The following is a 115,343-nucleotide window of genomic DNA, read 5'->3' on the forward strand; positions in this document are numbered from 1 at the left end:
CGCCACTCTCATTAGGAGCAAGCTCCCAAATCCCGTCCGACTTGCATGTATTAGGCCTGCCGCTAGCGTTCATCCTGAGCCAGGATCAAACTCTCCATTGTAAAATGTGTTTGTTTGTATCCAAGCCCTATTAAACTCATTCAATAGAAACTTGTAAAAAAAATATTCTCTTACAGTATCCTACCAAGTTCGTTTCTTATAACATACCTTTCGGTTGTTACGCTACATGATTTTCTATTTCTTAAAAGAACTTATTTGCTTCATCTCTCGAATCTGCTTTATGTTTTCAGTCATTGCGACTTAAACTTTCAATCTTAATATCAGACTGAGAATTGCTCTCTGTCTTAACGATTTTCAATCTCTGTTTCCAGATTTTGTTTCCCTCGTTTTGGGACTGCAAAGGTAGAAACCTTTTCTTTATTTCCAAACTTTATTTTTTATTTTTTTAAAGTTTGTTTTCTTTGTTTTTTCGCTTCCGAGTTACCTCATTTGCGGGTTGCAAAGGTGCAAATTTTAAAGCTTCGTGTCAAGTAAAATTTTCATTTTATTTTAACGTCTTCTTAACTCGCTATCTCTTCAAAAAACAACCGCTCTATCGTTCCTGAGCGGGCTGCAAAGGTAGCCATAATTTACTTGTATACAAATAAAATTTCAACTATTTTGTAATATACTGTAATACAGTAACATAATTATCTGAACGCCTTTTGTGCGGCATTTTAAGTAGGGAATTTGCAATAAACACATCATTAAGTTAAGCATTACTATGTATAAATACATAAGTATCGCAACTAATCAAAAGGGGCAAGTTTCAATACATACGTATGATGAATTTGCTTTTCCCACCACAATTTTAGCTTCTGCCCCTACTTGTTAGCAGGCGTAGCGAACCGCATCCGGTAACTAATTTGCGACAATCATCATATCTGGGCCTTTAATCGCCAAACTTTATATTTTTGCCGGTCAACTATTACCAATCTCTTAAATGAAAAAACTTTTACATCCCTCCTGGTCACTTCTCGTAATACTAATGCTTCTATCCGGTTCTATAATGGCTCAGCCATATATAAATACAGGGAGCGGAAAAGGCTACCGGGAAACCCCCGTAAGTATAAATGATTTGGTTGATACCAAACTTGATGTACGATTTGATTATCAAAGATCATATTTATATGGAAAAGCATGGATAACGCTAAAACCCCACTTTTATAATACCGACTCGCTCACCCTTGATGCAAAGGGAATGGATGTTCATAAAATAGCGATAGCAAAGGCTGGAAAACTATTGCCATTAAGGTATACATATGAAGATAGCGCCTACCTGCATATAAAGCTTGACAAAAAATATGCTGGCGGAGAGCAATACACTGTATTTATAGATTACACCTCGAAACCAAACTTGTTACATGATAAACCCGGCCATAAGCTGGACGGCAAGGGGCTTTACTTTATAAACCCTAAAGGCACAGAAGCCGACAAACCCACCCAGGTATGGACGCAAGGCGAAGCGGAAGCATCATCCTGCTGGTTCCCCACTATTGACAGGCCCGGGCAAAAAACAACCCAGCAACTAAGCATGACAGTGCCTGCAAAATACACTACCTTGTCAAACGGGTTGCTCATTGGTCAAAAAAATAATGCTGATGGCACGCGTACCGACACCTGGAAACAGAAACTCCCCCACTCTCCTTATCTATTCATGATGGCTATTGGCGATTTTAAGATTTATAAAGACAAGTGGCGCAATAAAGAGGTTAACTACTACCTGGAGCCAAAGTATTTCCCTTATGCAAAAGCCATTTTTGGTCAAACGCCTGAGATGATGGAATTTTATTCGAAAGCGCTTGGTGTTGATTTTCCCTGGGAAAAATATTCGCAAGTGGTTGTTAGGGACTACCCGTTAGGCGCTATGGAAAACTCGTCGGCCACGCTGCATGGCGATTATGTACAAAAAAGCCCATGGGACTTAGTTGATGACCCTAACGGGAGCGGCGGCAGCACAATTGCGCACGAACTTTTTCACCAATGGTTTGGCGATTTGGTTACTTGCGAAAGCTGGAGCAACGAAACGCTAAATGAGTCGTTCGCCGTGTTCGGCGAGAAATATTGGCAGGAAAAAAAGTATGGTAAGGACGATGGCGATGCCAAACGCTACGACGAACTGCAAGCATACTTAAACAACAAGACTGCTCTAAGCCAAAACCTTGTTCCCTTTTACTATTCGGACGAGGAAGGCATTAATGGTTCTAATATATATGATAAAGGCGGCATCGTGCTAAACATGATGCGCACCTATCTTGGTGATGCCGCGTTTTTTAAAGGCCTTGGCTTGTATTTAAAAACACATTCCTTTAAAAGTGCTGAGGTGCATGATCTTCGCCTGGCCATGGAAGAGGTATCTGGCAGGGATATGAATTGGTTTTTTAATCAATGGTATTACGGCGCCGGCCATCCTGTTCTGGACATTACCTACAAATGGGACGAATCCAGCAAAACCGAAAAAGTGTTTATCAGCCAAAATCAGCAAGGGCAGGTATTTATCCTTCCGATTGCAGTTGATATTTACACAGGCTCGAAAGTAGAACGACATAATGTTTGGCTAAGGAACGCCAAAGACACCCTTACTTTTAAATTGGCAGCCAAACCAAACCTTGTGAATGTTGATGCTGAAAAAATATTACTGGCCAAAAAAACAGATCATAAAACAATGGCCGAGTATGCTTTCCAGTATCAGCATGCAACACTATATATGGACAGGTTCGAGGCGTTCCAGGCAGCAACAGAGCAAGTCACAACTGCTGAAGGTAAACAAATCATGATTGCTGCATTGAGGGACAAATATTATGGGCTACGCATCAAAGCTATCCGGGCAATTAAAACAGATGATAAAGATTTGATGGCGGCGGCTTTACCTGTTATTGCTAGCCTTGCTAAGGCAGATGAGCCTTACCCTGTACGGGCAGCGGCAATATCATTTCTTGCGAAAACCGAAAAAGCTGCCGGTTTTAAAGACATTTACATCAGCTCGTTAAAAAGCCCGTCGTACAGTGTGCGCGCTGCTGCTTTAAATGCACTCAATGGCGTAGCACCTGCCGAAGCCTTTAAGACAGCCAAAGATTTGCAGCCACAAGCTGATGGACCTGTTGCATTAGCTATAGTTGGCATTTATGCTGCAAATGGATCGGATACGGAATGGCCATACGTTATTACGGCCTTTAAAAAGGCCCCTGTACAGGCAAAGGTGGACAATGCAATTAAAACGATGCCGAAAATTATTGGCAAAATGAATAACCGTACATATGTAGCCGAAGGTATTGATGCGATACGCGACTTAGCCGTCAATTACAAAAGGTATGGCATTGCCCCGCGACTGATTACCAGCCTTGAAGAGATAAGCAAGCAACGCAAGCAACTGAATGATGATACATCAGCTAAACTTGCTGATGATGCGATCAGGCAGGTTAAAGATGCTAAATAGCAAGCTATTGTTTTGGACATATTATAATACTCAAAGCCTGGCATTTGCCGGGCTTTATGATATAATAAGCTTACATGATCAATACCCCAATCGCTACTATAAAACACAAAACAAATAATTTTATCCATAGTTAATATTTTACATCAATAGATAACTATGGAAACTTTAACATCAGAAAAAATTGCCGCCAAAGGATACGGAGCCTCGGGCAACTTAATAGGAGGCGAAACCCTAAAACTTATGGAGTTTGAGCGCGATGCGCCTAAAGATAATGAGGTGCTTATAGAAGTGCTTTATTGTGGTGTGTGCCACTCGGATTTGCACCAGGTAGCAAACGACTGGAAAAACACACTTTACCCTTGCGTACCGGGTCATGAAGTGATAGGCCACATAACTTATGCAGGCAGCGCGGTTACCAAATTTAAAGTTGGCGATACCGTAGGGGTAGGTTGCATGATTAACAGCTGTAAAAGCTGCTCGGCTTGCCATGAAGGCGAAGAACAATTTTGTGAGCGGCCGCAGGGGCCAACCATGACCTACAATGGTTATTTTGTGGCTGATGGATCTGGCTACAACACATTTGGTGGTTACTCAAATAACTTAGTGGTACGTGAAGACTTTGTATTGAACATCCCTCAAACGCTGGATGCAAGTAAAGCTGCACCTATCCTCTGCGCGGGCATTACCACATATTCGCCCCTTAAACATTGGAACGTAAAGGTCGGCGACAAAGTAGCCGTGGTAGGTATAGGTGGTTTGGGCCATATGGGCGTGATGATTGCTAAGGCTATGGGCGCCGAAGTAACAGCAATTACTACCAAGGAAGAAAAACGCGATGTTGCGCTGCAATTGGGTGCCGACAACGTGATCATTTCCGAAAACGAGGAGGAGATGAAACAGTATGAAAAGTACTTTAATTTTATACTTGTAACCATTCCTGACCCGTTTGACGTTACACCTTATATTTCATTGATGCGCCGTCGCGGCTCATTGGTGACTGTTGGTTTACTGGCACCTTACAAAGAGCCATTAAATAATATGGAAATTGCAAGCCAGGCTCGCAGCGTGGGTGGCTCCCTTATTGGCGGCATTGCCGAAACACAAGAGGTTCTTGATTTTTGCGCTGAACACAATATACTTCCGCATGTGGAAATGATAAACATCGAAGAAATTAATGATGCTTATGAAAAAATGCAAGACGAGGATGTAAGATTTCGTTACGTAATTGATATGCAATCCCTCAAATAATAAATATAAGGGCCCTTCATTTTTGCAGGGCCTTTATATTTATATAGTATTCTATTTTAAGAAACTTATCCGTTTACAACTTCGCCGCCGTTTATGTGAATTACCTGGCCGGTGATAAAAGATGCATCGTCGGAAGCGAGGAAAACATAGGCCGGGCCTAGCTCCGACGGCTGACCTGCACGTTCCATAGCGGTTTCGCTGCCAAACTCTTTGATCTTTTCTTCGTCAAAAGTAGATACGATGAGCGGTGTCCAAACCGGGCCCGGCGCTACGGCGTTTACCCTGATATTCTTCTTAACAAGGTTAGTTGCCAGTGAACGGGTAAATGTAGTAATAGCACCTTTGGTAGACGAATAATCTATTAAGTTTGGAGACGAACGATATGCTGTTACCGATGTGGTATTGATAATGGTATCGCCATCGCCTAAATGATCCATCGCGGCAGCAGCAAAATGGAAGTAGGCAAAAATATTGGTTTTAAAAGTTGTTTCGAGTTGTGCCTCGGTAATGTCAGTAAATTCTTTTTGCGGAACCTGCACGCCGGCATTGTTGACAAGGATATTGAGCTTTCCTAATTGGCTAACCGTTTGCTTAACCGCGTCAAAGCAAAAACTTCTGTCTTTAACGTCGCCACGTATCAACAGGCACCTTTTTCCTTCGGCTTCAACCAAAGCTTTGGTTTCGTTGGCATCCTCACTCTCTTCCAGGTAAATAATAGATACGTCTGCACCTTCGCGGGCATAATGTACCGCAACTGCACGGCCAATACCGCTGTCGCCACCGGTTATAAGGGCCACTTTGCCATCAAGTTTGCCAGCGGCCTTATAATCAGGTTTTATATACTCGGGCTTCGGGCTCATTTCACTTTCTACCCCTGGCTGATGATCCTGCTTGTCGGCTACTTCTATTCCGTCGTTATTTTTCATAATATGGTGGATTGATGTATTAAGTCAACAACCATATTGAAATTATAGTTTTAGGAAATATTTTTATACCAAGTTAAAAGCAAGTGCGGCTATAAACTTTTTATGCTGTTGCGATAATTAGCAAAATACTCACGCGGGGTGTAGCCCATTATGGATTTAAATACGCGGTTGAAATTGTTAATACTTTTAAATCCGCAGCGGTATGCTATATCCGAAATATTTTCGGCCTTATGCTCGGTGAGCTTTTTACAGGCTTCATTAACCCTTATTTCATTTAAAAACGACACGAACGTGTGCCCGGTGTGTTTCTTAAAATAGCGGCAAAAAGACTCGGGCGTCATAAACGCTGTTCTGGCCACATCTTCGAGCTTAACAGTGCCGCTGTAGTTTTGCATAAGGTAATTATATATGTTACCTATCCTTATCCCTTCGTCTTCGGTAATTGCAGGCATGTTACTGTAACCAGACAATGCATCGAGCCGGTTACTTATTTGCTGCAGTTGCTTAAGCAACTCCAAAAAACAAATTAGTTGATCCGTACCCTTAGCCTGTTCTGTGGCCTCCATCGCAGCAGAAATTAAAGACGAATATCTTGAGGGAATCTTAAAGCCTTGCGCATGCTGCCCGATAAAAGTCTTTATGGCTTTCATCTCCGGCAGGTTGAAGGTTGCCGATAGCAAGCCATCCGGGTTAAAAAATATACTGATAGCTTTTACGCGTAAAGTACTTTCGGGAAGGTAATACTCATCGTTACTTTTAAAAAGATGAGGCATGTTGGCACCTAATAAAAAGATATCGCCTGGGCCATAGCTGTGCATATGATTACCAGCAATGAGGGTGCCCTCTCCTTCCTGTATCCAGGTAATTTGGGTTTCCTTGTGCCTGTGCAAATACGGGTAATGATGTGGTAGGTCAACCTGCTCGGCAATCACACTCTTATCATCGGCTACCGGAATAGTAAATTGCAGAACCTTCATCAGGTTTAAATTTACATTATTTAACCAATAAATCAGAAAGATGGATATTTAAGAGATAATATATGGATGACTAAGTGATAACCATCATCCATATATTATCTTATCATATTAAAAACGGTTTGCCGAGAAAGCGTCTATCGGCATAGATAACGCTGCTTCGTCAACAATCTCGCTTACCAGCTTACCGGTAGCAGGGCCAAGCCCTAGACCCATCATTCCGTGGCCGGTAGCCAAAACCAGGTTACCGTATTTTTTATTTCGGCCGATATATGGAAGCCCATCCGGCGATGATGGACGAAAACCAAACCAGATATCTTTTTCGGCAGGTATTTCAGGCTTTAAATCGGGCAGATATTGCGGTATGGCCTCAACAATCCCCTTTACCCTGTTCATGTTTATCCGGGTGTTGATACGGTCAAGCTCCATTGTACCGCCATAGCGAATGCTGCCATTCATGGGTGTGATAGCTACCCTGGCCTCGCATAATAAAGCCGGAATTTGCAGCCGCTGTTGTGGCTCCTTAACCATAAATGAGTATCCTTTACCAGGCATCAATGGTGCCTTAATACCGGCAAGTGCCGCCACAGCCGGCGACCATGAGCCCGTTGCAATTACATACTCATCGGCTTGCCATTGTTTATTACCTGCCTGCAAAGCGGTGATCTTGCTACCTGATGTTTGCACAGCCGTAACCTCGTGGTTCCGCATGATCTTTACACCGGCTTTTTCCAGGTAAGCAATCAGGTCAGCTATCAGTTTATTAGGATAAAGGTGACCGTCGCAACGGTAATGCACGGCACCCATAACGTTCAGCTTCAAATGTGGCTGCAACTGCCTGCACTCGTCGGCATTTAACACGGCCATATCAAGGCCAAGCTCAAGGCCTTTATGGGCAAGATGAGCTTCTTCTTCGGCAGCTTTATCCGTTTTGTAATACATTAGGATGCCTTTGTCGGATAGTCCAAAATCAAATCCCGGTTGCTGACTTAGTTCATTGTATAAAGATTTACTCAACAACGCCAGATCACGAAGCGGTTTGGCAGATCGCTCCACATGCCCCTCGTTGGCGTTCTTCATAAACTTCACTCCCCACGATATCAAGTCGGGGTTTAGCGACGGCCTTACATAAAACGGGCTTTTACTGTTAAACATCCACCTGATGCCCTGTTGTAACATGCCCGGTGCTGCCAAGGGCACAAAATGGCTCGGCACAATCATCCCGGCGTTACCGAACGAGCAATTATCGCCCAGGTCGCCTTTTTCAAGTATGGTTACCTGGTGCCCTGCTTTGCTCAGGTAATACGCCGAGCTTAGCCCTACAATACCAGCCCCTATTATCAGTACGTTAGCCATTGTTATATTATATTACCTGGAAACCGTAAGCATACGGATCATCATCAGGGTCAATTTTAATTGTGTTGTAACCATAAATCTTTGCCCAGCCTTCCACACTTGGTACTATTGCATCAAATTGTTCAAGCTTTACAACGTCTTCAACTTTGCCGGTAAACTTACTGCCTATAATGCTTTCATGTATAAAAGGTTCGCCTTGTTTAAGCTTACCTTTTGCATGCCATTGCGCCATACGTGCCGATGTTCCTGTTCCGCATGGTGAGCGGTCAATCGCCTTATCGCCATAAAAAACAGCATTACGCGCGGTTGATTGTGCATCAAGCGTGGCACCTGTCCATAGCACATGGGTGCAGGTGTTAATGGTGGGGTTTTGCGGATGTACAAAGGTGTATTTATCATTGATGCGCGACCGTATGACCTGGCTCCAGCTTATAAGCTGTGAAGCTGTATATTTCTCAAGACCGGGAAAGTTCGGCTGCGGATCAACTATAGCATAGTAGTTACCCCCGTAAGCAACATCAAAAGTTAGCGTTCCAAGATCGGGGCACTCCACTTCCAGCCCCTCGGCCGCAAGGTACGATGGCACATTTACCAGCTTTACCGATGTTACTTTTTTGCCTTCTTGTTTGTACTCAATCAACACCAAACCAGCGGGTGCTTCCATACGTACCACGCCGGGTACTTTTGGTTGAATAAGCCCTTCCTCTATAGCAATAGTAATGGTGCCGATGGTACCATGCCCGCACATAGGCAGGCAGCCGCTCGTCTCGATAAATAAAACGGCCACATCGTTCTCTGGGTCATGAGCCGGGTACAAAATACTGCCCGACATCATATCATGCCCACGCGGCTCAAACATCAAGCCCTTGCGAATCCAGTCGTATTCTTTTAAAAAATGCTGGCGCTTTTCGCTCATGTTGGCCCCTTTTAAATTAGGGCCGCCGCCTGCTACAAGCCTTACCGGGTTACCGCAAGTATGGGCATCTATGCAAAAAAATGTTTTGCTATTCATTTAATCTTTTGTGTATGTATTATCAACCTTGCGCCAAATGTTTAGCGGATTGCCGTCTTTCAGCTCATCGGGCAAAAGGGCGTTCACCCAGTCCTGCCAGGCAAACGGCCTTACAAAACGGTATACAGCTGTGCTGCCCACAGATGTAAAGCGGCTGTCGTTAGTTGCCGGGAAAGGGCCGCCATGCTGCATTGCTGCACAAACCTCTACGCCGGTTGGTACGCCGTTCAATATTATCCTGCCTGTAATATTTTGCAGTGCAGATAAAAGCTCAGTGTAACTTTCAAGCTCATTACCACCGGCCATAAGCGTAACGGTAAGTTGGCCTTCGAGCGATTTTACTACTTCAAGGCGTTGCTGCTCATCATCGGCAATCACTAACAACGAATACGGACCGAATATTTCTTCCTGCAATTTGGGGTTCGACAGGAATTTTGCAGCGCTTACCTCAACCACCTTTGCAGTAGATTGATTGGCAAGTTCGTTAGTCAGCTTTGATTCGGCCAAAACAGATACGCCGTCTTCGTTAAGGACTTGGGTTGATAAATTATGATAGTTTTCGCAAATACCCTTGGTAAGCATAGTAGCAGGCGCTACCTGTTCAATCGCTGCAGCCAGCGCAGTTTTGAAAACATCAAGAGATGCTGATTTGACACCAATAAGCAAACCCGGATTTGTACAAAACTGACCCGCACCTAATGTGATTGAGACTGCATATTTATTGGCAATTGCTTCGGCACTTTCATCAAGTGCTGCAGGCAACAGCAAAACAGGGTTAATGCTACCCATTTCTGCAAATACTGGGATGGGCTCGTGGCGCTCTTGCGCCAGCTTTACCAAAGCCATACCACCTTTGTATGAACCTGTAAAGGTTACCGCTTTTGTAAGCGCGTGCTTAACCAACGCCGAACCAACAGCGTAGCTATCATCATACAAAAGTGAAAATATACCACCTGGCATACCTGTTGATTTTGCTGCATTTACTATGGCCTCACCCACCAGCGCACTTGTGCCGGGGTGTGCAGGGTGTGCCTTAACAACTACCGGGCAACCAGCTGCTAATGCTGATGCAGTATCGCCGCCGGCTACAGAAAAAGCCAGCGGAAAATTACTCGCGCCAAATACCACTACCGGGCCTATCGGTATAAGCATACGGCGAATATCTGATTTTGGCAAAGGCTTACGATCCAGCTGGGCTGTGTCAATCACTGCGTCCACCCATGAGCCTTCGGCAAGCAAATCGGCAAACATATTTAACTGGCCTGTTGTGCGGCCCAACTCACCCTGTATACGGCCAAGGGGCAAACCGCTCTCCTGCACAGCACGGTTAACAAGCTGTTCGCCTATGATATTTATTTGTTTGGCTATCTCTCTTAAAAACGTTGCCTTTTTGTGCCCGCTTATATTTTTATATGTACTAAAGGCGGTTGTAGCAGACGTTAAAGCGTTATCAACTTCGGCCTCGGTAGCTACAGTAAATACACCGTCAAGTTTATTGCCTGTTGCAGCCTCAACACCTTCAAAGCTCTTTGCATTACTGCTCACGTAGCTGCACGCTACAATATTTTCAACCCTCATATTTTATGCTGTTAGTTCGCTAACGCGTCCCCAGCTGCCTTCAGGCAACGCAGGGCGTACTGCCAACGCATCATTTATAACTTTTAACACCTGCTCACGCTCGGCACCTATCAACGGCAGGCGTGGCGCGCGCACATTTTCGGTACCAATACCTGTAGCAACTTCGGCTAATTTAATGTATTGTACCAACTTTGGATGAATGTCAAGCTCCAGCACAGGCAAAAACCAACGGTAGATGGTCAACGCCTCCGCAATGCGGTTTTCCTTAACCAAACGATAAACGGCAACCGTTTCTTTAGGGAAGGCATCAACCAAACCGGCAATCCAGCCGTCGGCACCCATAACAAGGCTTTCCATAGCCAATGGGTCAACACCGGTCATAATTTTAAACCTGTCGCCAAAGCGGTTTATCATGCGCGTAACGTTTGATACGTTACGTGTAGATTCTTTCACCGCCTGGATATTCTCATGGGCAGCAAGCTCCGCAAACATATCAAGCGTCACTTCAATTTTATAATCAACAGGGTTGTTGTAAATCATTATTGGCAGCGGCGTGCTCTCGGCTATCGCACTGAAGTAGGCAAGCGTTTCGCGGGCATCAGCGTTGTAACGCATTGGGGGCAACAGCATCAAGCCATCAGCACCAAGCTCAAGCGCTTTTTGTGCATTGGCTACAGCTGCTTTAGTAGTCGACTCGGCAATGTTCAATAAAACAGGGATGCGGCCTTCAACTAATTTAACGGTATGCAATAACAGTGCAAACTTCTCGTCATCAGTCAACACACTTGCTTCACCAAGCGAGCCACCTAAAACTATACCATCAACACCTGCCTCTAACTGGGCATTAATATTTTTATCGAACGCGTTGAAATCAAGCTCGTCGTTATCAGTAAACTTGGTTGTTACAGCGGGGAATACACCCTTCCAGTCAAATTTAATCATGCTAATATTGTTTTATCCAAAATTAGCATCGCGTATCACACTATTTAAGCCGTAAATTAGCCAATTGTAGCCATATTTTAACATCTGCAAACTTTAAGCTCAGCCAAATGGTTAAAATATGAAGGTTTTATATTTTAATGTGTCAAAAATCAGTACGTAAAGTAACGCCATAAACCCGCGGATTACCTAAGTGCGATGCGCCGAAGTCGTACGCGTAATCCAAATAACGCTTGTTGCCCAAATTGCTTCCCCATACAAATACGCTAACACGGTCCCAACTTGCGCCAACGCGGGCATTGTAGGTGCTGTGAGCCTTTTGCTCTATCTGGTTTGCCAGGTCGAAATAATGGTCACCAAGGTAGCGCCATTCGCCGCGGGCAATTAAACGCGTTTTGCTGCCGATGGCACAAGCATATTGCAAGGCCAGCATAGATGTTACATCGGGCGTATAAACCTGGTGGTTGCCCGTTAAATTAACTGCCTCGCCATTTGCAGCTACAACCAAACTTTTATAACGTGCATGTGTATAACCGAAGTTATACTGAATATCAAGACCGTTCAGTACGGTTGCAGCCAGCTCCAGCTCGGCACCTTTACTGGTTAGTTTACCCGCGTTTCGGGTTAGCGTGATGGCGCTCGGCAAAATTAAGGTAGGCACCTGCGCATTGTTTACATTGGTGTAAAATAGCGATGCATTAACCCTTAACCGGTTATCAAATAGTTGGTTTTTTGACCCAATTTCAAAGTTATCGCTATACTCGGGTTTGAAGGCATATAATGGCGGTTGCGACGGATCAGAGCCCAATTGACTTATACCCCCTGCCCTGAAACCCCTGCTATAACTTACATAAACGTTATTGCTGACCGACGGATGATAAGCCAGGCTTAGTTTTGGCGTGAATGCTTTAAAACCGGCTTTGGCTGCTGTGTCGTTTTGCGTAACTATTGCCGGCTCGCCATCGGGCTGGTATTCGCCTTTTATGATGTTCTTTTTGTGCTCGTAATCGTACCGTAAACCTGCAGTAACATCAAGCATTGGCGTAATGCTGTAAACCACTTGCCCAAATACTGCGGTGCCATAGTTGCGCTCGATGTTTGTATTGATACTGGTAATGTTGGTTACATCCAAGCCTAATAAGCCTGCATCTGCCCCGTAATACGTGCCCGTTTTTGTCGGTGCATATCTGTAAAAACCATAAAGGCCTGCGGTCCACCTCCAGTTGGTTGCCGAGGCTGGCGACGAAAACCTGAACTCCTGTGTGGTCACTTTTACCTTATTGAAATTCGGCCCGTAATTGTTGATTACGGATACCGCATCCGCAGGGGAAAAATCTCCGTCGATTGGTACGGTGTAGTAGCGGTAATTTTGTTGATAAGCAGTATTTGACGTAAAATTAAAATCACTCCCTGTGTAATTGGCCGACAATGAAGCGTTGAAGATGTTATCGATCATTTTGGTGGTGGCATTTTGGCTCACCTTAAAGGGATTTTCCAAAGCATCACTTGGCGATCCTGCCAGGGCGAACGGCCCGTTGTTGCGGTTGGCATAATGTTTTACATTCAATGTTAGTCCGAAAGTGTTAGATGCCAGGTATTTTAAGTAATAATTTCCTGTAAACGAGTGCTGCTTATCCAGCTTTGTGTTGTTAAATAAGTTGGTGTAAAAGCCATCCATACCTGTATATAAACCTGCAGCACCTAAATACAACTTGTCTTTTATAAGCGGTGTGCGGTAACCCAGCGTATAACGCTGCTGGCCATAACTACCGTAGCTGGCCTCGGCAAAGCCGCCGGGTGTGTTGGTAGGTTGTTTGGTTATCACGTTGATAACCCCGCCCATGGCATTGCGACCGTACAGTGTTCCCTGCGGGCCGCGCAGTACCTCCACCCTTTCCACATCAAAAAGCTGTGTTATATAAGTATCAAGGCTAAATTGGTTTACGCCATCAATATAGGTAGCCACCGCCGGATCATAAGATGTTGTTGCAATACCGCGAATGCCCGTAACATTGCGATTATCGCCGGGGTTGGCCGAATACAGGTTGGGCACAATTGCGGTAATATCTTTCAGGTTCCAAACACGGTAATCCTGTATTTGCCTGGCCGAAAGTGTTGAGATACTTGCCGGTACACTTTGCAGTTCCTCCTCGCGCTTTTGAGCGGTTACAACTACTTCATCAAGTTGCCGCGATGCATCGGTTAGTTGGATTTTCAGGGGCGGTGTATTAGCCTGAACTAATACGTTAATATTTACAGCCGCCATGCCGGGGCTGCTCACATGCACTACATAATTTCCTGCCTGCACGGCGGGTAAAGTAAACACGCCTTGTTGATTTGTTGTTGTTGCGTAATTGGTGTTTAGTAAGGTTATTAAAGCACCATTTATTGGTTCGCCCTTACTGCCGGTAACCCGGCCAGTTATAGCAGATTGAGCGAAAGCAGTGCAGCACGCAGCCAGCATTAAAACTAATGCGCAGATTTTTTTCATAGATCGAGATAGATGTGTAAAACTTAAAAAGCGTTAATATTTACCGCTTAGGCACCTTCCTTCAACACAACATGTTTGATGTTCTTCCTGTCGAAGGTGTAAGTAATATGTATGAGCCCATCCTTAGTTTGAATGATGGCCGGGTAACTGTATTCTTCTTTATCGCCGTTCTCCAGCACGGCAACGTCGCGCCAGGTTTTGCCATCGGCAGAGCAGGCAACGCGAAGCTTGCCACGCCCGTTAAACCAATCTTTGCCGGGCACATCCGGGTTGTAAACAATCACCTGCTTGCCGCTTTTAAGCGTTACGGCATCGGTGCCCGAATTTGGATTAAGCAAAGTTGCTTTTGAAAGCTTGCCCCAGGTTAGGCCATTATCTGCCGACCATGCCTGCACCACCGCACCTTGCTTGCTTCGGCAAAGCACCTGTAATTTTTTGCCGCCGTATTTAAGGATGCTCGGCTGTATCACATCAAACTTACCGGCAGTATCAATAGGGATGTATGCCCAGGTTTTGCCCTCATCAGCAGATCGTTCGATGTGTGCTATCCAGCGGTTCTCGTTAACTTCAACACTTGAGGGCGACAGGATAACGCCGTTAGCCAATTGTACAGGTTTGTTTTTTATCGGCCCTAAAATACCTCTGGGCAACTTTACCCCGGCGCTCCAGGTACGGCCATTATCGGCAGAGGTTTTTACCTTTCCCCACCACTCGCGCGGGTTGGGGCCAACTTTATAAAACAGGAAAAGCTTTCCCTTTTTGGTTTGAAACAGTACCGGGTTCCATGCAGGGTAGCGCAGGGTATCGTTCACAATGCCGTCGGCTACAATAATAGGGTTTGGCTTGCCGGCGTCCAGCTGGCTTAGCCAGATAGAAACATCGTTTTTACCTTCCTGCGAGCCGCCAAAGCAAGCCATTAAAAGCTCGCCGGTTTGTGTTTGCACCATTGTTGATGCATGGCACTGTTTAAACGGCGGCGCATCAAACACCAGTTCCTGTTTAACTTTTGTCCACTGGCTTTGGGCGAATGTAGCGGTACTTATTAAGATCAGCGAAGTAAAAAAAAGCAAATTCCTATATAAAAACATCGGCAGGTAAATGTCGGTGATTGATGGTTCAAAATTATAGATTAATTGGCTCGATGCCACGAATGACATTTCACATATTTAAGCCAAAAACATTACGCAGATGCCTCATTTTGCACAAATTTTCTCACAACCTGCTCAATAATATCACAACACTCTTCCATCTGCGGGCGCGTAATTACCAGCGGTGGCGAAAACCTGATGGTATGCCCATGCGTAGGCTTTGCCAGCAAACCGGCATCCTTAAGCGCAATACACACGTCCCAGGCGGTAAATGGCACATCGGTAGCAATGTCAATAGCGTTGAGCAGCCCCTTGCCGCGAACGGCTTTCACAACCTCAAGGTATTTGTTTTGAATAGCCTCCATCCTATCCCGGAAAAACTGGCCCGCTTTAAAGGCATTTTCGGGCAGTTCCTGGTCGGTTATTACGTTCATGGCGGCAAGGCTCACCGCTGATGCCAGCGGGTTACCGCCGTAGGTTGACCCATGTTCGCCGGGGCGGATGCACAGCATGATCTCGTCGCTGGCGAAAATGGCCGATACCGGGATAACCCCGCCAGACATGGCCTTACCAATAATCAAAACATCGCCACGCACACGCTCGTACTCACTGGCCAGCATGCGGCCCGTGCGACCAATACCTGTCTGGATCTCGTCGGTAAGTAGTAATACGTTATGCCTTTTGCACAGGGCATGCGCTGCCCATAAATATCCTTCGTCCGGTACAATTACGCCTGCTTCGCCCTGTATGGGTTCAACCAAGAACGCGCAGGTATCGGGGTTGGCTATCAAGGCGTTTTCGAGCGCCTGCAAATCGTTATAAGGGATAGTAGTAAAGCCCGGTAAAAAGGGACCAAAACCCTCGGTAGACTCGGGGCTGTCCGAGAAAGAGATAATCCCCGTTGTGCGACCGTGGAAGTTTCCCGCAGCCACAATTATAGACGCACGGTTTTCGGCAATGCCCTTGTGCTGGTAGCCCCATTTACGTGCAACCTTTATGGCCGTTTCAACTGCCTCGGCACCCGAATTCATGAGCAGGGCCTTATCGTACCCAAACAAGCGGCAAAGATATTCTTCGATATTGCCCAGCTGATCATTATAAAATGCCCTGGATGTAAGGGTAAGTTTTTTAGCCTGCTCGGTAAGCGCCTCGATAATGCGCGGATGGCAATGCCCCTGGTTAACAGCGCTATAGGCCGACAAAAAATCGTAATAACGCACATTCTCCACATCCCAAAGGTACACACCCTCACCCCGGCTCAACACCACCGGCAGCGGATGGTAATTGTGAGCCCCATACTTATCCTCGGTATCAATAATTTGCTGTGTTTTTGATTTGGCAGCCATAACGTATACTGTTATTGATGAACAGTACATAGATATTAAAGAATTTTTGAATATGAGGAGGAAATGTTGAGAAAGGGGGGAGAAAAAAGACGTTATCTAATTAATTACTTAAATACATTTTTTTGTATAAATTGAAGGCCTTAAACTTTATATAAATGATGGAAGCGATAACAAACAGAACGATTAGAAAAATCGAGGTCGAACAACTGTTTGGATATTACAGGTATATTGTGGATCATTCTACGGAAGCTTCTGCCTCCAATCCTCTTTTGATTATCTATGGCGATAACGGCTCAGGAAAAACCACAATTCTCAAAATGATATTTTATTTACTATCCCCAGTTGATAAAAGTGGCCACAAGACCAAATTATCAGAGATTAAGTTTAGTAAATTTGCAATAACCTTAAACGATGGTACAATAATATCTGCGGAAAGGAACAACAATCATGTTTCAGGTTCTTACACTCTTAACATTTCATATAAAGATTGGAAATTTTCAGTATTCCTAGAAGTGAATTTGGAAGGATCTATAAAAGTTAACAAAAATCCTTTTATCGAAGAACAGTATCATACTTTTTTGAACCATATCAAAAACCTAAATATCACAATTAACTTTTTGTCAGACGACAGAAAAACGCTATCGTTCTCCAAAAAGAATTCCGAAATCATTAAGCAAAGAAGAGAGGTTTCAAGGGCGCTCTTGTCTAATATCGAATTTAATGTCAATAAAATTATAGACGAAGAACAAGAGGACAGCATAGACTATTCTATAAGAAAATTGGAGAATTGGATAAGAAACAATGTGTTAAAAGGGGCAAAAGCTGGAGAAGAAAATGCTAATACTATTTATGAAGCATTAATTAAACAGATTTCTACGCCCCAAATAAATACGGTTAATAATAAACAAATCAAACAGCTATTAGAGAAAATTAGAAATATTAAATTAGAAAGCCTAAAGTATAATCAAAGCGGTTTAGTGTCCGAATTTGAACTAGACGGATTTGAAATAGCTTTAGCTAGTGCAAACGAATCTAATAATGTACTTATCTATAATATATTAGAGCCATATATTGAAGGCTTACAAGGTAGGTTAAAATCGTTAAGTAATGTACAGGACATACTTTCAAAATTCCTAGAAAATATCAATACTTACTTTTCTAACAAAACTATTTCTTATGACGTTGAAAGTGGGTTTAAACTATTTCATAACTATATAAATGAACAAATAGACTTTCATTCTTTATCTTCTGGAGAAAGACAATTGCTTCATCTGTTTAGTAACGTAATTACCTCAAGTGAGGAATCAACCATTTTTATTATCGACGAACCCGAAATTTCATTAAATATAAAGTGGCAACGAAAACTTATTAACACCCTGTTAAGCTTTGCAGCAAACAGAAATGTTCAATTTATTTTCGCATCGCATTCAATTGAACTTTTGGGTGGGCATCGTAATTCAGTTCATAAATTAGTTAGTATCTAAACTATGAATGAATTGCAAAGAACTCTTGACGAAATAATTTTACTTTATCAGCTTGAGCCTAATACCAAAGATATATTCGTAGAAGGCATAAGCGATAAACTTATTTTAGAAAGGTTTATTGAAAAAAATGGACTAGATGATATCAAAGTATTACAGGTTCATGAAATAAATTTTAGTTCGCTCTATACTCAAAACCCCAAAATAAAATCCAACAACAGAGCAAAACTGATCGAGTTAAATACTTTGCTAGAAAGTAATTTCTCAGAGAAACTAATTGGAATAAGCATTATTATAGATAGGGATTTCGATGAAGTTTTAAATAGATTGCCGCTTGGACGTTACTTATATGTAACCGATTATAATAGTTTAGAACTTTATTTGTTTAATCCGCATACGCTCGACATTTTTTACAAAAATATTATTAGGTCATTTCCTATTAATGGAGCAGAAACCATTAGACTTCTCACCCCAATACTGATTGATAATTTTTTCGTTCGTCTGGCTCTTAAAAAAGATGGGCATATACCTGACGACAAGTTTACACCCTTTAATAAGACTTTCCTTATCGATAAATCTAAATTGAAAGTGACCTTTGACCCTCATAAACACATACAAAAAGTCTTAAATAATGTAAGAAAAACATCTGAATTGCAAGACTTTATATATCACTTTAATGAAGCAAAGGAAAAAGCTTCATTTGGACACAAGAATATAATAAGAGGCCACGATTTTATAGCTCTATTGTACGAACTAATCAACAAAGTAAATAATTCAATTGGGTTAACCATCGACACATTGGAAAGATCAATGTTTCAGTGTATCGATTACAGTAAACTTAAAACTGAACCTCTTTTTTCAAACCTTTTAAAAAAATATCAAGTTTAAAAAATGGGATAATATCAAGTTGCTCATATACATCACCTGAACTCTCATTCAAGACATTACAATATATCTGCATCTCGAAGTCACAAATCGTTATAATCCAACAAACTTTCTTAAACAGTATTTTTTTAATCTTTAAACAAAAACAGAGTAGTGGTGGTTATAACTATCTTACCTGTCTGTACCGGCGACACTTAAGGCGATCACGCTGATCATTTCTTACACCCGGTAACAAATCTTGTAATTATGAATTTGGAGCTAACACCAAAGCTGCTGAACTTCTTAAAAGCACAGGGGTTTCGTTACTGCTTATCTAAAACTACATTTAGTGGCAGCGATGAAGAACAAGTTAAGATTGAGTTAAAGCCCACTAAGTACAAGCCCAACACCAGGTGCCTTCCCGGCAATTTCGACACGCATTTTGCCATAGGCCGCGAGCCCACCCAAATGGCCAAAGGCGTAAACGATTTACTTATTATGGTAGGTTTGGATATCGAGACCAGTGCACTGTACATCCTGTCGGTACTGCATGAGTTAAAGAAGTCCAAAAAACCGAACGCCGAGGAAGTAAAAAATCTTTTGAAAATTATTTAAATATGGAACGCTATTTGCCTGACTTTCAACCTTAGCCGTTCCCTCGAATCAAGCCGATCAAAGGCCCGTTACAGTTTTGTAACGGGCCTATATTTTTTGCATAGCCGTTGTTAATCTTCAGGTTAAAATGCGCAGCTGTCGCCTACCTTAATGCCTTCTTTTGTTTTAACCAAAGCAGCTTTGCCGTTGTGGATTGTTATAATCCATATACTGTCGTAGTCGTTGCCGGGCCATTTAGGTTTGCCGCTCACGCCAAGCTTGGTTGCAATCTTTTCGATGGCATCATGTTCCCAAACCAACAACGCCGTGCCTGTTTTTTTGGTCAGGTTATTTACCAGGCCGGTTGTATCGTCGACATCGTATTTCGTATTAACGGGCAGATTAAATTTAATAGCCATTGGAGATATGGTTTGCAGCATCCTTACGCTTTTAGTAGCCTTGCCTGTTGACGGCGAGGGCACATAAACATAATCGGGCACCCCAAAGCGTTTGGTAATCACGGCAGGCAGGGCCATTGCACGGTTCAATCCCCGGCAAGACAGGTTATCACCCTCGGCCGGCTTTTCAGCATGGCGAATGATGATAACGCGCAGATCTCCCGGAGCGGCTTTGCTTTGGGCTATGGCAATATTTGCAGTAGCAAAAAGCAGGAGGATTACAAAAAGGTTCTTCATGATTAGTAGGGTTAAACTTTTAGGCCGCCAAAAATGCTGGTCATGATAACGCACAATACAATAAGTGTTATAAACACATAAAGTTTGTCTTTCTCTACCGCAAAAGCCACTAACGACATGGCAATGCGCAGTATAGGTGTGGCAATAAGTACCAACACGCCTAATTGAATTACTTCCGTAGCGTTAAATGCAAGTGCCCCCTTAAATATCCCGCTGAAGGTGGTATAGCCGGCACCCTCGCCCTTAAAATCATGGTAGTTTGGTATTGGAGCTTGCCCAAAATGCAGCAAATAAATTACACCGCCAACAAAGGCCACTATACTGGCAGTGATGACCCCGTACCTAAGCATCTGGCCAACCAGTTGCTCTACATCCTTATCATTAAATATTCCTGATATTGTCTTTTTCATACTACGGGCAATTAAAATTTGTGCTGAACACCGTTATAGATCATTTGGAGCGCCACGAACGTTATAGCTGCGCAGAAGATATAGCGCAGTACCTGCGGGTTCATACGGGTAAGCAGTTTGGAGCCTGTAAATGCCCCACCCAACACACCTAAAATTACCGGGAATGCCAGGCCGGGGTCCATATAACCGCGTTGCAGGTAAACCACTGCGCTGGCAGCAGCCGTAACACCTATCATAAAATTACTGGTGGTGGTACTTACCTTAAACGGAATGCGCATGGCAGTATCCATAGCCAAAACCTTCAGCGCGCCCGAGCCTATACCCAGCAACCCGGATATGATACCGGCAACAGTCATCATAGAAAAGCCTGCGCCTACATTTTTGAGCTTGTAGGCTACCTCGCCATCTTTTGTGGGGTAGCTGCTGTTAAGTTTAAGCAGGTATGATAGCTTGCTGCCCTCGGTAAGCGCCTCCTGATTTTTTTTTCGCAAGGTCATGGCGGCAGAGAAAATAAGCACGGCACCAAACAATATGGCAATAGTGTTGGTGGGCGTGTAAACGGCTATTAATGCACCTATAACGGCCCCAATGGTTGTTGCAATTTCCAGGAACATGCCCAGGCGTATGTTAGTAATCCCCTCTTTTACATAAGCACTTGCCGAGCCTGATGATGTAGCGATAGATGCAAGCAGTGCGGCCCCTATGGCATAACGGATATCCACCCCAAAAACAAGTGTAAGCAATGGTATAACAACCACGCCGCCACCAAGGCCGGTTAATGAGCCCAATAGGCCCGCCAGGTACGAGCCGAGCAATAATATGATGCTGAATGTTAAAATTGTCATGATATGTTGTATTAATAATTATTGTCTAAAATTTGCTGGAGTACCTGCTGCGCCTGTTTTTCCTTTTTGCTTTTAATGGCATCGAACAATTGCTGGTGCAGGTGATGACTCATGGCAAAGTGACTGATGCCCTGCGGTTCGCGGCTGGCAAAAAAATCGCGGATAATAAGCGTGAAGCTTTGGTACAGATCTACCAATACTGAATTGCCCCCTGCCCTGGCAATGGCCATGTGGAAAGCAATATCGGCATCCATACAGGCCTGCCTGTTTTCGTGTTGTATAGCTTCCTTACGCTCGTTAAGGTACTGCTGCATGGCCTGCAGATTTGTGGCATTGTGGTTTGTGACGGCCAACTTTACCAGTTCTTTTTCGAGCAGTTGGCGTACGGCGTTTATCTCATCAAAATCAGCACGTTTTAAGCGTGTGTCTATCGGTTCTACATCAAAATGAGCGTTAACAGTTGTGCCTCTGCCCTGCTGCACACTAAGCACACCGGCCATGGCAAGCGCTTTAATGGCTTCGCGTATGCTGGACCGGCCAACATTGTAAATCTTCATCAACTCGGGCTCGGCCGGGATGATTTGCCCCGGCTTGAATTTGCCGCTGCTGATATCAGCACGAATCTGGCTGCTAATTTTATCGCTTAACTTATCCTTCATGTACTCAATTCAACAAGACAAACATACGATGTTTTATTTAAACATCAGATGTTTTAGACAGAATTAATACTATCCTGACATTTACATTGGAATTACGGCTCTTTAAGAATGTTTTAGGTACGATATATTAACGGGAAGCAGCTCGGGGAAAATCGTTAGTTATCATTCTGTGGGAATACCCTAACAGTTTTAACATAGCGCCCTATGTAGTAGCTGTTCAGCGGCGTTTCGGTAACACCATTCTGCCTTCCGGATGTTGCATGTAAAAACTTAACTTCCTCGCCCGGCTTTGATGTGACGATACCCATATGCCCTACTTCTCTGATGGTGCTGTCTGTTCCTGTGAATAATATCAGGTCGCCGGGCTTAGCATCTTTTATGGACACCTCCTTATTTACATTTGTAAAATCTACCGAGCGGCGGGGAACCGCGATTTGAAAATGATTAAAGACGTAGGTTATAAAGCCCGAGCAGTCGAACCCGCTGTTTGGGTCGGCCGAGGCGTATTTATATTTGATGCCGTACAGCGTGGTAGCAAATGATACCAGTTGATCGGGCGTGGTAGCGCCTGTGTATATAGACGGTATTTGCCCGTCGGCCCCCGGCTTTGGCGGCGGCAGCGCATTTTGCTCGGTTTTGGTTACCGTATCGCCCTTATTGGTTATTACATAAGTAGGCTTACGCGCCTCACCACATGCAAGCAGCAGTGCCACCATTACACCGTACAAATATTTATGCATGCCTTCGTAACAAACATTGGCACAAATAGTTGGCTGTATTAAACCTTAAAGGTAACTTACTTAAGTATCAATTTACGAATGGTGTAATGAGCGTAATCGGTGAAGTAAATGGTGTTTTCATCTTTGGATAAAGCCATGTGATGTACCCTTACATCGGCTTTGGTACCAACGCCATCGCTGCCATCGTAAGGCGCGTGCGGGCCAACCAAATATTGTACTTTATTATTAGAGATCGACAATATCCGCCCGCCGTCTGCAACATACAGGGTGCGGCTATCTTTATTTGCTATAACACTATATATCAACTCAAAATTGTAGTTTTTAAACAGTTGCACAAACTCGCCGCTTTTTGTTAATTTATAGATGTGCTTTTGATTAACAACCAAATATTTAACGCCATTATATCCGCAAAATATTCCTGTTATAGCCGGGTATTCCTGGTCATAAAACTGGGCCAGTTTGTTTTTATCAGGAACGTAAGGACTGGTTCCAAGACTGTCTTTTGCATCAAGCAAAAATTTTGCTATCAGGCCCTGCGGCCCACCGTTTGTACCCGAGTGGTCAATTATACCTCCACTTAGCCAGTAATAATCATTGTAAGGATCTTTGGCCAGATCATAAAAAAACTCATTGCTCCTGATTTCAGGGTTAAACAGCGTACCATCCGGCCGCACTATCCAAACCTTGTACTTAAAAGTATGAGTGTACTCTAAAGCCAGTATATTTTTAGTGCCATCCTTAGCTATCTTGATGATTATTGGATTACGTAGTGAGGTACGGTCGGGCTGTAGCGGAATCTTAACGGTCGTTACTACACCCTCCTGCGTTATCTTGCGAATTTTGTTTGTGAAAACCTCGGCCACATACATGTCGCCATTGTCTGTAAGTTCAATACCCCAGGCACCGTTAAATCTGGCCTGGTTACCAGTTCCGTCCTGATAGCCTTTTACATTCGGTGTACCCGCTATTGTTTTTACCATAAAAGGCTGATATTCGGTGCTTACGGAAGCAACCATCAACTGATCATCAGCGCCTGTTACCGGCTGATTTGCAACGCCCTCCTTTGACAGGGTGTTATCTTTTTTACACGCGGTTATTGCCACCAAAAATCCGCACAAGAGCATTTTGTAGACATTTGTTTTCATAGCAAAAATGGTTTACATATTCAAAGTGAGGTATAATTATTGACTATAGCCAGCCGCCGAAAACGAATGTATAACAGGTGGCCCGATTATGAGAAGTAAAATCGATGGGTCACATTTTGCGCAATGCCAATTATTTGCACATATTTACCATATGCAAAATATTAAAAACATCATATTCGACTACGGAAACGTAATTTTTACTATTAATTTCCGCAAGGCGCAAGCGGCTTTCAAGGAGCTAGGAATTGCTGACCCTGATGCATTTTTTGGTCATCGCCAGCAGGACCAGATCTTTGACAAATTTGACCGGGGCGAAGTTACCGAGAATGAGTTTACGGCCTATGTTCGCGAAAAGATAGGTAATGAAGCTATAACCGACCAGCAAATAACCGATGCATGGAACAGCCTTTTAATTGGCATTGCGCCCGGTAGCCACGAAATATTGTTAAAACTAAAAAGCAAGTACCGCACGTTTCTGCTAAGCAACATCAACGCGATACATTATACATACATCATGAATTACCTTAAAACCGATTTTGGCTTTGATGATAATGAGCATTTGTTCGAGAAAACATATTACTCGCACCTTATAGGCAAGCGCAAACCGCAGCCCGATATTTTTGAACAGGTTTTACAGGAAAATAATCTGAAGCCCGAAGAAACGCTATTTATTGATGACAGTCCGCAGCACCTTGAAGCTGCCGCCAAATTAGGCATACAAACCTATTTGATGACCGCCCCGGATACACTTGCAAAGTTTGTTGAGCGTGAACATTTAGCTTAATTGCATTGCGGGTAACAAACCAATTCATAAACATATTGTTGCCTCAAATAAACGCCTATGTACACAGCACTGCTACACCAATATCAATTTGTAAAAGGATCAAGAGAGGCCCTGCTTAATTATTGCGTAACGCTTAGCCCCGAGCATTTAAACCAGCCCGTGGCCGAGTTTAATAACCGCAGCATAGGTTTTTTGCTTACCCACGTTGCAAATGTGTATCTGCATTGGATAGATGCCATTGCCCAAAACAAGCAGCCGCATTATTTTGATGATAATGCAGTACATAGCGTAGCAAGCTTGAAGCAATCACTTGACCTTGCCGATGTAAGCGTTAATGATTTTTTGCAATATCATAAAGACAACCTGGAAACGCCTGCACAATACACCATACCCGCCCGTAACCAAACGCATGAGCTGTCTCCGCTGCAAATATTTACGCATGTTACTACGCACGAATTTCACCACAAAGGGCAAATCCTAAGCATGAGCAGGATACTCGGCTATACCCCGGTTGATACAGATATTATCCGCACTTAACGTTTTGCTGCGCGGCGTTTCCTTTCTTTAACAATCAGGCTTAGTTCGCGGCTCATTTGGCCGGCAATAGCGGTATTTTCCTGCGCCCGGCGAAACAGGTAAGGTAGTACAGCTTTTATTGGTCCATAAGGCACGTATTTGGCTACGTTATACTTGGCATCGGCCAGGTTAAAGCTCAGGTTATCGCTCATACCCAGCAATTGCGAAAAATAAATGTGCGGATGGTTGTGCGGTATATTCTTCTCGTTCAGCAAATCGGCCAGCAGGCGGCAGCTGTCTTCGTTGTGCGTACCGGCAACCAACGCCAGGGTCTCATAATTGTCTGCGCAATAAATTAAAGCATCGTTATAGTCGCGGTCGCTTGAGGCTTTATCAGGTTGTATTGGTGATGGGTAACCCTTTTCCTGGGCACGTTTACGTTCTTTTTCCATATATGCACCGCGTACAATCTTGGCACCTAAAATAAAGCCTTCCTGCTCGGCAATGGCGTGGTCGGCCACTAATGATGCAAGTTTATCGTGGCGGTATAGCTGGTAGGTATTATATACAATGGCTTTTTCCTTATTAAAAAAGCGCATCATATTAAGCGCAAGGTTATCTATCGTTTTTTGGATCCAGCTTTCTTCAGCATCAATCATAACCGGCACGCCTTCAGAATGGGCCATTTCACAGATTGCCAACACGCGATCCTGAACCGTTTGCCATTCTACCTGCTCGTCAACACTCAGCTTAATGCCCGCATCCAGTTTTTCGAGCAAACCGAAACGTCCTACACCGGTAATTTTAAATACGGTGATGGGCACCGCATTATCCTTGGTAGCTCTTATGATGGTTTGGATGATCTCGTCGCGCGTGGCGTCGAAAACAGATTCGTCCTCCTCTCCTTCTACCGAATAATCCAATATGGTGCCTACCCCACCATTGCTTAGGTTTCGAATAGTGTCGTTACATTCGGCAATGGTTTCCCCGCCGCAAAAATGCTTAAAAATGGTAGCCTTTATCAAACCCTTAATTGGCAGGCCGATGTTGATAGCAAAGTTTGTAATAGGCGGGCCTATTTTAACCAGGAAGTTTACGTTTATTGCCTTAAACAGCCAATAAGCACGATTAAGATCTTTATCTGATGAGTGGCGAAAAGCGATTTCGGTATTTTCGAATGATAGTTTGCTGTTAGGGCTCATTTATGTGTTAGTTCATGGATCATAGTTTGCAGCCAATCATGGGCAGCCATGACCTGTAAACCTTTAACTACAATCCCCTACAATGTATTGTGCAAAATTATAAAATGATAACTCATTATTCCATGAATAGTTTAATTTTGCCAGCCATGACCGAATTTAAACTCGAAGGCGACTATATCCCAATGATACAACTACTTAAGGCCCTTAACCTGGTACAAACCGGTGGCGAGGCGCAAATTGTGGTTGAAGACGGCGAAGTAAAATACAATGGCCAGGTAGATTACCGCAAAAGGCTGAAGGTGAAACAAGGCGATATTGTTGAGTTTAGAGGTACCACCATCAAGGCTATTTAACATGGACACTATTCAGAGCGACGGCTATTCAATTTTCTTTGATGATAGCATAACCGAACTATTTAAATTTGTTGAACAAGGCAATTACTCAAAGGTGTTTGTACTTACCGACGACAATACCGGCATACATTGTTTGCCCTTACTGCAGCCGCATCTTGTTAAGCTTAACAGTTACGACCTGATAGAAATTACCGCCGGCGAAGAAAATAAAACCATTGATTTTTGCATTGGCGTTTGGAAAATGCTGATTGATTTTGGTGCCGACCGCAAGGCGCTGATGATAAACCTGGGTGGTGGCGTAGTAACCGACTTAGGTGGATTTGTAGCTTCGACCTATAAACGCGGGATCGACTTTGTGCAGGTACCCACTACCCTGCTTTCGCAGGTTGATGCATCTGTAGGTGGCAAAACAGGTGTTGATGTTGATGGTATAAAAAACATCATAGGTACATTTACCCAGCCAAAAGCCGTTTTTATGAACGATGGCTTTTTAAGCACGCTGCCTCAAAGGCAACTACTATCGGGCCTGGCCGAAATGCTGAAACATGGCCTGATATGCGATGCCGATTATTGGGATGAGTTGAAAGAAAGCGACCTGAGCTTACCTTCTGCCGAATTGATCTATCGTTCGGTTGAGATTAAGAATGCGGTGGTGTTGGAAGACCCGCATGAAAAAAATATCCGCAAGGCCTTAAACTTTGGACATACCGTTGGCCACGCGGTTGAAACCTATTCGCTTTTAAATGATGATGACCCGCTTACACACGGCGAAGCTATTGCTATTGGCATGATATGCGAAGCGTGGCTATCAAATAAAAAAGCTGGTTTAAGCACCAATCAGTTAGACGAAGTAGCATCTGTAATTACCAGGTTGTATCCTAAATACGAAGTAAAGGCCGACAGCCAGGCAGAGTTGTTTAAGTTGATGCTGAACGACAAAAAGAATTTTGACGGGCAGATCAACTGCACTTTGTTAAAACGTATAGGCGATTTTAGTATCGATAACCTGTGCACGGAAGTGGAGCTTTATGACAGCCTTAACTACTACGCCGGTTTGTAATACAACTGTTTGTTTTAAGCTTTAAACAAACAGCCCGCTTAATGCTATGTTAAAGTGCTTAGATCATTTATTGATCGCAAAGCTATTTTAACATGCCCAAATTAGATCTGCGCAGCGAAGCCGTTATTGTACTAATCAGTTTGCTGGTAGTGCTTACACTTGTGGAGATGTGGTTTAGCTATCGCGAAAACCGCCATTACTACGAAAAGCGGGATACGCTTACCAATGTCTATTTAACATCGCTTGCATTTATATTCAACCTGGCTGTAAACGCCTCATCGTTATTACTTTTAAACTGGGCTTACCAGTTCAAGCTATTTCAAATTCATAACATGTTTTTGTATTGGATGGTGCTCATAGTAGTGCAGGATTTTTTGTACTGGGTGCTGCATTACACCGGCCACTATTGCCGAATGTTTTGGGCCATGCACGTAACCCACCACTCGTCCGAGCATTTCAATATTACAACCGGGTTTAGGTCTACCGTTTTCGAGCCGCTTTACCGTACGTTCTTTTACATGCCCTTAGCATTAATGGGCTTCAACGCTATAGATATTTTATACTCATACTTGATAACCCAGATGTATGGTAACATTGTGCACACGCAGTACAAGGTAAACCTGCCCAATTGGTATGCTTTTATATTTGTAACGCCTGCTCATCACAGGGTGCATCATGCATCAAACATCCCCTATCTGGACAAAAATATGGGGATGCTTTTTATTATGTGGGACAGGCTTTTTGGTACCTTTAAAGATGAGGATGAAACTGAGCCTGTAAAGTACGGTCTGACGCATCAACCCGAAGACACAGGCCCGGTAAACATTATTTTTCATGAATGGAAAGCATTAATTGCTGATGTACGCAGGGCGCCCGGCTTTAAAAATAAAGCGGCATACCTGTTTAATCCACCTGGTTGGAGCCATGATGGCAGCACACAGACCGCAAAGGTATTACAGCGTGAATACAAAAAAATCGCTTAAATACTGCTATTTACCTTTAAATAGTGCGGATACATAGCCAGGCAAACTCTTTACCTTCACATACAGGTAAAGCACGAGTGAGCTTTTGATAGTGTAAGGAATACTTTTAACAATATCACTGGAGTTGTCTTTATGCATTAAACGGTGCAAATAATACAGCGCTTCTAACGAGGAGTAAAAGTTTTTATCTATCAGTTTTATATCGTAGATGGCCTTGCTATCGTTACGAAGCACAGGCATCTCATCACCTTTTTGCCTGCCAAGCCAATCCTCGTAGTAGTATCGGTTATCTGTTAAAACAGGTTCTTCGCAATTTGAAAGATATTTGCCGGTAGCGTACCAGAAGTTGTACCAAATGTATCCGCCGTGCCCGCCAAATTTTCCGAATGGATTTTCATCGCCAATAGCAGGGAATAAGCCTACCTTTTCAACCCCATCCTTTCCTAAAAACTGCATGTTTTTTCGCCAGTGCGAAAACGTCCGCTCTAATAGCGTTGTATCTGTTAACGACCTTGTGAATAAGCCGTGCGACATTCCCTTTGAATGGAAGTAAATATAATTCCTCTCAGGATCGGCGGTTGCTAATTCGTAAACAAGCTTAATCCCGGGATATTCAAATTCATTCACCGTTGACGAACTGATTATAGCATCCGGCACAATTGTTTTAATAATGGCCTTAGCACTCTCGGTAAGTCCATTGTTATCAGTGATATGAACATACAAATCGGCTTCTGTAAAAATGCCATAACTTTTCATTTGCAAAAGCTGGCCGGCAATTATGCCTTGCCAATTTGCCAATGGCGATATAAAAACGTTATAAACAATGGCAATGCTGCGCTTTGTGGCCGCTAAATCTATACTTACATCATTTTCATATTTGTCTTCCAAAACATTAAATACTCTTCCATCAGTTATGATTTGTAAATATCTCCTATGCCCTGCAATGGAATATTTGCGTTTTAACTCGTAGTTTTTAGGAATAGTGAGTACGCCCCCGCTAATCATTTTAATAAGATCCGCGGAAATATCAACCGTATCAAGGGGCGACATATCTGCATTGAACGTTCCGTATAAAGCTATGATTTGATGTAGAGGTTGCAAACTGGTAGAAATAGGTGTTTTAGTAAATGCTTAACCCGGGCAAATTTAATTATTACAAGCAGTGCATAAAACGTAAAGCGAATTATTGCTTGTTAATAGAGGGGTGTAGACAAAGACAAATTGAATACAGATACTATTAACCAATCAATTTTACACAGTCTTATACTTTTATAATAGAATTCGAAATAGTATTTTCGGAAGCATAAATATGACCCACTTTGTCTCCAAAATACAATTTAAACATTACGAAAAAGGAGAATTTACTGATGAGCAGAAAAGAACGCTACAGGAAACGTTAAATTTAGTAGCCGATTTTCCGTGGGCTGATCAAAATCATTTTACATCTATTGAAGAAACCGGCCCATCTGTAACCATTGAGAATAATCAGTCAGAATATATAAAAATAGGCTTGTATTACAGCGGAACGTATGGCGTTTACTACCGCGATAAATTTGCGCTTGTTTCAAAGTCGTACGCAGCCGATCTAACGGAACTTACAAAAATCATAACGGCCTTTTTTGAGAATCGGTTAAACGCCAATGACTTTAAAAAAGATTTTTTTTTGTGGATAAGCAGATATCATTTTGTATCAAAAAGTTTCGTTTATAATGTTAAGCCCTTTAAAACATTGCTTCTGAGCATCTTTTATATTATATATTTTATAGTACTGCTATGCTTTGTGCGCTCGATAAATTCGGCTGCTAAATTTGAAAAGTCATCAACAATCTTTTTGGTGCTATTTATTTTATTATGTTATTGCCTATGCAAAATTGCAGCTGTTCACTGTCGATATAAAAAACACTTCATAAAAGTATCAAAAGCTTCCGCAACATTTACATATGGCAATGGCGTTAACATTAAAGAGTATAATAAAGCTGATATAGAAAGCATTACAACTTTCAGCCCAAAAAATAACCGCAGTCCAAATATGTTTTTTGTTTTTATAATCAATTTCGTTAACGGCGATAAAATCAAGTTTAACAATATGATGATCTCTGAAAGTATTGTAACAACAAAATTCCCTAACACAAAATTTACTATCAGCAAAGGTAGTTCATTTTGGAAGCTCTAATCTGTTTTAAGAAGCTATATGAAGTTTTAACCAAATAAAATTCTGTTCGACTAAATTATTTTAAGAAAAATAAAATTATCTATTGACAAAATGTTTTTTACTTGTACATTTACGGCATAACAAAAACAATGATCACATTACGCGCATACTTTTATGGTTTCTTCTTTTACTTTAGCAGTAAGAGCCGGGCCTGATATGTGCAAACAGAACATAAAAAATCAGAAAGTCCCGGCCTAAAAGCCGGGACTTTCTTGCTTTACATACATTATGAAAACCGAAAGACCGAGAGTTGCAATACAGGGTATCCGCGCTTCCTTCCACGAGGAAGCCGCATTAAGATACTTTGGCGAAAACATTGAAACCGTTGAGTGCAATTCATTCAAGCAAACGTTTGAGGCCCTGCAAAACAAGGAGGCTGATTATGTTGTAATGGCTATCGAGAACAGCATAGCCGGCAGCATATTGCCAAACTACTCGCTTATGATGAGCTATAGCTTCCCGGTGGTTGGCGAGGTGTATGTACCTATACAATTGCACTTAATGGCTTTGCCGGGTGTACGGTTTGATGATGTTAAGTATGTAACATCCCACCCTATTGCTATACGCCAGTGCATTGATTTTTTTGACGAGTATCCGCGCTTACAAATTGTTGAAAGCAATGATACAGCCGCATGTGCCAAACGCATTCGCGATGAGCAGCTTACAGATACCGTTGCCATTGCCAACGCCCTGGCGGCACAATTATACGGCCTGGATGTATTAGAGCGCCGCATCGAATCTAACAAACTAAACTTTACCCGTTTCCTGATCCTTACCACGCATGAAAATGCACGTAAAAAAACAGGTGCAAATAAAGCATCATTGTGTTTCCAGGTTAATAACGAGGTGGGCGCACTGGCTAAAGTGTTAAATATTTTCGCGCATGAAAACGTGAACATGAGCAAAATCCAAAGCATGCCGGTTTTAGGTAAGCGTAATGAGTATAATTTTTACGTGGACATTGAGTGGGGAGAAACGCGCCAGTTTGATAACGCCATAAAACAGATCCTTAAATACACCCATAACTTTAACATACTGGGCGAGTATTTAAAATACGAGGAAGACACCCAGGCGCCAAAACCCGCCCCGAGCCCCGAGAGCACAAAACGCTACATTACGGTAAGGAAGATAGAATAGTATTTGGAGTCGAAAAGTTCCGATGTCGGTAAGTCCGAAAGATTAAAGGAAATAAAATCAGATAATTAACAAAAAATAAACATAACATACTACCGGACTTAACGACTTATCGTACTTCCGGACTAATAAAATCGATATGAAACACAATTTAAACATACAGCCGCTTAACACCTGGATCAATCAGGCAGGCAAACAACCTTTGGTGATATCTGGCCCGTGCAGCGCCGAAACTGAAGAACAATTGGTAGCAACAGCACACCTACTTGCCCAAACAGGTAAAATAAGCGCCCTACGCGCAGGTATCTGGAAACCACGTACCCGCCCGGGCGAGTTTGAAGGTATTGGCAGCATTGGTTTGGAATGGTTAAAACGCGCTAAAGCAGAAACAGGCTTGCCTACAGCTGTTGAAGTAGCTACCGCAAAACACGTTGAAGAAGCTTTGGCTGCAGGTGTAGATATCCTTTGGGTAGGTGCACGCTCAACAGCCAACCCATTCACCGTGCAGGAAATTGCCGATGCTTTACGTGGTGTTGATGTACCTGTAATGGTTAAAAACCCTGTAAACCCCGATCTATCATTATGGGTGGGTGCATTGGAGCGTATCAACAACGCTGGTATTACCAAATTAGCGGCCATACACCGCGGCTTTTCATCATACGAGAAATCAGCTTTCCGTAACGAACCGATGTGGGATGTAGCCATCGCGTTAAAAACCCTTGTACCTGACCTGCCTATCATTAACGACCCAAGCCACATTACCGGCGCACGTGATTTAATTGCTTACGTATCACAAAAAGCATTGGATTTGGACATGCAAGGTTTAATGATCGAGTCGCACATCGACCCTTCAGTAGCATGGACGGATGCCAAACAACAAGTTACCCCTGCTGCCCTTTCAGATATTATTGATCACCTTGCATTACGTAAGCCCGAAGTGCGCAACACCGAGGTTAACGATAAACTGCATGAATTACGCAACCAGATAGATAAGATTGATGATTTGCTGATCCAGAAAATTGCTGAGCGTATGCAAATTGTTGAGAAGATTGGTAACTACAAAAAAGATAACAACATTACTATTTTACAGGTTAACCGTTGGGATGAGATTCTGCAAAAACGTGTTGGCTATGGTAAAGCTTTAAAACTTAGCGGCGAATTCACCGAAAAACTATTAGAGTTATTGCATAGTGAGTCTATCCGTAAGCAAACCGAGATCATGAACGACGAAGCCGGGCAAGCAAAAGAAAAGCTTACCCACGCATAAGCGAGCCCGTTGTTAGCAAAATATTGGTTTCATATTATACCCCGGCTGTGTAGCTTTGCCATGCAGCCGGGATATTAGTACCCTGTTACAAAATCTATTAATGAAACATAACATTACACTTACCAAGCAAGGCAAATCGGCAAACGGCACCATACAACTTACCGGTTCAAAAAGCGAGTGTAACCGTGCCCTTCTTATTGAGGCCCTTAGCGACGGTAAAGTAAAGGTTGAGAATATATCTGACGCTGCCGACACTGTTACGTTGGCGGGAATACTAAAGCCAGAGATTAATGACCAAAGATCAGAGATTAGTTCTGATAGGAGCCTCACCTCTAATCTCCAATCTCAAACCTCTGAAGTAAACATTGGCCCGGCTGGTACGGCAATGCGCTTTTTAACAGCTTACTATGCCATAGGCAACCAAGGAGTTGTGCTTACCGGGAGCGAGCGCATGAAACAAAGGCCCATTGGTATTTTAGTTGATGCCTTACGCACCCTCGGTGCGGAAATATCTTATGAGGAAAAAGACGGCTACCCCCCTATCAGGCTGAGCGGAAATTTCACTCAAAAAACGGATAAGATTAGCATCAAAGGGAACATAAGCAGCCAGTATATCACTGCATTACTGCTTATAGCACCTAAATTGCCGCAAGGACTTGAAGTACATATAGAAGGCGACCTTACATCGCGCCCGTATGTAGAAATGACATTGGCCATGCTTAAGCAAGCGGGCATACAGTACAATTGGAATGATAATGTCATAGCCATTGCACATCAGCCTTATCAGGAAACTACGTTACTTGTAGAACCCGATTGGAGCGCTGCAAGTTATTGGTATTCCATAGCGGCATTAAGCGACGAGGCGGAATTATTTTTACCCGGCCTAACATCATACAGTCTTCAGGGCGATAGCGTGATAACCGAAATTATGGCCAGCTTTGGCATTACATCGGTATTTAAGGATGGTGGCGTACATCTTAAAAAAGAAACGAAGCCGCTGCTACGTACTGAGTTTGATATGATTAAATGTCCGGATTTGGCGCAAACTGTAATTGTTATTTGTGCAGCGCTTGGCCACGAGGCTACCTTTACCGGTCTGGAAACATTGAAGATCAAGGAAACCGACCGCGTGCTGGCATTACAAACCGAGCTGGCGAAAATGGGCGTGAAGTTGATAGAAGAAAACGAAGTTTATAGGCTTGATTGCAGCGGCCGTTTTATACCGCAGCAAATGTTTGTAGGCACGTACGATGATCACCGCATGGCCATGGCTTTTGCACCGTTGGCTATCATCATCCCCGAGTTGGAGATTGAAGATGCCGATGTTGTAGAAAAATCATACCCTGCATTTTGGACAGACCTTGAAAAAGTGGGATTCTTTTCAAAGGCGAAAGTGTAATTAAGGTTAAGGTTAAAAGTAGAAAGCTCTAAAACCAACGCGTCATTGCGAGGTACGAGGCAATCTTAAACTTTGCAATCGCAAGCGACTGGTAGAAATTTAGTAAAAAACAGTGTAATCAGCACCTAATCAGTGTAATCAAATCTATATGGCAGGCAACTCATTCGGGCAACTATTCAGGATAACAACATTTGGCGAATCGCATGGCGAAGCTATCGGTGTAATTATAGACGGTTGCCCTGCAGGCTTACCTGTCGACCTTGATTACATTCAGGGCGAGTTGGATAAGCGTAAACCCGGACAGTCGAAGATAACAACACAGCGTAAAGAGGCCGACACCGTAAAAATACTTTCGGGCACGTTCGAAGGAAAAACAACGGGCACTCCCATCGCCATGGTGATACCTAATGAAGATCAGCGCTCAAAAGACTATGGTCATAACGTAGATGTGTTTCGCCCATCGCACGCCGATTATACCTATCAAACTAAATATGGCATCCGCGACCACCGCGGTGGCGGCCGCTCTTCGGCCCGTGAAACTGCCGCGCGCGTAGCTGCAGGTGCTTTGGCTAAATTGCTGCTAAAAACACAAGGCATTGAGATTATTGCCCATGTAAGCAGCGTTGGTAAGATTGAGGCACCCAATGTATCCATCAACAATGCAGACGAGTTTATTGCCGAACGCGAAAAAAACATCGTGCGTTGTGCCGACCCGGCTACAGCTACCGAGATGATTGATTTTATTGACAGCGTACGCAAAAACGGCGATACTGTTGGCGGTAAAGTTAGCTGCTACGTAAAAAACTGCCCCGTTGGCCTTGGCGAACCAGTTTTTGACAAGCTACACGCCGATTTGGGCAAGGCAATGCTCAGCATAAATGCTGTACATGGTTTTGAATTTGGCTCGGGCTTTAGCGGCAGTGGAATGCTCGGCTCGGAACATAATGATGTATTCATAAAAAATGCCGACGGTTCGGTAACTACACGTACCAATTACTCTGGCGGTATACAGGGCGGCATCAGCAATGGTATGCCTATCGAATTTAAGGTGGCATTTAAACCCGTAGCCACCATTATGCATAATCAACAGACGATAGACAGCCAGGGTAACGAAGCGGAAATTTCTGGCAAGGGCCGCCACGACCCTTGTGTTGTACCACGTGCAGTACCTATTGTTGAAGCAATGGCGGCCCTGGTATTGGCCGACCATTGGTTGCGCAACCGCAATGCTAAATTGTAGCATATTATCGTTCGCCTTAAAGGTCAAACACTTTTTAATTAGTAATTAAGCCACAAATTGGTTTACTTAGCCAAATGAAACGTGTTTTGATACTCGACCTTGATAATACTATCTATCCGGTTAAATCTGTTGCCAATGATATGTTCGATTTCCTTTTCGAACTGATTGATGAGGAGCTGGGTGCAACGGACCCTCAAAAAGCCGAGGAAGCCAAGCACGAACTTACACGACGTCCCTTCCAGCAAATTGCCGACGATTTTGGTTTTAGCGACGAATTAAAAAGTAAAGGTATTGAGGTGTTGCGCAGTTGCGAGTATAATAAACCCATGCAACCTTATGACGTTTACAGCCAGTTGCAAAAACTCGACATCGATAAATATTTAGTAACAACCGGCTTTACCAAGCTTCAATTAAGTAAAGTGAAGATGTTGGGCGTTGCTGAAGACTTTAAAAAGGTTTACGTGGTTGACCCCGAGGAGTCATCAAAAACAAAAGGTGATGTTTTCCAAAAAATAATGGTGGAGGGCGGATACAAAGCCGAAGAAGTATTGGTAATCGGCGACGACCCTAAATCTGAAATAAAGTTTGCTAAACAACTGGGAATAGACACCTATCTCTTCGATCCGGAGAATAAATATAGCGACAATGAGGCAACCTATCGTCAACCTGATTATCGTGAGGTCTCCGGCATCATTAATCAAAATTAATTAGTACGTTTTTCGTCTAATTGTTGTATCAACACCTTCACGGTAACTAGTAGTTGTCCCAAATGCCTCATGGTGTGTTCGGCGCTGTGCACATATAAGCCGAGTGCTGAGGATGGTAACTTACCGCGACCTACCGCACGATAATCCGTTATTTGTGATTCATCTTCTGCAGCCAATTGGGCTAAAGCGTTATCTACCTCAGCATTAAAAGCAGCTACCAAAGCGGCCGTGCTGTATATTTTTGTGGTCGGTTTTCCTTCTTCGGCAAGGTAAGCAAGCTGTTGGGTACTTAAAACTTCCTTTCGCGCATAGGTAAATAGCCTGTTAAGCACCCCTGTAAGGTGCTGCAAATGAAACGCAGGCGACGCCATTCCTGCAACTTGTTGCCATAATAAGCTATCCGGAAAATCTTGCATTAATACGTTCAGCTCTTCACGGGCCTGCAATAAGGCATGTGCAACCGGCTGTATAACAGGCGGTACATTATCAAGCGGGCCCCGAAGCCATACCTCGGGTAAAGTAGCCTTTTCCATATGCCAAAGTTAAAATAAATGTTTAAGCATCAATTGTGGTATAACGATTGTATACCGTAAGCAAAACAACACTAGCATATTAAGAAAATGATATTAGCCCTTACTAAAAAAACAAGCAAAATAGCACCAGCTATTATAGGCTTATGTTTATTGGCATTCGGCCTGCAAAGCTGTAAAAAGAAAAGCCGCTCGGACATGGGCCAACAGCTTTACAAAAAAACCAATAATAAAATATTTAAAGACGCTACGCCAGAAGGTTTGGAAGTAGTATTTAAAGAAGAACTGGCGAAGAAAAAAGGCAGTCTTACCAACCCAAAAGTTATTGCTGCTTATTACGAAAGCACCGATTATGATCCACACTTTGTGATGGATAACATTTTTAACGGCGACGTAGATTTAACCGCCAATTATTTCCAGAAAGCAAGCGAGCACGGTCTTGACCCAAGGATGTTTAAAGCTGAAGAGATTAAACAGCTTGTGGCTAAGTTTAAAGATAAAAAAGCTTTTAAAAACATTAATGAGGCTTATGCAGCAATTGCCGACCTGGAAATCATGATGGCTAATTCATTGATCAACTACTCAAACGCTCTTGAGTATGGTATGATAAGCCCTCGTAAAATATATGCCCGCTATTATACCGACACTAAACGCCCGGACAGCACTTCAATGACGAAGATATTTGCTATCCAAAACATGAAAGGCTTTCTCGATAGCATCCAGCCTAAAAGCCGGCAATACTTAGCCCTGCAAAAAGCTTTGATAGCCGGTGGTACGGCTCAAGGTATGAGCAAAGAGGAAACCATGCGTTACCTGGTGGTAAACATGGAGCGCCTTCGTTGGAAAAATAAACCGACTCAGGAAAAATATGTAATTGTAAACATTCCCGACTACCGCTTGGACGTAATGGAAAACGGCAAATCAAAAATGAATATGAAAGTTTGCGTTGGTGAAGGCCGTAACGTGGATAATACCGTCAGCCTGGTTGAATATGATGAGAGCGCCAAGATCGATCGTCCGTTTAGCCGTGAGACGCCGCAGTTAAATAGCATGATCCATAGTGTACAGGTTAATCCGGTATGGAATATTCCACAGAGTATTGCAAGTAAAGAAATCATGGTTGAGGCCGCCCAAGATCCATACTACCTGGAAAACAAAGGTATTGACGTATATAAAAACGGTAAAAAGGTTGATGACCCGGAAACAATAGATTGGAACAGCGCCGGAAAAGGTGAGTATGAATTTAAACAACGCCCTGGTGAAGATAACTCATTGGGCCAAATAAAGTTCCTGTTCAAAAACAATAGCAGCGTTTATCTTCACGATACACCTGCACAACTTGCCTTCAATAAAGACGTAAGAGCTGTGAGTCATGGGTGCGTACGTGTGCAAGATCCCAAAGGTTTGGCCCGCGAGCTCTTCGGCGACGGCGCTACCTACGACAAAATTGCAGACTTAATGTCGACTCCAAAAGATCACCCTACAGATATTGGCTTATCTAAAAAAGTGCCTGTATATCTAACATATGTTACCTGTTGGGTTGACGATGCAAACACCCTACAGTACCGCCCGGACGTTTACGGCCTTGATGTTGTACTATATCTGCATCTGCAAAAATTCCTGGCAAGTCATGATCAATTAGCAACACTATAATTGTAATAGCCGTCTAAATAAAAACGCCTGTTTACGGAATGTAAACAGGCGTTTATTGTATGTGCTGGACTTAATTACAATTTTGCGACATGCGCCACAATTGCGCTATCGGCTATAACAGGGCTGGTTACCGGAGTAACTAAATTAGCCGGCGCTGTTTCATCAAGCAGGTTAGATACATAATGTGTATCGTTACCGTTTATAAAAAATACCGAGCGACCTTTAATGGTATTAATAACTATATCGCGTACCTCATTTGACACGGCCGGGCAACCAAAACTCCTGCCAAGGCGGCCAAGCTGATTAATGGTGTTTTGGCACACATAGTCGGCAGCGTGTACAACAATACCGCGCGCACGTGCTGCATTGTTAACGCCGGGCTCTAAACCATCTAAACGTAATGAGCGGCCGTGTTTACCCATATAAACATCGTCTGTAAGGTAAAAACCCAAACTACTTTGGTGCGACTCGTTATTGTTAGAAAATTTATCGGCCATATCGTTACCACTACCCTGCCCGTGAGCTACCCATGTGTTGAGCAACATTTTGTTATTAACCATATCAATTATCCACATGCGTTTTTCACGGCTGGATTTATTGAAATCTACCACAGTTAACACGTTGCTGTTTTGCGGGAGCTTATTTGCAATTTTCAGGTTCAAATAACCTGTTACTGCTTTTTGGAACACAGCTGCGTCCATACCGGCCTGTTGCAAATTAGCAGTTTGATAAATGTTGTTTACGTATTGAGCGAAAAGCTCCTTAGCAGTAAGAATCTTAGCAGCATTAGCCGCTTTAGACTTTGTGGCTACAGGTTTCCAACTGATAACAGTGATCGAAACCACAAACAGCGCACCAATAATCCATAACAAGTATTTTCTCATAGTTTCCGGTTTAATCTAAATAGTTTAATTCAAAAAGGGAACGCACAAGATCTTAGGCTATCTTATATATCGTTTGTTAATACAAATATACGCTAAAAACAAAAAGTTATTGTCATAATAGTCTAAGATAACTATTAAAACAATAACTTTCTGTAAAGTTAATTAAAATTATGCTACTACCTTAGCATATATATCACCTATTTATTCCAAACGATTTTTTCTTCTAAAGGTATCTTACGTGCACCACCTTCCGGATAGCTGTCGGTATAACCTAAAAACAGCACGCCCAACACAGCATCCTCCTCACCAAGACCGAAATGTTCCGCGAAAGCCGGCTTTAAAACCATACCACCGGTGCTCCAAAATGCACCAATATTGAGTGCTGTTGCACCCAAAAGCAGGTTTTGAACAGCACATGATGCCGCTATAGTTTCCTCAAAAACAGGTATTTTTGGCAAGTCGCCACGTTTGCGATAAGCTATCACTATGTGCGATGCCGCATTTGCCTGGTTGCTTAGGTTGGTGTAAACAGTTGGATTAAAGCTTTCGCCCGGGTTAGCTGCTTTATAAAGCTCTGCATGCTGCGCTGTATACTGGGTAGGATCTTCAAATACTATAAAGCGCCAGGGCTCGGTGTTACCGTGATTAGGTGCCCAATCGGCCAGTTCTAAAATTGACGCAACATGGCCGTTAGGTATTTTGTTGCCGTTCATTTGTGAAGGCTTAACCGTACGGCGTTTTTTTATATTTTCGGCAATGGCCGTGAAAGTATTTTCCATAATTACAGTGTTTTTTGCGACGGCGAAATTAGGGAAATAAGCTTAATTGCATCGTGCAAATTTAACAAAGGCATTAAATTTATCTTTATCGATGTAAAGTAGATGGCTATGTAGACAAATAGATGGTCTACCGATATTCCTAATCCTTTTTAGCTATTCCAATAACATCCACATTAATTAGCTCCAACGATTTTACCATCTTCTCAACTGTGGCCTTGTATTTTTTAAAGTGAGGCGTTTGTATGTGCGATTGGTACGCCGCTTCATTAGCATAAATTTCAAGGATGGTAATATTAGCGGGGTTATCTTTATCTGCAACCGCATAATAGGTTAGTACACCCGGCTCCAGTTTTACGGCAATTGTCATTTGCTCCGTTAAAGCAGCATTGTAAGCCTCGAGTTGAACTGGGTCAACAGTAATTTTAGCAATACGTACCATCTGGCCTTTATCTTGTGCCGTAGCTTTCCCAACTGAAAATGACATCAATATAAGTGCGAGAGCTGAAAAGAGCTTTGCTTTCATCTGATTGGTTTTAGAACAGCTTAGGATATTTGCCGGGATTAGCTTCGTGCATAATATTATAAACCGCCTCTATCACATCATCAATAGATGGCTTGCTAAAATAATCGCCGTCTGATCCGTATGGTGGCCTGTGCTCGGCACCGCTTAACGTTTTTGGCTGCGCATCAAGGTAATAGTAACCATTTTGTGCTTCAATCACTTTTTGGAGGATATAAGCTGATCCGCCACCCGGCAGGTCTTCATCAACAACCAGCAGTTTATTGGTTTTTTGCAGGGACGTTCCGCATAAATTATCTGTATCAAACGGATACAACGTTTGCGGATCTATAACCTCTATATTGATGCCCATGTTTGCTAATTCATTCGCTGCATCGGTAACAATACGCAGGGTAGAACCGTAGCTTACCACCGTAACATCAGTACCTTCCCTAATGATTTCAGCTTTACCCAACGGTACAGTAAACTCACCTACGTTTGCAGGTAACTTTTCTTTTAACCGATATCCGTTAAGGCTCTCGATAACCAAGGCAGGCTCATCGCCACGCAGCAAAGTGTTGTACATACCTGCGGCCTGTGTCATGTTACGTGGTACGCAAATGTGCAGGCCACGCATAGAGTTAAGAATCATACCCAGCGGAGAACCCGAATGCCATATCCCTTCCAGCCTGTGGCCACGTGTGCGCACAATTACCGGGGCTTTTTGTCCGCCAAAGGTGCGGTAACTTAAACTGGCCAAATCGTCACTCAATACGGTAATGGCCCATATCAGGTAATCCAGATATTGAATTTCGGCAATGGGGCGTAAGCCACGCATGGCAAGGCCCATGCCCTGCCCTACAATTGTCGCTTCGCGAATACCTGTATCGGTAATGCGTAAGTCGCCGTATTTGGCTTGCAAACCGGCAAATCCCTGGTTAACATCGCCAATGGCACCTAAATCTTCCCCAAAGGCAACAATACTTTTATCGCGCTCGAAATTGGCATCGAAGCAAGCGTTTAACACTTCTCTGCCGTCAATCATTCGGGCATCGTCGGTGTAATCCGGTTTAATTATCGGTACCAACAATGGCGATTGCGGTGTGTTCGAGAACAAGCGGGTATTATAACGCTCAACATTTTTAGCTTTTTCGCTTTCCAGCCAGCTAACAAGCGCCTGCCTTGCAGCGTTATCTTCCTTAACCGTTATGCGTAATGTTTTACGCACCCTGCTAATGGCATCGTGCCTGCCCGGATCTACCGCAGATTGCAGTGCCGACACAAGCCCGGTAATTTCATCCTTATAAGCCGATTGATCGGCCACTTTAGTCAGTAAATGTACAGCTTCGCCAATCTCCGTTTTAATGTCGGCCTCAAGTTCGGCCCATGCCTCGCGCTGGCAGTTGCGCACATGCTTTTTCGAATCACTTTCAAGCTTTTCAATATCTTCGGCCGTTATAATTGCCGATTCAATCATCCATTTACGCATCTGCGCAAGGCAATCGTATTCCTCTTCCCAGGCCAAACGCTCTTTTGATTTGTAGCGCTCGTGCGAGCCAGATGTTGAGTGCCCCTGCGGTTGGGTCATCTCGATCACGTGGATCATTACCGGTACGTGCTGCTCACGGCAAATCCGTATAGCACGTTCATAAGTTTCGCAAAGGGCAACGTAATCCCATCCGCGAACCTTAAATATCTCGTATCCGTTGCGCCCGTTATCGCGCTGAAAACCTTTAAGTACTTCTGATATATCTTCCTTGGTAGTTTGCAGCCTGGCCGGTACAGATATGGCGTAGGCATCATCCCAAATAGATATAGCCATTGGCACCTGCAGCACCCCGGCAGCATTAAAAGTTTCAAAAAACACCCCCTCGGATGTTGCACCGTTACCAATGGTACCAAACGCAACCTCGTTTCCGTTTACCGAAAACTGCTTTAAATATGCTAACTCTTTATTTTGACGATATAATTTTGATGCGTAAGCCAATCCCAGCAAACGTGGCATGTGGCCGCCGGTAGTTGATATGTCCGATCCGCTGTTCATTCCCTCAACCTGGTTAACAAATGAACCATCCGGGTTTACAAAACGCGTTGCATAATGGCAATTCATTTGCCGGCCGGCCGATGCAGGTTCTTTATCAACATCGGGCGTAGCATATAATTGAGCAAAGAAATCTTTAAGATTACTCATACCAGTGGCAAACATAAAAGTTTGGTCACGGTAGTAGCCGGAACGCCAATCGCCGGCTTTAAAAGCCTTGGCCATAGCCAACTGGGCAACCTCTTTTCCGTCGCCGAAAATTCCAAACTTGGCTTTACCGGTTAGCACCTCGCGGCGGCCTATAATACTGGCCTGACGGCTCTCAAATCCAACACGATAATCACTGATCACAATTTCCCTGAAATCGTCAAAACTGAGTTCGGCAGGGATGTTTCCGTAGCCTTTATGTATTGCAGTTTCGGGCATATAATATTCCGTTTAAGCGGTAAAAGTAAAAAATTCTGTTTGGGTTTATACTATATACAGGTATAAAACAGTTAGTTTTTACATAAGTTTTGATTGTACATTAAACCTTTTATATTTGTAATAATCAAACAAGCAACCATGAAAAAATTGATACTCATATGTGCAGTTATATTAGGCTTCGCCTTTACTGCATCAGCTCAGGATAGCCAAAAAGCCGACTTCAAATTCAATGAAGAAAAGCACGATTTTGGTAAAATTCCGCAAGGCACACCGGTAACTACCATATTTGAATTTACCAACATTGGCCAGGAGCCGTTGATACTTACCGATGTAAGGCCAACTTGCGGCTGTACCATTGCCGACTACACCAAAACTCCTGTACAAAAAGGCGCGAAAGGCACTATCAAAATTACTTACAATGCTGCTGTAGCGCAACCGTTTAACAAGCCAATTGTTGTAACATCAAACGCTAAAACACCTACAAAGTATTTAAGCATAGTTGGCGAAGTAGTTGCTAAATCGGCACCTGCAAGCAGATAAGCGCAAAAAAATATTTATTTAAAGGGCCGCTGTATACAGTGGCCTTTTTTTGTGCCCTATGATTTTTAAACTCGTTTGTGGCAGCTATTGTACTTTAAAAGCTTTTGCTAATTTTGCACATGCCAAAAATTTCGCAAAAAGGGCAGCGCATGCCCGCCTCACCAATTCGTAAACTTACTCCTTTTGCAGACAAAGCCAAACTGGAAGGCAAAAAGGTATATCACTTAAATATAGGCCAGCCGGATATAGAGACGCCGGAAGGTATGCTTAATGCTATTAAGGATATTGATTTTAAGGTTTGGGCCTACACCCCATCTGAAGGCACATTAAGTTATAGAAAAAAGCTTACTGAATATTACAACAAACTTGGCTATGGCATTACGCCCGAAAATATAATTGTAACTACCGGCGGATCTGAAGCGATTACCATTGCAATGATGGCCTGCCTTGACGAAGGTGATGAGGTTATCATTCCCGAGCCTTTTTATGCCAATTACAATGGTTTTGCCAACCAAACAGATGTAGTTGTAAAACCTATCCTGTCATACATCGACAATGGTTTTGCACTGCCGCCGATAAGCGAGTTTGAAAAGCTAATTACGGACAAAACAAAGGCAATCATAATTTGCAACCCAAGCAACCCGACAGGATATTTATACTCAAAAGAAGAACTGGAGGCATTAAAAGAACTTGCGCTTAAGTACGACTTATACTTATTTAGTGATGAAGCCTACCGCGAGTTTTGCTATGATGGACGTACCTTCATCTCCCCTATGCACCTGGACGGACTGGACGAGAACGTGCTTGTGATGGATACCGTAAGCAAACGCTACAGCGCATGCGGTGCACGACTGGGATGCTTGATAACAAAAAACAAAGCTGTATTAGCTGCCGGTTTAAAATTTGCACAAGCCCGCCTGTCTGCCGGGATGGTGGAGCAGATTGCCGGAGAGGCAGCTGTAGATACGCCAGATGCTTACTTTGAAGCGGTAAATATTGAGTACACCAAACGCCGCGATACGTTGGTGAGCGCTTTAAATAAAATTGAGGGCGTTTACTGCCCAAATCCTGGCGGCGCATTTTACGTGGTTGCCCGCTTCCCGATTGACAATGCCGACAAATTTTGCCAATGGATGCTTGAAAGCTTTAGCTACGACAACCAAACCGTTATGATGGCACCTGCAACCGGCTTTTACAGCACGCCCGGCGCAGGAGTTAACGAGGTGCGAATGGCTTACGTTTTGAACAACGATGACCTAACTAAAGCTATGACCTGCCTTGCCGAAGGTTTAAAACAGTATCCTGGACGGGTGTTGTAGTCAGCAGTTTAGAGTTTACAGTTGGCAGAATAGCCATGTTTTGACATTTTACCAACTGTAAACGACTTACAGCAAACTAAAAAGCAGTATATTTGTAGTTCATTTAACTGCAAACTGCCCACCGGGCGTTGCGAACTCAAAAAATGGGGTCGACCGGAATTGACAGGATGGAGATAAATAGGTAAGCATGCAGCGCGTTGTATGATTAGCGCTTAAATCTGAACATTCAAACTTACAAATGGCGAAAATAACTACGCCTTAGCTGCCTAATTTAGAATTAGAATAGCTTTTGTCCCGCCGGTTTTCCGTTCTGTTGAATCGGCAATCGGGGCATCGAAAAACGGAACTGGCCAGCTTAAGGTGTGCTAAGCAGGCGAGATAAAGCACCTACGGAAGACGGTACAGGCAAGCAACTGGCCTTCCCCTTCCCGACAATTAAACAGAAGCTAAGCATGTAGAAAGCTTATCTTATACCATGTTTGGACGAGGGTTCGAATCCCTCCGGCTCCACTAAACAATTATTTAATCGCCTGTAAATTAATAACTTACAGGCGATTTTTTGTTTTTAGGTGTCATTGTTTCTGGAAATCAAAATAGCAGAAAGCCATCAGATAATATGTGCATGATGGCTTTGTTGTTGCAATTGTAACCTTTTGCAACGTCAGCGCTTAGCTAACATTACACATAGGGTAGTCGATGCGACCTCACAGGGTATCGAATTTAAACATCTTTGATAGTATCCGAGAAAAGTATAAACACTTCAGTAATATGTACAATTCAGGCCATCGTTTTTTTTGAAATTTTGTTTCAAAAAATAAGACATGGCAAATATGAATGAACCATCAAAAATTGTAATAGTAACCGGCGGTAGCCGCGGAATTGGTAAAAGCATTGCTATTAATGCAGGTAAACGGGGCCTTGGTGTTATATTAACTTATAATAGCCAGGCCGAAAGCGGAAACGCTGTTGCCGAAGAGATAAATAAATCAGGAGGCAAAGCTGTTGCCCTGCGGTTAGATACAGGAATCTCGGCCTCGTTCGACGACTTTGTAAAGCAAGTTACAGCAATATTGAACGAAAAGTGGAACCGCAATACCTTTGATTATTTGGTGAACAACGCGGGAATTGCACAACGGTCGCTAATTAAAGACACCACCGAAGAGATATTTGACCAATTAGTAAACGTTAATTTAAAAGGTGTTTTCTTTCTTTCACAAAAGTTACTTCCGCTAATTGTCGACGGCGGGCAAATCATCAATATATCATCCGGACTTGCCAGGTTCGCCTTCCCGGGCTCTGCAGTTTATGGCGCACTAAAGGCAGGCCTTGAGGGGTTAACAAGATATTTTGCCAAAGAATATGGGCAACGTAAAATCCGGGTTAACAGCGTGGCCCCGGGCGCTATCGACACAGAGTTTGGCGGCGGCAAGGGCGACGAGGAACATCGCCGGCAAATTGCCACGGCGGCGGCACTTGGCCGGCTTGGTGAAGCTGATGATGTTGGCTTGTTTGTAGCCTCAATGCTGTCTGACGATAGCAGATTTGTAAATGCCCAACGCATTGAAGTTGGTGGCGGTATTATGATATAAGAAGCCTTTCGAGCACCGGGTTAGTTGATACCGGTGCTCATTTTGCTTATCTTTAAACGTTCCGACGCTGCATTGCAATGAAACATCATCATATCAAATCTATATCTAACCTTCATGAATTTTTTCGATACGCTAAGCCCCTCCATCCGCTAATCAGCATCGTCGACATGGGAAAGGTTGACCGCTCGCGCCGCGAACGTGATGTGGCTTACCGCCTGGATCTATACGCTATAACCTTAAAAAAGGTAGACGGTACCTTTAAATATGGCCGGACCGATATCGATTTTACTGAAGGTACATTGCTTTTTACGGCACCTGACCAAGTGATAACTTCTGATCCGTCTAACAAGGTAGAAGGCTGGGGATTATTCATACATCCCGATTTTTTTAATGTAACAACCAAAGGTTACGAACTTACAACATATTCGTTCTTTGGTTACAACTTCAATGAAGGACTTCACGTTTCTGATGCAGAAAAAGTAATTATAGAAAACTTACTGCAAAACATTGAAAAAGAAATTGCAAGTAATCTGGATAATCATTCGCACCATTTAATCCTCACAAATCTGGAATTAATGTTATCCTATGCTGCGCGGTTTTATGACCGTCAGTTTATTACGCGGGCCAAACCAGCAAATGATTTGGTTATCGAATTTGAATTACTGCTTAATGAGTATTTTAAACAGGAATCGCTGATAAATAGTGGCTTGCCCCATGTTAAATATTTTGCTGAACGCTTGAATAAATCGCCTAACTATTTGTCAGATCTGTTGGTAAAATACACAGGCATGTCAACACAAATGCACATCCATGGCAAATTGATTGATAAGGCAAAGCATTTGTTGTGGGGAACCAATCAAGCAATAAATGAAATTGCCTTTAACCTTGGGTTTGAGCATCCTTCTCACTTTACCAAATTATTTAAAAATAAAACCGGGCAATCCCCCAAGGAGTATAGAATGTTGAATTAACCGGACTTACCAAATTAAATAAATTCTAATCCTTTGCTTATTACTAAGCATTTAATGTAAGCTGCGATAATTACAACTGCATTGCGAAGTGCATTCCTACTACTCCGTTTTGATACGAAGGCATCAGAATAGTACTGCTGCCGGCTTTTTGCTTTTTGGTTTCGTCTGGTATATTTCTATTCTCCTCTTTTTCGCGGCCGGCTTTGAATAGACGGTTGCGTATATATGGATATATCAGGTAGGCTGCTTTGGTTGATATAATGCCAATGCCCGCGCCGGCAATTACATCGCTAAACCAGTGATCGCGGTTAAACATTCGGAGTATACCGGTAGCAGTGGCAAACGAATAGCCTGCTGCACTGTATCCTATGGATTTATCGCCTAACTCCTGTGCCATAAATTCGGCACCAACAAAAGCATTGCCTGTATGACCGGAAGGAAAAGATAAACGATCTGACCCGTCGGGGCGCAACCGACTTGTGGTTTTCTTTAACGTAAACGTGGTGGCCGAAAAAATACCTTCTGCCATTATGAATATCAGCGTCCTGTCTATAAAAGTATTTTTACCGTGTATACCTACCAGGTTTAAGCCATAAGTAAGTGCCACAGGTGCGTACTGGAAAAAATCCTCGGGGTGGTGCCTAAAATTAGGATAACCTTTATTAATACCATTGTAAATGCTTACATCTAAGTTACGCACAGGTTTAAAGAAGAAATTACTCGTGCCGTAAACAATAAGCGCAGCCGGCGGTACAAGCGTCCAGGCCTTGCTGCGCAGGTGCTTAACGGTATCGGGCGCTGTAAACAAATCCTTTTTCAGGGTGTCTACAATACTTACTTTTTTTGCGGTGTCCGTTTGTTGCGCCTGGGCATTTAAAAAAATAAAGCAAAATGCAATCAGTAATAGATTTTTCAAATGCAAAAGGTTGTTAAAATTAAATTGACTTAATGTTAATTAAAGGAAAGTAACATAATTTGAACTCCAAAAGTTTTGGCCGGTTACGTTCATTTTTTACAACTAAAAAGCACGTGCATTCACATTTTGATAAACGGTTGACCCATAACTTTAGTGGGGACAATAATATTCGCTTCACCTGCGAGACGTATTTTGCACCGTACGAATGTCAATCCAAAAATCAACAGGCTATAAAGCTATTCTGATTTGGGGTAAGGTTTGCAGTTAGTCTTTCCCTATTAAATCTCAGAATGAAAATTTTAATATAGTAAAATGATTTAAATAATTTCATTAACTTTGAATAACAAAGTACTTTTAATAAATGAAAATTTTAGTAAAATTGGATGAGTTACACGCTCATGTGAGAGCCAATAAATGGATGCGTTATTTCACAACGTTTATAAGGCTGGCACTTGTTGCCGGTTTTTTGCCGGCCGGATATGTAAAAATCATCGGCGAGCGATTTACCGATCTGCACAATAATCAACCTATGGGTCATTACCTCGAAGCTTTGCATCACACAGGCTACTACTATACGTTTATTGGCTACGCGCAAATCTTAGCGGCATTGTTGCTACTTATTCCGCGCACTGTGGTATTAGGTGTGCTACTTTATTTACCTATCATCCTTAATATTTGCATCCTATCGTTTGCCGTGAGGTTCGAGGGATCGTTGCTTACAGCGCCGTTGATGGTTATTGCATGCATTTATTTGCTTTGCTGGCACTACGACCGCATTAAATACATTTTCCCTTTTACCCAACCACTGGTCAGTCCATTACCACAAAACAATAAGTTCCCGATACGCTTTTTTGCCTTAGTATTTGCAATCTTTTTGGCTGTTGGATTCACCGTTATGAATATGTATAAGATAGTGCCGAGAAATACCCTTAGCGACTGCGAGACGCAATGCGATGACAGCGATAACCCCGAAGCTTGCAAAGTATTTTGCGAATCGATACACAACAACGGTCAGGATCTAGATAAATCATTAAAGATTTATGAACAGGCGTTAAAAAATAAACGAAGATGACGCTATGCTGAGCAAAAGCGGATTCAGGTTAATTTGATCTGATCAAGCTTATTACTCTACTTGATGAAAGATTGTTAATCTATAATCAACTTACTCTTTCAGGCTCTATAAAATACTAACATTTTTAGCAAAATTAAAAGTCGTTTCATAACTTTGCTTTCAATTAATACAAGCGATACAGGTATGTTAAGGTTGAAAAAGCATCGTGCAAAAAGGGACGTACTTGGGTTTAGGTTACCCATGCTTACACATGAGGAACCCGAACTGGATGTGTCAGAAATAATTGTGATGGATCCGGATAATACCTTTTACATGCGCATGGGCAGCGATGCCATGAGCAGCTACCATATACTGGCTAACCATGTGCTGGTTATCGATCGCTCCCTTAAGCCGGTGCCCGGCAGCATAGTTGTATTTTTTCATGAGGGTAGTTTTTATACCCGCGAATATTTGCCCCGGCCCGACAACCTGATGCTTAAGGCTGATTTGCCCCAAGACGACGTGATAATTAGCAACACCGACCAATGGCACTGTTGGGGAGTGGTAATGCTTACCCTTAACCCGGTATTACAACCACAACACCGTATGGGGAGGTATGCCCGTGTTTGCGCATGTTGATATAAATAATTGTTATGTAAGCTGCGAAAGGCTTTTCAGGCCCGAGTTGGAAGGCCGCGTAATTGTAGTACTGAGCAACAACGATGGCTGCGTAATTGCCCGTAGTAACGAAGCTAAGGCGCTGGGCATAAAAATGGCCGATGCCGAATTTATGGTGCGCGAAAATTTGAAAGCTCATGATGCGGTTATCTTCAGCAGCAATTACCCTTTATATGCAGACATGAGTGCACGGCTGATGAATAATTTGAGCCGCTATACTTATACGTTAATGGTTTACAGTATTGATGAAGCTTTTATGGCGCTGGGCAACATAGCAGGCCTTGATCTTGACCAACATACCGCCGCCATTAGCAATAATGTGATGCATGATACAGGACTACCCATTACCGTTGGCGTAGGCCCTACCCTATCCTTAGCTAAGCTGGCCAACAAGGCCGCAAAAAAACTAAGGAAACAGTATTTGGTACTTGATACTGATGCGAAAATAGCAGACACTATCAAGAACTTCCCGATAGAAGATGTTTGGGGTGTTGGCCATCAATACTATCATAAATTAACAGAACACGGCATTAAAACAGCCGATGATTTCCGCAATCTTAAGGCAGATTTTGTGCGCCAGGAAATGACCGTACAAGGCTGGCGACTGCACCAGGAGCTATGGGGCAAGCCATGCAATGTAATTAAAGATGTTGCCGAACGCTCCAAAGGCATTGAAAGCAGCCAGAGTTTTAATACTTACCAAACCGAACTTGCTCCCATAGAAGAAGCAATAGCGATGCACGCAGCAACCGTAGCTATTAAATTACGCCAGCAACAAAGCATGGCCACGCAGCTAACCATTTACCTGCGCACCAATAAGCATAACGTAAAGCATGATCAGCATTATCCAAGCATTACGGTAAAAGTTCCATTTGCTGCAAATACCACGCATCAGCTAACAAAGGTGGCGGTGCAGGCCATCCGTGCTATTTGGCAACCCGGCTATAATTATCTAAAAACAGGGCTTAGGGCTACAGGCATTATTCCGGCCGGCGAAGTGCAGTATAACCTGTTTGCAGGTTACGACCATAAACGCGAGCAAAAACTATCAGGCTTGCTCGACGAAATAAATGACAGGTACGGGCGCGGCACGCTTAGGCTGGCGGCAGATAGTTTTGATCGCAAATGGGCTATGAAGCAGGAATTTTTAAGTAAGCAGTACACCACAAAGTGGCAGGATATCATTGTGACCCGCTAAATCACTTGCAAGTATAACTTTAAAGAAAAATTATATATTACTAAAATAATTAGTAAATTTATGCGTTAGTATATCATGTGCGGACACGTAGAAATAGGCGAACAAAAAGACATTAACATCGTCAAGCGAGATGGCGGGTCTTATACTGCTAAAAAAACGAGCGGTAATCCCGGCTCTATGCTTCCGGTGGTTACCGATGCCTCGCCTGATAAGGTGCAGCAATACCGCTGGGGTTTGCTTACCATGGATGACGATAAGATACATAGCAAGAACAAGCACGCGCGTATCGAATCGTTATTTTTGGTGCCACTGTGGCGCGAATTAGTTGGGCGTAAACATTGTGTTGTGCGTATCCAGGCTTTTTTTGAATACAATAAGGAACACGAAAAAACCTATCGCATAGAAAGGGCAGACGGGCAACCGTTTTACATTGCCGGCCTTTGGGACGTATGGTTCGATATCAAGACTGGCGTTTTGCTGCCAACCTTCACCATCATTACCATGCCGCCCAACCAGGTTATTGGGGAAGTACACGACCGTATGCCTGCCATACTGGAGCGAAATAATGTAAAAAACTGGATTAACGCTAACTATACCGGCGAGCAGCGCGTGGCCTGGCTGCGCAACAATCCCTGTGCTTCAGAAAACCTCAACATTACCGTTGCCAAGGATCACAAAAAGGAATAACTAAGCATTACTGCTAAGCTTGTTTAAGATGAGAAGTGATAGGAGCCACTTATTTTACTCGTGTAAATTGAGGTGTGAGGACGGATTCGAACCGTCGTATGGGGTTTTGCAGACCCCTGCCTAACCACTCGGCCACTCCACCTTGTGTTTTTAGTTATTTGCTATCAATCTATTATACGCTTTGCCGGCGTCAGGGCTTAAAGCCCTTTGATAAAATGCTTGACTATTTTCTTTAAATGCGACATTAACACTCGCACTTGTGTAGATCATGTGCCCGGCTTCATAATAACTCTGTGTGATGTTTTTGCGCAATTGTTTACTCAAACCCAAGTGGTTTATAACGTATTTGGTGCTGCCAATCGGCGTAGCCAAATCGTAATAACCCCCAACAATGTTAACTTGGAAAGCCGGGTTATTTTGAATAAGGCTTTTCAAAGCCACAGAGGCATCTGCATAACTGTTATTTGCTTGCGGACCGTAGTTCCAGCCACCCGTTGCATTAGTGGCCAAATAAGGCAAATTGTTAGTATACTTGAGCTGCTGCTTTACATATTTATTAAACGCATGAGTGTATCTATTCTTTACTTGCGCAATGCTGGGGTCGGCATTTTCTGTTTCGCCTGTAACGCGGCCATCAAAAGTACCCGTTACATTGCCGGTGCCGTTAAGCAGCAACTTGGTAAACTGCCTGTCGGTTATGCGTCCGTTTAGTGAGTCGACAGTGGCTTTACTCAAGCCTGTGAAATAGCTTAACGAGTCTATAATTTTTGATCTGAATTCAGTCGTGACATCATCGCCCTGGCTTAAAAATTTCTGATAGCTGCCTTGTGCAAAGCAGGTTGCTTTGTCAATCAGTTGCGCTGGCGTAATACTTTCTAGGTCAGAAGGTAGCCTGCCATGATACCGGGCCGTTACAGCGAAGGTTGGCAGGTAATAAGCATAAGCTGTTTCGTTGCCCGGTTTAAAGCTGATAAGCTGGTAATTGATCGCCGGCGATATTAGCGTGATGCCGCTTACCTTGATGTGCTTTTTGTTTATCAATTGCTGCGCTAAACCAATAGCGCGCAGGCCACCATAGCTTTCGCCCGCTAAAAATTTAGGGCTTTGCTGCCGGTTATTTTTGGAAAGATAATCTTTAATAAATGCAGCTATTGATGCAATATCATCTTCGTAGTTAAAGAATAGTTTGGCTTCAACGCCATCTGCCGGGCGGCTGTAGCCCGTACCTACCGGGTCAATAAACACCAGATCGGTAAAGCCAAGCCACGATGCGGAGTTGTTCCCAATTGATCCCCTTTCATCGACCCTTACCGGGCCAAACGCACCCATGTGCAGCCATATTGATGCAGACCCAGGCCCACCATTAAATAAAAAGGTAATCGGGCGGTTTGCAGCGGTGTTGTCTTTTAAGGTGTAAGCTGTGTAAAAAATATTGGCTGTAACATTATCGGCTTTATATTTTATGGGCAAATACCCGGTGGTTGCATTATAGTTGATGTTTTTGTTATCCAGCGTTATGCTGTGGCTTGTTGTTACCTGTGTAAAAGCTGCATACCCTGCTCTTACAAGTAATGTGTTTTTATCGGCAACCTTGGCCCATGAGCCAAATAGTACCGCTACAACAGCTGTAACAAAGGCGATAGCAACAAAACGAATATTAATGGTAAACAAAACGGTTGAACGGATCATGAGATAAACAGGACAAAATAATTTTTTAATGGACGGCGCTTATGGCTTGCTGGGGGAATTAGCAACAACAGCTGCACATACCCATCATAGCCATGGGCATTCGCATTAAAAATTGATTATTTGAACCTTTATTTATCATTATTGATAGTGTGCCTGCCTTAGCAGACAAAGCAAAAGTATAGAAATATTTCATTGCTGCAAATTATTTCTATAAAAAAGGTAGACATTGTAGAATATAATACCTTTTAAACTCATTTACGTGGACTACTTTTCAGCTTTCTATGCCGTCTTACCTTGCGCAGCCGCCTATGGCGATATATGATTTTTATCAACTGATCGTAACCTGTAGTGAATCTTCCTTTTACGCTGGCAACCGGCAGGCCAAGCACCGCAAGCAGGGCAATGGAGGCCGATGTGCCTAATGCACCACCATAGCCATTAAAAAACTTACTGGTATTTAAATAGATGATGCAAAATATAAATGCAGCTAACGAAAGCTTAAAATAGCTGGATAGTAACCTTGAAGATACCATGCCTATAAAAGAGCAGCCTATAAATACAACCGGGATATTTTTAACAAGGTAGGCGTTTAAAATGTGCGGAAAGACGTAGAATAAACCGGCTACCAGTAGTGACAATGCTGTTGATGCCCTTACCGGCCCTTGCTTTAAACGCTCGCTTACAAAAAATGTGAGGCATGATGAAACTGCGCCAACTGCAATTAAAACTATTGCGTTATAATCCATAGCTCGACATGATGAATAAACAAAGCGATGCCATTACCACACCCGCAAATGCCAGCAGGCCAAGTTTGCCACCCATGCCCTGGAACAGGCTTTTTGAAAGCACCAGCAAGATGCCGGCAAAAAAGCTGGCCGCAAATACAAACAAAAAGCCGTTGGCCACCTTTACGCCCGACATGCCTATAAAAGCCCCGCAGTAAACTGCAGGTGGCAAATGCTTTAAATAGGCCGACTTTTGATTTAGCGCGGGCAAAAAAGATGCAATCAACCCTACAGTTGCGGCGCCAATTACCGGCCCCAGGCCCAATTTATTGTTAATGTAATAAGAACTTACTGCCCCAACAGGTATCCAGAGCGCTACAAGTATGTGCTCATACAAATGATCGTCATAGTGCAGGGGTTGTTTTACATGGGCAACAAGCATTAGTGCAGACAGCACGATAACCACCGCACAAACTATATTCGATTGCAGGTTTTCCCTGACTATCATAAAAAGAAAAAGCACCTGTATGGCAACCATCAGCCAAATGGTTATCCATCTGTTTACTTTACGCCTGCTTAAATTCACTTAATTGCATTTTTTGGCAAAGCTAATTAAGCTGGAGAAAATCGGGTAAATTTTTAACAAATAGCAAAAGCGCCCCGGCAAAACGGGGCGCTTTTATTTAAAAATATGATTGTTCCATATCCTGTATCAGCCCTATACCCGTAGGTTTCCAGCCCAGGGTATCACACGTTATCTGGTTGGATGAAGGACTATTGAACGATGCAAAGTGAGCAAACCAGGTAAAATGTTCTTTAGCTTTATCGGGATTAAGGCTTACCAGCGGCAAATGCAGGTGCTTACTGATGGCTTGGGCAATTTCCCGAAATGCAATTCCCTCTTCGCCAACGGCATGGAAAACCCTTTGCGCGGGTTGCTGCTCAATTACCAGGCGGTAAACTTTGGCTGCATCACTACGGTGTACCGCAGGCCATTTATTCAGTCCGTCGTTTATATAACCCGATTTACCCTTTTCCTTACTTATACCAATAACCATCGGCACAAAACCATGGTCGCCGGCATCATGCACCGATGAGGGCAGGCGAACAATGTAGGCATTAACGCCATTTGCTGCAGCCGCTATAGCTGCCTCTTCAGATGCTGCTCTTGGAATCTCTTCTGAGTTTGCAGGCAAGGCATCGTTTTCGTTAACTACCCTACCAAGTTGAAGCAGGCCCACACCCGAAGTAATAACCAAAGGTTTATCAGTGCCTTTCAGCGCTTCGGCAAAAGCCGTTATCACACGTCGGTCGTCTTCACAATTTTGCTTATATTTCGAAAAGTCATGATTAAAATCCGTGTGGATAACCGCATCGCACTCTGCTGCACATTTGGTGATCACCTCAATGTCGTTCACATCTCCCTGATAGGCCTCCGCCCCAGCCTGCTGCAGTTTTTGAACTGCGCTATCACTCCTTACTAAACCAAGCACTGTATGGCCTGCTGATAATAATTCATTCACAACTGCCGAACCTACAAAACCCGAGGCTCCTGTAACAAATACTCGCATAATTTCTATTTTTGTTAAGCACAAAAAACGGTAACGGCGGGCTCAAAAACGTGGTCATTTGACCAATGTTTACATCAGCGCAAAAGCTGCGCGTGGCGCAGGCGTGTTAATGTTTTCAAGGAGATACCCAGGTACGATGCTATCATGTGCAGCGGCAGTCGCCCCAGTAATTTAGGGAAGCTGCGTACAAATTCCTCATATTTTTCCTCGGGAGATGCGCTCAGTGCCGTCATTACACGCCTGCGGTTATAGTATATATTTCGTGATATAACTTGCTGCGAAAAATGCTTTAGCAATGGATATTCCTGCAGCATACTATCAAAGTCGGCTTTGGCCCAAAGCAGTACCTCACTTGGCTCAACTGCCCCAATGTTTGATATCGCGGGCGTGCCGTTATCATAGCTTTCCACATCAAGTGTCCAGCTAAGCTCGGGCGCAAATTGCAGTACATGCTCACTACCGTTTGCGGCAACACCATAATTGCGCAGCAAGCCGCTTACTACAAATATTTTGTTGCGGCAAACCTCTCCTGCTCTTACCAGCAATTCGTTGCGCTTAAGCGTTTTGGCACATGCCAGGCTACTGATATGCTCCACGCTTGCAGCAGGCATACCTGTTTGGCTTATGATGTATTCTTCAAATTTGTCGCGCATAATGCTAAGCTACAAAATTACATAGTTTTTGGTTATAGATAAACTTTGGGCATCCGTCTATATAATTACTGAAATCATCTATTACGGCATTTTATTAAGAAAAAAGTTAGCTGTTTTGTAGCATCCCTTTGAGATGGGATTTAGTTGATTACTGTTTTGAAACGGTAAGGTGCGTTTTGCCTGAGAAACAAAACGCACTATTTTTATCTCCAATTAACCAAGCAATGATCCTTTCAAGTATAAAAAAGGTTTTTCTTTCGGCCCATTTGTACGTTGCTATTGCTTTAATTGCGTTTGCTTGTTTCCCGCTTGCCTGGCCGGTTAAATTGCCACGGGAGTTTTGGACAATGCAAGTACTGATTCACATTTTTTGGGCCGGGCTTTTCTATTTAAATTATTTGCTGCTTGCTCCGCTGCTGCTTTACAAGAACAGGGTGATTCCTTTTTTGCTGATTATGCTGTTTGCGTTGGTTGGCGTGTTGTATTTTAATACCTGGCTGGATGATGTAACCGGCTCAAGAGAAGCAATTCTTAAAGCTTTCAACAAAAAAAACAACGACGAGAATTGGAACGAAGATTACTGGGCAATTATATCGGCACTGGTAATATTGGGTGTAAGCTCTATCCTGGCCATCTCCAAAAAAATAAAAATGGATCAGGATGCCTTTCAGGCAACCGAGCAGGAAAACATATCTACCGAACTGTCTTTCTTAAAAGCACAGATAAATCCACACTTCTTTTTCAATACCCTGCATACCATATACGCCCTTACCGACACCAACACGGCGGCGGCAAAAGATGCCGTTTATACGCTGTCGCACATGATGCGGTATGTGATATATGACACCAAAAATGATCTTACTACCCTGGAAAAGGAAATTAAGTTTATTGATGACTTTATAAAACTGATGAAGCTGCGCCTCTCAAACAACGTTCAAATTATATTTGAGCGGCCAGATAATTTAAAAAATTACGAAGTAGCGCCGATGCTGCTCTTACCTTTTGTTGAGAACGCTTTTAAACATGGCCTAAGCGATGTACAGCCCAGCTATATTTATATTGACATAAGCGAGCAGCAAAACGCGTTGGTATTTGAAATAAAAAACTCCACATTTGAAGAAAAATCAAAGTATCTGGAAGAAAGCAACGGCATCGGTATTGCCAATACCAAACGCAGGCTCGACCTGCTGTATACGGGCCGTTATACCCTGGCAATCGATAACGACACTCATTCCCACGAGTTTACTGTTAAGCTTACTTTTAACCTCAAATGACCATTAATTGCATAGCGGTAGATGACGAGCCGATTGCGCTTAAACACATCACCTCCTACATCGAGCAAACCTCTTTTTTAAAATTGAACAACTCGTTCGGTAATGGGATTGATGCGCTCAAATGGGTACAAAGCCACCCGGAGCTTCAGCTGATTTTTCTTGATATAAGAATGGCCGACCTGAGCGGTATTGAAATGGCAAAAATAATTGAACAAACCAGCCGCAAAAAGAACTTGCGCATTGTGTTTACAACGGCCTATGATCATTACGCATTAGAAGGCTTCAGGGTGGATGCGCTCGACTACCTGCTTAAACCGTTTAGCTTTGTTGATTTTAGCAAGGCAGCAGCAAAGGCTTATGATTATTTTATGCTATTGGCCAGCAGCGGAAATAGCCAGGCACAGCCAACAGCGATAAGTCCGCCTCAAAAAAACTACATCTATCTTAAAATTGATTTTCAGCTGGTAAAAATTGATACAGGGGAGATACTATACATAGAAGGGCTTAAAGATTATGTAAAGCTTTATCTAAAAAACCTCGATAAACCTATGCTTACGCTTACCAGCCTTAAAAATTTGGAAGAAAAGCTTTCTCCACTAGGTTTTCTGCGTTTGCACCGCTCGTTTATTGTATCGAAAGGAGCAATACGATCGGTAACCAAAAACTCCGTACAAATTGGCGAAACCGTAATACACGTATCCGAGCAGTATAAAGAAACGTTCGCTGATTTCTTGAAGGAGTGGAACTAAAAGGCAATCAAGTAAAACAGAGCAATAAATTAAATCACTCTCATATTGAATTTTAAAGCGTTGCTTTACTTAAGCAAAAACCGAATACTTTAAATTGATTGTGTCGCAGGTAACTTATAAGCTATTTGATAACAGCGGTTTAACGCTTTCTGCATACTTCATTTACATCGCCGTTAATTTTTAACAGTTCCAATATGAAAGTAAAGTAATTGTGCATTTATGTGTTAACATGTCCATTTGCTTAACAAAATGGTAATATTAATTACATTTGTCCGTAACCTATTTTTGTGCCATGCAAAACCGTGACTTACCCATTTACGCTATTGTAGAGCTTTTATTACGAATTGCAACCGAGCGGAAAGACGTGGGGGATTACAAAAACCATCACTTTGACGACAATGGTGTAACTGTTACGACAACCTTTGGCAGAATAATTTTCTCGACAGAATTAATTGCGAGGCAGTTTTTGGTACCCGAGCAAGTGAGCTATATCGAAATTAAGGAAGCACAGGCTACATTCGAGCCTATGCTGTAACCTCTACTTTATTATAGTTACGTTTTGGTGCTATGGTTATTGTTAATACCCGCTATCATCGAGCGCGAAAGTGTTTTTGCGTTGCTTCCATTTCCCTGCGGTAAAATCAGGAAACGCCAGCGTTTTATTTCCCTCTTTTATAGATTGGGTTGATAAAGGTGCAATAACACTCATGGTAACTGAATCATAAACATCTATCGGCGTTTGCTTCCTTTCCTTAACGGCCAGAATAAAGGCGTTAAATACAAACCAGTCCATACCACCATGCCCCGCGCCTGCAGCTTCGGCCGAGTATCGCTTCCAAAGTGGATGGTCGTATTTTTCAAACCATTCTTGCGCAGGATCCCAAACGTCATCTTTTTTGGATTGATGATCGATATAAATACTTCTATTAACATCCATCCATATACCCTTTGTGCCGTCGATACGAAAGCCTAATGAGTACGGCCTTGGCAAGTGCACATCATGCGTTAGTAATACTGTTTCGCCATTGGCACAATTGATCATGGTTTGGGTAATGTCGCCGTTCTTATAATTGATCTTTGCATTTTTGTTACCAGGCGCCATTTCTTCTACATAAGCTGCCAGTCCCCTCGCCTTTGAGCTAAAGGAAACAATACTGGTAAACCGGTTACCTGCGTTGATATCAATATAATGCATACAAGGGCCGGCACCATGTGTAGGATATAAATCGCCATCCTGGTCTATGTTAAATTGCGTACGCCACTGTGCTTCGCTTAGCGCATTTGGGCCGTATTCAACACCGCCGCCGTAGTAACGCTTACCATCATTAAACAGTACGTTACGCAAATTATGCTGATAGCCCCCTTCAACATGTACCACCTCGCCAAATAACCCCTGGCGTGTCATGTTCAAAGCAGCCATCACATCACGGCGATAGCAAACATTCTCAAGCGTCATGTAAGGCATTTTGGTTCTCTCGGACGTGCGTACAATATCCCAGTGCTCATCAACCGTTAAGCCGGCAATAACTTCGCAGCCCACATATTTACCCGCCTTCATCGCATCAACAGATTGCGAATGGTGGAACTGCCATGGCGTGGCAATAATTACAGCATCAATATCTTTCCGTTCCAACAGTTCTTTATAAGCATCTACACCGCCTGTGTATTCTGTAGCCTTAGGTCTACCCTTTTTTGCAATGTATTCGCGGCAAATTTTTAGCGAACTTTCCTGCGTATCGCAAATAGCAACAATTTCAACATCATCGCGCAGACAGCCTTCGCCAATGTGGCTCATGCCACGTGCACCAACGCCAATGTAGCCCAAGCGCACTTTATCTTTTACGCCGGCAAACAAAGTGCCTGCGGGTAAAATAGTAACTCCAGCAGCTACAGCACCTGTCTTTATAAAATCTCTTCTTTCCATATTTTAATGATATCTTTTTGTTTATTTATACCGCTATCCAATCGCATCGAGCCTAAACTCATAAATGGTGCGGCTTTTATAAAATTGCCCGGGTTGCAAGATAGTGCTTGGAAAATGGGGTTTGTTCGGTGCATCCGGGTATTGCTGTGTTTCCAGGCAAAAACCGTGGCGCGGCCCATAGTATGCATTATCCTTACCTGCTACAACGTTTAAAAAATTGCCTGTGTATAAATGAACAGCGGGCTCCGTAGTGTACACGGCCAATGTTCGCCCCGACTCCATATGCGCTGCACGGGCAGCTAACTTCAGTTCATTTGAATTTTTGTTTTTTATAACCCAACTATGGTCGTAACCATGCCCCAATGCAAGTTGCTCATCTACAGCATTTATTTGGGCGCCTATTTTTTTACCCGCTGTAAAATCAAAGGGCGTACCGCCGGTTTCTGCAATACTGCCGTTAGGCACTTGCGTTGCATTAACTGGCAGGTAATGTGTGTGCGGCATAAAAAGGTAATGCCCCTCAATACAACCGCTGTTATGGCCGGCTAAATTAAAGTAAGTATGCTGTGTTAAGTTAATTAAAGTTGTTGCATCGGTAAAGGCTGTGGTATCGATAATAAGCTGGTTATCATCATTAAGCGTATAAATAATCTTAACAGATAAGTTTCCGGGGAAACCTTCTTCGCCGTGTGGGCTCAGGTATTCGGTTTGTATAGCTGGCAAACCAACATTATCGACAAACGCCGCCTTCCAAACCCTTTTATTAAATCCAACTTTACCACCATGATGGTGGTAACCGCCATCAGTCACATTAAGCTGATGTTGTTGCCCGTTCAGTTTAACCTGCCCGCCCGCTATGCGATTGGCAAAACGGCCAACCATACCGCCCATGTAATACTTATCGTTAATATAATCGTCCAGGTGATCGTAGCCAAGTACTATATCCTCAACGTTGCCCCGGCGATCTGCGGTTTGTATACCAATGATAGTCGACCCAAAATTACTGAGCGTTACAGTTGTGTTTTGGCGGTTAGTTAGGCTGTATTGATATACCTCCATCCCATCGGCCTCACCCCAGTATTTTTTGTCGCTTTTATTTTGTGTCATCATCAAGATAGTGGCAAAGCTCCCTAACGGCGGCTCGTGACCCTTTGATATTGTTTTTTGAAGTTATTGAATTGAGTTGGCGCACACATTATTTAATATTGCGCAAACGTTTGATAAATAGGTTTCAATAGCCCTATCTTTACTATTATTACTCTTAAGATATCACTAAGCTTATTTAAATTCAATTGCGTAGTAAACCAGCCACTATAAAAGACATTGCACGAAAACTCAATTTGTCAGTTTCTACAGTATCGCGCGGGTTGCATGATCACCCAAGCATAGGGCTTACAACGCGCCAAAAAATAAAGGCTACTGCCGCCGAGCTGCATTACGAGCCTAACCAAACCGCGATATTCTTGCAAAAAGGCACTACCCAAACCATTGGTGTAATTGTACCTGAACTTAGTGAAGCTTTTTTTTCGACGGCTGTAAGCGCAATTGAAGAGATAGCCAATAAACGTAACTACACGGTTTTACTTGCACAATCGCATGATGACGAGCATTTGGAAAAGCACCTTGTAGAAAAAATGAAAAACCACCGTGTTGATGGTTTGCTCGTATCGGTAGGTAAAAACACCTCATCATACGAGCATTTTGAAAAACTGAAGCAGTACGATATCCCATTGGTTTTCTTCGACAGGATACCCATTATGCCTAACATACATTACGTTGGCTGCAATATGGAAACAGGCACCATTGAGGCTTTAAACTATCTTTTAAAAAAAGGGCATCGAAGCATAGGGCTTATTAACGGCCCGTCTACCCTGTTAGCCAGCAGCGAAAGGAAGGAAGGCTACATAAAGGCCCTTACTAAAAATCGCTTAAAGTTTGACCCATCGCTTGTGGTATCGTGCGACCTGACGGAAGATGGGACCCAAAAAGCTTTGCAGGAGTTGCTTGCAAATAAAAGGAAACCCACGGCAGTTGTAACCTTTAATGATTATGTTGCGCTTTATGCAATTAAGTATGCACGGGAGCTGTCACTCTGCATAAATAAAGATATTGAGTTTGTAAGCTATGCCAACCTACCGCTTGCTAACTACATGCAATACGCGCCGGTGGCATCGGTAGAACAATTTCCATTTCTGCAGGGTCATAAGGCAGCAGACATTTTACTTGATTTGCTTTCCCAGAAAATGCGCAATCAAAACCAGCAAACAGCCTATTACAAGATCATCATCGAGTCGCAATTAATAGAACGTGCCGGTACGAACGACCAAGATTAAATTACGCAAACGTTTGCGCGAGGCATTGCTACACGCATTGGTTATGTTTGATATAAATAAGTACAACAAATGCTGCAACCAGTTTTAAAAGCGTATGGGCTCGATGCAAAAGCATACCATATACAGGCGTTCGGCTCAGGTTTAATTAACCATACCTGGAAAGTAACAGGACCGGGCAAACCCTTTATTTTGCAACGTATCAATACAGACGTTTTTGAAAATCCGGAAGCTATTGCAAGCAACTTACAAGCACTAGCAGCATACGTTAGAAAAAATCATCCGTCTTACCTTTTTGCTGCACCGCTACAGGCTACCAGCGGCAAATACATGGTTGTGCATGAGGGCCACTACTACCGGCTTACAAATTTTATAGAAGCATCGCACACAGTTGATTTTTTAACGCAAAGCGGGCAGGCTTATGAAGCGGCAAGGCAGTTTGGCAAGTTCACATACATCTTTAATAGGTTTGACACGACGACCCTTAAACCTACTTTGACTGATTTTCATAACCTCACACTGCGTTTACAGCAGTTTGAGCAAGCGGTTGAAAAAGCCGATAATAGCCGGATAGAACTAGCCGCAACGGAAATTGATAAAGTAAAACAATATGTTGACATAGCCCGGCAATACAGCCAGATTGTTGAAAGCGGCAGCATACCCTTACGCGTAGTACATCATGATACCAAGATAAATAATGTACTATTTGACGAGGATGACAAGGGCATTGGCGTAATTGATTTGGATACGGTTATGCCAGGTTACTTCATCAGCGATATTGGCGACATGATGCGCACCTATCTTTCTGAAGCAAACGAGGAAGAGCAGGATATCAGCAAGATTAAAATACGCGGCAGTTTTTTTGCGGCCATTTATGTGGGCTACATCGGGCAGATGGGCGGCGTATTAACCGAGCCTGAGAAGCAGTTATTCACATATGCAGGTAAGTTTATGATCTACATGCAATTTGTACGTTTCCTAACCGATTATTTAAATGGCGATGTCTATTATCAAACCAATTACGAAGCGCACAATCTTGTTAGGGCGCGAAACCAACTATGCCTGCTGGAACGATACATTGCAGCAATCCCGGAGTTTGAAAATATCATTTCACATTTTGGCAAACCAGCCGCAAATACTGAAATAGTTTAATGAACCTAAAGTTTTAAGATAGTTTTAAGGCCCGTAAAGCCAATTTGCAACCCCACACAAAATATAAGGAATGCCGAAATGCGGTTAATTACATTTTCGCCATTGGGTCCAAGCAACTGGATTATTTTACGCGTATTTAAGTAAAACACGTAAATGAGTATGCACATTACCAATATCGATACCAAGATGGCCCCTGTATTTATATAATATTGAGGGCTGCCGAAGGCTTCGCCGTGGGCGCTTAAAGTAAACAATACAGATATCGTGCCCGCCCCCGTGGTAGCAGGGAAAGTTATGGGATAAAATAATTTACCTGATATATGATGATACGCCGAGATATCATCATTTTGAGTCAAGTCTTCGGTATCAGTCGTTTCTTTAGCATCTGACGATAAAAACTCCCACCCCATTTTACAGATCATGATGCCCCCGGCAAGTTGCACAATTGGTATTGAGATGCCAAACAATCGCAGGATAGATTGGCCAGCAAATAACGATACGATGCAAATGAGGAAAGCATAAAGCGCAATTTTAATAACAGCTCGCTTACGATCTCGCGTAGAAAGGTATTCGAAAAACGGACTAACCATAAACGCCGATCCCACCGGGTTAACCACCGGGAACAGTGCTATAATCCCTATAAAAACAAGGTTGATAAACGGGTGGTTAAAAAATGCCATATCTATTGGCAATATGCAATTTTGCCAGCAAACTAAAAATAATGTTGTGCAACCAATATGATTTTAAAACCAAAAATTGATTGTAAACAAATTGAGGGTTTTTTGGCGGCTATTAAGTATCTTCGTGCTGCCTAAAACCTTGCGGTATAATTATAACGTTTGTTTTACTTTATAACTTTTGCGTCAGAGCATTTATGTTTTCAATTAAAAGCATCAGTTTCGTATCGGCCCGCTTTTGGGCGCATAAGTCTGCAAGCGCTTAAAAGTCGTTAATTAGGTATAATTTTCAACAATGAGTGTTTACCAGATGCAGGCAATGCACAAAATAACTAATTTGGGTTTCTTGATAACATACATAACTTTCGTGGTATCGCAAGATAAAGCGATTGTGCCAGCTGCCATTATTTAATATTTTAAAATCTGTATTTGCCATTAATGGAAGAAACCGAAGTTGTATCTCATAAGCTCCCCAACCAGGAGATCGACTATTTTAAGATAGGCAAGATCCTTATAAGCCGCTGGTATTGGATAGTGGGCTCTCTCCTGTTTTTTGTTTTAGGTTCGAACTTATACTTGTGGTATACACCTAAAATTTACGCAACAGGCGGCACCATGAAACTGGAGGAGCGCCGCTCGGAGCTTGCAGATTTATCAAACGCTTTGCCAACTACTGAGAGGGGCGTAAATCGTATATTGAGCGAGACTTCAATACTGCAAAGCCGTGCCGTTGTACTAAGGGCTATAAAAGATTTAAATTACCCGATAAGTTTTTTTGTTGAAGGCCGGGTGCGCACAAGTGAGCTTTATCCCGAAAAGCCACTTAACATCAAAATAATACAACTTGATACGCTAAATTTTTATCGTGATGTAATAACATTTAAACCCATAAACAATCGGGAATATAACCTTACGTATAAAGTGGGAGGTGCCGAGGTTAGTAAAAACTACAATTACAACACACCGGTAACTATAGCTACTACCAGCTTTTCCATAGCGCATAGTAACGTTAATAAAAAGTCTGTCTACCTTTTTAAGTTTAACTCGCCCGAAGATTTTGTTGGAAGGGTACAGGGTGGTCTGCGCGCCGGCGAAGCGGTAAAAAACTCCAATGTAATATATCTTTCATTAACGGATGCCAATCCCCGTTTCGCGGCTGATGTGCTTAACAACATCATGAAAGAGTATTTGATTAATGATCGTAACCGTAAAACGCAGTCGGCATCACAGATGATCAACTTTATTGATGAGCAGCTAAGCTACCTGTCAAACGCGGTTAAGGGTTCTGCAACTTCTATCCAAAACTTCAAGCAAAAAAACAAGTTAATGGAGGTCAGTTCATCTGCCGAGGCTGCACTTACTAAAGCAAAAGATGTTGAAAGCCAGCAATCACTTTTAAAGCTGCAGCTTTTAGCGATAAATCAGTTAAAGGAGCAGATATACAAGGAAAAAAATAATCTAACCTTAAATTTCAATGCTGCTGACGATCAGGATGCGCCCGCTATATCTAAGATAGTTGAAGATCTGGACAAGTTACTCAATCAACGTACCGACCTGTTAAAGACTTACACGCCTACGTCAGCGCCTATCGAGGAAATAAACCGCAATATACTGCGCATAAAAAGTAATGCGCTTGATATATTAGCATCTGCCGAGGGGCGTATAAAACGTACACTTAGTTTTTTAAACGGTCAGCTATCTGAAGTAAACCAGCGAATTGCCACCTTTCCCGTAGCAGAGCGGCAATCAATAGATCTGCAACGCAGTTTTGAGATTAATGAGAAGGTGTACTCCTTTCTGTCAGAAAAGAAGCTTGAGTCGCAGATAGGCCGTGCCGGAATCTTACCAAGCGCAACCATAGTTGAACAGGCACAACCTAATTATTCGCCGGTTTCGCCAAATGAACGCAGCATACACCGTACTGCCATTATATTGGGGTTAGGTGTTGGCTTGGGGCTAATTATACTCATCAGGGTTTTAAACCCTTACATCTATGATAAGGAAACTATTGAGAGCCTTACATCAATTCCAATAATTGGTGTTATACGTAAGTTTCCGGAAAAGATAGATGAAGATAATGTTCAGGTTTTGGCGCTAAGTAAACCCAAATCAATCTTCGCAGAGTCGGTGCGTTCGGTACGTACCAATCTTAATTTCCTTGCTTCCGAGAAGCAAAGCAAAGTAATTTGCGTCACATCAGAAGTTGCAGGGGAAGGTAAGTCGTTTGTTACGGTAAACCTCTCCAGTACGTTGTCGCTTATTGATAAAAAGGTGATATTAATAGCTGCGGACTTACGTCGGTCAAGGCTGCACCAAACCTTTAGAGTACCCAATGATAAAGGCTTAAGTACTTACCTGTCCAATCAATCAACCCTTGATGAGATCATTTTAAAATCTGATCAGGAGAATTTAGACTTTATGGTTTCAGGCCCGGTGCCCCCTAACCCATCTGAGCTACTGCACACCGAAAAGATGACGCAGTTAGTTAAATATCTTTCTACTATATACGACGTGGTCATGATAGATACTGCGCCAATAGGTTTGGTATCAGATTCGATACCGCTCATCAGGCTTAGCGATATTAATATTTTTGTGATAAGATCAGGAAAATCAAAGTTCTACTCGGCTACCATACCGCAGCGCATAGCGCAGGAGTACAATCTTAATAATACGGTAATTGTTTTAAACGCCTTTGCCGAAGATATACTGCATTCAAGGTATTACACTACTAAGTTTACCGGCGAAGGATATGGCAACAGGTATTATTACTATTCCGACTATTCGGGTTACGAATCATCGGGTTATTATGTAGATAGTGAGAAGAAAAAATGGTGGAGTTTAAGCCGTTGGCTTAAATAGTGCGCGAAGCTGTTTGCAGATGAATCTTAAACTTAATTCAGCAGAGCTCAAATGGTATCCGGTATACACGCATGCAAGGGCGGAAAAGAAAGCTTATGAGGCGCTTGTGAAAAAAGGTGTTACTGCTTATTTACCGTTGCAAAAAAGCCTTAAACAGTGGAGCGATCGCAAAAAATGGGTGGAAGAACCGCTTATTAAGTCTTATTTATTTGTTAAAATTGCTGAAGCGAACATGGCCGAAGTGTTGATGACAAAAGGCGTTGCGCGTTTTTTGTATTTTGGAGGGCGCATAACACCTATGCCTGACAAACAGATAGAAGATCTTAAATTGCTAATGGCAAGTTCTGTTGAACTTGAAGTAACTGACGAAAATTTGCAACCGGGAGAAAAGATAAAAATAAAGGCCGGCCCGCTGAAAGGCATAACCGGCGAAATGATATCATACCGGTCGCAAAAGCAACTTTTAATACGATTAGAAGATATAGGGTGCTCCATTGTAGTGAATATGGCGGCATCATTTGTAAGCAGATTTTAAAGGCAGCAAAAGCCTTTAATAAATAATTGAAAATAAATAAGTTACTAAATTAAAATGTAACTTACCGGGCGAAGCTATGCCCACCTCATGTGCAGAATAGCAGGAATAATAAGTAATAGTTTTTCGTCAACCACCCTTAAGGAGAAGGTGCAGGCCATGTGTACCAGCATGTGCCATGGCGGTCCTGACGACGAGGGAGTAATAGCTCATGAAAATGCCAATCTTGTATTCGGACATAGGCGGCTTTCAATAATCGATTTAAGCGGAGCAGGCCATCAGCCTATGGCAGACGTAAACGAACTGGCCTTAATAACCTTTAACGGCGAGATATACAACTACCGTGAGCTTAAAGCAGAATTGCAAGGCTTTGGGGCTGTATTTCAAAACCAAACCGATACAGAGGTTATTTTGCAAGCATATCTGAAGTGGGGAATAGATTGCTTCTCTAAATTCAGGGGGATTTTTGCATTTGCGTTATTCGACATTAAAAAAAGCACCACCTATCTTGTAAGAGATGCTAATGGTGTTAAGCCGCTGTACTATTATCATAACGACGAGGTGTTTGCATTCGCTTCGGAAATCAAGGCATTTATTAGAGCCGGTGTAACCCATCAGCATGATGAGCGATGGCCAATCTGGCTTTTGGCTTTTGGTAATATACCGGAGCCCTATACAACGCTTAAAAATGTGTTCAGCCTACCCAAAGGGAGCTATTTAAGTTATAGCCTGGAGAAAGGCCCTTCAATAAATAGTTACGAGAATGTTGCACATAATCACCTTTTAGTTGATGAAAGAGAGGCGCAGGAAGGCATCTGCCATCACCTGAACAATGCCGTTAAAAGACAACTTATATCCGACGCTCCAATTGGTGTGTTTTTAAGCGGCGGCACCGATTCAAGCATACTCACTTTGCTTGCCGCAAAGCAACATAATAAGCCGGTTAAAACCATCTCACTTTTTTTTAATGAGAAGGAATATGATGAAAGCCGGTATCAAACGCTGGTGGCCGGAAAGCTTCCTAAAGATGACTTTCACAGCCACCTTACAACCAGCCAGGATTTTGACACGCATTTGCCGCAAATAATTGGCGCTATGGATATGCCTACAACTGATGGTATAAACAGTTGGTTCATTAGCAAATATGCAAGTGAAACCGGTTTCAAAGCGGTACTGTCGGGCATTGGTGCCGACGAATTATTTGGCGGATATCCTTCTTTTGAAAGAATAAGCTACCTGCGATATGCGCGCATGTTTCCAAAAAACATCTATTGGCTTACTAACTTGTTACAAAACAACAAATTAAAGCGCCTTTTATATCTTCAACAAAGCAATACAGCAGCCGATTATCTTTTTCTGCGTGGGTTGTTCACCCCTGTAGATATTGCCAAACTGTTAAACACTACTGAGCAGCAAGCAAATGATGTGTTGTTTAAAAGCTTTGATTTCCCAATAAAAAAGGATTACAATAAGTTGGATGCCGCATGGTTTGAGAAAGAGCTGTACATGCAAAACCAACTGTTGAGGGATACTGACGTAATGAGTATGCGTCATGGGCTTGAAGTACGTGTGCCTTTTCTTGATGAGGATTTCCAGACATATGTAAACAGCATAACACCGGCCGTTCGCTTTAAAGGCCCGAGGCCAAAGCAACTGTTGATTGATAGTTTCCGAGACATTTTGCCTAATGATGTGTGGAGCCGTAAAAAAATGGGATTTAGCTTTCCGCTGCAGGAGTGGATGGGTAAAAACCAACAGGTTACCAATGAGGAGCATTACAAGGGTACTGCAGCCAAACAGGCAATAAATAAATTTAAGCAGGGAAAAATACACTGGTCAAGAGCATTTGCATTGTACCAAGTTCAAAAACATGTCTAAAAAGGTTTCCCTTTTATCGTTGCATACTTTTAGCGTAACCGGCGGAATTCAAAAAATGACCCGTATAATGGCTCATTCGCTTTACAGCATATGCAAAGAGCAGGGTTGGGATTTTAAGTTATCGTCTTTATATGATATTGACGACGATCATCAGGAACAATATATACCCCGCAAAAACTATAAGGGTTATCAGCACAGCTTTGTAAGGTTTATTGCTGATACCATTTTCAAGGAGAAGCCGGATATAATGATTCTCACGCATGTACATTTATCGGTCATAGGGCTTTTAAATATTTTGATTAATCCGAAGTGTAAAATATGGCTCGTAGCGCACGGAGTTGAAGTATGGCGACCGTTCAATTTACAGAAAAGGCTTTTGCTTAAACGTTGCGACAAAATAATCTGCGTCAGCAGTTACACCAAACAGGAAATGTGCAGGAGGCACAATGTATCACCGCACTTTTGCGAGGTTGTAAACAACGTAATTGATCCGTTTTTTAACCCACCTGCTACCTTCGAGAGGCCGCATAGATTGCTATACAAATATTCGATTGATGCATCACACACAATATTGTTCTCATTAACGCGCCTTGCATCATCAGAAAAGTATAAGGGGCACGATAATGTTATCAGGGCGGTAAGTAAATTAAAAAACAGCTACCCAAATTTAAGATACGTGCTTGCCGGTAAATATGATGAAATGGAAGGCCGCCGTGTTAAAGACATGATTACAAATCTTGGTGTGGAAAAAGAAGTAATCATGACGGGGTTTATTGAAGACCGTGACCTTACCGACCATTTTCTCCTTGCCGATCTGTTCGTGCTTCCAAGTAAAAAGGAGGGATTTGGTATAGTTTTTATTGAGGCACTCGCCTGCGGGTTACCTGTAGTTTGCGGTAATGCCGATGGCAGCATGGATGCTATACGCAACGGCGAACTTGGCACAGCAATAAATCCTGATTCGGAGCAGGAACTTGAAGAAGAAATTATAAGAGCCATAAACGCGAGGCCAAGCAGCCAATACAGGAGGCATCTACAACAGCAGTGCCTTGCACACTTTGGTGAAACGCAATACATCAATCACCTGCAACAATTGCTTACTATTAGCCTGAACAATACTATCAATACCAAAAGCCAGGTAAATAATGAGTAGTGTGATACAGGTGCAAAATTTATCAAAAGCCTATCAACTCGGCACAATTGGTACTGGCACCATATCTCGCGACTTGGAACGCTACTGGGCCAAAGTTCGGCGCAAAGAAGACCCATTTACTATAGTAGGCGAAGTTAACGACCGCACCATAAAAGGCAATAGCGACGTGGTATGGAGCTTAAATAACTTATCGTTTAATATTGAGCAGGGCGATGCGGTGGGTATAATTGGCCGCAACGGCGCCGGTAAAAGCACGCTGCTTAAAATTATGAGCCGTATTACATCACCAACCACAGGCTCAATTAAAATCAAAGGGCGCGTAGCAAGTTTACTTGAAGTAGGCACAGGCTTCCATCCCGAATTAACCGGACGTGAAAATATTTATTTAAATGGCGCTATTTTAGGTATGCGCAAGGCAGAGATTAAAAAAAAGTTTGATGAGATTGTAGATTTTTCGGGTGTTGAGCGCTATGTTGACACACCAGTAAAACGGTACTCTTCGGGCATGTACGTGCGCCTTGCATTTGCGGTAGCCGCGAATCTGGAATCCGAAATATTAATTATTGATGAGGTGTTGTCTGTAGGTGATGCTGAGTTCCAGAAAAAGTGCCTTGGCAAAATGGGCGATGTGCGTAAAGGCGAAGGCCGTACCATTTTATTTGTAAGTCACAACATGGCAGCCGTTAAAACGCTTTGTAATACCGGCATGGTACTGGTGAATGGCCAGCTCATTTACACGGGCGGCCAGACAGATTCGATACACACGTATCTGTCGAATAACAACGTACAGATGAGCTTTACGCATGCCGGCGATATGGCCACTGCGCCTGGTAATGAAAATATAAGAGTGCTTAGCTTTACTGTAAAGCCGAATAACGCCCCAATAATATCTATATCCACTGGGCTGACTTTCGAGATGACTTTTTTTAACGCTCATGCTGGCATCAACCTGGATGCAACATTTGAGCTAAAAAATGGCGACGAGATTCCGGTATTTCATAACGGCGTGCTGATATCTACTGATAACGATTCCCGCAGGGGGCTTTACACAGTAAAATGTAGCCTTCCACCCTATTTGCTTAATGCCGGTAATTACACATTTAAAATCATTTTTGGTCAAAATCAACGTTTTGAGCTTTTCAGCGCTGATGATTTTATCCGCTTTGAAGTAGCTAACGAAAGCAAGGGCAGCAATAACTACATCGCGCCAGGTGTAATACATCCAAAGCTTGACTTTGATGTAAGTTATCAATCGTAATATGCATCAGCCGCATATCATACAATTACCAAAAATATTAGATGACCGGGGTAACCTGTCGTTTATTGAGGAAAACACGCATATTCCCTTTAAAATAGAACGCACATATTGGATATACGATGTACCCGGGGGCGAAAGAAGAGGCGGGCACGCCTATCATAATCTGCAGGAATTTGTGGTAGCACTCAGCGGGAGTTTTGACGTGGTTTTGCATGATGGCGAACGCGAATTAAGGTATCACCTTAACCGCTCATATTACGGGCTTTACATACCAAAAATGATGTGGCGTGAAATTGAAAACTTTTCAACCAACTCCTTAGCCGTTATACTGGCCGATGATAAATATGACGCAGATGCATACATCCGCGATTTTGATGAGTTTTTAAAGCTCAAAAGCAATGACAGGTAAAGGTACCACTGTTTTTGATTGCAATGTTATTCAATTGCCCCGCATACAAAACCGTGCAGGCAATATTACTCCTGTTGAGAATGGATTAAACATACCGTTTGATGTAAAGCGCATCTATTATCTTTACGATATACCCAGCGATGCCTCAAGAGCTTCGCATGGGCATAAAGAACTACAGCAAGTTATTATAGCCGCCAGCGGAAGTTTTGAAGTGAGCTTAAGCGATGGTATAAATAAAAAAATAATACAGCTTAACAGGCCTTACGTTGGTATTCATATCCAGCCTGGCATATGGCGTGATATAACCAACTTTTCATCGGGAGCTATTTGTTTGGTGCTGGCATCATTGCCATACAATGAGGCCGATTATTTGAGGGAGTATCAAAATTTCTTGTCGTTTAAAGGATTATGATTGAGGTGCCATTTACTCAGTACGGACTTAAATTCAGGTTTGTCGAAGAAACGGATGCTGAATTTATTCTCTCACTTAGAACGGATCCAAAACTAAGCCGTTACCTTTCAGATACAGATGCAGATATCGACAAGCAAATAAAATGGATCAAAGCTTACAAAGCGAGAGAGGCGAACAATACTGAGTACTACTTTATGTACACTGACGGGAACGATCAGCCACTTGGCCTTTGCAGGTTATACAATGTTGATCCTGTTACAAAATCTTACACTTCGGGTAGTTGGTTGGCGAAGTCAGGCATAGATGTTTTGATTTCAATAAAGGCAGATTTAGTTTTAATGCAACTGGCCTTCGAAACGCTTGATCTGAAAATCTGTAATATCGATGTACGGAAAGACAATAAAAAGATGCTGCGATATCATAAGCAGTTCTTTAACATCACACATGAAGATGATGGTAACGTATACCTTAAAATGGATTATAACGACTTTAAAAAAAAAGAACTATACCTTAAAAGCATAATTACACCTAAAAGCAATTAAAATGGACATAGAAACATTTATAGGCGAATTTGCAGAACAGTTTGATGAGATATCAACTGAATCATTTGGCCCGGAAACACAATTCAAGGAAAACGATGAGTGGAGTTCAATGACTGCCTTATCTATCATTGCAATGGTTGATCAAAATTATGCTGTACGTTTAACAGGCGATGACATCAGAAACTCTACTACCATACAGCATATCTACGATATAGTAGCATCACGCGTAGCATAAATGGCATTTTTATCCATCAGGAATGTCGAGTTAAAGGGCGTGGCAGCTTGTGTGCCAGCCAACGTTGAGGAAAATATAGCCCTCAGCAATATACCTGATGTAGAAAAACTGATCAAGACAACAGGTGTTGAACGCAAGCGTAAAGTTACCCCAGGTATTTGCACCTCTGATTTGTGCTTCGAAGCAGCTGAAAAGCTGATATCCGAGTTGAATTGGAATAAGGCAGATATACAAGCACTTATATTTGTAACCCAAACGCCTGACTTTATTGTGCCGGCAACCTCGTGCATCTTGCAAGATCGTCTCGCACTGCCTGTCGATTGCTTAACACTTGATATTTCATTAGGATGTTCGGGCTTTGTGTATGGTTTAAGTACGTTAGCAAGCTACATGCAAAACGGCATGATCACGAAGGCATTGCTCTTGGCCGGAGACACATCGTCCATGACCTGCTCCGTAAATGACAAAAGTACTTATCCCTTATTTGGAGATGCCGGTACAGCCACAGCGCTGGAGTATGTTGAAGGGAGTGAAGGATTTAAATTTCACTTAGGCAGCGATGGGCGCGGTTTTAAAGACATCATTATAAACGATGGCGGATACCGCAACCAAGTGAATGCCGATTCATTGTATGAAACAACCGTTTCAGAAGGAATAAGTCGTAACAGCCTGCAATTATCGCTGGATGGAATGAATGTATTTTCGTTCGGCATATCAAAAGCTCCCGAAAGCGTAAATCTTCTCATCGAAAAATTCAGTATTGATAAGGCTGCCGTTAACTTCGCATTTTTTCATCAGGCCAATAAAATGATGAACGACCGTATTCGCAAAAAGCTGCAGTTTGAAGAAGAGCAGGTGCCATCATCATTAAAGGATTTCGGAAACACAAGCAGTGCAAGTATCCCATTAACAATGGTAACCCAAACTGCTGCACAACTGCAAACGGGTGAACAGCATATCATAGCATGCGGGTTTGGTGTGGGCCTTTCATGGGCAAGTATGTACTGCAAAACTAAATTGCTGGTTATACCACAATTATTAATACATGATTAATCCTTTTTCGCTAAACGGAAAAAATATTTTAGTAACCGGCGCTTCGTCTGGCATAGGCAAACAAATTGCTTTGTCGGCTGCGCAAATGGGTGCAGCAATACATATAACCGGACGCGATGAGGCCCGTTTAAATGGAACTTTAGAAGCGCTAACCGGCGCAGGGCATAGCAGCAAAATAGCAGACCTTACCATAGAAGAGCATCTTGACCAGCTTGTGGCTAATAGCCCAAAGCTTGACGGCCTGGTGTTATCGTCGGGCATTGTAAAAACTTTACCTTTTAAATTTGTAACAAATACCGAACTTGATACCATAATGCAGGCAAATTTTTACGCGCCGGTTATGCTGTTAAATAAACTGGTGCGAAATAAAAAGCTTAATAAAAATAGTTCTGTGGTATTTATATCCTCAATTGGCGGCAACTTCATCGGCACGAAAGGTAATTCTATGTACAGTGCAGCTAAAGGCGCTATAAATGCCATGCAAAAGGTAATTGCATTAGAACTTGTGGCGCAAAAAATTCGTGTGAACAATGTGTCACCCGGCATGGTAAAAACCGAACTTATTGGCAAAGCAACCGCTTTTACGGATGAGCAATTTATGGCTGATGAAAAGAACTATCCCCTGGGATACGGCGAACCTGCCGATGTAGCAAATGCTGTGATTTATCTCTTATCAGATGCCAGCAAATGGGTTACCGGAATTTCATTGCTGCTTGATGGCGGATTCACGCTTCAATAAAAAAAATGCAGGCTTATTTAAAAGCAATTTCATACTATTTACCTGAAAAGGAAGTAACTAACGCCGAACTTGCGCAGCTATTTCCGGAATGGGGCGCCGAGAAGATTGCAAAAAAAATTGGCATCGAGACACGGCGTATAGCCGCCGACAATGAATATGCCTCGGATATGGCTGTAAAAGCTGCAGAACAGCTTTTTGCCGAGCACGCGATAGAGCGAACAGCAATTGACTTTATACTCTATTGTACGCAAAGCCCCGATCAGTTTTTGCCATCCACTGCGTGTGTCATACAAGACAGGCTTAATATTCCTGTAAGCGCAGGCGCGCTTGATTTTAACCTTGGCTGCTCGGGTTATGTTTATGGCTTAGCGGTTGCTAAGGGGCTTGTTACGGCTGGTATTGCCAGCAATATTTTACTGTTAACTGCCGAAACGTACTCAAAATTCATACATCCGGAGGACAAGGGTAATCGTACGATTTTTGGTGATGCCGCATCGGCAAGTCTGATTAGTACTGATGGCTTTGCATCGATAGGTAATTTTGATTTGGGTACCGATGGCAGAGGTGCAGGAAACTTAATGGTTAAACAGGGTGGTTTAAGATTCCCACGGGCAATAGAAGAGGCCGCCGAACCAGTTGAGGGCCGTTTCCCGGACGAATTTATATATATGAATGGCCCGGAGATATTTACATTTACATCACGCGAAATACCTGGCTTGGTAGATAGGACGTTACTAAAAAATGAGCTGAAGAAATCGGACATAGGCCAGTTTGTTCTGCACCAGGCTAATCAGTTTATGCTCGAGCACCTGCGTAAGAAGATGCACATCGGCTCGAAGCATTTTTTCATCTATATGGCTATGGTAGGTAACACCGTATCATCTACTATCCCAATAGCCTTGTATCATGCCTTGAAAGAAAAGGACACTGCTGCAGGGCAACACTGGCTGCTTGCGGGTTTTGGTGTAGGCTATTCATGGGGCGGCACAGTAATTAAGTTTGATTGATGCATAGTAGATACATTCCATTCTTTGATTTTTCATACATCAATCAACTTTTGGAAGCTGAAATAAATGAAGCTTTTCATGATTTTTATCGATCCAACTGGTACATTCTCGGCAAAAAGCTTTCATCCTTTGAAGAACAATATGCAGCTTTTTCGGGCACTCAACATTGCGTAGGCGTAGCCAACGGATTGGATGCACTCGAAATTGCTTTGAAAGTTTTGAATATTGGCCCCGGTGATGAGGTAATTGTTCCGTCGAATACATTCATTGCAACCTGGCTCGCCATCTCCCATGTTGGCGCCACCATTGTACCTGTTGAGCCATTACTTACCACAAGCAACATCGATCCATATAAAATTGAAGCGGCAATTACTGCAAAAACAAAAGCAATAATGCCGGTACACTTATATGGACAGGCTTGCCAAATGGATGAGATTATGGCGATAGCATATAAACATAAGCTACTTGTTGTTGAAGACAACGCACAAGCGCACGGTGCAACTTTTAAAGGAAAGGCAACCGGCAGTTTTGGGCATATCAACGCTACGAGTTTTTATCCTACAAAAAATTTTGGCGCACTTGGTGATGGCGGCGCACTCACGACAGATAACGCCGATTTAGCCAGGCAGGCAGCTTTGATGAGAAATTATGGATCGGAGCAAAAATACCATAATGAAATAGTGGGTTATAACTCGCGTTTAGACGAATTACAGGCTGCATTTTTATCGGTGAAATTAAGTTACCTAAAGCGTTTTACAAGCGAGCGACAAGAAGTTGCAAAGCAATATGATTTGTTGCTTGCCAATGTAAATGATATTAAGCTTACACATACAGCAGCTGGTGCCTCGCATTCCTATCACTTATATGTTATCCATATTGATAAGCGCGAGGAGTTGCAATTGTTTCTTAAAGAAAATGGTATCGAAACAGCTATACACTACCCTGTACCACCACATCTACAAAATGCGTATCAACACCTGGGTTTTAAAGTTGGCTCCTTCCCTATTGCAGAACAACTTGCCAAAACATGTTTAAGCTTGCCTATGTACCCGGGAATAACGACAAGTGACGTTGGTTACGTTACTGATACAATAAAACGGTTTTATGCCAAGGGTGCTTATAATTAGTAACCATTTACTTATGGCTGGTGCCGAAAAGTTAATTTATGAACTGGTTCATTTTTCGCACCAAAATAATTTAAAGGTTACTGTGCTGATAGCCAATAACTATAACACGGAATATTACGACCCTATACTTAAAAAAATGGGCGTTGAAGTAGTACGAACCACATTACAAGGAATATGGAAACTGCGCAATCCTGTGAATCTTATTCGCGCTTTGTATTGGAATATAAAGCTTAAATATTTTGCGCAGCGCGACTTTGAAAGCGTACAGGTAATTGGTTTATACAACGTGGTTAAGATGTTTGATGCTGTAAAACACACCAAACGTTTTTTTTGGCATGTAGAAAACCGGGTTCAGTATAACGAAAACAGGTTCATTTACCCTGAGTTTATTTTCAATAATGCGCAAGACACGATAGTCTTCATAAATGAATACCAGGCAAATGAGTTGCATAGCCAATATGCGAGTATTAAATGCAGCACGCGGGATTTTAAAATATTCTTGTCTGATATATGATTAGGGTAAATGTAGTAGCGCGCTTTAGCGATGACAAGAATTCTTTTTTTGCTTTACTTTTTGTGCTTTACAAACTCAAAGAGAAAGGCATCAACTCCATCAGCATTTTGTTTATTGGTGACATTATCAGCGAATCATTATATCGTAATACCCTTTTGCTCGCATCTATTTTAAGCGTTAGAAATATGGTTGATTTTACAAAAAAATCAATCCGCTTTATAAACATGCCTGTCGAAATTAAGCAGGGCTACTTTTTAAACTTTACTATTGGCAACTTTACCGGTTTCTCGGGAATTGAAAGTATAAACAACGGCTTTAAAACGATATTTTTAAATGCTGATAACTCGTTAAACGACGCAACCGTTTCGTCAGCATCGCAATGTAGGAATACAAACGACCTTATTGACTTGCTTGAAAACTTAACATTAGATAAGCCAAAATGGGACAAATTGATCGAAGCGGGTAATTTGGCCATGAAGCAACGCTTTATGCTTTCAGATACCGATCGAGAATCGTTGCTTGGTATACTGGCTCCTGCCTAAGTAATAACTCTTTTTGAAAGCACAAACACATATATTGTTTGCAAAGTTATTCGACTCAGGGGGAAGTAACAGTCATTTTAAGCTACTGGTTCAATACTTTACTTCAGCTAACATTGTGTTGGTATTGGAAAATAAAGACCAGTTAACATACCTGGAGAATATAACCACCGAACGGTTTAAAAAAATTAAGGTTATACCCTGGTTGCCCGCGCATGTGCAAACGCGTTATAAGCAAACTACCAATATTAAAAACATTTTGCTGCTTGCTTGCGCCTACTTAAAAATATTGCTATTAAGCATGAGGTACGGATTGAGTGATATAACAATATCTTCCGTTGAACCTGAACGGTATCTTTATTTGCTTGCCTTGCCTTTTGTACGTGTGAGATACATATTGCATAGCTTACCGGGACCAGCAATGAGCCCGTTTACAATTAACGTATGTAACGTTTTTTTAGGGGCTCGGAAACAAATCATCACCGTATCAAATTCGATGAAAAACGCAATCACCGAGAATTGGCAAATTGCTGAATCAAGAAGCAAGTACGTTAGAGTGGTATATAATTCGTTATTGGATGCGCCAAAGCAGTCCGTTCAATTACAAAGTAAAAGTTCAGACATTACCGTTATGACTTTGGGCCATGTAGACGTGCGCAAAAACCCATCTATTTGGTTTGAGGCAGCCAAAACATTGACCATCAAATATCCTTCAGTACGGTTTGAGTGGTTAGGTAATGGTCCATTATTAACCCATTTCCAAAGCTTAGCATCAGATTTCGACAACATTCACTTTTGTGGTCACTCTGTAATTGCTCAACAGCAACTGAAAACTGCGACCATTTACTACCAGCCAAGTATCATCGAGCCACAAGGCATTGCGGTATTAGAGGCTATGAACAATAAGTTGCCATGCGTGGTATCAAATGTTGGCGGGCTGCCCGAATCGGTGATTAATGGGTATAACGGCCATGTTGTATCTGCAACAGATGTTGATGAACATGTTAGAGCTATCAGCAGTCTGATTGAAGATAAGGATTTGCGTAAGCAATTTGGGGAGAATTCGTACGCGAGGTATAATGAATTATTTACATATGCATCCTTTAAAAGCAAAATGGATGCTATTTATCAATGCGCATAGACAGCACTAAAGTAACAAAGGGTGTTTCTGTGGTCATATGCTGTTACAATAGTGCGCAAAGGCTGCCGCAAACTTTAAGACACCTTGCATTGCAACAAGTCCCATCGGAAATAGATTGGGAAGTTATTGTGGTAGATAATGCATCTACAGATAATACAGCTATTATAGCGCAAGAGGAATGGCAAAAATTTGAAAGTGCCCATTTAACGTTAAAAATTGTCGGCGAGCCAAGACCGGGAAAAATAAAAGCGTTTGAAAAAGGGGTAGATGAAGCTTCTTACGAGTATATTGTGTTATGCGACGATGACAATTGGCTCAACCCAACTTATATAAAGACTGCTTTTGACATTATGCAAGCAGACAATAACATAGGTGTACTTGGTGCCAACGGTCAATTTGAACCAGAGATGCCCGTTAACGATTTTGCTGTGAAACATAGAAAAGCCTATGTTAATGGCCCTCAACCTGATGCAGAAAGCCAACATTGGGTTTACGGCGCAGGATCTGTTATTAGAAGAACTGCACTATTACAATTAAAACGACTCGGTTTTATGATGATAACGCCAGGTCGTGTTGGCAAAAAGCTCAATGGTGGGGAAGATGTTGAACTATGCTTTGCCATTTATTTAATGGGCTATAAAATTAAAGCCGATGACAGGTTGCTGTTTAGGCACTTTGTACCCCTGTCAAGACAAAATATAAAGTTTATCAATCAGCTTACTTATTGGTCGTCTTATTCAAACGTGCTGCTTTCCGGTTACTTTCATAAGCTACAGCAAAACCCTGAGCCGCTAAAGAAAGTACTTAGGCGTTGGCAACAAATATGTTTTACTAACCTCGTAAAGTTCAGGCTTATATTGCTTTATAAAAGATTTTTAAAACGAGAAGTCATCACCGAGCAGGATCAAATAAATTTAGCCAATCTTTCGGGACACACAAAGGCACTCTTTACCAGAAAGACCGATATCATTGAACACCAGGAGCATTTGCATAGCCTTGCAGCCAGGTTAAAAATATTTGATTATGCAGCTTAGTACGCCCGTTTTATTTTTAATTTTTAACCGGCCTATCCAAACTGCTCTTGTATTTGAAGCCATCAGGGAAGCCAGGCCGTCCAGGCTGTTCGTGGCGGCCGATGGACCTCGAAAAGACGTGGTGGATGAAAGGGAAAAATGTGAAGAAACACGCAAGATTGTCTTACAATCAATAGATTGGCCATGTGAAATTAATACACTATTACGTGATGAAAATCTTGGCTGCGGAAAAGCTGTGTCAAATGCAATCACTTGGTTTTTCGAAAACGTTGATGAAGGAATTATTTTAGAAGATGACTGCTTGCCTGATCAAAGCTTTTTTTTCTTTTGCGAACAAATGTTGGAAAAATACAGGTACAACAAATTGGTAATGCATATAGGTGGGTCAAGTTTCCAAGAGCTTTCCAGAAAACCTAACAGCTATTACTTTAGCCGTTATATCTTCATTTGGGGGTGGGCTACATGGAAAAGAGCTTGGGACTTATACGACTTCAACTTAAATGATAACGAAATTGTCCTCAAACACCTCGTGAGCCGCAACTTCAAAGATACATATGAAGCATCTTTTTGGAAAGACGCTTTTCAAGCTGTGATTGATAGTAATATTGATACTTGGGACTATCAGTGGACGTACACAATATTAAAAAATGAGGGATTGGGTATTACTCCAAACCTGAACTTGGTTAATAATATTGGATTTGGTCCGCTTGCTACACATACTTTGGTTCCTAATGATTTTATATCGGAAAGAAAACGTTATTCTATTAAACAAATTGATCACCCTCGAAAAGTAAAAATTCATGAGCGAGCAGATTACAATACCTACAAAAGGTTATACCAGTTTGGTAATACACGTTTTAACAGGATGAAATTTGCCGTTGGCAAACGCTTTCCTTTTATAAAGACACTTTATTTGAAAGGTTTCAAGAAATAGTGCAATTCGCCAGTCAATCAACATTACTACGATTCAAGGTTGCAAACTTCACAACGTATCTATTCAAGTCTTTTGAACAATCCGGAGCAAAATAAATTATACCCGGTCAATACTGTAGAAATAGGTCTCCTTAGTTTATTACCGCCTACGTCAAAGTTTGGCTGGCCTTGGACTATACAGACAAATCCCGAAATTTATAGCGCGAAAAAAAACTGGCCTAAAATTACGATTGTTACGCCATCTTATAATCAGGCTAACTTTTTAGAACAAACAATCCGGTCCGTTCTTTTACAAAACTATCCTAATGTAGAGTTTATAATTATTGATGGCGGCAGCACGGATGGATCGGCGGAAATTATAAAAAAGTATTCCCCCTGGATAAGCTACTGGCAAAGCGAAAAAGATGGCGGGCAGGGTAATGCCATAAACCAGGGATTTAGCCTATCATCCGGCGATATACATGCCTGGATAAATAGCGATGATTATTACACACAGGATGCTTTTTTTAAGGTTGCAAATGCGTTTATAAAACGTCGGGTCGACTTTGTTTATGGCTTTGCACAAACCTTTAATACAAGTACTAATAAAGTTGAAACAGTTAAGGTAATGCCTCATAGCGACTACTTTATAAAAATGCCTAACCTGGCTCAACCTTCTTGTTTTTGGACCAGCAAAATACATCAACCCATTTGGGAGGAACTACATTGCGCTTTGGATTACGAGTTGTGGTTACGGTTGCTTAAGGGCCAAAAGCGTAAAAGAATAAGGGAAGTACTATCTGTTGCAAACGTGCACGATGATGCCAAGACGCACGATCCTAAAATAAAAGACAGATGGCATCAGGATCATTTAAAGATTTGGTCGGAGGATGGACATGGGCCGGTTCCAGAATGGAAACGCGTTGCACTTTTGGATAGGATTAGAAAGAAAATATACCGCACTTTTAATTGGATCTAACTATTGCACTAGCATTAGATGCTTTTTAACTCCGTTTTATTCCTGCTGTTTTTTGCAATTGTAACCGTTGGTTATTATTTGCTGCCGCACAGGTTCCGCTGGATTTGGTTACTCTCGGCAAGCTGTTACTTTTATATGTACTTTAAGCCAGCTTACATTCTTATCATCTTCTTTACAATAATCATCGATTATATAGCAGGTTTACTGATTGAAAGAGCTTATGGCCAAAAACGAAAACTGCTTTTAATAACGAGCTTGTTAGCCAACATAGGAGTTCTAGCTTTTTACAAATACTATAACTTTTTAGCTGACAATGTAAATTTATTTGCAGCAAACCTTCACTTACAGCAAATGCCCCTCATTAGCCTTATATTGCCTATTGGCTTGTCTTTCCACACTTTTCAGGCTATGAGCTACACTATCGAGGTTTATAGAGGCAATCAATCTGCAGAAAGGCATCTCGGTATCTATTCGTTATATGTTTTATTTTACCCGCAAATGGTCGCCGGGCCTATAGAGCGGCCCCAGCATATTTTGCACCAGTTTTATAAAAAGATAAACTTTGATAATAAAACTTTTTTTAGCGGCCTTTTCCTAATGTCCATCGGATTTTTTAAAAAAGTAGTCATTGCCGATAGACTGGGACTTTATGTAGACCCTGTTTTTTCCGATAGTCATCATCACTCTGGCCTTGATTTACTGATTGGAACTTATTTTTTTGCGTTTCAGATATATTGTGATTTTAGCGGCTATTCTGACATTGCCATAGGCGCCGCACTTACTTTGGGAATTCAACTAATGCAAAACTTTAACACACCATATCTTTCCAAGAATATCCCGGAATTTTGGAAACGTTGGCACATTTCGCTTTCGACATGGTTTCGCGACTATGTTTATATCCCTTTAGGCGGCAACAGAAAGGGATTTTACTTCACTTGCATTAATTTGCTGATCGTTTTTTTACTAAGTGGTCTGTGGCACGGAGCCGACTGGAAATATGTAGTATGGGGGGCAATACACGGCATTTTTTTGATTGGCTATCAGTTATTAAACAAGTATAATGTAACCATTAAAACATACAGGCCGATTAACTTGATATTTACCTTTAACTTGGTATGCCTTGCATGGATATTTTTTAGGGCCAAATCGGTAGTTGATGCTACCTATATTTTAACGAAAATATTCTCAGGTAGTTATGTGTACACCGCAGCAAGCACGATGCTTACTCCCGAAATTTTTTACTGCGCTACTCTGATACTGATTTTGCTGGGCGGAGAAAGGTATCTAAAAAAACATCAATTTGCTATATCAACAAAACTTGCTGTAACAGCAGTATTGATAATTGCCTGCTATTTGTTTGGGGTCTTCAATGAATCTCAATTTATTTATTTTCAATTTTAGTTGAAAAAAAGCTGTGGAATCTTTATTCTATTGATAAGTATGATCATCCTCATTACAGGAATGAATCAATCGTTTATTAATAAGATAAAATCTGAAAAATATTTTTATCATTTAAGGCCAAGAGCGCTTCATCCATCGCTTTACAATAACTTATTTCTGGAAAGCGACAGGTGGCGTTACGGTGACTTATACGGACTTTGCTACTTACATAGGTATAAAATTGCTTTAGAACCCTTTACCAAGTATCCGACACCAAGAAATAAAAACGAAAACAACCGGGCTCTCTATATCATTGGCGATAGCTTTTTGGCAGATAAAGAATTAAATGGCGCATTTGACGCTTTCGACTATGTCGTCTTTTTAGATCGGCGGTTTCCATTTGGCGCTATTAAATTAGATACTGCTTTAGATAACTATCTTATTTTAGAGTTCGCCGAGCGTAATCTTGCTCAATATTATAAGAAGACAAGCCCTGGAATAAAGTTGCCCATTGGTGAAAAGCAGCTGAACATAACTAAGAGTGCCTCTGAAAACTCGTCCAAAAAAGATTTAAAAGGCAAATCAATAACATCCAGGATTCACGACATCATCTTCAATAAAGATCTGGATCGGAACCTCCAACTGCTGATTTTTGACAATAAATATTTAACTCCAGTTAAAGAGTTAAAGGCGCAGATAAACTATACGCTTTTTAACCGCCTACCTGCTGATGTGTCTGAGAGCACATCTAAGGACCGACTTTTTCTGGGTATTACTGTTGATACAAGCAGCAACCAATCTGCTATGAGGCAAATATCAGATTCAAATGTAAACAAGATATGCAGGGCCCTTAGATTTGATTATAACTACTATAGAGAGATAGGCTTTAAGGACGTGGCCATATCAATTGTACCCAACCCTGTTAGCATTTATAACAATGACTCAGGAAAATATAATCATCTTCTTGAACGAATTGAATCTCAAGTGCACGTACCTGTTATAAGCGTTTACGATACCTTTAAATCTGAAAAGCAAAATTTATATTACAGGAGTGATGCTCATTGGAATCCTAAGGGAATGAATCTTTGGGTAGAGAAAACAAACATGTTTTTTAATGAAAGTTTGATTAGTGGCTCGTCAAGTGAAAAGTAAGAAGTGAGACAACAAAATTTACAAAGGCTGAATAATTCCGAGGTAAGTAATAGGCATTCAAATTATTTGCATTATGTATCATATCACCGTGAGCTATTTAAAGCAATTAAAATTTTTGCAACCGGAAGATTACTTGATATAGGATGCGGTAATAAACCGTACCAAGACATTATCAATCTAAACATTTCTGAGTATGTCGGCTGTGACATCATACAGTCAAGTGACAACCTCGTGGATATAATATGCAAAGCAAATGAGATACCTGTCTTTAATAATACTTTCGACACAGTTATCTCAACACAAACAATAGAGCATGTTGAAGACCATCAAGGTTTAGTAAACGAAGCATTCAGAGTACTTAAACTTGGTGGACATTTTATTTTAAGTGGGCCTATGTACTGGCCTCTGCATGAAGAGCCTTACGACTTTTTTAGATTTACCAAGCATGGGCTAAAGTACATCGTAGAAAAGGCCGGCTTTGAGGTAATCGAGATAAATGCGAATGGGGGAAAATGGTCTGTCGCCGGACAGGCATTTCTACACGCGCTTTATCCTCAAGTTTATGGGATAAAGGGTTTAAAGGGGAAATTTATTAGAGCTTGCATTAAACTTATAGGTGGAATTAAATCTATAAATAGATTTTTCTTATACCTTGATAATAAATATTGTGATGAGGCAAATACCATGAACTACGTGTTAGTTGCTAAAAAAATATAATGTGATAACCGTAGTTATACCTTGTTTCAATGATGGGCATTACCTTAGTGATGCAGTAGAGAGTGTGCTACAATGTAGTAATGTTAAAATTGAAGTTATAATTGTCAATGATGGCTCGAATGATTCTTTTACTATAAGCGTTCTTAATAAATTCCATGAAGAGGGTATAATGGTTATAAATCAACCTAACCAAGGTTTGGGAAGTGCAAGAAACACTGGTATCAAAAAATCAACTTATGACATAATTTTGCCGCTTGACGCTGATAACAGGATAATTCCATCTTACATTACCAAAGGCTTGTATTTTCTAAAAGCCCAAAAATGTGACATAGTGTACGGTTCACCAGAGTTTTTTGGCGAAAACATTAGCTCCAGGAAATTCCAAACCAGAACCTTCGGCGGTAGTGATTTGCTTTATGGAAATTATATTGATGCTTGCGCTATATTTAAAAAGTCTGTGTGGGAAAAGGTTGGTGGATACGATGAAAAAATGCCATATCAAGGATATGAGGATTGGGACTTTTGGCTAAGATGTTTCTTTCACGACTATCGCTTTCAGTTTATTAACGAGCGATCGTTTTATTATCGAATCAGCAGTCATTCTATGATTGGAAAGTCGGGTGCTGAGGTGTTTGAAGAAACCCGGAATTATCTATTCCTGAAGTACAAAAATCAGATCATAAAGCGTTTTAACCAATCATACGTTTACGAATCCATGTACATAAACGATCATGCCAAGCCGTTAAGAAGTAGTCTTAAATATTTTGCCAAATTTTTAAAGAATTGGATAGGTTTCCGTTAGTATCAGTAGTCATACCAAATTATAATCACGCTAGATATTTAGATGAACGGATCAAAAGTGTCGTATATCAATCCTATCCAAATATAGAAGTAATAATTTTAGATGATTCTTCAACCGATAATAGTAGGGAAATCATCGAACACTTCAGAAATAATCCGAAAATAAAAAATGTGTTATTTAACTCTGAAAATAGTGGTAGTCCATTTAAACAATGGAATTTAGGAGTAAGCATTGCCAAGGGAGAGTATATTTGGATAGCTGAAAGTGACGACATTGCTGATGAAAACTTTATTGAATCGTGTATAGAAATTTTTGAAAGCGGAGATAATGATATTAAATTAGTTTACACCGACTCTTATGAAATTGATGTTGACAACAACAAACTTGGGCGGTGGAGCCGTTGGATGAGCTTCTTAAATACCAACTTATGGGTAAATGACTTTTGTGTTGGCGGGCAGCATTTAAATAAAGTGTACAATCACTTCATAAACGTTATACCAAATGCCAGTTGTGTAGTTTTTAGAAAGAGTGCCTACCCACCATCTACCTACCTAGCAGAAATTGAAAAGCTTAAATTTACAGGCGATTGGAGAATATGGTTTTACATATTTACTGATTCAAGAGTATCTTATATCAATAAGCCATTAAATTATTTTAGATATCACCTAAATACCACGCGCAGCAACCCCTCTAAGCGCTTAGAAAACGTTAAAGAGCAATATGAAACTATTTATAAGCTAAAACAGGCGATTGAGCCGTCTCCGGACATTTATTTATATGAGCAAAAGCTCCATGAATTATATGGAATGTGGAATCCCGCAATCAGGTATTTTTTCACTAAGCAAAATGTTGAAATATTATACTTGGCACTTATTGTTGATAAGAAGTTAATAAGACGGCTTTTTCAAACTTTTATCAATCGTTTTAAGAGCCTTTTGTGGTGCCAAAAATGTCTGTAGACAACCAATTTGCTCCGGCCATTTCTGTAATTATGCCAGTCTATAACAGTGAGGCGTATTTAAGGGAGGCCATTGAAAGTGTATTAAACCAATCTTTTACAGATTTTGAGTTTTTGATATTTAATGATGGCTCAACAGACAACTCTGCCGACATAATTTTATCTTATAATGATGAAAGGATTATATATTATGGATCTTCTGTTAATGTTGGCTACACACCCCTCTTAAATAAAGGTTTGAAGAAGGCAAGAGGCAGGTACATTGCACGTATGGATAGCGACGACATAGCCCTGCCGGATCGCTTTGAAAAACAATTTAATTTTTTAGAAAAAAACCGTGACATAGCTGTTTGCGGCGGATTTTTTGAATTTACGGGAACTGAGCTTTCAAATAAACCCTTCAATTGGGTTTCCGAAACTGATCCTGAATTCATAAAGATAAACTTGCTATTTGACTGTGCTATTTGCCACCCTACAGTAATGCTGAGAGCTGAAGAATTGGCAAAGTCCTCACTTTATTATAATGAAGCTTTGGAACCAAGTGAAGACTACGATTTTTGGATAAGGATATCTAACAGTAAACGTCTGGCAAATATTCCAGATGTCATTCTCAAATACCGCCTAAATAGCAATCAGGTATCTAATAAAAAAAATCATCAGCAACTAACTAATAAGGCAAACTTTATAACAAGTCAATTAAAAGCGCTAGGGATAAACCCAACAAAGTTGGAATTGAGACTTCACGACTATTTGTTTTTTTGTTCAGCAGTACCAGTCTATGACTATCTCCCCAAATTAGATACTTGGATAAAAAAATTAAAAGCTGCTAACAATTGCGCCAATGCTTACGACGAAGCAAAATTCAACACATATCTCGATGATCTTTACAAGCGCAACAAAATTGATTTAAGCAATAAGATCAAACAGTTAACTTTTAAAGAAAATTTAATTTTCCTTGTAAAATGCTTACTTAAATGGAGGTCTTTACGATAACAAAGAGTGTATAATTTATTTAAAACAATTTTTTATACGCTAAGACAAATCGTAAACCACGGTGCTCCCTCCTATATATTTTCTTTTGGAGATTCGCTTGGGGACAATTTACTTATGACCACCCTAACCGCGGCCATGCAACAAAACGGCTATCGGAACATTTGGATTAAAAGCAATAAAGATGAGCTTTTCCGCGGCAATAACGACATTACACTCGTTATCCCGTTTAATAAAACCCTTTCAACGAGTATCTTAAAAATCGTCGGGACTAAAATAGTCAATCTTCAGTATGGTGAATATGACTCTAAAACTGACCACAATGCTATACCTCCCGGCCATGTGGTACAAATTATGGCAAGAATAGCTGGGTTAAAAATTGATATAAGAAATAAACCGGTAATACAGCTGACGCCTCAAGAATTAAATCAAGGCCAGTACTTTAAAAATCAAATTGCTATAGTTAATTCAGGTGCCGGTGCAGCGGTACATTCTACAAATAAAGATTGGTTTCCTGAAAGATTTCAAAGCTTAGTAAGTCAACTCAAAAACAAGTATGACTTTGTTCAACTTGGTACGCTAAACGATCCGCCGCTTAGTAATGTCCTGGATCTTCGTGGTAAAACTACACTTCGTGAAAGCGCATCTATATTAAAGTCATCTATCCTTTTGATATCATATGCCGGCTTTTTAATGCACTTAGCACGGGCTGTGGATTGCCGTGCAGTAATTATATATGGCGGCCGGGAATCTCCGGAACAAACTGGTTATAAAAACTTTAGAAACATCTATAGTGACATCCCCTGTTCTCCGTGCTGGCTACTCAATACATGCAATTACAACAAGCTATGCATGGAAATAATTTCGGTTGATGATGTAAAGGAAGCTGTTGAAAAAGAAATTCAATTGATTAATGAGCCTTTGGAACCAGAGATACTAATCAATGGGGATTAATCTATCGGTAGTCATTCCTACTTACGCCCCACTGACATCACGGCTCCAGAAAACTTTAGATGCACTTAAAGATCAAACACTTGACAAAGCAAACTGGGAACTTATAGTTGTCGACAATAACACAACGCCGCCAATTGCAGTTGATTTGAGCTGGCATCAAAATGCATACCTTATTAAGGAAGCTAAACAAGGGCTCACATTTGCGCGGCTTGCTGGCTTTAGCAAAGCTGTAAGTGAAATTATTGTAATGGTCGATGACGATAATGTGTTACAACGCGATTATTTGGAAAAGGTTATCGAGATATTTGATCAACAACCTTCAGTGGGTGTTGTAGGCGGAAAATCTTTACCGATGTTTGAGGCCACTCCCCCAACCTGGCTTTGTGAGTTTGAAAGTAATCTTGCAATAAGAAACCTTGGTGATGAGATAATTATAAGCAAATGGGCAAGCACTTATCCGAAATCTGCGCCTATTGGTGCTGGTATGGCAATCCGTAAAGCAGCGCTTTCAAAGTATTTACAAATGATTGAAAACTCTGATCGGTCAACAATTACAGACAGAAGCGGAACTTCGTTGTCATCCGGGGGAGATAATGAAATTGTTATAAACGCGCTAATTGATGGCTGGCAATGTGCCTACTTTCCCAAATTGGTTTTACGACACATTATTCCTCAATCGCGTATGCAGCCAAATTATTTAGCCGAACTGCATAATCAAACAAACGCATCATGGGTAAAGCTACTGGCCAAGTACCACATTTGCCCTTGGCAAAAAATCAGTCCATTAACGCTTAATATTCGGAAGCTAAAAGCCTGGTTTACATATAAAGCATGGAGCACACCAGCGGCTTATGTGAAATGGAGAGGGGCTTGTGGCTTATTAGAAGGATTGGCTTCACTTTCGTAGCAAATTGAAAAAACTTTTTCAAGACATCATCAACAACTTATACCGGCATCCACTGTCGAAATACAAGGATAAAATGCGTTTTGGGGGACGGCAGGCATACCAGAAGATGCTAAATGGCCAGCAAGCAATGAAAGCGGCCTCAAAATCATTACCGCCAATAACCTCCTACACCAATGGCTTACCTATTTACTTTTTAACCGGGTCAAATTACATCCATCAAACCTTATTCTGTATTCAGTCACTTGCAAATTGTTGTGCAGATAAATTTAAATTCATCCTGGTTGATGACGGTACGTTAGATGCGCCTTTAATCTCGCGTATCAACCAACAATTGCCTTGCGCAAGCATTATTACTTCTACGCAAATACAGGCGAATTTGGAAAAGGTTATCCCAAAGATCAACTTCCCTGTGATACATAAAAAAAGGGAGGTTTACCCCCACTTAAAAAAGCTCACTGACATTCACAGCATCGCAGAAAACGAATGGAAACTTGTTTTAGATTCAGATATGCTATTTTGGCAACGTCCGGATGATTTGATAAGTTGGTTAAATGCCCCTGAAGTGCCAATCCACATGATAGATTGCGTGGAAAGTTACGGCTACCCTACAAACCTTATGCAAGAGCTATGTGGCGAAAAAGTACCGCAATTGCTAAACGTTGGTGCTATTGGTTTGAAAAGTGGATCGATCGAATGGCAGCAAGTCGAACAATGGATATTAGAACTTGAGGCTAAAGAAGGTGCGTCTTATTACCTCGAACAAGCGCTCACAGCAATGCTTATTGGAGCCAAACCCTCATGTGTTCTCAATGCAAATAAATATAAAGTCAACCCCGCAACTTTGATAGATGGGAGTACTTTGCATCACTACGTAGATCTATCCAAGTCTATCTATTTTTTAGAGGCTTGGAAAAAAATAGCAAATTGGGAGTAGGGAAACTGCTATATAAATATATTTTCGCACCTACGCTGGGGATAAGGTATCAGATCAGTCACTTTGGTATTGCAGGCTCAATAAGATATGCTATTGGCGAAAAGGCCCTTAAAAATGCTGTTACTCATTTACTTCCGATATCAACAGAAGCAAAAGTTGATCAGATTACTTTTTGCTTCCTTACAGGCAAAAACTATTGGCACCAAACTTTATTATGTGTTCAAAGCTTGCATAAACAGCTATCGGTAAAATTTAATGTTGCCGTTTACAGCGACGGCTCTTTAAGCGAAGCTCATGTGAATGTTATGAGAAGAGCAATTCCTGATGCCAGTTTTATATTGCAAACTGACGTTGATGAAAGACTTACTCACACATTGCCTTACGAGCAATACCCAACGCTAAACTACTTGCGAAACTGGCATCCATTTTTCAAACGGATGATAGACATTCACTGTGCGCCCGGCTGGAAAATTCATATGGATAGTGACATGATCTTCTTTCATAATCCGGTTGAACTCAGGGATGCATTTGAAAATAAAAAAGCCATCTACATGGCTGATTTGCTGACCGACTCATATTTTGTGGACGAGTTGCAAACATTGCTTTACAAATACAATATTCAATGTGCGCCCAATGTAAACGGTGGGATTATCGCTTATAACAGTGATTTGGTTGATTATGAAGATCTTGAACAGAAGGCCAAATTACTTATCGACGACTATAAAAATACAGGCCCTGCACGCATTGAACAAACCCTGATGAGTTATCTACTTTTCAAACAGGAAGCGACCGCTTTGGACCCAGATAGATATAAAGTGTTATTTGATTTAAAGCCGCATTTTCAAGAGTATCAAGTTTGCAGGCACTATATTTTCAAGGCTAAGTTGTCCTATTTTACACGGGAGTGGAAAAAAATTATCCGTTAGTTTCTGTATGCATGCCGGCATACAACGCCGGGAAATATATATTAGAAGCAGTAAACTCAGTTTTGCAACAGTCATACACGTGCTTGGAATTGGTAATTGTGAATGATGGGTCTACGGATGATACCGCTTATAAGCTCGAAAGCATTTCAGATTCACGTGTTAAAGTATTTCATCAGAAAAATGCTGGTCAATGCGCTGCTGCCAACAAAGCATATAGCCTTTCTAGCGGTTCACTAATAAAATTTTTCGATGCAGACGACGTCCTATCGCCTCACTTCATAGCATCACAGGTTGCAACACTAAATGGGCAATTTAACGCCATTGCATTTGGCTCCTGGGGAAGGTTCTACAACGATGACTTAAACACGTTTAAACTTGAAAAAAATTGGATTACAACCAATGATGTACCCTTTAACTGGCTCATTGCATCCATGAGTAAAAGCCAGGTAATGTTGCAGTGCGGCTTGTGGCTCATTCCCCGTCACATTCTTGACAACGCAGGATTGTGGAACGAAGAGTTGTCTCTGATAAACGATTTCGAATTTATGATACGCGTTTTGTTGTGTGCAGATGAACTGCGTTTTAGTGACAATGCAATACTGTACTATCGGAGTGGTATAAAAGGGTCATTGTCAAGCACTACATCGGCAAAGGCTGCCTTATCTGCTTATGACTCTGTAAATTTGGGAACGCAATATCTTCTTCAGCGTTGTAACACATCTTATGTAAGGCAAATAGTTGCCAACCATTTTAAAAGCTTAGTATACTCCTTTTATCCGATACATAAAGAATTAACTTCGTTGGCTGAAAAAAGAATAGCGGAATTGGGCGGCACTTCCTTGCCATATCCCGCGGGAGGATATACCAAAATACTAAGCACTTTATTAGGTTGGAAAACTGTAAAGCTCATAAAGCAAAAACTGAATATACTTTAATTGCCACGCTGCAGAGTCTACCTTTTCACATACAAACGCAATAACCTGCTGCCACGAGCCTTAAAAAGTCTGCTCGATCAAACCTTCACAGATTGGATTTGCGAAGTACATAACGATCACCCTGAAGATACATTTCCCGAACGCTACATAGCACAACTAAACGACAGTCGCTTAATTATTAAAAACCACTTACAAAATTTGGGCGGCATTAAGAGCTTTAACTTAGCCTTTAAAAATTGTGCTGAAGAATTTGCGAGTATTCTTGAAGATGATAATTGGTGGGAGCCTACATTTCTTGAAGAAATGCTGTCGATTTTAGTTGAAAATCCAGTCGCAAAGATTGCTTGGAGTAACATGCGTATCTGGAGAGAAGACGATGGGGACCGATGGACTGATTCCGGCGAAACGACCTGGCGTTTGTCTGCAAACAAACTTTTTAGCTGGCCCCAACCTAATCAGGTATTAGCTGCACTACACTCAAACGGGGCAATGGTTTATAGAACAATTAATTGTCAAAAATATGCTGTGCCTGATAACGCTTTGCTTAATGCCGTTGAGCTGATAAGGGAACGTAGTTTTGAACACCCTCTCCTATTTCATGCAAAGCCTCTAGCTAATTTTTCAATAACTAAAACTACCAATCGTACTAATATTCCTTATCATTGGATAGCCGTACAATGCTTAATGCTAGCGAGTTTTGTTAAGTCAGATAAATTACCCGGACGAGCCTTTAAAATTGCATTATCCAACCATCGCGATAAAAAGCCATCGCCCGTTACCGTCTTTTTTCTCGCCAATCTACTAATTCTTAAAAGCAGCTCCTTTTATAAATATTTTAATATAAATGACTGGTTTCAAATTACGAAATGGCTTATAAAGCATGCAAGCCATATACCTGATATGAAGAGGTATTTGCACTCACAAATGCCCACCTATAAATTTTTACTTAAGCACACCCGGGAACGCTTTTTAGAAATACAGCAACCACACAACTAATACAATTATCTTTTGAAGATCGCCCTTATAGTTAATCCGCTCATTCCCGTTCCGCCTGATAAGTACGGAGGCATAGAGCGTATTGTATATATGCTGATAAAAGAGTTGGTAAAAGCAGGACACGACGTTACACTATACGCTAATCCTCAATCAAAACCTGGCTGCAAACTGATTGGCTACACAGAAAGTGAGCGCTACGGCTTGGGTGATATGATAAAAATTAACAAGCTTACCATGAGCATTGCTTTTAAAGGATTTGATTTGGTGCATACGTTTGGGCGCATGAGCAACTTGGCATTATTAATGGCGCTTAAAATTCCAAAAATTGTTAGTTACCAATTACCTCCTACCATAAGTCAGGTTAAAAAAGCGGTTAAAATAGCGCCGTCTCAATCACTGCATTTCACAGCCTGTAGCAATTTTATAGCTAACCAAATTTCTGCTTACTGCAATGTCAGCACAATTTATAATGGCGTTAGTTTATCAGACTACAATTTCAACAAAACTGTAAAACCCGATGCTCCATTGGTTTTTTTGGGCCGGATTCAAAAAGAAAAAGGTACCGATGTAGCTATAAAAGTGGCACTAAAAACTGGTCGTAACCTTATAATTGCTGGCAACATTCCTAATGAGCCAAGCCATCGATTGTATTTTGAAAAGGAAGTTAAACCGCATATAGATGATGCCCGGATCGTTTACATAGGCCCTGTAGATGATAAACAAAAAAACGATTTGTTGCATGGCGCCGCTGCCATGTTAATGCCAGTTACCTGGGATGAGCCATTTGGTATAGTGATGACAGAAGCTCTTGCCTGCGGAACACCTGTTATAGGATTTAACAGGGGCGCTGTACCCGAAGTTGTTATTAACGGTTACAATGGTTTTGTATGCAACACAGTTGAAGAAATGATGAAAGCGGTCAATAACGTTTCGGATATTGATAGAGCTAATTGCCGCAAAACTGTTGAAGAAAAATTCAGCGCTGATGTCTTGGCATCACAATATCAAGACTTGTACAAAAAAGCTATAAGCACACTTTGAAAACGGTAACGTTTATCACTACAGGGCAACCCACAACTAATCCCCGACTTATAAAAGAAGCTGAACTTTTAGATAGTTTAGGTTACAAGGTAAACGTTATTTATGCCTTTTATCAGAACTGGGCAACTAAATTTGATAGCGAGATAACTGGTCGCTCTAGCGTTAAATATATACTCTGTGGTGGTGATCCGCTGAATATGAAGGCAATTTATTGGGTTAGTCGTGTACGCCAGAAACTAGCCCTCAAGTTGTATGGGATTTTTAGGCGAAGCTATATTGCAGAAAACGCCATAAGCCGTACACATGCCGAAGCATTGGCCTTAGCAAAAAAAATCAAATCTGACGTTTACATAGCACATAATTTGGGCGCACTGCCCGCAGCTGTTATAGCCGCAAAAGCAAACGGAGCAAAGGTTGGCTATGATGCCGAAGACATGCATTCGGCACAATTTAATAGCTTTGCCAATAAGGGTTATTTACTTAATAAATATATTGAAGAAAAGTATTTTCCGCTCGTTGATAGCTTTACGGCAGCAAGCCCGCTTATAGCAGCAAATTACCAGCAGGTTTATCCTTACCTAAGGCCTTTAATAGTAAATAATGTATTTCCAAGCAGAGAGGTTCCCACAAGGCAGCCAAAATCAAAAACATCCCCGCTCAAGCTGTTTTGGTTTTCACAAACCATCGGTGGCGATCGCGGATTGGAAGAAGTGATAGTTGCCATGGGTTTGATGAACAAGGATATCGAATTGCATCTATTAGGCAGTTGCACAAGCAATTATCGCGAAACGCTGTATAGCTTGGCTCAGGCAAACAACCTTGCCGCTGATCGCATACATATCCATGAACCGATGTCGCCGGGTAAGTTACTTGCGTTTACAGCACATTTCGATATTGGTTTAGCGACAGAGACAGGCATCACACTTAACAGGGACATATGCCTAACCAACAAAATATTTACCTACCTGCAGTGTGGCCTGCCAATAATAGCAAGTGACACGCAGGCGCAGCAACAATTTATAAATACATATCCAAAAAGCGGGATGTGTTACCCCAAAGGTAATGCCACGGCGCTGATGGCGGCTGTTGATACTTTTGAAAGTAACAGGGAGTTACTGGAGCAATGCAGCCATTATAATTACCAGCTTGGGCAAACTACCCTTAACTGGGATAATGAAAGCAGGGCCTTCTTAAGTGCATTTAATAGCCATCTAAAGTGAAAAAAGTACTTATCATTTCGCCATATTTTGCCCCTGTTAATGCTGCAGATATGCACCGGGTTCGTACAAGTTTGCCTTATTTTAAACAATTTGGCTGGGAAGCCGAAATTGTTGCCGTCCAGCCGCTATACACAGATATTGGTACCGACGATTTGCTTTGTACACTTGTTCCCAAAGAAGTAAAAATCCATTATGTCAGATCGTTGGACAAGCGTATTACTTCAAAAATTGGTTTAGGGGCTGTTGCTTTACGTGCATTGCCATTTTACAGGGCGTATGTTAATAAATTACTTTCTTGTAATAAGTTTGATCTCATTTATTTCTCTACAACGCAATTTCCCGTTTGTGTACTGGGCCCCTATTGGCTAAATAAATTTAAAGTGCCATACGTTATTGATATGCAAGATCCTTGGCATTCAAATTATTACCAAGGTAAACCCAGAAACGAGCAGCCTGCAAAATATTGGTTTTCATACCGCCTTAACAAGTTTTTGGAACCTGTTGCAATGAAAGCCGTTTCCGGATTAATAAGCGTATCGGAAGACTATACAGATCAGCTTAAAAATAGGTACCCTAACTTGCAAAATGTGCCCGCGGCCACTATAACCTTTGGTATGTATAAGGATGATGTTGGTGTAGCGCTTGAAAACAGCTTCCCGTCAATACTCGATAAAGGTAAAATCAACATAGTTTACGCAGGACGCGGTGGGGCTGATATGCATACTGCAATTACTCCGGTATTTAGTACGCTATCAAAATTACTGCAACTACAGCCCAATAAATTTAAAAACGTAAGGTTATACTTTATAGGTACCAGTTATGCCCCAGCAAATAAAGGCACGGCGAGTTTTAAGGCATTGGCCAGGCAGTACGGCATTGAGCAATATGTAATTGAACAAACCAACCGTTTGAGTTACTATCACACCTTAAACACCCTTTCAAATGCTGATGCATTATTTATTCCCGGATCGGACGATAGTAGGTACACGGCATCAAAAATATTTCCTTACCTTATGGTAGGTAAACCCATATTAGGTTTGTTCCATCCAAAGAGTTCGGCGCTTAAAATTTTGAAAGATGCAGGTATAAACACAGCTTATGATTTTGATACGATTAGTGAAGACAATATCACAGCTTTCATAAATGGAGCCCTAAATAAAACTAGCCAAACTATATACGTTAATGCCGATGTTCTTAAGGAGCATTCTGCAGAATATAAAACTGGCCTGCAGTGCCAGCTTTTTGAGCAAGCCATAAAATATGCCAATAATGATCTGCCCATTTTTTAAATGAAGAAACTGGCTATTATAACCACGCATCCTATACAATACTATGCGCCGGTTTTTAAGCTCTTACATAGTCGTGGTACTATTAACGTAAAAGTTTTCTACACAATCGGGCATGAAGGCACAACACTATACGATCCGGGGTTTGGCAAAAAGATAACCTGGGATATTCCTTTGTTAGATGGGTACCCATACATCTTTGTGAAAAATACATCTGGCAATCCGGGTTCGCATCACTATAACGGTATCGCCAACCCGTCATTAATGGCCGATATTGAAAGCTGGGGAGCGAATATCGTTTTGATATTTGGGTGGGCTTACAAAAGCCATCTAAAAGCAATGCGCTATTTTAAAGGACGCATACCGGTACTTTTCCGGGGCGACTCTACTTTGATAGACCAAGTGCGGCCGCTTAAAAAAATGCTCCGACAGTTGCTCCTAACCTGGGTTTACAGGCATATAGATTTTGCTCTTTATCCGGGCAAGAACACCTTGGCATACTTCAAAAAATACGGCGTTAAAAAATTGGTTTATGCACCACATGCCGTAGACAACGAACGCTTTAGCATAGCCCACACCAAAAAATCAGCACATCTGAGATTGAATTTGAACATCCCCGAAACGGCAACGCTTATACTTTACGCAGGCAAATTCGACTATAAAAAAGATCCACAATTGTTATTACAATCTTTTAAAGAAGCCTGCGTTCCTAATACCCACTTGCTATTTGTAGGTGACGGAATGCTCGAAATTGCTTTAAAAAATGAAGCCGCCAGTGCGGGCAACGTTCATTTTATGCCGTTCCAAAATCAAACGGAAATGCCTGCTGTTTACCAGGCTGCTGATTTATTTTGCCTGCCGTCACGAGGGCCAAATGAAACATGGGGGCTTGCTGTAAATGAGGCTATGGCATGCGGCAAAGCTATACTTGTGTCAAGTAAAGTCGGCTGCGCGCCAGATCTTGTAAAAGATGGCTTTAACGGTGCTACTTTCCAAGCGGGGGATAAAAATGATCTGATTAAAAAGCTTACCCTGCTTACTGCATCGAAGGATACACTTAAGCAATATGGGCGTAATTCGTTCAATCTCATCCAAAGATTTAATTTCACAAATATTGTTACGGCAATTGAAGAAACGGTATCTAACTTTGGCGTGTAGCCTTTCAGGTTTCGCCATTATTTATCAATGAACAAAGATTTAAAGATAGAGCGGCTTATAGTTTTATTTTTACCATGGATATTTTCACTGGCTTGCATTTCAGATGCCTTACTATCCTACTTTATTGCCTGGGCGGGCTCGTTTCTGATTTTTTTCCTAACGCTTACGGGCTGGGTTAAACCAATACCTAATGACAGGGAGGTTGCCGCGCAATTAATGAGGCCTATATTTATATTGCAGATTATTTTTGCGGGCTACATGTGCTGTACATCCATTTTTTACATGCTCAACACCTTGGGTTACGTAAATTTTGTTTCCACACCGTATTTTGTACCCGTTGCTACAGATAAAGTTGCCCTGGTAGCTCAATGCCAGCGTTACTATTGCCTGGGTCACGCGGCATTTGTTAGCGGCATACTTTGTTTCATGAAGTATCCAGGCAAAAAAAAATATTACACTGACACTCGCACAGTTGCCAATTTGCTTTTAAAAGTAGCTCTTATAAGTTTACCATTAGCAACGTTATTTACCAACATACCTGGGTTGTCGCAATTTTCCAACCAGTTTAATTCCTTAAGTTTTATTGCCGGCACGTTGGCACTGGCGTTTGCAATTCCGCTTAAAAAAGCCGCTAACACGGCCATATGCCTGGTACTTTTTGCCCTGAACTTTTACCAGGCGCTTACGTCGGGTTTTAAAGAACCTATTATAATCAGCATTATGGTGCTGGGTATATTTTTGTATCCCAACTATAAAAAACTGGTGCTGGTTGTTTTCGGTCCGGTACTGTTCTTTTGTTTTTTGGTGTTGCCGGCTTACGTAAACAGTTTTAGAGAGGCGGCATGGTCTGGAGATACAGACAGTGAAGAGGCAGCTCAACAGTCGATAGATGTAGTGCTGGACGGCCAAACAGATAACTGGGATTTCCTGGTTTACCGCCTTAGCGAGATAGATATGTTTATAACCTTCGTGCAATCAACGCCATCAAAGATTGATTACTATGGCTTTGATCTGTTGAAGCAATCACTTATAGCGATAATACCGAGAGTTTTTTGGCCATCCAAGCCCAGCACCGAAGCCCTTGTGATGGTGCGGGTGTACGATGCCGGCGTTATCAATCCTCACTCCAATGTATCTGCAAAGCCTGCCTATATTGTTGACGGATACTTATCAGGCGGCGTATTAGGAATCTTTGTCAGTTTATTTACATATGGCGCCGTCGCGCAACTTATATCTACAAAGGCGGAGTATTTGTTTGGTGGGTACATTTTAGGTACAGCACTTATATTTAGCGGATTATTTCAGATCTTTTGGCGCGGGCTGAGTTTCGAGTTTATCATCAACGTAGTATTTTGGAGCTACATCAGTATGCTGCTAATACACAAGGTATTTTTAAGATACAAGATATTAAAGAAGGTTTAAAAGTATTACACGTAACAGCAGCCTATAAACCGGCTGTAATTTATGGCGGGCCAACCATGTCGGTATCATCGCTTTGTGAAGAACTTGTAAAGTCCGGGCAAACCATTGAAGTTTTTACAACAACAGCCAATGGCCCTACCGAATTGGACGTAAAGGCCGGTTTGCGAACTAGCGTGGATGGCGTACCGGTAACATATTTTAAACGCCTCACTAAAGATCACACGCACTTTTCCCCTGCCCTACTTAAAGCGCTATGGAAACGCGCTGCCGAATTTGATGCCATTCATATCCACGCCTGGTGGAACCTGGTCTCGGTTCTTAGCTGCCTTGTAGCAGTTATAAAAAAGGTACCGGTTATTGTATCCCCGCGCGGTATGTTAAGCAGCTATACCTTTAGCAACAAAAACATGGGCGTCAAGAAATTAATTCATGAAATAGTTGGAAAAAAACTGCTGCAAAAGTCACATATTCATGCCACTTCCGCATACGAGGCTATAGCAATTGCCAAGCTGCTTACTCCTTTAAGTATAACAGACATACCCAATTTTGTTAAACTTGGCAGTGCAATATTTAAACCTAAAGCGCACTCCCAACGTACCGGTGTGCTTAAACTGCTATTCTTTTCCCGCATTGAAGAAAAAAAGGGATTGGATATTTTCATTGATGCATTGCCGTTAATCAATGCACCTATTAGCCTTACAATAGCTGGAAGCGGCAGTATTGAATACATTAATCAACTTAAAGGCAAAGTCAGCAGCCTTGGTTTGGACGATAGGATCAACTGGGTGGGCTTCCATGATATGGATAAATTTGACGTACTTGCTGCACATGATTTACTTGTGCTACCATCGTACGACGAAAACTTTGGCAATGTGGTTGTAGAAGCACTAAGTGTGGGTACAGCCGTATTAATAAGTGAGCACGTTGGTCTTGCGGGCTATGTTGCGCAAAATAAATTAGGTTGGGTTTGCGAGCAAAATACAAACGACCTCGCCAACACAATCAATGAGATTTACATCAACCAAGGCCACCAGCTTGCGCGCATAAGGCAGGAAGCATCAGACAGGGTAACTGCTGATTTTTCGGGAGCACAGCTTACCCAACGATACATTGATTTTTACCGGCAGATAATATCTAAATGAGCGATTATAACGATTACGGTTTTCAAACCGATGGCATCACACACAATTTTAAGTATATGTTTACGCCGCTGCTTAAAATGTTAAATGCCAAGCATAACACAAGCATATTGGACTTGGGCTGCGGTAACGGCTACTTAGTAAACAAACTTTTGCCTTTGGGTTATAATGCTTATGGAACGGATGCCTCGGCGCAAGGTATTGAGATAGCAAAGCGATATAATCCTGATCGCTTCTTTCTGCAGGATTTATCTAGGGGCAAATTACCCGCTGAACTACAAAGTATTAAGTTTGACACCATCATTTCCACCGAAGTAATTGAGCATTTGTATGACCCGGCGGCTTTTGTTGCCTTTTGTAAAGAAACGCTACAACCGGGTGGCGAAATCATATTATCAACGCCGTATCATGGCTATCTAAAAAACCTGGTGCTTAGCCTCTTCAATAAATGGGATACCCACGCCAACCCAAACTGGCTGGGTGGGCATATAAAACTTTGGTCGGTAAATACACTAACAACACTTTTGCAGCAGTACGGCTTTAGGGTTACTCAATTTGAGGGTTGCGGTCGCGTACCTTATCTATGGAAATCAATGATCATTAAAGCCAGGTTAAATTGAACCAGCACTTCTCATTCATTATATTAACCTACAACGAGGAAGTGCATTTGCCGCGCTTGCTGGCATCTTTGGATGGTTTAAACGCGGCTACCTATATCCTTGACTCGGGCAGTGATGATAATACATTGAGCATTGCCGCTGCAGCCGGGGCACATGTGGCCAGCAATGCTTTTATTAACCACCCCAAGCAATGGCATCATGCCTTAACTACCTTTAGCATTACCACCCCCTGGGTAATTTGCCTTGATGCCGACCAGGTAATCACACCCGAATTATACACCAAACTGTCAGCTTTTAAAAGCGAAGACTTTGCTGGTATAAACGGGATTTATTTTAACCGAAAAAATTTCTTTAAAGGCAGGTGGATAAAGCATGGCGGCTACTACCCTTTTTACTTGCTGAAGATGTTCAGGCATGAAGTTGGTTATTCAGATCTGAATGAAAATATGGACCATCGTTTTATTGTTCCGGGCAAAACTTTGATTTGGAAAGATGGCATCATACTGGAAGAAAATTTAAAGGAAAATAAGATCAGTTTTTGGATAGCTAAGCATAATATGTATAGTGATTTGGTAGCAGTTGAAGAGGTGGAACGCCTTGCAAAGACGCGCAATCAAACACTGCAAGCCCGTTTTTGGGGATCACCGGACGAACGCACAGCTTACCTTAAACAGCTGTGGTGGAAATTACCGCGCTATACGCGGCCAATGCTGTATTTTATTTACCGGATTATCTTTAAATTAGGTATTTTAGATGGGCGTACCGGTATCATATTCCATTTTATGCAGGGCTTTTGGTTTAGGCTTGTGGTGGATATTAAAATCGACGAACTTTTGAAGAAAGAAAAAAATGCCAGCCGAACGGGCCAATAAACCGCTGACTTTTGTAATCACATTTTTGTGCTTATTTGCGCTGCTGTACGGTTTTTATGTTGGCTACCTCAGCATTGTAACACCAGGGGGGCCGTACTTTAAGTTTTTAGATAAGCACCTTAATTTTATACAAGGCTTACGGCATGTGCTTTTGCAAAGCAGTTCGGGTATATTGCAGTTACTTGGCTACACTACAAAAACCACCGACATTGAAATGCTTGTTGTGGGCCACAATGTAATTCTTGTAGGTTATGATTGCCTTGGCTTTGGCGTGATGTGTTTTTTTATTGCCTTTGTATTAGCTTACCCGGCCACATTAAAAGGCAAACTTATATTTGGTATAGCTGGTTTACTGTGCATACAGGCCCTTAACCTTTGCCGTTTTATGTTGCTGGCACTTTATTGGCGGCATAGCAAAGTTTACATATCAGACCATCACACCATCTACAATATCGTTATGTACATCATTATTGCTATAAGCCTATATTTTTATATACGCAGGCAGGATAAACTTTTGGCGATGAGAACCTGATATTTTACCCGTATTTTTATAAGCGAAAAGCCATCTTTCACAAGATGGCTTTTTCAATTTAAGTGGCTCGCACTTATCACACAATACGTACAATTTAACCTCTATTTATTTAATGAAAATATAATCAGGGCAGTATTTAGCAACAGTAACGCCGGTTGGGCAATTGTTGTAAATGTTTGCAGGTTCTCGTTACGTATGGCACGTTTATTTTGAGCAACATACACTACATCCTGATTCTGCAAAATAGTAACAGGGTTAGCTATCGACGATACATCGCCCAAATCCACTTCTATTACCTGCGGGTTACGTGGATCGCCGCGTAAAATCTTGACATTCTTTTCGTTACCCTTGTCTGTTAGTCCGCCGGCCTGCCCCAGCGCTTCAATAAGCCGTACCCTGTCGTTAACCAAAGGGATGGTTCCCGGGCTGCGCACTTCATCTAAAACCGTAATGCGCATGTTCATTACCTTTAGTTCAATAATAGGATCTTTTATGAGCTTCTTTTTATAAAGATCCTCAATTTTACGTGCTGCTTCCATACGTGTAAGCCCCGCCACCGCTACGCGCCCTATGACGGGCAAGGCAACGGTTCCGTCATCTTCTACCTGGTAGCCCGGTGCATCAGCAGATGCTGCAGTAGGTCGGCTTCCGGTAGGATTTATGGCCGCGTCATCAACTATCAAACTTATACTTTGCAAGTTTTTCACTTGCAGTATGTCTAACGGCCTTATTTTATACACAGGCAAATGTGCAAACGCTGCTGTATCAATAACTGCTGTTTTGCGTTGAAAAAGCAATTGATTTTGCCTGGAAGAACAGGCACAAAGCAGTACGATACATAAGCTTAATAGTAAAACAGGTTTTGGAATCGGCGTGACAGGTTTTTTAAGCATATATATTTCACGAGTTTTTGGCAACAAGCGCAACATCGGGCTGTGGAGCAAACATTGGCGTAACGGTAGCTTCTTTGCGCAGTATGGCTTCAAAATGCGCCTCATAAGCTGTTACGATATTTGATATGCTATACACATCCTTAATTTTTCTGATATTGTTTTGCAGCATATCATCAAACAAGCCCGTGCTTTTAGCAGTGCCCGACAAATGCTGCGCAACTTCTGTTGAATTTCTAAAATAAAGCCCGTCATCGTTAAGTACTGCACTGTTAAATTTGTTGTTATGTGCACATACCAGTGCATTTGAGGCCATTGCTTCGAGCAATGATGGATTGGTACCACCTACCGTGTGCCCATGAAAATATATGTTCGAGTAATAACGCAGGTTATTGAGCTTATCCATATTATAGATACCATCATAAAACCTGATGTTGGGGCAGGCTTTGAATTTGTCCCGCAGGTAAACCGAGAAACTATTTTTGCCGCAGCCTACAACCAGAAACGGCCTGCTTTGCTCGGCAAGCGCAACGCCGTCCAAAATCATTTCCACACTATTCTCGGGCTCCATGCGTGCCACCAGCATGTCGTAATTGTAAGGTTGCAGATCATAATCATGCAAAACGTCTTCGTCGGCATTATAAAATACCTGCGCGCCGTAAGGAATGTAAGTGGCGGGCCTACCGTATTTATTTTCAAGGTAGCGTTGAATTTCGGGCGAGTCGGCTATCAAATGATCGCTAAACTTAACGGCCAGCTTTTCTGCATAATGTAAAAAGCGCTGTACCGGTTTAGAATACTTTGATCGCATCCACTCCAGCCCATCCATATTGGTGGTTACAACGGCCCTTTGCCGAGGCATTAACCATCCCCAAACCGAACTACTGGTGTAGCCAAGTTGTAAGATCACGTCAAACCGGCGATTCCTGAGATCGCGAATACAATTAAGGTCGTAGATAAACTGGCCGGCTGTACCGAGCTTATGTTCCGGGTCGTACTGGTGGTTTATTTCCACACCGTTCCATTCGCCATATTGGTATGGGTGCGTGTGCGAATTATACACCACAACATGGTGCCCCCGTTTTACTAAACCAACTGCTAAGTATTCTGCGCACTGCTCAAATCCACCGTAGTGGTTAGGTATTCCTCTGGTACCAATGATTGCAATTTTCATGACGGCTCGTTTAAATTTTGCTGGATCAATTAATGTTCATTCAATGTTCGGCTATATAAAACAGGGGTATAGTTTTATAATATTAGGTAAAAAAGGGCCTTTGAATAGCTATCAAAGGCCTTTGAACGGAATGAACAGAGTGGTGTTACGTGAATGAAATAAACAGCTAAAAGGCGCTCGATTCGAACCTTTTGATGCAATCTAAGTGTAGAGCGAAATGCTCTAAACCGCCATTTAGCGATATTTTGAGGACGAAAAAATCATGCTGATCCAAACAGCTAAATTTATTATCTATGGGAAAAGTGCTGAAGTTTTTAGGCCGCATTAATTTCAAGACCATTTACTTTAACTTAAAATATTTCCCTTTAAAAACCGCTATAAAGTTCCCTGTCATGGTATCTAGGAACGTGCTTTTACATAAGTTAAAGGGTAGCATTACAATAAACTGCCCGGTACGAACGGCGCTTATACAAATTGGATACGGCGAGGTAGGCGTATCCGACTTTAAACGTAGCCGCGCCATATGGAACGTGGAAGGCGACTTGATATTTAACGGCCGTGCTTATATTATGCATGGTTCCAAAATAAATGTGAGCAAGGGTGCACAAGTGATTGTGGGCGATGATTTTACTACAAGCACAGAGTGTATTATAGTAGCCGAAAAAAAGATAACGTTCGGCAACAACGTTGGGCTATCATGGGAAACTATGGTAATGGATACCGACTTTCATCATATTTATAATGAAGACGGTGTTAAATTTAATCATCCAAAGGAAATTGTATTTGGAGATAATATATGGGTGGGATGCCGTTGTACTATTTTAAAAGGATCGGTAATTCCGTCGGGAAGCGTCATTGCAGCTACTTCATTAATAGCGAAAAAGCTAACCGGCGAAAACAATGTCTTTGGCGGGAACCCTATAAGTGTGCTTAAAAGTAATATCACATGGGAGTTTTAAATTATAGGTACAATGCCATTGCCTAAGTTATAACTTAGCCCTCTGTTACGTTTTGCTATGGGCTTTGCAGGTACACCGCCCACAACCGTAAAAGGCATAACATCTTTGGTTACTATAGCGCCCGCGGCCACAACAGCTCCTTTGCCAATAGTTACACCGGGCAGTATTACTGCCCTTGAGCAGATCCAGGCGAAATCCTGAATTTCTACCGGCGCCCCGGTCTCTGAAAATAGCGCATCATTATAATCATGATGCAGCGTCCAAATCATAACCTGGTTACTAATATTGACGTTGTTCCCTATAGTTAAGCCCATGCGCGAATCCAGCAGGGCATCATGGCCTACAACACTACTTTTGCCAATAGTTAATTTCGATGGTCGCCTAACCTCAAAGCCCCGGTAAACCCCTGTGCAGCGTCCAATTTTCGCTCCAACAAGCCGAAGCAAACCTATGCGCAAGCTGTGAAAAGGCAGCCGTGCTATAAACCGCAGCATAATATAAATGAGCGCACCTTTAATTTTAAGTATCTGATATTTCATAAACTACGCTTTCTACACTGCCCTTAATGAATTTTCGCGATCAAAATCTGTTCGGCTTTTGATAACCCTGGCTGGTACGCCGGCCGCAACCGAGTTGGCTGGTACAGATTTGGTTACAATACTCCCTGCTGCTATTACGCAGCCCTCGCCAATGTTTACGCCTGCCAAAATGGCAGTGTTAGCGCCTATCCAGCAATTGCTTTGAATAGTGACTTTGCTGCGGGCCACCCCCTGATCTTTTATCGCTTTGCCGGAGTCAGAAAAATTATGGTTCTCCGAAAACACCTTAACCCCGGGCCCGATAATTACATGTTCGCCAATTTCAATGCCTCCCTGCCCGGCAAGGTATGTGCCTGCATTTATACCTGTATTGTTACCTATTGAAATGCCTACGCCCTTTTGTGATACTATGCCTGTACATATCAAGGTACAATCACGCGCTATGGATACATTATCGCCAATTACAATTCCGTTGGATGATAGCGCGTTGATATACACGTTATCGTCCACAATAAAGTTTCGCCCGGCCGATACCTGATAAGCGTGCTTGAGCTTTACATTATAGCCCACAAAAAATAATCCTGCCGACCTTTTCAAAAACAGTTTGTGCCAGCCTCCGCGCATTACCTGGTGCAGCCGGGTGGCGGTTATCACAAACAAATCGCGCAGCGTATAATTGCTCTCCCATTTGTAATCGGGGTTGCCTTTTAGTTTACGAATGATGTTTTCTATAAGCATAAGCTTCGGCAATTAATGTTAAAAGTAAGTTTGCTGCACGTTGCCATGTAAACTGCTTTACATGTTTTAGCCCTGCTGCCACCTTTTGAGCGTAATAGATGCGGTCGCCCAGTAGTTCACTTATTTTCAGCGCAATATGTACAGGCTCGTCCGGGTTAATATAAACTGCGGCATCGCCGCAAACCTCGGGCATGGCAGTACGGTTTGACACCACTACAGGCACTCCGCATTTCATGGCCTCGAGCGGCGGTAGACCAAAGCCTTCCGCAAATGAGGGAAAACAAAAAACTGTCGCCCTCGCATAAATAATATACAGATCGGCAAGCGGCACGTGGCCCGTAAATATCACCCTGTTGTTTAAATCGAGCTCCGCTATCTGCCTTTGCAAAACGCTGGTTTCGGCACCCCTCTCGCCCACTATCAGCATCTGTATTTTTGATTTGATGAGCGGCATAGCTGTTATCAGCTTGCTTATATTTTTACGCACATTTACCCTGCCTACATACAGTATGTATTGCGCCGGTAGCCGGTAACGCTCTTCAACCTCTTTTACCTCCGCTTCCGGGTAATCACTAAGTGGTTTAAAGTTTTCGTCAACTCCATGGTGCACCACTTTAACATCACCTTCAGCAGCAATTTGATGATCAACAATACGCCGCTTTTCGTGATTGGATATCGTGATGATCATATTTGCCGCACGTGCAAGGCTGGTCATCTTTTTAAAGTAAAACCGCTCGCCACGTGTGTAGTATTTTGGCATATCCAAGAACAACACATCGTGGATGTATGCCACCTTAAATAACTTAGCCGGCCAAAAGCTTCCAAAGTTTTGATAAACGACAATATCCAGTTTATACCTGCGCGCCGCAAGCGGCAGCGCCAACATGTTTAATAATAAATTTGGCAAACCCGGTAGAAATATCAGCTTCACCGATTTATCAAAAGTTTCCCTCGCCAGCTGTTTATCCTTGCTGTTTAGTATCAGGTAAATATCAAAGCCTAGTGGGTTAGCTAAAACATTATTAACCAGATTACGCACCACAACATGCCCGCTTGGAGGGCCTTCAAAATACCATTTGGCATCAATGCCTATCTTTATTTTGTCACGCCCGCCCGTCATATGCTACACAGCAACTAATTGCCCTTTATTGGCCCGGGCGTGGTAAACGTTAATGGCTTCTTCATAAAACCCATCGAGCCGTGCCAGCCTTTTTTGCCAGTTGTGCACAGCTGCGCAGTGCAAAGTTGCTTCCGCTTTTTCAATCAACTGAACAGGGTTTTCCAATATGCTGTTCAACACCAGTACAAAACCTGCAAGCACATCCTGATACGCACCGTTGTTCACTTTGTACCCGCTGTTTTCGGTAACCAAATCAGCCATGCCAAAATGGTTTATGGTAAGTGTTGGCACGGCGTTACTCAGTGCCTCGAACACCACGTTAGGGTTATCTTCGGCTATGCTGGTTACAATATGCAAGTGCGATCCGGCCATAATTTGCACGGCTTCTTTACGGTCAATCATGCCATGCCACTTAATCTTATCACTGATGCCCAAGTCTGCTGCCATTTGTTTTAGGCTGGCAGTTAAGGGTCCTGTTCCCAATACGTTTAACACCCAGTTTTTATAATTTACCCCCGCGAGCGCCTGCAAGCACAGCTTCATGTTTTTACGTTCGTTATGCGTTCCAGCCCAAACCAATTTAACCTGGCTGTCGAGCTTTCTGAATTTTGTAGCGTCCAACTCTGGTTCCTTTATGAGCCAGGGTTCGGCCCAATGGTAACTTTCCCGACCGAACTTTTCTTTAATAGTACGCTGCCCAGTAGTGGTTGCAGCAATCAATACATCAGCCCTTTTAAACGCGTCTTTAATGCGTGTTGAGTAATTGAGCTGAAAGTAATTAATCAAATTTTTGGCTTTGAATTGTAGCCTTGAGCGTAATGGCATATCCTTTATCAGCCTGTCATCAATCTTCATCATGCCGCCTATAGGCCCCCAAACCATTGGCTTTTTTAGTTGCCACAAAAAGCCCGGCTCCCGGTAACCGATTGGCCCCAACTGGTGCACCACATCAAAATCAATATTTGCAGATAGTGCTCTGGCTGTACGTAATGCCGCTTTTTGCCAGAGGTAGTATGCGAAGTAGAAAAACCAACCCGCGCCTGCTTTATTGAGCAAATTGATAGTGTTAGCAAGCCTGCTTGCACCTACTTCAACAAATGTGACGTTGGGCACAGGCGTTTCTGCCATGTATTTGCGCAAAGTTTGGGTATCACCCATATGATCGTCAGACATGCCGTAGAGCACCCATACATCGTGCTTTTTTGCCAGATAGTTAATTGTATTCCACGCGGCGCCATACTCAGAGCCACGATAGGGAGAAACCGCATAGGCAGATATCAAGATCTTTTTTCTCATCTCCTATTGATGTTGCACCGCGCCAAACGGATCCTTGTAAAAATACCGCCACCTTATCATATCCAGCTTTTTAAATATGTATGAGAGACTATAAGATCGCCCTCTTAAAAAAAGGCGCATCACAGCCATTTCTTCTTTGTGCATTTGCCATACATTGCCGCTTGCGCCGCCTACCCTCATGTTGGCTATTAACTTATTGATGTATTTAATTTGATAGCCGGCTGCCCTGATGCGCATCAGCATTTCAAAATCCATGGCTATTTTAAGGGTGATGTTGTAGTTACCTATTGCATTATATACCCGTTTGCGTATAAAACAACTTGGGTGCATAATGTACATGCCAAAGTTTAGCCGGTTTACCTTGCTTTTTTTCAGTCTTTTGTAGCCATTCTTACCCATCAGCATAATGTTTCCGCAGCATACGTTGTCCTCTACACTCACAGCCTTCATTATCAATTCAACCGCGTTGGGCTCATACCAGTCGTCGGCATTTATCATGCCTATCCAGTCGCCGCTGGCCAGGGCAATCCCTTTGTTAAAACCATCGGCAATGCCCTTATCAGGTTCGCTAACAAAACGTGTTATGCGGTCCTGGTACCTGTTTAAAACTTCGAGCGTTCCATCGGTAGATCCGCCGTCGATAACGATGTACTCTATATTCGGATAGGTTTGATTCAGCACGCTCAGCACTGTATCTTCAACAGTTTGTACTGCATTGTAAACCACGGTTACAATGCTCACTTTGGGTAGGCCTTCAATAAAATTTTCCATAGTAGTAATTGTCAAGCTGGTTGCATATCGGCATATTCATAGGTTATTGCCTTTCTGGCAACCCGTATCTTATATAATAATGAATGAAAATTGAGGTAACTGTAACCAAGGGTTATCATCAGTATGCTCATTTCCATGTTGAAAAATGCAGTGACTATGTAGTTTGTTATCATCAGGCTTAGTATACAGCCAATGGTTAGGGCGGCAAACAAACGCACAATGGGTTTAGCGGCGCGATTGGCATAAATGCGCCAGTTCATTAAAACAATCCCAAAAAATAAGCTGAGATAACAAATCACCCCTAATGCACCTGTTTTAACTAGTATATAAAGCCAGCCGTTATGCAGCACAGGGATATACTGAAAATCAGTATCCTGACCCAGCCTTACAAATGTTCTTAGGTTGATAAGTTTACCCATTTCGCCAAAAACCTGGTCCTGCGTGCTGCCTTCCAGGTAACCGCGCAAAGCCATAAAGGCCTCGTAACCGCGATAACGAGTGTTGATATCCTCGTCGGTATTGTAATCGCCTATGGTAAGCTCACTAAAGGAGTGCAGCGTTTTGCCTACAAAGCTTTCTGAGGCACCTGCATCAAATGACAATACTGGCAGAAAGGTGAATGCAACTATTAAAAACAATATCGCCGGGAAAATCCATACTTTTTTTACCCTGTCGGCCACCAGCAGGAATAAGAAGCACAATAAGATTAAAGCGTACGTGCGCGATGCAAACATGTACATGCCAAAAGCATTTACGCCGGTAAGCAGCCTGAACCAAAATGGTGTAAACAAGCGGATATGAAACTTATATGTAAGCAGCAAACACGCTAATGCCAACGGCGGGCCAGGAGCCCCGACGATACCTACCGCATAATGCGCAGCATACGGATCAAGCAAGGCGCGTGGCCCCATATAGTCGATAGATATACCTGTAACTACTACCGACGTTATTACACCTGTAAAAACAAGTGTTTTAAGAAAGTACTTGATATCCAACCGGCAAGCCAAAATAATGCCGCTAAGAATAAGCATTACCGGCACCGTAAAATAGTACATATCCTTAAGTATAAGATAGTTGTTGTTTTTGTAACCATTGATAAAACCAAGCACGGCGGGTATCAGCAAAACAGCAAAAAGCCGCACCACCTTTAAAGCCGCAAAATGCTTTTTCATGGGGATGGCAATAACCAGGCATGATATACCCAATACCACCGCCTGCATCCTGAAAAAGGATGCCAGCACCAGTATCATTAGCATAAGCGGGTATATGCGTTTGTTTAACATTATGCTGTTTGTTGTTCTGACGGATAAAGGTTGCCGTAAGTATTGCGCACAAATTTTGCCGGGTTGCCAATCCATATCTGCTCATCGGGAATGCTCTCAAAAACTACCGAGCCTGCGCCAACAATTGAGTTTTTACCTATAGTAACTCCTTTTAGTATCGTGCTGTGCCCACCTATAAAAGCTCCTTCTTTAATATGCACGTCGGCGCAGCGCACACCGTCTATACGCTCGGGTACACTGTTACGCATTTCGGCATAAAGCGAGTGGAAATCAGTATCATAGATGACGGTATTTATGCCAATTTTGACGTTATCTTCAATAACGATGCGTTTACGGCTGATAATAGCAGCTGATGTAAGGCCTACGTTATCACCTATTATTATTTCGGCACCCGGGCCGGCTACAAAATAACATTGCTGCTGCCTTCCGCCCATGGCATGGTATTTACCGCTATTGAACCTGAAACCATGCCCCACTTTAAACCTGCCTTTCAGGTTAATGTCAACTATGGGCACACCGTAACTCACAAAGTCCTTTTTAAAGTCGACCGCATTCAGGTGAAACTTAAAACAAGTTATTACCCAAGAATATCTGCGTGCACAACCGTAGTAAAGTACCCTCAAACCCCTGTATGCTTTTCTGATGACGTTTGCTAAACTCATGGTAGTTTTGTTAAGCGTTAAATATGCCGGTAGCTGTTTTATTAATGATTTTACGCGTTTGTATGGAGAAAACAATACCCATCACAATGAATATTATTGTGTTGGAAAGCGGCACGCCCGCAATGCCAATTGACTTACCCAAAAAAATTGATAGCGGTATATTTGCAAGCGAGCCTACTATACCCACATAAAATTGTAGCTTAATTTTGCCGATACCGTTTAGCAACTGCACATGAATGGCCTGCCATATCAGGGTTATCATTTGTATGCACATGGATAATGATAAAGCAAATGGTATGGTAACGGCTTGCTTAAGCCATATTTTGTAAACCCAAGGTGATATTACCAGTAGCGCCACGCTGCATACACACAGGGCTAGCCACAACTTATTTATTTTCGCCAATGCACGCTTTATCCAGGCATAGTCGTCTTTTATGAAAGCCTCGGTACATGCGCTCCAAAATGGTGTAATAATCACCACAAAGAACATAAGTACAACCGAAAAAAGCTTATACACCACGTTAAACGTGGTCACCTCCTGCGGACCAAATATTTGGGTTATAACGATGTTATCTGTTTCATATAACACTAAGGCATTTATTTGAAGAAAAAAGAATAATCCGCCTGCCCCAAGCATTTCGCGCGCATAGGTTTTGTTGGCCAGTTTAAAACTCGGTGCTATGTAATGAAATTCCCCCTTGTAATACCAGAAGCTTGCTATTAATGAAACCAGCAGCGGTATGCCTCCCATCACTACAACCAAGGCCACCAAGGAGCCCGGATAGATGCGCATAAGCATAAGGATGGCCACGAGCGTAAATACCTGCCCTATAACATTTAACATGGCCACCTTGGCCGGTGCCTGGTTGGCCGTTAGCACTGTGTTAATAAGCTGCGCCACAAACTGCACGCAAAAAAAACAAAACACCAGCAGCACAAGCTTATTCCAGTCGGCATCATTGGCTCCAACGTTTAATATGGCAGCCCAGTTGATGAATGGATTAACTGTATAAATCACAACAAACAACGCTGCAGCTATTGCTATGAGCATAGCATAGGTTGAACTTACATAGCTGCGTGCCTGCTCATAATTACCAAGGGTTATTGCCTGCGTGAGTTTATTTTTTAACCCATTACCCAAACCCATGTCAAACATAAGTGCCCAGGTAATTATGGAGCTTAGCGTTAGCCATACGCCAAACTGAGTTGCATTAACGTAATTAATGGTGAGCGGTATCAAAACCATGCTAATGCCTACACTAACTACCTTAAGCAAAACCGACTGTAAGACATTCATTTTTGCCTTTACCGACCGCTGATGGCCGCGGGTAAAGAAATGAAGTATGTTTGTATGTATAGCCTTCAGCATAGCTATTAATTGCTTGGTTTAAGCCTTTTCAATAGTCCGGCGAACAAGCC

Annotated in this window: 112 protein-coding genes, 1 tRNA gene, 1 rRNA gene, 1 other RNA gene and 1 pseudogene (1 of these 116 running past the window's edge); 72 read left to right on the forward strand and 44 right to left on the reverse strand. The window is 42.1% G+C overall.

Translation table 11 applies throughout. The annotated features are described in order from the left end of the window. Positions 1-101 (reverse strand): 16S ribosomal RNA (locus FPZ43_RS16670); the annotation flags it as partial. A gap of 881 nt (positions 102-982) precedes the next feature. Between FPZ43_RS16670 and FPZ43_RS16675 the strand changes: the two genes are divergently transcribed. Continuing rightward, positions 983-3,475, forward strand: coding sequence for a M1 family aminopeptidase (locus FPZ43_RS16675; RefSeq protein WP_146383077.1), 2,493 nt, complete (start codon positions 983-985; stop codon positions 3,473-3,475). 156 nt (positions 3,476-3,631) lie between these two features. Next, complete coding sequence (locus FPZ43_RS16680) at positions 3,632-4,723, forward strand: NAD(P)-dependent alcohol dehydrogenase (RefSeq protein WP_146383078.1); 1,092 nt, start codon at positions 3,632-3,634, stop codon at positions 4,721-4,723. A gap of 65 nt (positions 4,724-4,788) precedes the next feature. Here FPZ43_RS16680 and FPZ43_RS16685 read toward each other — a convergent pair whose 3' ends face one another. From FPZ43_RS16685 to rocD, 9 genes are all read right to left on the reverse strand, one after another. Next, positions 4,789-5,649, reverse strand: a complete 861-nt coding sequence (locus FPZ43_RS16685; protein ID WP_146383079.1) for an SDR family oxidoreductase — start codon at positions 5,647-5,649, stop codon at positions 4,789-4,791. Between the two features lie 89 nt (positions 5,650-5,738). After that, a complete protein-coding gene (locus tag FPZ43_RS16690; protein ID WP_146383080.1) occupies positions 5,739-6,626 on the reverse strand; it encodes an AraC family transcriptional regulator in 888 nt (295 codons plus the stop codon). A 108-nt stretch (positions 6,627-6,734) separates the two neighbouring features. Next, a complete protein-coding gene (locus tag FPZ43_RS16695; RefSeq protein ID WP_146383081.1) occupies positions 6,735-7,979 on the reverse strand; it encodes an NAD(P)/FAD-dependent oxidoreductase in 1,245 nt (414 codons plus the stop codon). A 7-nt stretch (positions 7,980-7,986) separates the two neighbouring features. Continuing rightward, a complete protein-coding gene (locus tag FPZ43_RS16700; RefSeq protein WP_146383082.1) occupies positions 7,987-8,991 on the reverse strand; it encodes a 4-hydroxyproline epimerase in 1,005 nt (334 codons plus the stop codon). Continuing rightward, positions 8,992-10,569, reverse strand: coding sequence for an aldehyde dehydrogenase (NADP(+)) (locus tag FPZ43_RS16705; RefSeq protein ID WP_146383083.1), 1,578 nt, complete (start codon positions 10,567-10,569; stop codon positions 8,992-8,994). A gap of 3 nt (positions 10,570-10,572) precedes the next feature. Beyond that, positions 10,573-11,511 (reverse strand): dihydrodipicolinate synthase family protein, encoded by a 939-nt coding sequence (locus FPZ43_RS16710; RefSeq protein WP_146383084.1) that lies wholly within the window; start codon positions 11,509-11,511, stop codon positions 10,573-10,575. Positions 11,512-11,653: 142 nt separating this feature from the next. Then, positions 11,654-13,999, reverse strand: a complete 2,346-nt coding sequence (locus FPZ43_RS16715) for a TonB-dependent receptor (RefSeq protein ID WP_146383085.1) — start codon at positions 13,997-13,999, stop codon at positions 11,654-11,656. 47 nt (positions 14,000-14,046) lie between these two features. Beyond that, on the reverse strand, positions 14,047-15,156 hold the full coding sequence (locus FPZ43_RS16720; RefSeq protein ID WP_261381119.1) for a sialidase family protein: 1,110 nt from the start codon (positions 15,154-15,156) through the stop codon (positions 14,047-14,049). Between the two features lie 23 nt (positions 15,157-15,179). Beyond that, positions 15,180-16,433: an ornithine--oxo-acid transaminase gene (gene rocD / locus FPZ43_RS16725; protein WP_146383086.1), complete on the reverse strand. Its 1,254-nt coding sequence runs from the start codon at positions 16,431-16,433 to the stop codon at positions 15,180-15,182. A 158-nt stretch (positions 16,434-16,591) separates the two neighbouring features. Here rocD and FPZ43_RS16730 point away from each other — a divergent pair, with 158 nt between their 5' ends. The 3 genes from FPZ43_RS16730 (at position 16,592) to FPZ43_RS16740 (ending at position 19,393) form a co-directional block, all read left to right on the forward strand. Continuing rightward, positions 16,592-17,917 carry an ATP-binding protein gene (locus FPZ43_RS16730; protein WP_186461874.1) on the forward strand — a complete coding sequence of 442 codons (1,326 nt, stop codon included), beginning with the start codon at positions 16,592-16,594 and terminating at the stop codon, positions 17,915-17,917. Positions 17,918-17,920: 3 nt separating this feature from the next. Continuing rightward, entirely contained in the window at positions 17,921-18,802 is an 882-nt protein-coding gene (locus FPZ43_RS16735; RefSeq protein WP_146383088.1) for a hypothetical protein, read from the forward strand. A gap of 243 nt (positions 18,803-19,045) precedes the next feature. Beyond that, positions 19,046-19,393 carry a hypothetical protein gene (locus tag FPZ43_RS16740; protein ID WP_146383089.1) on the forward strand — a complete coding sequence of 116 codons (348 nt, stop codon included), beginning with the start codon at positions 19,046-19,048 and terminating at the stop codon, positions 19,391-19,393. A gap of 122 nt (positions 19,394-19,515) precedes the next feature. Here FPZ43_RS16740 and FPZ43_RS16745 read toward each other — a convergent pair whose 3' ends face one another. The 6 genes from FPZ43_RS16745 to FPZ43_RS16770 all read right to left on the reverse strand — a co-directional run bounded on the left by FPZ43_RS16745 (position 19,516) and on the right by FPZ43_RS16770 (position 23,866). Continuing rightward, positions 19,516-20,067 carry a histidine phosphatase family protein gene (locus tag FPZ43_RS16745; RefSeq protein ID WP_146383090.1) on the reverse strand — a complete coding sequence of 184 codons (552 nt, stop codon included), beginning with the start codon at positions 20,065-20,067 and terminating at the stop codon, positions 19,516-19,518. An 11-nt stretch (positions 20,068-20,078) separates the two neighbouring features. Continuing rightward, positions 20,079-20,477 (reverse strand): DUF1634 domain-containing protein, encoded by a 399-nt coding sequence (locus FPZ43_RS16750; protein ID WP_146383091.1) that lies wholly within the window; start codon positions 20,475-20,477, stop codon positions 20,079-20,081. Positions 20,478-20,488: 11 nt separating this feature from the next. Next, positions 20,489-21,322 (reverse strand): sulfite exporter TauE/SafE family protein, encoded by an 834-nt coding sequence (locus tag FPZ43_RS16755; RefSeq protein WP_146383092.1) that lies wholly within the window; start codon positions 21,320-21,322, stop codon positions 20,489-20,491. 11 nt (positions 21,323-21,333) lie between these two features. After that, complete coding sequence (locus FPZ43_RS16760) at positions 21,334-21,981, reverse strand: FadR/GntR family transcriptional regulator (protein ID WP_146383093.1); 648 nt, start codon at positions 21,979-21,981, stop codon at positions 21,334-21,336. A 155-nt stretch (positions 21,982-22,136) separates the two neighbouring features. After that, entirely contained in the window at positions 22,137-22,721 is a 585-nt protein-coding gene (locus FPZ43_RS16765; protein WP_146383094.1) for a C40 family peptidase, read from the reverse strand. A 56-nt stretch (positions 22,722-22,777) separates the two neighbouring features. Next, complete coding sequence (locus FPZ43_RS16770) at positions 22,778-23,866, reverse strand: amidohydrolase family protein (RefSeq protein WP_146383095.1); 1,089 nt, start codon at positions 23,864-23,866, stop codon at positions 22,778-22,780. A 151-nt stretch (positions 23,867-24,017) separates the two neighbouring features. On the opposite strand from FPZ43_RS16770, the gene FPZ43_RS16775 reads away from it, so the two are divergent. Continuing rightward, positions 24,018-24,650, forward strand: a complete 633-nt coding sequence (locus tag FPZ43_RS16775) for an HAD family hydrolase (protein WP_146383096.1) — start codon at positions 24,018-24,020, stop codon at positions 24,648-24,650. Between the two features lie 57 nt (positions 24,651-24,707). After that, on the forward strand, positions 24,708-25,187 hold the full coding sequence (locus tag FPZ43_RS16780; protein WP_146383097.1) for a DinB family protein: 480 nt from the start codon (positions 24,708-24,710) through the stop codon (positions 25,185-25,187). On the opposite strand, the gene FPZ43_RS16785 is transcribed toward FPZ43_RS16780, so the two are convergent. Then, positions 25,184-26,368 carry a proline dehydrogenase family protein gene (locus tag FPZ43_RS16785; protein WP_146383098.1) on the reverse strand — a complete coding sequence of 395 codons (1,185 nt, stop codon included), beginning with the start codon at positions 26,366-26,368 and terminating at the stop codon, positions 25,184-25,186. The genes FPZ43_RS16780 and FPZ43_RS16785 overlap by 4 nt on opposite strands. A 146-nt stretch (positions 26,369-26,514) precedes the next feature. Here FPZ43_RS16785 and FPZ43_RS16790 point away from each other — a divergent pair, with 146 nt between their 5' ends. From FPZ43_RS16790 to FPZ43_RS16800, 3 genes are all read left to right on the forward strand, one after another. Beyond that, complete coding sequence (locus FPZ43_RS16790; protein WP_146383099.1) at positions 26,515-26,721, forward strand: RNA-binding S4 domain-containing protein; 207 nt, start codon at positions 26,515-26,517, stop codon at positions 26,719-26,721. A 1-nt stretch (position 26,722) separates the two neighbouring features. Beyond that, entirely contained in the window at positions 26,723-27,781 is a 1,059-nt protein-coding gene (gene aroB / locus FPZ43_RS16795) for a 3-dehydroquinate synthase (protein WP_146383100.1), read from the forward strand. A 92-nt stretch (positions 27,782-27,873) separates the two neighbouring features. Next, entirely contained in the window at positions 27,874-28,764 is an 891-nt protein-coding gene (locus FPZ43_RS16800) for a sterol desaturase family protein (RefSeq protein ID WP_146383101.1), read from the forward strand. Between the two features lie 6 nt (positions 28,765-28,770). Here the strand turns inward: FPZ43_RS16800 and FPZ43_RS16805 are convergent, their stop codons facing one another. Continuing rightward, on the reverse strand, positions 28,771-29,865 hold the full coding sequence (locus FPZ43_RS16805) for a hypothetical protein (protein ID WP_146383102.1): 1,095 nt from the start codon (positions 29,863-29,865) through the stop codon (positions 28,771-28,773). Between the two features lie 208 nt (positions 29,866-30,073). On the opposite strand from FPZ43_RS16805, the gene FPZ43_RS16810 reads away from it, so the two are divergent. From FPZ43_RS16810 to FPZ43_RS16835, 6 genes are all read left to right on the forward strand, one after another. After that, entirely contained in the window at positions 30,074-30,937 is an 864-nt protein-coding gene (locus FPZ43_RS16810) for a hypothetical protein (protein ID WP_146383103.1), read from the forward strand. Positions 30,938-31,204: 267 nt separating this feature from the next. Next, positions 31,205-32,113 carry a prephenate dehydratase gene (locus FPZ43_RS16815; protein ID WP_146383104.1) on the forward strand — a complete coding sequence of 303 codons (909 nt, stop codon included), beginning with the start codon at positions 31,205-31,207 and terminating at the stop codon, positions 32,111-32,113. A 136-nt stretch (positions 32,114-32,249) separates the two neighbouring features. Further along, on the forward strand, positions 32,250-33,377 hold the full coding sequence (locus FPZ43_RS16820; protein WP_146383105.1) for a chorismate mutase: 1,128 nt from the start codon (positions 32,250-32,252) through the stop codon (positions 33,375-33,377). Between the two features lie 100 nt (positions 33,378-33,477). Beyond that, entirely contained in the window at positions 33,478-34,776 is a 1,299-nt protein-coding gene (aroA, locus tag FPZ43_RS16825) for a 3-phosphoshikimate 1-carboxyvinyltransferase (RefSeq protein WP_146383106.1), read from the forward strand. A gap of 148 nt (positions 34,777-34,924) precedes the next feature. Continuing rightward, positions 34,925-36,016: a chorismate synthase gene (aroC, locus tag FPZ43_RS16830; RefSeq protein ID WP_146383107.1), complete on the forward strand. Its 1,092-nt coding sequence runs from the start codon at positions 34,925-34,927 to the stop codon at positions 36,014-36,016. Positions 36,017-36,090: 74 nt separating this feature from the next. Then, entirely contained in the window at positions 36,091-36,723 is a 633-nt protein-coding gene (locus FPZ43_RS16835; protein WP_146383108.1) for an HAD family hydrolase, read from the forward strand. Here the strand turns inward: FPZ43_RS16835 and FPZ43_RS16840 are convergent. After that, positions 36,720-37,256 (reverse strand): DinB family protein, encoded by a 537-nt coding sequence (locus FPZ43_RS16840; RefSeq protein WP_146383109.1) that lies wholly within the window; start codon positions 37,254-37,256, stop codon positions 36,720-36,722. The two genes, FPZ43_RS16835 and FPZ43_RS16840, sit on opposite strands and share 4 nt — an antisense overlap. An 87-nt stretch (positions 37,257-37,343) precedes the next feature. Here FPZ43_RS16840 and FPZ43_RS16845 point away from each other — a divergent pair, with 87 nt between their 5' ends. Next, complete coding sequence (locus FPZ43_RS16845; protein WP_146383110.1) at positions 37,344-38,906, forward strand: L,D-transpeptidase family protein; 1,563 nt, start codon at positions 37,344-37,346, stop codon at positions 38,904-38,906. Between the two features lie 74 nt (positions 38,907-38,980). Here FPZ43_RS16845 and FPZ43_RS16850 read toward each other — a convergent pair whose 3' ends face one another. The 4 genes from FPZ43_RS16850 to FPZ43_RS16865 form a co-directional block, all read right to left on the reverse strand. After that, a complete protein-coding gene (locus FPZ43_RS16850) occupies positions 38,981-39,790 on the reverse strand; it encodes a murein L,D-transpeptidase catalytic domain family protein (RefSeq protein WP_146383111.1) in 810 nt (269 codons plus the stop codon). Positions 39,791-39,987: 197 nt separating this feature from the next. Further along, on the reverse strand, positions 39,988-40,569 hold the full coding sequence (locus FPZ43_RS16855) for a nitroreductase family protein (RefSeq protein ID WP_146383112.1): 582 nt from the start codon (positions 40,567-40,569) through the stop codon (positions 39,988-39,990). 139 nt (positions 40,570-40,708) lie between these two features. Continuing rightward, positions 40,709-41,053, reverse strand: coding sequence for a putative quinol monooxygenase (locus FPZ43_RS16860; RefSeq protein WP_222430994.1), 345 nt, complete (start codon positions 41,051-41,053; stop codon positions 40,709-40,711). 49 nt (positions 41,054-41,102) lie between these two features. Further along, complete coding sequence (locus FPZ43_RS16865; protein ID WP_146383114.1) at positions 41,103-43,535, reverse strand: alpha-ketoacid dehydrogenase subunit alpha/beta; 2,433 nt, start codon at positions 43,533-43,535, stop codon at positions 41,103-41,105. Between the two features lie 138 nt (positions 43,536-43,673). Here FPZ43_RS16865 and FPZ43_RS16870 point away from each other — a divergent pair, with 138 nt between their 5' ends. The 5 genes from FPZ43_RS16870 to FPZ43_RS16890 all read left to right on the forward strand — a co-directional run bounded on the left by FPZ43_RS16870 (position 43,674) and on the right by FPZ43_RS16890 (position 47,954). Beyond that, positions 43,674-44,075 carry a DUF1573 domain-containing protein gene (locus tag FPZ43_RS16870; RefSeq protein ID WP_146383115.1) on the forward strand — a complete coding sequence of 134 codons (402 nt, stop codon included), beginning with the start codon at positions 43,674-43,676 and terminating at the stop codon, positions 44,073-44,075. 119 nt (positions 44,076-44,194) lie between these two features. After that, positions 44,195-45,394: a pyridoxal phosphate-dependent aminotransferase gene (locus FPZ43_RS16875; protein ID WP_146383116.1), complete on the forward strand. Its 1,200-nt coding sequence runs from the start codon at positions 44,195-44,197 to the stop codon at positions 45,392-45,394. 145 nt (positions 45,395-45,539) lie between these two features. Next, positions 45,540-45,907: a transfer-messenger RNA gene (gene ssrA, locus FPZ43_RS16880) on the forward strand. 308 nt (positions 45,908-46,215) lie between these two features. Further along, positions 46,216-46,983 carry an SDR family NAD(P)-dependent oxidoreductase gene (locus FPZ43_RS16885; protein WP_146383117.1) on the forward strand — a complete coding sequence of 256 codons (768 nt, stop codon included), beginning with the start codon at positions 46,216-46,218 and terminating at the stop codon, positions 46,981-46,983. Between the two features lie 77 nt (positions 46,984-47,060). Beyond that, positions 47,061-47,954, forward strand: coding sequence for a helix-turn-helix domain-containing protein (locus tag FPZ43_RS16890; protein WP_146383118.1), 894 nt, complete (start codon positions 47,061-47,063; stop codon positions 47,952-47,954). Positions 47,955-48,024: 70 nt separating this feature from the next. Here the strand turns inward: FPZ43_RS16890 and FPZ43_RS16895 are convergent, their stop codons facing one another. Continuing rightward, complete coding sequence (locus tag FPZ43_RS16895; protein WP_146383119.1) at positions 48,025-48,870, reverse strand: phosphatase PAP2 family protein; 846 nt, start codon at positions 48,868-48,870, stop codon at positions 48,025-48,027. A 361-nt stretch (positions 48,871-49,231) separates the two neighbouring features. Here FPZ43_RS16895 and FPZ43_RS16900 point away from each other — a divergent pair, with 361 nt between their 5' ends. The 4 genes from FPZ43_RS16900 to FPZ43_RS16915 all read left to right on the forward strand — a co-directional run bounded on the left by FPZ43_RS16900 (position 49,232) and on the right by FPZ43_RS16915 (position 52,484). Further along, positions 49,232-49,942: a DoxX family protein gene (locus FPZ43_RS16900; RefSeq protein WP_146383120.1), complete on the forward strand. Its 711-nt coding sequence runs from the start codon at positions 49,232-49,234 to the stop codon at positions 49,940-49,942. A gap of 183 nt (positions 49,943-50,125) precedes the next feature. Further along, on the forward strand, positions 50,126-50,560 hold the full coding sequence (locus FPZ43_RS16905) for a LexA family protein (RefSeq protein ID WP_146383121.1): 435 nt from the start codon (positions 50,126-50,128) through the stop codon (positions 50,558-50,560). Further along, entirely contained in the window at positions 50,538-51,797 is a 1,260-nt protein-coding gene (locus FPZ43_RS16910; protein WP_146383122.1) for a Y-family DNA polymerase, read from the forward strand. Before FPZ43_RS16905 ends, FPZ43_RS16910 begins: the two co-directional genes overlap by 23 nt. 75 nt (positions 51,798-51,872) lie before the next feature. Then, positions 51,873-52,484 carry an SOS response-associated peptidase family protein gene (locus FPZ43_RS16915; protein WP_146383123.1) on the forward strand — a complete coding sequence of 204 codons (612 nt, stop codon included), beginning with the start codon at positions 51,873-51,875 and terminating at the stop codon, positions 52,482-52,484. A 70-nt stretch (positions 52,485-52,554) separates the two neighbouring features. On the opposite strand, the gene FPZ43_RS16920 is transcribed toward FPZ43_RS16915, so the two are convergent. The 6 genes from FPZ43_RS16920 to FPZ43_RS16945 form a co-directional block, all read right to left on the reverse strand. Then, positions 52,555-52,626, reverse strand: a tRNA-Cys gene (locus tag FPZ43_RS16920). 8 nt (positions 52,627-52,634) lie between these two features. Then, the gene (locus tag FPZ43_RS16925) at positions 52,635-54,173 is read right to left on the reverse strand and encodes a S10 family peptidase (RefSeq protein WP_146383124.1); all 1,539 of its coding nucleotides are present in this window, start codon (positions 54,171-54,173) and stop codon (positions 52,635-52,637) included. A 251-nt stretch (positions 54,174-54,424) separates the two neighbouring features. Continuing rightward, positions 54,425-54,919 carry a hypothetical protein gene (locus FPZ43_RS16930; RefSeq protein ID WP_146383125.1) on the reverse strand — a complete coding sequence of 165 codons (495 nt, stop codon included), beginning with the start codon at positions 54,917-54,919 and terminating at the stop codon, positions 54,425-54,427. Then, entirely contained in the window at positions 54,909-55,484 is a 576-nt protein-coding gene (locus FPZ43_RS16935; protein ID WP_261381120.1) for a hypothetical protein, read from the reverse strand. Before FPZ43_RS16935 ends, FPZ43_RS16930 begins: the two co-directional genes overlap by 11 nt. A gap of 97 nt (positions 55,485-55,581) precedes the next feature. After that, entirely contained in the window at positions 55,582-56,469 is an 888-nt protein-coding gene (locus tag FPZ43_RS16940; RefSeq protein WP_146383126.1) for an SDR family oxidoreductase, read from the reverse strand. A gap of 74 nt (positions 56,470-56,543) precedes the next feature. Then, complete coding sequence (locus FPZ43_RS16945) at positions 56,544-57,122, reverse strand: Crp/Fnr family transcriptional regulator (protein WP_146383127.1); 579 nt, start codon at positions 57,120-57,122, stop codon at positions 56,544-56,546. 347 nt (positions 57,123-57,469) lie between these two features. On the opposite strand from FPZ43_RS16945, the gene FPZ43_RS16950 reads away from it, so the two are divergent. The 3 genes from FPZ43_RS16950 (at position 57,470) to FPZ43_RS16960 (ending at position 59,680) form a co-directional block, all read left to right on the forward strand. Further along, on the forward strand, positions 57,470-58,396 hold the full coding sequence (locus FPZ43_RS16950) for a sensor histidine kinase (RefSeq protein ID WP_186461875.1): 927 nt from the start codon (positions 57,470-57,472) through the stop codon (positions 58,394-58,396). Then, positions 58,393-59,145, forward strand: coding sequence for a LytR/AlgR family response regulator transcription factor (locus FPZ43_RS16955; RefSeq protein WP_146383129.1), 753 nt, complete (start codon positions 58,393-58,395; stop codon positions 59,143-59,145). Before FPZ43_RS16950 ends, FPZ43_RS16955 begins: the two co-directional genes overlap by 4 nt. 292 nt (positions 59,146-59,437) lie before the next feature. After that, entirely contained in the window at positions 59,438-59,680 is a 243-nt protein-coding gene (locus FPZ43_RS16960) for a hypothetical protein (protein WP_146383130.1), read from the forward strand. A gap of 42 nt (positions 59,681-59,722) precedes the next feature. On the opposite strand, the gene FPZ43_RS16965 is transcribed toward FPZ43_RS16960, so the two are convergent. Then, positions 59,723-61,069, reverse strand: coding sequence for a Gfo/Idh/MocA family protein (locus FPZ43_RS16965; RefSeq protein WP_146383131.1), 1,347 nt, complete (start codon positions 61,067-61,069; stop codon positions 59,723-59,725). A 33-nt stretch (positions 61,070-61,102) separates the two neighbouring features. Further along, positions 61,103-62,179: an aldose epimerase family protein gene (locus FPZ43_RS16970; protein WP_146383132.1), complete on the reverse strand. Its 1,077-nt coding sequence runs from the start codon at positions 62,177-62,179 to the stop codon at positions 61,103-61,105. A 182-nt stretch (positions 62,180-62,361) separates the two neighbouring features. On the opposite strand from FPZ43_RS16970, the gene FPZ43_RS16975 reads away from it, so the two are divergent. After that, entirely contained in the window at positions 62,362-63,402 is a 1,041-nt protein-coding gene (locus tag FPZ43_RS16975; RefSeq protein WP_146383133.1) for a LacI family DNA-binding transcriptional regulator, read from the forward strand. 69 nt (positions 63,403-63,471) lie between these two features. After that, positions 63,472-64,551, forward strand: coding sequence for a phosphotransferase enzyme family protein (locus FPZ43_RS16980; RefSeq protein ID WP_146383134.1), 1,080 nt, complete (start codon positions 63,472-63,474; stop codon positions 64,549-64,551). Between the two features lie 5 nt (positions 64,552-64,556). On the opposite strand, the gene FPZ43_RS16985 is transcribed toward FPZ43_RS16980, so the two are convergent. Continuing rightward, on the reverse strand, positions 64,557-65,231 hold the full coding sequence (locus tag FPZ43_RS16985; RefSeq protein ID WP_146383135.1) for a MarC family protein: 675 nt from the start codon (positions 65,229-65,231) through the stop codon (positions 64,557-64,559). 435 nt (positions 65,232-65,666) lie between these two features. Between FPZ43_RS16985 and FPZ43_RS16990 the strand changes: the two genes are divergently transcribed. The 40 genes from FPZ43_RS16990 (at position 65,667) to xrtY (ending at position 104,492) form a co-directional block, all read left to right on the forward strand. Further along, entirely contained in the window at positions 65,667-68,087 is a 2,421-nt protein-coding gene (locus tag FPZ43_RS16990; protein ID WP_146383136.1) for a polysaccharide biosynthesis tyrosine autokinase, read from the forward strand. 19 nt (positions 68,088-68,106) lie between these two features. Next, positions 68,107-68,622, forward strand: a complete 516-nt coding sequence (locus FPZ43_RS16995) for a UpxY family transcription antiterminator (RefSeq protein ID WP_146383137.1) — start codon at positions 68,107-68,109, stop codon at positions 68,620-68,622. A gap of 87 nt (positions 68,623-68,709) precedes the next feature. After that, a complete protein-coding gene (gene asnB, locus FPZ43_RS17000; protein ID WP_146383138.1) occupies positions 68,710-70,497 on the forward strand; it encodes an asparagine synthase (glutamine-hydrolyzing) in 1,788 nt (595 codons plus the stop codon). After that, complete coding sequence (locus tag FPZ43_RS17005; protein WP_146383139.1) at positions 70,490-71,650, forward strand: glycosyltransferase family 4 protein; 1,161 nt, start codon at positions 70,490-70,492, stop codon at positions 71,648-71,650. Before asnB ends, FPZ43_RS17005 begins: the two co-directional genes overlap by 8 nt. Further along, entirely contained in the window at positions 71,643-72,908 is a 1,266-nt protein-coding gene (locus FPZ43_RS19610) for an ABC transporter ATP-binding protein (RefSeq protein ID WP_146383140.1), read from the forward strand. Before FPZ43_RS17005 ends, FPZ43_RS19610 begins: the two co-directional genes overlap by 8 nt. Position 72,909: 1 nt before the next feature. Then, a complete protein-coding gene (locus FPZ43_RS17015) occupies positions 72,910-73,317 on the forward strand; it encodes a sugar 3,4-ketoisomerase (protein WP_146383141.1) in 408 nt (135 codons plus the stop codon). Beyond that, positions 73,307-73,729, forward strand: coding sequence for a sugar 3,4-ketoisomerase (locus FPZ43_RS17020; RefSeq protein WP_146383142.1), 423 nt, complete (start codon positions 73,307-73,309; stop codon positions 73,727-73,729). The genes FPZ43_RS17015 and FPZ43_RS17020 overlap by 11 nt, the downstream gene beginning before the upstream one ends. Beyond that, positions 73,726-74,271, forward strand: coding sequence for a GNAT family N-acetyltransferase (locus FPZ43_RS17025; protein ID WP_146383143.1), 546 nt, complete (start codon positions 73,726-73,728; stop codon positions 74,269-74,271). Before FPZ43_RS17020 ends, FPZ43_RS17025 begins: the two co-directional genes overlap by 4 nt. Position 74,272: 1 nt before the next feature. After that, a complete protein-coding gene (locus FPZ43_RS17030) occupies positions 74,273-74,506 on the forward strand; it encodes an acyl carrier protein (RefSeq protein ID WP_146383144.1) in 234 nt (77 codons plus the stop codon). Continuing rightward, positions 74,507-75,559: a 3-oxoacyl-ACP synthase III family protein gene (locus FPZ43_RS17035; protein ID WP_146383145.1), complete on the forward strand. Its 1,053-nt coding sequence runs from the start codon at positions 74,507-74,509 to the stop codon at positions 75,557-75,559. Then, a complete protein-coding gene (locus tag FPZ43_RS17040) occupies positions 75,552-76,298 on the forward strand; it encodes an SDR family NAD(P)-dependent oxidoreductase (RefSeq protein ID WP_146383146.1) in 747 nt (248 codons plus the stop codon). The genes FPZ43_RS17035 and FPZ43_RS17040 overlap by 8 nt, the downstream gene beginning before the upstream one ends. Positions 76,299-76,303: 5 nt before the next feature. Then, complete coding sequence (locus FPZ43_RS17045) at positions 76,304-77,305, forward strand: ketoacyl-ACP synthase III (RefSeq protein WP_146383147.1); 1,002 nt, start codon at positions 76,304-76,306, stop codon at positions 77,303-77,305. Then, complete coding sequence (locus tag FPZ43_RS17050) at positions 77,305-78,432, forward strand: DegT/DnrJ/EryC1/StrS family aminotransferase (protein WP_146383148.1); 1,128 nt, start codon at positions 77,305-77,307, stop codon at positions 78,430-78,432. The genes FPZ43_RS17045 and FPZ43_RS17050 overlap by 1 nt, the downstream gene beginning before the upstream one ends. Positions 78,433-78,445: 13 nt before the next feature. Then, complete coding sequence (locus tag FPZ43_RS17055) at positions 78,446-78,946, forward strand: glycosyltransferase family protein (RefSeq protein WP_146383149.1); 501 nt, start codon at positions 78,446-78,448, stop codon at positions 78,944-78,946. Continuing rightward, a complete protein-coding gene (locus FPZ43_RS17060) occupies positions 78,943-79,488 on the forward strand; it encodes a hypothetical protein (RefSeq protein ID WP_146383150.1) in 546 nt (181 codons plus the stop codon). Before FPZ43_RS17055 ends, FPZ43_RS17060 begins: the two co-directional genes overlap by 4 nt. Positions 79,489-79,981: 493 nt before the next feature. Then, positions 79,982-80,626 carry a glycosyltransferase family 4 protein gene (locus FPZ43_RS19350; RefSeq protein WP_186461876.1) on the forward strand — a complete coding sequence of 215 codons (645 nt, stop codon included), beginning with the start codon at positions 79,982-79,984 and terminating at the stop codon, positions 80,624-80,626. Beyond that, entirely contained in the window at positions 80,617-81,660 is a 1,044-nt protein-coding gene (locus FPZ43_RS17070) for a glycosyltransferase (RefSeq protein WP_146383152.1), read from the forward strand. The genes FPZ43_RS19350 and FPZ43_RS17070 overlap by 10 nt, the downstream gene beginning before the upstream one ends. Beyond that, the gene (locus FPZ43_RS17075) at positions 81,650-82,594 is read left to right on the forward strand and encodes a nucleotide-diphospho-sugar transferase (protein WP_146383153.1); all 945 of its coding nucleotides are present in this window, start codon (positions 81,650-81,652) and stop codon (positions 82,592-82,594) included. The genes FPZ43_RS17070 and FPZ43_RS17075 overlap by 11 nt, the downstream gene beginning before the upstream one ends. 72 nt (positions 82,595-82,666) lie before the next feature. Further along, positions 82,667-83,551 carry a glycosyltransferase family 2 protein gene (locus tag FPZ43_RS17080; protein WP_222430995.1) on the forward strand — a complete coding sequence of 295 codons (885 nt, stop codon included), beginning with the start codon at positions 82,667-82,669 and terminating at the stop codon, positions 83,549-83,551. A 351-nt stretch (positions 83,552-83,902) separates the two neighbouring features. After that, complete coding sequence (locus tag FPZ43_RS17085) at positions 83,903-84,952, forward strand: MBOAT family O-acyltransferase (RefSeq protein WP_261381122.1); 1,050 nt, start codon at positions 83,903-83,905, stop codon at positions 84,950-84,952. Positions 84,953-84,991: 39 nt separating this feature from the next. Further along, complete coding sequence (locus FPZ43_RS17090) at positions 84,992-86,083, forward strand: hypothetical protein (RefSeq protein WP_146383155.1); 1,092 nt, start codon at positions 84,992-84,994, stop codon at positions 86,081-86,083. Positions 86,084-86,086: 3 nt separating this feature from the next. After that, the gene (locus FPZ43_RS17095; RefSeq protein WP_146383156.1) at positions 86,087-86,800 is read left to right on the forward strand and encodes a class I SAM-dependent methyltransferase; all 714 of its coding nucleotides are present in this window, start codon (positions 86,087-86,089) and stop codon (positions 86,798-86,800) included. A 1-nt stretch (position 86,801) separates the two neighbouring features. After that, positions 86,802-87,602 (forward strand): glycosyltransferase family 2 protein, encoded by an 801-nt coding sequence (locus tag FPZ43_RS17100; protein WP_186461877.1) that lies wholly within the window; start codon positions 86,802-86,804, stop codon positions 87,600-87,602. After that, positions 87,584-88,561: a glycosyltransferase family 2 protein gene (locus FPZ43_RS17105; RefSeq protein ID WP_186461878.1), complete on the forward strand. Its 978-nt coding sequence runs from the start codon at positions 87,584-87,586 to the stop codon at positions 88,559-88,561. Before FPZ43_RS17100 ends, FPZ43_RS17105 begins: the two co-directional genes overlap by 19 nt. Continuing rightward, positions 88,552-89,553: a glycosyltransferase family 2 protein gene (locus tag FPZ43_RS17110; protein ID WP_146383159.1), complete on the forward strand. Its 1,002-nt coding sequence runs from the start codon at positions 88,552-88,554 to the stop codon at positions 89,551-89,553. The genes FPZ43_RS17105 and FPZ43_RS17110 overlap by 10 nt, the downstream gene beginning before the upstream one ends. Positions 89,554-89,667: 114 nt before the next feature. Further along, positions 89,668-90,504, forward strand: a complete 837-nt coding sequence (locus FPZ43_RS17115) for a glycosyltransferase family 9 protein (protein WP_146383160.1) — start codon at positions 89,668-89,670, stop codon at positions 90,502-90,504. Then, the gene (locus FPZ43_RS17120) at positions 90,494-91,411 is read left to right on the forward strand and encodes a glycosyltransferase (protein ID WP_146383161.1); all 918 of its coding nucleotides are present in this window, start codon (positions 90,494-90,496) and stop codon (positions 91,409-91,411) included. The genes FPZ43_RS17115 and FPZ43_RS17120 overlap by 11 nt, the downstream gene beginning before the upstream one ends. Before the next feature lie 4 nt (positions 91,412-91,415). Continuing rightward, positions 91,416-92,345 (forward strand): glycosyl transferase, encoded by a 930-nt coding sequence (locus FPZ43_RS17125; RefSeq protein ID WP_146383162.1) that lies wholly within the window; start codon positions 91,416-91,418, stop codon positions 92,343-92,345. Beyond that, complete coding sequence (locus tag FPZ43_RS17130; RefSeq protein ID WP_146383163.1) at positions 92,318-93,271, forward strand: hypothetical protein; 954 nt, start codon at positions 92,318-92,320, stop codon at positions 93,269-93,271. The genes FPZ43_RS17125 and FPZ43_RS17130 overlap by 28 nt, the downstream gene beginning before the upstream one ends. An 11-nt stretch (positions 93,272-93,282) precedes the next feature. After that, entirely contained in the window at positions 93,283-94,206 is a 924-nt protein-coding gene (locus FPZ43_RS17135; RefSeq protein ID WP_146383164.1) for a glycosyltransferase family 2 protein, read from the forward strand. Continuing rightward, a complete protein-coding gene (locus FPZ43_RS17140; RefSeq protein ID WP_146383165.1) occupies positions 94,207-95,202 on the forward strand; it encodes a glycosyltransferase family 2 protein in 996 nt (331 codons plus the stop codon). 12 nt (positions 95,203-95,214) lie between these two features. Beyond that, entirely contained in the window at positions 95,215-96,243 is a 1,029-nt protein-coding gene (locus FPZ43_RS17145) for a glycosyltransferase family 4 protein (RefSeq protein ID WP_146383166.1), read from the forward strand. Further along, on the forward strand, positions 96,240-97,463 hold the full coding sequence (locus FPZ43_RS17150; protein WP_146383167.1) for a glycosyltransferase family protein: 1,224 nt from the start codon (positions 96,240-96,242) through the stop codon (positions 97,461-97,463). The genes FPZ43_RS17145 and FPZ43_RS17150 overlap by 4 nt, the downstream gene beginning before the upstream one ends. Then, the gene (locus FPZ43_RS17155; RefSeq protein WP_261381123.1) at positions 97,460-98,752 is read left to right on the forward strand and encodes a glycosyltransferase family protein; all 1,293 of its coding nucleotides are present in this window, start codon (positions 97,460-97,462) and stop codon (positions 98,750-98,752) included. Before FPZ43_RS17150 ends, FPZ43_RS17155 begins: the two co-directional genes overlap by 4 nt. After that, positions 98,753-99,907: a glycosyltransferase family 4 protein gene (locus tag FPZ43_RS17160; RefSeq protein ID WP_146383168.1), complete on the forward strand. Its 1,155-nt coding sequence runs from the start codon at positions 98,753-98,755 to the stop codon at positions 99,905-99,907. 27 nt (positions 99,908-99,934) lie between these two features. Continuing rightward, complete coding sequence (locus tag FPZ43_RS17165) at positions 99,935-101,329, forward strand: exosortase Y-associated Wzy-like protein (protein WP_146383169.1); 1,395 nt, start codon at positions 99,935-99,937, stop codon at positions 101,327-101,329. Beyond that, positions 101,260-102,471, forward strand: coding sequence for an XrtY-associated glycosyltransferase XYAG1 (locus tag FPZ43_RS17170; protein ID WP_146383170.1), 1,212 nt, complete (start codon positions 101,260-101,262; stop codon positions 102,469-102,471). Before FPZ43_RS17165 ends, FPZ43_RS17170 begins: the two co-directional genes overlap by 70 nt. Further along, a complete protein-coding gene (locus FPZ43_RS17175) occupies positions 102,468-103,088 on the forward strand; it encodes a class I SAM-dependent methyltransferase (protein ID WP_146383171.1) in 621 nt (206 codons plus the stop codon). The genes FPZ43_RS17170 and FPZ43_RS17175 overlap by 4 nt, the downstream gene beginning before the upstream one ends. Next, positions 103,085-103,960 carry a glycosyltransferase family 2 protein gene (locus tag FPZ43_RS17180; protein WP_146383172.1) on the forward strand — a complete coding sequence of 292 codons (876 nt, stop codon included), beginning with the start codon at positions 103,085-103,087 and terminating at the stop codon, positions 103,958-103,960. Before FPZ43_RS17175 ends, FPZ43_RS17180 begins: the two co-directional genes overlap by 4 nt. Next, complete coding sequence (gene xrtY, locus FPZ43_RS17185) at positions 103,938-104,492, forward strand: exosortase Y (protein ID WP_146383173.1); 555 nt, start codon at positions 103,938-103,940, stop codon at positions 104,490-104,492. The genes FPZ43_RS17180 and xrtY overlap by 23 nt, the downstream gene beginning before the upstream one ends. Before the next feature lie 101 nt (positions 104,493-104,593). Here xrtY and FPZ43_RS17190 read toward each other — a convergent pair whose 3' ends face one another. Both FPZ43_RS17190 and FPZ43_RS17195 read right to left on the reverse strand, forming a co-directional pair. Continuing rightward, a complete protein-coding gene (locus tag FPZ43_RS17190) occupies positions 104,594-105,490 on the reverse strand; it encodes a polysaccharide biosynthesis/export family protein (protein WP_146383174.1) in 897 nt (298 codons plus the stop codon). Beyond that, positions 105,393-106,556 (reverse strand): DUF1972 domain-containing protein, encoded by a 1,164-nt coding sequence (locus FPZ43_RS17195; protein WP_146383175.1) that lies wholly within the window; start codon positions 106,554-106,556, stop codon positions 105,393-105,395. The genes FPZ43_RS17190 and FPZ43_RS17195 overlap by 98 nt, the downstream gene beginning before the upstream one ends. 293 nt (positions 106,557-106,849) lie before the next feature. Between FPZ43_RS17195 and FPZ43_RS17200 the strand changes: the two genes are divergently transcribed. Then, the gene (locus FPZ43_RS17200) at positions 106,850-107,515 is read left to right on the forward strand and encodes an acyltransferase (RefSeq protein ID WP_146383176.1); all 666 of its coding nucleotides are present in this window, start codon (positions 106,850-106,852) and stop codon (positions 107,513-107,515) included. Here the strand turns inward: FPZ43_RS17200 and FPZ43_RS19755 are convergent. The 9 genes and pseudogenes from FPZ43_RS19755 to FPZ43_RS17245 form a co-directional block, all read right to left on the reverse strand. After that, positions 107,512-107,712, reverse strand: a pseudogene (locus tag FPZ43_RS19755) (hypothetical protein); the annotation flags it as partial. The gene FPZ43_RS17200 and the pseudogene FPZ43_RS19755 sit on opposite strands and share 4 nt — an antisense overlap. A 354-nt stretch (positions 107,713-108,066) precedes the next feature. Further along, positions 108,067-108,792 (reverse strand): acyltransferase, encoded by a 726-nt coding sequence (locus tag FPZ43_RS17210; protein WP_146383177.1) that lies wholly within the window; start codon positions 108,790-108,792, stop codon positions 108,067-108,069. Further along, positions 108,767-109,912, reverse strand: a complete 1,146-nt coding sequence (locus FPZ43_RS17215) for a glycosyltransferase family 4 protein (RefSeq protein WP_146383178.1) — start codon at positions 109,910-109,912, stop codon at positions 108,767-108,769. Before FPZ43_RS17215 ends, FPZ43_RS17210 begins: the two co-directional genes overlap by 26 nt. A 3-nt stretch (positions 109,913-109,915) precedes the next feature. Further along, positions 109,916-111,208, reverse strand: a complete 1,293-nt coding sequence (locus tag FPZ43_RS17220) for a glycosyltransferase family 4 protein (RefSeq protein ID WP_146383179.1) — start codon at positions 111,206-111,208, stop codon at positions 109,916-109,918. Between the two features lie 3 nt (positions 111,209-111,211). After that, the gene (locus tag FPZ43_RS17225) at positions 111,212-111,979 is read right to left on the reverse strand and encodes a glycosyltransferase family 2 protein (protein WP_146383180.1); all 768 of its coding nucleotides are present in this window, start codon (positions 111,977-111,979) and stop codon (positions 111,212-111,214) included. Between the two features lie 11 nt (positions 111,980-111,990). After that, on the reverse strand, positions 111,991-113,262 hold the full coding sequence (locus FPZ43_RS17230) for a hypothetical protein (RefSeq protein ID WP_146383181.1): 1,272 nt from the start codon (positions 113,260-113,262) through the stop codon (positions 111,991-111,993). Next, on the reverse strand, positions 113,262-113,924 hold the full coding sequence (locus FPZ43_RS17235; protein ID WP_146383182.1) for an acyltransferase: 663 nt from the start codon (positions 113,922-113,924) through the stop codon (positions 113,262-113,264). Before FPZ43_RS17235 ends, FPZ43_RS17230 begins: the two co-directional genes overlap by 1 nt. Positions 113,925-113,934: 10 nt before the next feature. After that, positions 113,935-115,293 (reverse strand): lipopolysaccharide biosynthesis protein, encoded by a 1,359-nt coding sequence (locus FPZ43_RS17240; RefSeq protein ID WP_146383183.1) that lies wholly within the window; start codon positions 115,291-115,293, stop codon positions 113,935-113,937. A gap of 5 nt (positions 115,294-115,298) precedes the next feature. Continuing rightward, a protein-coding gene (locus FPZ43_RS17245; RefSeq protein WP_146383184.1) for a GumC family protein crosses the window boundary here: on the reverse strand, positions 115,299-115,343 show its final stretch. The gene runs 2,352 nt beyond the window's last position; 45 of the gene's 2,397 nt are visible here — the last part of the coding sequence; its start codon lies beyond the right edge, outside the window — the gene reads right to left on this strand; its stop codon occupies positions 115,299-115,301.

It is taken from the genome of Mucilaginibacter pallidiroseus (genome assembly GCF_007846085.1).
Classification (GTDB): Bacteria; Bacteroidota; Bacteroidia; order Sphingobacteriales; family Sphingobacteriaceae; genus Mucilaginibacter; species Mucilaginibacter pallidiroseus.

Coding starts and splice junctions, on each gene's coding strand:
- FPZ43_RS16850 (WP_146383111.1), bottom strand. CDS start 39,790: ATGAGAAAATACTTGTTATGGATTATTGGTGCGCTGTTTGTGGTTTCG.
- FPZ43_RS17120 (WP_146383161.1), top strand. CDS start 90,494: ATGGGGATTAATCTATCGGTAGTCATTCCTACTTACGCCCCACTGACA.
- FPZ43_RS16710 (WP_146383084.1), bottom strand. CDS start 11,511: ATGATTAAATTTGACTGGAAGGGTGTATTCCCCGCTGTAACAACCAAG.
- FPZ43_RS16900 (WP_146383120.1), top strand. CDS start 49,232: ATGAAAATTTTAGTAAAATTGGATGAGTTACACGCTCATGTGAGAGCC.
- FPZ43_RS17040 (WP_146383146.1), top strand. CDS start 75,552: ATGATTAATCCTTTTTCGCTAAACGGAAAAAATATTTTAGTAACCGGC.
- FPZ43_RS16905 (WP_146383121.1), top strand. CDS start 50,126: ATGTTAAGGTTGAAAAAGCATCGTGCAAAAAGGGACGTACTTGGGTTT.
- FPZ43_RS16960 (WP_146383130.1), top strand. CDS start 59,438: ATGCAAAACCGTGACTTACCCATTTACGCTATTGTAGAGCTTTTATTA.
- FPZ43_RS16785 (WP_146383098.1), bottom strand. CDS start 26,368: ATGAGCCCTAACAGCAAACTATCATTCGAAAATACCGAAATCGCTTTT.
- FPZ43_RS16765 (WP_146383094.1), bottom strand. CDS start 22,721: ATGCATAAATATTTGTACGGTGTAATGGTGGCACTGCTGCTTGCATGT.
- FPZ43_RS17070 (WP_146383152.1), top strand. CDS start 80,617: ATGCGCATAGACAGCACTAAAGTAACAAAGGGTGTTTCTGTGGTCATA.
- FPZ43_RS16730 (WP_186461874.1), top strand. CDS start 16,592: ATGGAAGCGATAACAAACAGAACGATTAGAAAAATCGAGGTCGAACAA.
- FPZ43_RS17235 (WP_146383182.1), bottom strand. CDS start 113,924: ATGAGTTTAGCAAACGTCATCAGAAAAGCATACAGGGGTTTGAGGGTA.
- FPZ43_RS17050 (WP_146383148.1), top strand. CDS start 77,305: ATGCATAGTAGATACATTCCATTCTTTGATTTTTCATACATCAATCAA.
- FPZ43_RS17075 (WP_146383153.1), top strand. CDS start 81,650: ATGCAGCTTAGTACGCCCGTTTTATTTTTAATTTTTAACCGGCCTATC.
- FPZ43_RS17055 (WP_146383149.1), top strand. CDS start 78,446: ATGGCTGGTGCCGAAAAGTTAATTTATGAACTGGTTCATTTTTCGCAC.
- FPZ43_RS16950 (WP_186461875.1), top strand. CDS start 57,470: ATGCAAGTACTGATTCACATTTTTTGGGCCGGGCTTTTCTATTTAAAT.
- FPZ43_RS16745 (WP_146383090.1), bottom strand. CDS start 20,067: ATGAAGAACCTTTTTGTAATCCTCCTGCTTTTTGCTACTGCAAATATT.
- FPZ43_RS16910 (WP_146383122.1), top strand. CDS start 50,538: ATGCCCGTGTTTGCGCATGTTGATATAAATAATTGTTATGTAAGCTGC.
- FPZ43_RS16980 (WP_146383134.1), top strand. CDS start 63,472: ATGCTGCAACCAGTTTTAAAAGCGTATGGGCTCGATGCAAAAGCATAC.
- FPZ43_RS16790 (WP_146383099.1), top strand. CDS start 26,515: ATGACCGAATTTAAACTCGAAGGCGACTATATCCCAATGATACAACTA.
- FPZ43_RS16985 (WP_146383135.1), bottom strand. CDS start 65,231: ATGGCATTTTTTAACCACCCGTTTATCAACCTTGTTTTTATAGGGATT.
- FPZ43_RS16675 (WP_146383077.1), top strand. CDS start 983: ATGAAAAAACTTTTACATCCCTCCTGGTCACTTCTCGTAATACTAATG.
- FPZ43_RS19350 (WP_186461876.1), top strand. CDS start 79,982: ATGAAAAACGCAATCACCGAGAATTGGCAAATTGCTGAATCAAGAAGC.
- aroB (WP_146383100.1), top strand. CDS start 26,723: ATGGACACTATTCAGAGCGACGGCTATTCAATTTTCTTTGATGATAGC.
- FPZ43_RS16780 (WP_146383097.1), top strand. CDS start 24,708: ATGTACACAGCACTGCTACACCAATATCAATTTGTAAAAGGATCAAGA.
- FPZ43_RS16860 (WP_222430994.1), bottom strand. CDS start 41,053: ATGTCATTTTCAGTTGGGAAAGCTACGGCACAAGATAAAGGCCAGATG.
- FPZ43_RS17030 (WP_146383144.1), top strand. CDS start 74,273: ATGGACATAGAAACATTTATAGGCGAATTTGCAGAACAGTTTGATGAG.
- xrtY (WP_146383173.1), top strand. CDS start 103,938: ATGCCAGCCGAACGGGCCAATAAACCGCTGACTTTTGTAATCACATTT.
- asnB (WP_146383138.1), top strand. CDS start 68,710: ATGTGCAGAATAGCAGGAATAATAAGTAATAGTTTTTCGTCAACCACC.
- FPZ43_RS16815 (WP_146383104.1), top strand. CDS start 31,205: ATGAAAACCGAAAGACCGAGAGTTGCAATACAGGGTATCCGCGCTTCC.
- FPZ43_RS16915 (WP_146383123.1), top strand. CDS start 51,873: ATGTGCGGACACGTAGAAATAGGCGAACAAAAAGACATTAACATCGTC.
- FPZ43_RS17195 (WP_146383175.1), bottom strand. CDS start 106,556: ATGAAAATTGCAATCATTGGTACCAGAGGAATACCTAACCACTACGGT.
- FPZ43_RS16940 (WP_146383126.1), bottom strand. CDS start 56,469: ATGCGAGTATTTGTTACAGGAGCCTCGGGTTTTGTAGGTTCGGCAGTT.
- FPZ43_RS17190 (WP_146383174.1), bottom strand. CDS start 105,490: ATGAGGCGCATTTTGAAGCCATACTGCGCAAAGAAGCTACCGTTACGC.
- FPZ43_RS16700 (WP_146383082.1), bottom strand. CDS start 8,991: ATGAATAGCAAAACATTTTTTTGCATAGATGCCCATACTTGCGGTAAC.
- FPZ43_RS16775 (WP_146383096.1), top strand. CDS start 24,018: ATGCAAAATATTAAAAACATCATATTCGACTACGGAAACGTAATTTTT.
- FPZ43_RS16925 (WP_146383124.1), bottom strand. CDS start 54,173: ATGATCCGTTCAACCGTTTTGTTTACCATTAATATTCGTTTTGTTGCT.
- FPZ43_RS16760 (WP_146383093.1), bottom strand. CDS start 21,981: ATGAAGGATAAGTTAAGCGATAAAATTAGCAGCCAGATTCGTGCTGAT.
- FPZ43_RS16845 (WP_146383110.1), top strand. CDS start 37,344: ATGATATTAGCCCTTACTAAAAAAACAAGCAAAATAGCACCAGCTATT.
- FPZ43_RS19610 (WP_146383140.1), top strand. CDS start 71,643: ATGAGTAGTGTGATACAGGTGCAAAATTTATCAAAAGCCTATCAACTC.
- FPZ43_RS16930 (WP_146383125.1), bottom strand. CDS start 54,919: ATGGATTATAACGCAATAGTTTTAATTGCAGTTGGCGCAGTTTCATCA.
- FPZ43_RS17045 (WP_146383147.1), top strand. CDS start 76,304: ATGCAGGCTTATTTAAAAGCAATTTCATACTATTTACCTGAAAAGGAA.
- FPZ43_RS17020 (WP_146383142.1), top strand. CDS start 73,307: ATGACAGGTAAAGGTACCACTGTTTTTGATTGCAATGTTATTCAATTG.
- FPZ43_RS16770 (WP_146383095.1), bottom strand. CDS start 23,866: ATGAAAACAAATGTCTACAAAATGCTCTTGTGCGGATTTTTGGTGGCA.
- FPZ43_RS16990 (WP_146383136.1), top strand. CDS start 65,667: ATGGAAGAAACCGAAGTTGTATCTCATAAGCTCCCCAACCAGGAGATC.
- FPZ43_RS16735 (WP_146383088.1), top strand. CDS start 17,921: ATGAATGAATTGCAAAGAACTCTTGACGAAATAATTTTACTTTATCAG.
- aroC (WP_146383107.1), top strand. CDS start 34,925: ATGGCAGGCAACTCATTCGGGCAACTATTCAGGATAACAACATTTGGC.
- FPZ43_RS17025 (WP_146383143.1), top strand. CDS start 73,726: ATGATTGAGGTGCCATTTACTCAGTACGGACTTAAATTCAGGTTTGTC.
- FPZ43_RS16680 (WP_146383078.1), top strand. CDS start 3,632: ATGGAAACTTTAACATCAGAAAAAATTGCCGCCAAAGGATACGGAGCC.
- FPZ43_RS16945 (WP_146383127.1), bottom strand. CDS start 57,122: ATGCGCGACAAATTTGAAGAATACATCATAAGCCAAACAGGTATGCCT.
- FPZ43_RS16835 (WP_146383108.1), top strand. CDS start 36,091: ATGAAACGTGTTTTGATACTCGACCTTGATAATACTATCTATCCGGTT.
- FPZ43_RS16800 (WP_146383101.1), top strand. CDS start 27,874: ATGCCCAAATTAGATCTGCGCAGCGAAGCCGTTATTGTACTAATCAGT.
- FPZ43_RS17085 (WP_261381122.1), top strand. CDS start 83,903: ATGCCCCTCATTAGCCTTATATTGCCTATTGGCTTGTCTTTCCACACT.
- FPZ43_RS17210 (WP_146383177.1), bottom strand. CDS start 108,792: ATGCTTATAGAAAACATCATTCGTAAACTAAAAGGCAACCCCGATTAC.
- FPZ43_RS16965 (WP_146383131.1), bottom strand. CDS start 61,069: ATGGAAAGAAGAGATTTTATAAAGACAGGTGCTGTAGCTGCTGGAGTT.
- FPZ43_RS16810 (WP_146383103.1), top strand. CDS start 30,074: ATGACCCACTTTGTCTCCAAAATACAATTTAAACATTACGAAAAAGGA.
- FPZ43_RS16890 (WP_146383118.1), top strand. CDS start 47,061: ATGAAACATCATCATATCAAATCTATATCTAACCTTCATGAATTTTTT.
- FPZ43_RS16955 (WP_146383129.1), top strand. CDS start 58,393: ATGACCATTAATTGCATAGCGGTAGATGACGAGCCGATTGCGCTTAAA.
- FPZ43_RS17060 (WP_146383150.1), top strand. CDS start 78,943: ATGATTAGGGTAAATGTAGTAGCGCGCTTTAGCGATGACAAGAATTCT.
- FPZ43_RS16755 (WP_146383092.1), bottom strand. CDS start 21,322: ATGACAATTTTAACATTCAGCATCATATTATTGCTCGGCTCGTACCTG.
- FPZ43_RS16740 (WP_146383089.1), top strand. CDS start 19,046: ATGAATTTGGAGCTAACACCAAAGCTGCTGAACTTCTTAAAAGCACAG.
- FPZ43_RS16750 (WP_146383091.1), bottom strand. CDS start 20,477: ATGAAAAAGACAATATCAGGAATATTTAATGATAAGGATGTAGAGCAA.
- FPZ43_RS17215 (WP_146383178.1), bottom strand. CDS start 109,912: ATGACGGGCGGGCGTGACAAAATAAAGATAGGCATTGATGCCAAATGG.
- FPZ43_RS17015 (WP_146383141.1), top strand. CDS start 72,910: ATGCATCAGCCGCATATCATACAATTACCAAAAATATTAGATGACCGG.
- FPZ43_RS17090 (WP_146383155.1), top strand. CDS start 84,992: ATGATCATCCTCATTACAGGAATGAATCAATCGTTTATTAATAAGATA.
- FPZ43_RS17165 (WP_146383169.1), top strand. CDS start 99,935: ATGAACAAAGATTTAAAGATAGAGCGGCTTATAGTTTTATTTTTACCA.
- FPZ43_RS17220 (WP_146383179.1), bottom strand. CDS start 111,208: ATGAGAAAAAAGATCTTGATATCTGCCTATGCGGTTTCTCCCTATCGT.
- FPZ43_RS17225 (WP_146383180.1), bottom strand. CDS start 111,979: ATGGAAAATTTTATTGAAGGCCTACCCAAAGTGAGCATTGTAACCGTG.
- FPZ43_RS16695 (WP_146383081.1), bottom strand. CDS start 7,979: ATGGCTAACGTACTGATAATAGGGGCTGGTATTGTAGGGCTAAGCTCG.
- FPZ43_RS16970 (WP_146383132.1), bottom strand. CDS start 62,179: ATGATGACACAAAATAAAAGCGACAAAAAATACTGGGGTGAGGCCGAT.
- FPZ43_RS16875 (WP_146383116.1), top strand. CDS start 44,195: ATGCCAAAAATTTCGCAAAAAGGGCAGCGCATGCCCGCCTCACCAATT.
- FPZ43_RS17240 (WP_146383183.1), bottom strand. CDS start 115,293: ATGCTGAAGGCTATACATACAAACATACTTCATTTCTTTACCCGCGGC.
- FPZ43_RS17230 (WP_146383181.1), bottom strand. CDS start 113,262: ATGTTAAACAAACGCATATACCCGCTTATGCTAATGATACTGGTGCTG.
- FPZ43_RS17200 (WP_146383176.1), top strand. CDS start 106,850: ATGGGAAAAGTGCTGAAGTTTTTAGGCCGCATTAATTTCAAGACCATT.
- FPZ43_RS16715 (WP_146383085.1), bottom strand. CDS start 13,999: ATGAAAAAAATCTGCGCATTAGTTTTAATGCTGGCTGCGTGCTGCACT.
- FPZ43_RS17035 (WP_146383145.1), top strand. CDS start 74,507: ATGGCATTTTTATCCATCAGGAATGTCGAGTTAAAGGGCGTGGCAGCT.
- FPZ43_RS16705 (WP_146383083.1), bottom strand. CDS start 10,569: ATGAGGGTTGAAAATATTGTAGCGTGCAGCTACGTGAGCAGTAATGCA.
- FPZ43_RS17160 (WP_146383168.1), top strand. CDS start 98,753: ATGAAGAAACTGGCTATTATAACCACGCATCCTATACAATACTATGCG.
- FPZ43_RS16690 (WP_146383080.1), bottom strand. CDS start 6,626: ATGAAGGTTCTGCAATTTACTATTCCGGTAGCCGATGATAAGAGTGTG.
- FPZ43_RS16840 (WP_146383109.1), bottom strand. CDS start 37,256: ATGGAAAAGGCTACTTTACCCGAGGTATGGCTTCGGGGCCCGCTTGAT.
- FPZ43_RS16820 (WP_146383105.1), top strand. CDS start 32,250: ATGAAACACAATTTAAACATACAGCCGCTTAACACCTGGATCAATCAG.
- FPZ43_RS16995 (WP_146383137.1), top strand. CDS start 68,107: ATGAATCTTAAACTTAATTCAGCAGAGCTCAAATGGTATCCGGTATAC.
- FPZ43_RS17110 (WP_146383159.1), top strand. CDS start 88,552: ATGTCTGTAGACAACCAATTTGCTCCGGCCATTTCTGTAATTATGCCA.
- FPZ43_RS17135 (WP_146383164.1), top strand. CDS start 93,283: ATGCCGGCATACAACGCCGGGAAATATATATTAGAAGCAGTAAACTCA.
- FPZ43_RS16885 (WP_146383117.1), top strand. CDS start 46,216: ATGGCAAATATGAATGAACCATCAAAAATTGTAATAGTAACCGGCGGT.
- FPZ43_RS17115 (WP_146383160.1), top strand. CDS start 89,668: ATGACCACCCTAACCGCGGCCATGCAACAAAACGGCTATCGGAACATT.
- FPZ43_RS16685 (WP_146383079.1), bottom strand. CDS start 5,649: ATGAAAAATAACGACGGAATAGAAGTAGCCGACAAGCAGGATCATCAG.
- FPZ43_RS17175 (WP_146383171.1), top strand. CDS start 102,468: ATGAGCGATTATAACGATTACGGTTTTCAAACCGATGGCATCACACAC.
- FPZ43_RS16720 (WP_261381119.1), bottom strand. CDS start 15,156: ATGTCATTCGTGGCATCGAGCCAATTAATCTATAATTTTGAACCATCA.
- rocD (WP_146383086.1), bottom strand. CDS start 16,433: ATGGCTGCCAAATCAAAAACACAGCAAATTATTGATACCGAGGATAAG.
- FPZ43_RS17005 (WP_146383139.1), top strand. CDS start 70,490: ATGTCTAAAAAGGTTTCCCTTTTATCGTTGCATACTTTTAGCGTAACC.
- FPZ43_RS16870 (WP_146383115.1), top strand. CDS start 43,674: ATGAAAAAATTGATACTCATATGTGCAGTTATATTAGGCTTCGCCTTT.
- FPZ43_RS16855 (WP_146383112.1), bottom strand. CDS start 40,569: ATGGAAAATACTTTCACGGCCATTGCCGAAAATATAAAAAAACGCCGT.
- FPZ43_RS16865 (WP_146383114.1), bottom strand. CDS start 43,535: ATGCCCGAAACTGCAATACATAAAGGCTACGGAAACATCCCTGCCGAA.
- aroA (WP_146383106.1), top strand. CDS start 33,478: ATGAAACATAACATTACACTTACCAAGCAAGGCAAATCGGCAAACGGC.